The 113873-nt window shown below is 67.4% G+C and carries 99 protein-coding genes and 1 pseudogene (2 of these 100 cut by a window edge); 63 read left to right on the top strand and 37 right to left on the bottom strand.

The features are described from left to right. From ABIC51_RS26080 to ABIC51_RS26065, 4 genes are all read right to left on the bottom strand, one after another. Positions 1-1443, bottom strand: partial view of a dihydroxyacetone kinase family protein gene (locus ABIC51_RS26080; RefSeq protein ID WP_226129299.1) — the 5' portion only. The gene continues 258 nt to the left of window position 1, outside the view; 1443 of the gene's 1701 nt are visible here — the first part of the coding sequence; it begins with the start codon at positions 1441-1443; its stop codon lies beyond the left edge, outside the window. 248 nt (positions 1444-1691) lie between these two features. Beyond that, entirely contained in the window at positions 1692-2834 is a 1143-nt protein-coding gene (locus tag ABIC51_RS26075) for a sigma-54 interaction domain-containing protein (RefSeq protein ID WP_185625772.1), read from the bottom strand. Next, positions 2789-4021 (bottom strand): acyl-CoA dehydrogenase family protein, encoded by a 1233-nt coding sequence (locus tag ABIC51_RS26070; RefSeq protein ID WP_404842943.1) that lies wholly within the window; start codon positions 4019-4021, stop codon positions 2789-2791. The genes ABIC51_RS26075 and ABIC51_RS26070 overlap by 46 nt, the downstream gene beginning before the upstream one ends. Before the next feature lie 232 nt (positions 4022-4253). Then, complete coding sequence (locus ABIC51_RS26065) at positions 4254-4442, bottom strand: hypothetical protein (RefSeq protein WP_175855637.1); 189 nt, start codon at positions 4440-4442, stop codon at positions 4254-4256. A 48-nt stretch (positions 4443-4490) separates the two neighbouring features. Between ABIC51_RS26065 and msuE the strand changes: the two genes are divergently transcribed. From msuE to ABIC51_RS26045, 4 genes are all read left to right on the top strand, one after another. Then, positions 4491-5051 carry an FMN reductase gene (msuE, locus tag ABIC51_RS26060; RefSeq protein WP_226129295.1) on the top strand — a complete coding sequence of 187 codons (561 nt, stop codon included), beginning with the start codon at positions 4491-4493 and terminating at the stop codon, positions 5049-5051. A 36-nt stretch (positions 5052-5087) separates the two neighbouring features. Continuing rightward, positions 5088-6191 carry a dimethylsulfone monooxygenase SfnG gene (gene sfnG, locus ABIC51_RS26055; protein ID WP_027792181.1) on the top strand — a complete coding sequence of 368 codons (1104 nt, stop codon included), beginning with the start codon at positions 5088-5090 and terminating at the stop codon, positions 6189-6191. A gap of 174 nt (positions 6192-6365) precedes the next feature. Further along, entirely contained in the window at positions 6366-7595 is a 1230-nt protein-coding gene (locus tag ABIC51_RS26050; protein ID WP_042975765.1) for an SfnB family sulfur acquisition oxidoreductase, read from the top strand. A gap of 97 nt (positions 7596-7692) precedes the next feature. Continuing rightward, on the top strand, positions 7693-9141 hold the full coding sequence (locus tag ABIC51_RS26045) for an APC family permease (protein WP_354006697.1): 1449 nt from the start codon (positions 7693-7695) through the stop codon (positions 9139-9141). 46 nt (positions 9142-9187) lie between these two features. Here the strand turns inward: ABIC51_RS26045 and ABIC51_RS26040 are convergent, their stop codons facing one another. Further along, entirely contained in the window at positions 9188-10531 is a 1344-nt protein-coding gene (locus ABIC51_RS26040) for an aminotransferase-like domain-containing protein (RefSeq protein ID WP_175855629.1), read from the bottom strand. 292 nt (positions 10532-10823) lie between these two features. Between ABIC51_RS26040 and ABIC51_RS26035 the strand changes: the two genes are divergently transcribed. Further along, positions 10824-11609, top strand: coding sequence for a sulfite exporter TauE/SafE family protein (locus ABIC51_RS26035; RefSeq protein WP_354006696.1), 786 nt, complete (start codon positions 10824-10826; stop codon positions 11607-11609). Between the two features lie 102 nt (positions 11610-11711). Then, the gene (locus tag ABIC51_RS26030) at positions 11712-13049 is read left to right on the top strand and encodes an epoxide hydrolase family protein (RefSeq protein WP_226129293.1); all 1338 of its coding nucleotides are present in this window, start codon (positions 11712-11714) and stop codon (positions 13047-13049) included. A 30-nt stretch (positions 13050-13079) separates the two neighbouring features. Here the strand turns inward: ABIC51_RS26030 and ABIC51_RS26025 are convergent, their stop codons facing one another. Continuing rightward, positions 13080-13727 (bottom strand): LysE family translocator, encoded by a 648-nt coding sequence (locus tag ABIC51_RS26025; RefSeq protein WP_175862893.1) that lies wholly within the window; start codon positions 13725-13727, stop codon positions 13080-13082. A gap of 110 nt (positions 13728-13837) precedes the next feature. Between ABIC51_RS26025 and ABIC51_RS26020 the strand changes: the two genes are divergently transcribed. Further along, a complete protein-coding gene (locus tag ABIC51_RS26020; RefSeq protein ID WP_027792175.1) occupies positions 13838-14689 on the top strand; it encodes a LysR substrate-binding domain-containing protein in 852 nt (283 codons plus the stop codon). Positions 14690-14717: 28 nt separating this feature from the next. Here the strand turns inward: ABIC51_RS26020 and ABIC51_RS26015 are convergent, their stop codons facing one another. Continuing rightward, on the bottom strand, positions 14718-15608 hold the full coding sequence (locus ABIC51_RS26015) for a LysR substrate-binding domain-containing protein (RefSeq protein WP_027792174.1): 891 nt from the start codon (positions 15606-15608) through the stop codon (positions 14718-14720). Between the two features lie 153 nt (positions 15609-15761). Between ABIC51_RS26015 and ydiJ the strand changes: the two genes are divergently transcribed. Next, positions 15762-18815 (top strand): D-2-hydroxyglutarate dehydrogenase YdiJ, encoded by a 3054-nt coding sequence (gene ydiJ / locus ABIC51_RS26010; protein WP_226129289.1) that lies wholly within the window; start codon positions 15762-15764, stop codon positions 18813-18815. Between the two features lie 97 nt (positions 18816-18912). Here ydiJ and ABIC51_RS26005 read toward each other — a convergent pair whose 3' ends face one another. The 3 genes from ABIC51_RS26005 to ABIC51_RS25995 all read right to left on the bottom strand — a co-directional run bounded on the left by ABIC51_RS26005 (position 18913) and on the right by ABIC51_RS25995 (position 21994). Continuing rightward, entirely contained in the window at positions 18913-19215 is a 303-nt protein-coding gene (locus tag ABIC51_RS26005; RefSeq protein ID WP_226129287.1) for an XRE family transcriptional regulator, read from the bottom strand. 87 nt (positions 19216-19302) lie between these two features. Then, positions 19303-20457, bottom strand: coding sequence for a branched-chain amino acid ABC transporter substrate-binding protein (locus ABIC51_RS26000; protein ID WP_021160717.1), 1155 nt, complete (start codon positions 20455-20457; stop codon positions 19303-19305). 637 nt (positions 20458-21094) lie between these two features. Next, positions 21095-21994, bottom strand: coding sequence for a DMT family transporter (locus ABIC51_RS25995; RefSeq protein WP_027792171.1), 900 nt, complete (start codon positions 21992-21994; stop codon positions 21095-21097). A 57-nt stretch (positions 21995-22051) separates the two neighbouring features. Here ABIC51_RS25995 and ABIC51_RS25990 point away from each other — a divergent pair, with 57 nt between their 5' ends. The 4 genes from ABIC51_RS25990 (at position 22052) to ABIC51_RS25975 (ending at position 25210) form a co-directional block, all read left to right on the top strand. Further along, positions 22052-23044: a LysR substrate-binding domain-containing protein gene (locus tag ABIC51_RS25990; protein WP_354006695.1), complete on the top strand. Its 993-nt coding sequence runs from the start codon at positions 22052-22054 to the stop codon at positions 23042-23044. 188 nt (positions 23045-23232) lie between these two features. Further along, entirely contained in the window at positions 23233-23901 is a 669-nt protein-coding gene (locus ABIC51_RS25985; RefSeq protein ID WP_027792169.1) for a hypothetical protein, read from the top strand. A gap of 112 nt (positions 23902-24013) precedes the next feature. Beyond that, positions 24014-24469, top strand: a complete 456-nt coding sequence (locus tag ABIC51_RS25980; RefSeq protein ID WP_354006701.1) for a sodium:proline symporter — start codon at positions 24014-24016, stop codon at positions 24467-24469. 231 nt (positions 24470-24700) lie between these two features. Beyond that, positions 24701-25210 (top strand): hypothetical protein, encoded by a 510-nt coding sequence (locus tag ABIC51_RS25975; RefSeq protein WP_354006700.1) that lies wholly within the window; start codon positions 24701-24703, stop codon positions 25208-25210. A gap of 58 nt (positions 25211-25268) precedes the next feature. Here the strand turns inward: ABIC51_RS25975 and ABIC51_RS25970 are convergent, their stop codons facing one another. The 6 genes from ABIC51_RS25970 to ABIC51_RS25945 all read right to left on the bottom strand — a co-directional run bounded on the left by ABIC51_RS25970 (position 25269) and on the right by ABIC51_RS25945 (position 32387). Further along, positions 25269-26432 (bottom strand): acyltransferase family protein, encoded by a 1164-nt coding sequence (locus ABIC51_RS25970; RefSeq protein ID WP_354006694.1) that lies wholly within the window; start codon positions 26430-26432, stop codon positions 25269-25271. A 154-nt stretch (positions 26433-26586) separates the two neighbouring features. After that, positions 26587-27231 carry a glutathione S-transferase family protein gene (locus ABIC51_RS25965; RefSeq protein WP_134319535.1) on the bottom strand — a complete coding sequence of 215 codons (645 nt, stop codon included), beginning with the start codon at positions 27229-27231 and terminating at the stop codon, positions 26587-26589. 119 nt (positions 27232-27350) lie between these two features. Further along, entirely contained in the window at positions 27351-28523 is a 1173-nt protein-coding gene (locus ABIC51_RS25960; protein ID WP_060170094.1) for a porin, read from the bottom strand. Positions 28524-28779: 256 nt separating this feature from the next. Continuing rightward, complete coding sequence (locus ABIC51_RS25955) at positions 28780-29292, bottom strand: DUF4262 domain-containing protein (RefSeq protein WP_060085843.1); 513 nt, start codon at positions 29290-29292, stop codon at positions 28780-28782. 125 nt (positions 29293-29417) lie between these two features. Beyond that, positions 29418-31271, bottom strand: coding sequence for an ABC transporter ATP-binding protein (locus ABIC51_RS25950; protein WP_060311436.1), 1854 nt, complete (start codon positions 31269-31271; stop codon positions 29418-29420). A gap of 96 nt (positions 31272-31367) precedes the next feature. Continuing rightward, on the bottom strand, positions 31368-32387 hold the full coding sequence (locus tag ABIC51_RS25945) for an alpha/beta hydrolase family protein (RefSeq protein ID WP_354006693.1): 1020 nt from the start codon (positions 32385-32387) through the stop codon (positions 31368-31370). Positions 32388-32535: 148 nt separating this feature from the next. Here ABIC51_RS25945 and ABIC51_RS25940 point away from each other — a divergent pair, with 148 nt between their 5' ends. From ABIC51_RS25940 to ABIC51_RS25910, 7 genes are all read left to right on the top strand, one after another. Next, entirely contained in the window at positions 32536-33132 is a 597-nt protein-coding gene (locus ABIC51_RS25940) for a TetR/AcrR family transcriptional regulator (RefSeq protein ID WP_027792160.1), read from the top strand. Between the two features lie 177 nt (positions 33133-33309). Then, positions 33310-33876: a TetR/AcrR family transcriptional regulator gene (locus tag ABIC51_RS25935; RefSeq protein WP_027792159.1), complete on the top strand. Its 567-nt coding sequence runs from the start codon at positions 33310-33312 to the stop codon at positions 33874-33876. A 223-nt stretch (positions 33877-34099) separates the two neighbouring features. Next, entirely contained in the window at positions 34100-34525 is a 426-nt protein-coding gene (locus ABIC51_RS25930) for an organic hydroperoxide resistance protein (protein WP_027792158.1), read from the top strand. Between the two features lie 58 nt (positions 34526-34583). Then, positions 34584-35618 (top strand): alpha/beta hydrolase, encoded by a 1035-nt coding sequence (locus ABIC51_RS25925; RefSeq protein ID WP_354006692.1) that lies wholly within the window; start codon positions 34584-34586, stop codon positions 35616-35618. Positions 35619-36015: 397 nt separating this feature from the next. Further along, positions 36016-36387, top strand: coding sequence for a CidA/LrgA family protein (locus ABIC51_RS25920; protein ID WP_027792156.1), 372 nt, complete (start codon positions 36016-36018; stop codon positions 36385-36387). Next, complete coding sequence (locus tag ABIC51_RS25915) at positions 36384-37118, top strand: LrgB family protein (RefSeq protein WP_048028849.1); 735 nt, start codon at positions 36384-36386, stop codon at positions 37116-37118. Before ABIC51_RS25920 ends, ABIC51_RS25915 begins: the two co-directional genes overlap by 4 nt. Positions 37119-37348: 230 nt before the next feature. Continuing rightward, a complete protein-coding gene (locus ABIC51_RS25910) occupies positions 37349-37654 on the top strand; it encodes a hypothetical protein (protein ID WP_027792154.1) in 306 nt (101 codons plus the stop codon). 84 nt (positions 37655-37738) lie between these two features. Here the strand turns inward: ABIC51_RS25910 and wrbA are convergent, their stop codons facing one another. Both wrbA and ABIC51_RS25900 read right to left on the bottom strand, forming a co-directional pair. Next, positions 37739-38341 carry an NAD(P)H:quinone oxidoreductase gene (gene wrbA, locus ABIC51_RS25905; RefSeq protein WP_027792153.1) on the bottom strand — a complete coding sequence of 201 codons (603 nt, stop codon included), beginning with the start codon at positions 38339-38341 and terminating at the stop codon, positions 37739-37741. A gap of 61 nt (positions 38342-38402) precedes the next feature. Then, positions 38403-39128 carry a pirin family protein gene (locus ABIC51_RS25900; RefSeq protein ID WP_059693649.1) on the bottom strand — a complete coding sequence of 242 codons (726 nt, stop codon included), beginning with the start codon at positions 39126-39128 and terminating at the stop codon, positions 38403-38405. A 128-nt stretch (positions 39129-39256) separates the two neighbouring features. Here ABIC51_RS25900 and ABIC51_RS25895 point away from each other — a divergent pair, with 128 nt between their 5' ends. The 3 genes from ABIC51_RS25895 to ABIC51_RS25885 all read left to right on the top strand — a co-directional run bounded on the left by ABIC51_RS25895 (position 39257) and on the right by ABIC51_RS25885 (position 42817). Further along, positions 39257-40174, top strand: a complete 918-nt coding sequence (locus tag ABIC51_RS25895) for a LysR family transcriptional regulator (RefSeq protein ID WP_021160675.1) — start codon at positions 39257-39259, stop codon at positions 40172-40174. A 94-nt stretch (positions 40175-40268) separates the two neighbouring features. Then, the gene (locus ABIC51_RS25890) at positions 40269-41390 is read left to right on the top strand and encodes a Fic family protein (RefSeq protein WP_196486122.1); all 1122 of its coding nucleotides are present in this window, start codon (positions 40269-40271) and stop codon (positions 41388-41390) included. A 422-nt stretch (positions 41391-41812) separates the two neighbouring features. Further along, positions 41813-42817 carry a lysozyme inhibitor LprI family protein gene (locus ABIC51_RS25885; protein WP_027792150.1) on the top strand — a complete coding sequence of 335 codons (1005 nt, stop codon included), beginning with the start codon at positions 41813-41815 and terminating at the stop codon, positions 42815-42817. A gap of 37 nt (positions 42818-42854) precedes the next feature. On the opposite strand, the gene ABIC51_RS25880 is transcribed toward ABIC51_RS25885, so the two are convergent. Continuing rightward, a complete protein-coding gene (locus ABIC51_RS25880; protein WP_146252973.1) occupies positions 42855-43940 on the bottom strand; it encodes a LacI family DNA-binding transcriptional regulator in 1086 nt (361 codons plus the stop codon). A gap of 241 nt (positions 43941-44181) precedes the next feature. On the opposite strand from ABIC51_RS25880, the gene rbsK reads away from it, so the two are divergent. From rbsK to ABIC51_RS25860, 4 genes are all read left to right on the top strand, one after another. Next, on the top strand, positions 44182-45108 hold the full coding sequence (gene rbsK / locus ABIC51_RS25875) for a ribokinase (protein WP_060085848.1): 927 nt from the start codon (positions 44182-44184) through the stop codon (positions 45106-45108). Positions 45109-45168: 60 nt separating this feature from the next. Further along, positions 45169-46488: an MFS transporter gene (locus ABIC51_RS25870; RefSeq protein WP_027792147.1), complete on the top strand. Its 1320-nt coding sequence runs from the start codon at positions 45169-45171 to the stop codon at positions 46486-46488. Positions 46489-46525: 37 nt separating this feature from the next. Further along, entirely contained in the window at positions 46526-47470 is a 945-nt protein-coding gene (locus ABIC51_RS25865; protein ID WP_146252975.1) for a dihydrodipicolinate synthase family protein, read from the top strand. A 771-nt stretch (positions 47471-48241) separates the two neighbouring features. Further along, positions 48242-48889 carry a hypothetical protein gene (locus ABIC51_RS25860; protein WP_124814944.1) on the top strand — a complete coding sequence of 216 codons (648 nt, stop codon included), beginning with the start codon at positions 48242-48244 and terminating at the stop codon, positions 48887-48889. 171 nt (positions 48890-49060) lie between these two features. Here ABIC51_RS25860 and fliD read toward each other — a convergent pair whose 3' ends face one another. Further along, entirely contained in the window at positions 49061-50563 is a 1503-nt protein-coding gene (gene fliD / locus ABIC51_RS25855; RefSeq protein WP_301761960.1) for a flagellar filament capping protein FliD, read from the bottom strand. Positions 50564-51569: 1006 nt separating this feature from the next. Between fliD and ABIC51_RS25850 the strand changes: the two genes are divergently transcribed. The 3 genes and pseudogenes from ABIC51_RS25850 to ABIC51_RS25840 all read left to right on the top strand — a co-directional run. Beyond that, positions 51570-51983 carry a DoxX family protein gene (locus ABIC51_RS25850; RefSeq protein ID WP_027792143.1) on the top strand — a complete coding sequence of 138 codons (414 nt, stop codon included), beginning with the start codon at positions 51570-51572 and terminating at the stop codon, positions 51981-51983. 44 nt (positions 51984-52027) lie between these two features. Then, the gene (locus ABIC51_RS40865; RefSeq protein ID WP_080982127.1) at positions 52028-52483 is read left to right on the top strand and encodes a type VI secretion system baseplate subunit TssF; all 456 of its coding nucleotides are present in this window, start codon (positions 52028-52030) and stop codon (positions 52481-52483) included. After that, a pseudogene (locus ABIC51_RS25840) lies at positions 52420-53019 on the top strand (type VI secretion system Vgr family protein); the annotation flags it as partial. The gene ABIC51_RS40865 and the pseudogene ABIC51_RS25840, both read left to right, overlap by 64 nt. A gap of 730 nt (positions 53020-53749) precedes the next feature. Here ABIC51_RS25840 and ABIC51_RS25835 read toward each other — a convergent pair. Beyond that, the gene (locus ABIC51_RS25835) at positions 53750-54022 is read right to left on the bottom strand and encodes a hypothetical protein (RefSeq protein ID WP_027792140.1); all 273 of its coding nucleotides are present in this window, start codon (positions 54020-54022) and stop codon (positions 53750-53752) included. 50 nt (positions 54023-54072) lie between these two features. On the opposite strand from ABIC51_RS25835, the gene ABIC51_RS25830 reads away from it, so the two are divergent. From ABIC51_RS25830 to ABIC51_RS25815, 4 genes are all read left to right on the top strand, one after another. Beyond that, a complete protein-coding gene (locus ABIC51_RS25830; protein WP_354006691.1) occupies positions 54073-55026 on the top strand; it encodes a dTDP-4-dehydrorhamnose reductase family protein in 954 nt (317 codons plus the stop codon). 141 nt (positions 55027-55167) lie between these two features. Further along, a complete protein-coding gene (locus ABIC51_RS25825; protein WP_027792138.1) occupies positions 55168-56076 on the top strand; it encodes a LysR family transcriptional regulator in 909 nt (302 codons plus the stop codon). Between the two features lie 180 nt (positions 56077-56256). Beyond that, on the top strand, positions 56257-57585 hold the full coding sequence (locus ABIC51_RS25820) for an MFS transporter (protein ID WP_060170117.1): 1329 nt from the start codon (positions 56257-56259) through the stop codon (positions 57583-57585). An 81-nt stretch (positions 57586-57666) separates the two neighbouring features. Continuing rightward, the gene (locus ABIC51_RS25815; RefSeq protein WP_060170119.1) at positions 57667-58650 is read left to right on the top strand and encodes a M14 family metallopeptidase; all 984 of its coding nucleotides are present in this window, start codon (positions 57667-57669) and stop codon (positions 58648-58650) included. 140 nt (positions 58651-58790) lie between these two features. On the opposite strand, the gene ABIC51_RS25810 is transcribed toward ABIC51_RS25815, so the two are convergent. Then, a complete protein-coding gene (locus ABIC51_RS25810; RefSeq protein ID WP_027792136.1) occupies positions 58791-59219 on the bottom strand; it encodes a VOC family protein in 429 nt (142 codons plus the stop codon). A gap of 292 nt (positions 59220-59511) precedes the next feature. Here ABIC51_RS25810 and ABIC51_RS25805 point away from each other — a divergent pair, with 292 nt between their 5' ends. Further along, positions 59512-59652, top strand: coding sequence for a hypothetical protein (locus ABIC51_RS25805; RefSeq protein WP_155253152.1), 141 nt, complete (start codon positions 59512-59514; stop codon positions 59650-59652). Here ABIC51_RS25805 and ABIC51_RS25800 read toward each other — a convergent pair. Beyond that, positions 59649-59921 (bottom strand): hypothetical protein, encoded by a 273-nt coding sequence (locus tag ABIC51_RS25800; RefSeq protein WP_027792135.1) that lies wholly within the window; start codon positions 59919-59921, stop codon positions 59649-59651. The genes ABIC51_RS25805 and ABIC51_RS25800 overlap by 4 nt on opposite strands. Before the next feature lie 624 nt (positions 59922-60545). Between ABIC51_RS25800 and ABIC51_RS25795 the strand changes: the two genes are divergently transcribed. The 6 genes from ABIC51_RS25795 to ABIC51_RS25770 all read left to right on the top strand — a co-directional run bounded on the left by ABIC51_RS25795 (position 60546) and on the right by ABIC51_RS25770 (position 67396). Beyond that, the gene (locus ABIC51_RS25795; protein WP_027792134.1) at positions 60546-61118 is read left to right on the top strand and encodes a plasmid fertility inhibition factor family protein; all 573 of its coding nucleotides are present in this window, start codon (positions 60546-60548) and stop codon (positions 61116-61118) included. Between the two features lie 252 nt (positions 61119-61370). Next, positions 61371-62720, top strand: a complete 1350-nt coding sequence (locus ABIC51_RS25790; RefSeq protein WP_354006690.1) for a reverse transcriptase family protein — start codon at positions 61371-61373, stop codon at positions 62718-62720. Positions 62721-63069: 349 nt separating this feature from the next. Further along, positions 63070-63399, top strand: a complete 330-nt coding sequence (locus tag ABIC51_RS25785; protein ID WP_027792132.1) for an H-NS histone family protein — start codon at positions 63070-63072, stop codon at positions 63397-63399. Positions 63400-63695: 296 nt separating this feature from the next. Further along, a complete protein-coding gene (locus ABIC51_RS25780) occupies positions 63696-64943 on the top strand; it encodes an MFS transporter (protein ID WP_027792131.1) in 1248 nt (415 codons plus the stop codon). Then, complete coding sequence (locus tag ABIC51_RS25775; RefSeq protein ID WP_354006689.1) at positions 64940-65539, top strand: SLOG cluster 4 domain-containing protein; 600 nt, start codon at positions 64940-64942, stop codon at positions 65537-65539. The genes ABIC51_RS25780 and ABIC51_RS25775 overlap by 4 nt, the downstream gene beginning before the upstream one ends. Positions 65540-66004: 465 nt before the next feature. Then, on the top strand, positions 66005-67396 hold the full coding sequence (locus ABIC51_RS25770) for a hypothetical protein (protein WP_354006688.1): 1392 nt from the start codon (positions 66005-66007) through the stop codon (positions 67394-67396). A 220-nt stretch (positions 67397-67616) separates the two neighbouring features. Here ABIC51_RS25770 and ABIC51_RS25765 read toward each other — a convergent pair whose 3' ends face one another. The 3 genes from ABIC51_RS25765 to ABIC51_RS25755 form a co-directional block, all read right to left on the bottom strand. Then, positions 67617-68726: a polyamine ABC transporter substrate-binding protein gene (locus tag ABIC51_RS25765; protein WP_027792129.1), complete on the bottom strand. Its 1110-nt coding sequence runs from the start codon at positions 68724-68726 to the stop codon at positions 67617-67619. 242 nt (positions 68727-68968) lie between these two features. After that, complete coding sequence (locus ABIC51_RS25760) at positions 68969-69190, bottom strand: hypothetical protein (protein WP_049096502.1); 222 nt, start codon at positions 69188-69190, stop codon at positions 68969-68971. Positions 69191-69531: 341 nt separating this feature from the next. Continuing rightward, the gene (locus tag ABIC51_RS25755) at positions 69532-70512 is read right to left on the bottom strand and encodes a bifunctional helix-turn-helix transcriptional regulator/GNAT family N-acetyltransferase (protein WP_027792127.1); all 981 of its coding nucleotides are present in this window, start codon (positions 70510-70512) and stop codon (positions 69532-69534) included. A 276-nt stretch (positions 70513-70788) separates the two neighbouring features. On the opposite strand from ABIC51_RS25755, the gene ABIC51_RS25750 reads away from it, so the two are divergent. After that, positions 70789-71169 (top strand): S26 family signal peptidase, encoded by a 381-nt coding sequence (locus tag ABIC51_RS25750; RefSeq protein ID WP_060357846.1) that lies wholly within the window; start codon positions 70789-70791, stop codon positions 71167-71169. Positions 71170-71203: 34 nt separating this feature from the next. Here ABIC51_RS25750 and ABIC51_RS25745 read toward each other — a convergent pair whose 3' ends face one another. Further along, positions 71204-73639 carry a PEP-utilizing enzyme gene (locus ABIC51_RS25745; RefSeq protein ID WP_354006687.1) on the bottom strand — a complete coding sequence of 812 codons (2436 nt, stop codon included), beginning with the start codon at positions 73637-73639 and terminating at the stop codon, positions 71204-71206. 329 nt (positions 73640-73968) lie between these two features. Beyond that, the gene (locus ABIC51_RS25740; RefSeq protein ID WP_060198785.1) at positions 73969-75063 is read right to left on the bottom strand and encodes an AraC family transcriptional regulator; all 1095 of its coding nucleotides are present in this window, start codon (positions 75061-75063) and stop codon (positions 73969-73971) included. Positions 75064-75314: 251 nt separating this feature from the next. Here ABIC51_RS25740 and ABIC51_RS25735 point away from each other — a divergent pair, with 251 nt between their 5' ends. The 3 genes from ABIC51_RS25735 to ABIC51_RS25725 are packed head-to-tail and all read left to right on the top strand — an operon-like array spanning position 75315 to position 79630. After that, positions 75315-76706 carry an APC family permease gene (locus ABIC51_RS25735; protein WP_226160024.1) on the top strand — a complete coding sequence of 464 codons (1392 nt, stop codon included), beginning with the start codon at positions 75315-75317 and terminating at the stop codon, positions 76704-76706. 50 nt (positions 76707-76756) lie between these two features. Continuing rightward, positions 76757-78154, top strand: a complete 1398-nt coding sequence (locus ABIC51_RS25730; protein ID WP_124673404.1) for an aspartate aminotransferase family protein — start codon at positions 76757-76759, stop codon at positions 78152-78154. A 36-nt stretch (positions 78155-78190) separates the two neighbouring features. Then, positions 78191-79630 carry an aldehyde dehydrogenase family protein gene (locus tag ABIC51_RS25725; RefSeq protein ID WP_354006686.1) on the top strand — a complete coding sequence of 480 codons (1440 nt, stop codon included), beginning with the start codon at positions 78191-78193 and terminating at the stop codon, positions 79628-79630. Positions 79631-79806: 176 nt separating this feature from the next. On the opposite strand, the gene ABIC51_RS25715 is transcribed toward ABIC51_RS25725, so the two are convergent. Continuing rightward, the gene (locus ABIC51_RS25715) at positions 79807-80661 is read right to left on the bottom strand and encodes a FadR/GntR family transcriptional regulator (protein WP_021160135.1); all 855 of its coding nucleotides are present in this window, start codon (positions 80659-80661) and stop codon (positions 79807-79809) included. A 228-nt stretch (positions 80662-80889) separates the two neighbouring features. Between ABIC51_RS25715 and ABIC51_RS25710 the strand changes: the two genes are divergently transcribed. From ABIC51_RS25710 to ABIC51_RS25665, 10 genes are all read left to right on the top strand, one after another. Next, complete coding sequence (locus ABIC51_RS25710) at positions 80890-82098, top strand: ABC transporter substrate-binding protein (protein ID WP_354006685.1); 1209 nt, start codon at positions 80890-80892, stop codon at positions 82096-82098. A 69-nt stretch (positions 82099-82167) separates the two neighbouring features. Continuing rightward, entirely contained in the window at positions 82168-83028 is an 861-nt protein-coding gene (locus ABIC51_RS25705) for a branched-chain amino acid ABC transporter permease (protein WP_059856313.1), read from the top strand. Next, on the top strand, positions 83025-84068 hold the full coding sequence (locus ABIC51_RS25700) for a branched-chain amino acid ABC transporter permease (RefSeq protein WP_124839971.1): 1044 nt from the start codon (positions 83025-83027) through the stop codon (positions 84066-84068). Before ABIC51_RS25705 ends, ABIC51_RS25700 begins: the two co-directional genes overlap by 4 nt. Then, positions 84065-84832 carry an ABC transporter ATP-binding protein gene (locus ABIC51_RS25695; protein ID WP_027792116.1) on the top strand — a complete coding sequence of 256 codons (768 nt, stop codon included), beginning with the start codon at positions 84065-84067 and terminating at the stop codon, positions 84830-84832. Before ABIC51_RS25700 ends, ABIC51_RS25695 begins: the two co-directional genes overlap by 4 nt. Further along, positions 84829-85530, top strand: a complete 702-nt coding sequence (locus ABIC51_RS25690) for an ABC transporter ATP-binding protein (RefSeq protein ID WP_119337226.1) — start codon at positions 84829-84831, stop codon at positions 85528-85530. The genes ABIC51_RS25695 and ABIC51_RS25690 overlap by 4 nt, the downstream gene beginning before the upstream one ends. A gap of 34 nt (positions 85531-85564) precedes the next feature. Beyond that, complete coding sequence (locus ABIC51_RS25685; protein WP_354006684.1) at positions 85565-86854, top strand: Zn-dependent hydrolase; 1290 nt, start codon at positions 85565-85567, stop codon at positions 86852-86854. Beyond that, complete coding sequence (locus ABIC51_RS25680) at positions 86851-88353, top strand: M81 family metallopeptidase (RefSeq protein ID WP_175855590.1); 1503 nt, start codon at positions 86851-86853, stop codon at positions 88351-88353. Before ABIC51_RS25685 ends, ABIC51_RS25680 begins: the two co-directional genes overlap by 4 nt. Positions 88354-88480: 127 nt before the next feature. Beyond that, on the top strand, positions 88481-89668 hold the full coding sequence (locus ABIC51_RS25675; protein ID WP_027792112.1) for a beta-propeller fold lactonase family protein: 1188 nt from the start codon (positions 88481-88483) through the stop codon (positions 89666-89668). A gap of 447 nt (positions 89669-90115) precedes the next feature. Next, positions 90116-92800, top strand: a complete 2685-nt coding sequence (locus ABIC51_RS25670; RefSeq protein WP_354006683.1) for a GH92 family glycosyl hydrolase — start codon at positions 90116-90118, stop codon at positions 92798-92800. Positions 92801-92876: 76 nt separating this feature from the next. Beyond that, the gene (locus tag ABIC51_RS25665) at positions 92877-95756 is read left to right on the top strand and encodes a glycoside hydrolase family 2 protein (protein WP_354006682.1); all 2880 of its coding nucleotides are present in this window, start codon (positions 92877-92879) and stop codon (positions 95754-95756) included. A gap of 101 nt (positions 95757-95857) precedes the next feature. On the opposite strand, the gene ABIC51_RS25660 is transcribed toward ABIC51_RS25665, so the two are convergent. Both ABIC51_RS25660 and ABIC51_RS25655 read right to left on the bottom strand, forming a co-directional pair. Beyond that, complete coding sequence (locus ABIC51_RS25660) at positions 95858-96634, bottom strand: class I SAM-dependent methyltransferase (protein WP_048029057.1); 777 nt, start codon at positions 96632-96634, stop codon at positions 95858-95860. Positions 96635-96753: 119 nt separating this feature from the next. Further along, positions 96754-96888, bottom strand: coding sequence for a hypothetical protein (locus ABIC51_RS25655; protein ID WP_006767081.1), 135 nt, complete (start codon positions 96886-96888; stop codon positions 96754-96756). 404 nt (positions 96889-97292) lie between these two features. Between ABIC51_RS25655 and ABIC51_RS25650 the strand changes: the two genes are divergently transcribed. The 3 genes from ABIC51_RS25650 to ampC all read left to right on the top strand — a co-directional run bounded on the left by ABIC51_RS25650 (position 97293) and on the right by ampC (position 100138). Next, positions 97293-97763 carry a hypothetical protein gene (locus ABIC51_RS25650; RefSeq protein ID WP_124536878.1) on the top strand — a complete coding sequence of 157 codons (471 nt, stop codon included), beginning with the start codon at positions 97293-97295 and terminating at the stop codon, positions 97761-97763. Positions 97764-97833: 70 nt separating this feature from the next. Next, entirely contained in the window at positions 97834-98646 is an 813-nt protein-coding gene (locus tag ABIC51_RS25645; RefSeq protein ID WP_060357833.1) for an alpha/beta fold hydrolase, read from the top strand. A gap of 322 nt (positions 98647-98968) precedes the next feature. After that, positions 98969-100138 (top strand): class C beta-lactamase, encoded by a 1170-nt coding sequence (gene ampC, locus ABIC51_RS25640; protein WP_354006681.1) that lies wholly within the window; start codon positions 98969-98971, stop codon positions 100136-100138. 174 nt (positions 100139-100312) lie between these two features. Here ampC and ABIC51_RS25635 read toward each other — a convergent pair whose 3' ends face one another. Next, on the bottom strand, positions 100313-100684 hold the full coding sequence (locus tag ABIC51_RS25635) for a cupin domain-containing protein (RefSeq protein WP_049096504.1): 372 nt from the start codon (positions 100682-100684) through the stop codon (positions 100313-100315). A 244-nt stretch (positions 100685-100928) separates the two neighbouring features. On the opposite strand from ABIC51_RS25635, the gene ABIC51_RS25630 reads away from it, so the two are divergent. From ABIC51_RS25630 to ABIC51_RS25620, 3 genes are all read left to right on the top strand, one after another. After that, on the top strand, positions 100929-101591 hold the full coding sequence (locus tag ABIC51_RS25630) for an ankyrin repeat domain-containing protein (protein WP_354006680.1): 663 nt from the start codon (positions 100929-100931) through the stop codon (positions 101589-101591). A gap of 139 nt (positions 101592-101730) precedes the next feature. Beyond that, complete coding sequence (locus tag ABIC51_RS25625) at positions 101731-102642, top strand: NAD-dependent epimerase/dehydratase family protein (RefSeq protein WP_301764677.1); 912 nt, start codon at positions 101731-101733, stop codon at positions 102640-102642. Positions 102643-102847: 205 nt separating this feature from the next. Continuing rightward, on the top strand, positions 102848-103750 hold the full coding sequence (locus ABIC51_RS25620; RefSeq protein ID WP_027792102.1) for a LysR substrate-binding domain-containing protein: 903 nt from the start codon (positions 102848-102850) through the stop codon (positions 103748-103750). 122 nt (positions 103751-103872) lie between these two features. Here the strand turns inward: ABIC51_RS25620 and ABIC51_RS25615 are convergent, their stop codons facing one another. The 4 genes from ABIC51_RS25615 to ABIC51_RS25600 form a co-directional block, all read right to left on the bottom strand. Beyond that, the gene (locus ABIC51_RS25615) at positions 103873-105267 is read right to left on the bottom strand and encodes an efflux transporter outer membrane subunit (RefSeq protein ID WP_175901279.1); all 1395 of its coding nucleotides are present in this window, start codon (positions 105265-105267) and stop codon (positions 103873-103875) included. After that, positions 105264-108455, bottom strand: coding sequence for an efflux RND transporter permease subunit (locus tag ABIC51_RS25610; protein ID WP_354006679.1), 3192 nt, complete (start codon positions 108453-108455; stop codon positions 105264-105266). The genes ABIC51_RS25615 and ABIC51_RS25610 overlap by 4 nt, the downstream gene beginning before the upstream one ends. Further along, entirely contained in the window at positions 108452-109651 is a 1200-nt protein-coding gene (locus tag ABIC51_RS25605; protein ID WP_354006678.1) for an efflux RND transporter periplasmic adaptor subunit, read from the bottom strand. Before ABIC51_RS25605 ends, ABIC51_RS25610 begins: the two co-directional genes overlap by 4 nt. Positions 109652-109946: 295 nt before the next feature. After that, on the bottom strand, positions 109947-110291 hold the full coding sequence (locus ABIC51_RS25600; RefSeq protein WP_226129261.1) for a DUF4148 domain-containing protein: 345 nt from the start codon (positions 110289-110291) through the stop codon (positions 109947-109949). A 321-nt stretch (positions 110292-110612) separates the two neighbouring features. Between ABIC51_RS25600 and ABIC51_RS25595 the strand changes: the two genes are divergently transcribed. Both ABIC51_RS25595 and ABIC51_RS25590 read left to right on the top strand, forming a co-directional pair. After that, a complete protein-coding gene (locus ABIC51_RS25595) occupies positions 110613-111632 on the top strand; it encodes an aldo/keto reductase (RefSeq protein ID WP_027792097.1) in 1020 nt (339 codons plus the stop codon). A 29-nt stretch (positions 111633-111661) separates the two neighbouring features. Continuing rightward, positions 111662-112078, top strand: a complete 417-nt coding sequence (locus ABIC51_RS25590) for an SRPBCC family protein (protein ID WP_124536860.1) — start codon at positions 111662-111664, stop codon at positions 112076-112078. Positions 112079-112261: 183 nt separating this feature from the next. On the opposite strand, the gene ABIC51_RS25585 is transcribed toward ABIC51_RS25590, so the two are convergent. Then, positions 112262-113173, bottom strand: coding sequence for a LysR family transcriptional regulator (locus ABIC51_RS25585; protein WP_021160208.1), 912 nt, complete (start codon positions 113171-113173; stop codon positions 112262-112264). Positions 113174-113274: 101 nt separating this feature from the next. Between ABIC51_RS25585 and ABIC51_RS25580 the strand changes: the two genes are divergently transcribed. Next, positions 113275-113873, top strand: the 5' portion of a protein-coding gene (locus tag ABIC51_RS25580; protein ID WP_226129257.1) for an aldo/keto reductase. The gene runs 421 nt beyond the window's last position; only the first 599 of its 1020 coding nucleotides appear in the window; its start codon is at positions 113275-113277; the stop codon falls past the right edge of the window.

Genomic DNA, 113873 nt, shown 5'->3' with positions numbered 1-113873 from the left:
GTGCGCGCCGCCCAGTTCGCTGATCGAATCCACCGCGCCGTGGAACGCCGCGGCCCAGTCGCGCGCCGACGGCTCGGCGACATCGGCCAGCCGGCGGGATGCGCGCAGCAGCGCGGTCGCATAGAACGGCCCCGAGCTGCCGGCGATGGCGCGGCGCAACGCGGCGCCGAGCGCCGCGAGCACGCCGGCCGGCGTGCCGTACGCGGTTTCCGGCAGCGCGAGGATCGCCTGTGCGGCGCGCAGCATGCTCGCACCGAGATCGCCGTCGCCGGCGGCCGCATCGAGGTCCGTCAGCGTCTGCTCATGATCGATCAGCGTCTGCGCGACCGCATGCAGTGCCGGTTGCAGGCGCGCCGCCCACGCGCGGCCGGTCGCATCGAGCGGCGGCAGCGGCGCTTCTTGCGCAGCGGCCTCGGCCACGCGGATCTGCGTATTCACCGCGCCGCCGCCCGGCCATGCGCGCGCCTGCGTCGGCGCGTCGAGCAGCACCGCGCGTTCGTCGTTCAGCCGCAGCACGGAAATCGAGCAGCCGGGCATGTTCAATGCCGACAGGAACGTGCCGGCCCACGCGCGTAAGACGACGATGCCGCGCCGCGTTAGGTTGTCGTGCGCGGCGCGCAGCACGATGGCGAGTTCCATGTCCGGCGTCGCGCCGAGGCCGTTGACGAACAGCGCGACGCGTTCGCCGCGGTCGAGCACGAGATCGGCGACGATGCTCGACAGCAGCGTGTCGGCCAGCGCATCGGCCGGCAGCGGCGCGCGGCGTTCGACGCCTTTCTCGCCGTGGATGCCGAGGCCGAGTTCGATCTCGTGATCGCCAAGGCTGAAGCCCGACTTGTCGGCGCCGGGGATCGTGCAGCCGTCGAGCGCGACGCCCATCGTGCCCAGCTCGGCCGCCGCGTCGCGCGCGATGGCCGCGACGCGTGCGAGCGGCAGCCCGCGCGCGGCAGCCGCGCCGGCGAGCTTGTGGATCAGCACGGTGCCGGCGATCCCGCGCCGCTGGCCGCGCTCGACGCGGCCGCGCAGCGAGACGTCGTCGGCGACGATCACCGTTTCGACCGGAATGCCTTCCGCGCGCGCGAGCTCGGCGGCGAGCCCGAAATTGAGCCGGTCGCCCGTGTAGTTCTTCACGATCAGCAGTGCGCCGTTCGGGCCCGCGCTGGCGCGGATCGCGGCGAGCACCGCGTCGGTGGACGGCGACGTGAACACTTCGCCGCAGACGGCCGCGCTCAGCATCCCTTCGCCGACATAACCGCCGTGCGCGGGCTCGTGGCCGCTGCCGCCGCCGGAGAGGACGGCGACGGGGCGCTGCGCCGGCTCGGGCAGCGGCTGGCGGACGAGCACGTGCTCGTCGCCGAGGATCGCGACATGCGGCGACTGCCGCGCGATGCCTTCCAGCATTTCTCGGACGACATCGGACGGGCGGTTGACAAGCTTTTTCATGGCGACGGGTTCCGGACGGGTGAACGAGGCACGGCCGGGCCCGCACGGGCGCCGGACGGCCTTTCGTGTTGCGGAGGATCGTGCGTGCGCCCTGTCGCCGGGCCCGGGCGGTCATGCAACGGACGACCGGATGCGGGAGGGGAACGAGGCGCGCGCCTCGCGCCACGATACATCAGGTTCGAACCTTGCCGCACGGATCGCGGCGCGAAACGCGCCGGAGCGGGGCGGCGGCGTGCTCCCATGCGCGGCTACTTCATTGCCGCGATCTCCTTCGCGCGAATCAGCCTGGCGCGCAGCACGTTGCGGCTGATGCCGAGCAGCCGTGCGGCCTGGATCTGGTTGCGGTGGCTGAATTCGAACGCGACGCGCATCACGGTGTCCTCGATGCGCTCGAACAGGTTGCCGTGATCCTCGTCGAACAGCGCACGCAGCGCGCGTTCGAGTGCAGCCTGCGCACCGGCTGCCGGGTCGGGTTCCTGCGCCTGTGCATGCTCGGCGGCGGCCGTCGCGTCGGGCGACGCGAGATGCAGGTCGGCCTCCTGCAGTGCGTCGTGGCGGCTCACGAGCAGCGCGTGATGGATCACGTTCTCGAGTTCGCGGATATTGCCGGGCCAGCCGTATGCCTGGAGCCGGCGCTCGGCGCGCGGGTCGATGCTGCGCGGCCCGTAGCCGAGGCGGCTCCGGTAGTCGTCGAAGAAGTGGCGCGCGAGCGGCAGAATGTCGCCGGGGCGCTCGCGCAACGTCGGCACCGCGAGCTGCACGACGTTGAGCCGGTAGAACAGGTCGCCGCGAAACTGCCCGTGCGCGACGGCCTGCTGCAGATCGACGTTGGTCGCGGCAACCACGCGCACGTCGATCGGCACGCCCGTGCGCGAGCCGAGCCGCACGACCTCGCGCTCCTGCAGCACGCGCAGCAGCTTGACCTGCATCGACAGCGGCAGGTCGCCGATCTCGTCGAGAAACAGCGTGCCGCCGTTCGCGGCTTCGAACCAGCCGGGCTTCGCGCTGAACGCGCCCGTAAACGCGCCCTTCTCGTGGCCGAACAGTTCGCTCTCGACGAGCGTCTCGGAGAAGGCACCGCAGTTCACCGCGACGAACGGCCCGTTGCTGCGGCGACTGAGGCCGTGCACGTGCCGCGCGATCAGTTCCTTGCCGGTGCCGGTTTCGCCGACGATCAGCACGTTCGCGTCGCTCGGCGCGACCAGGCGAATCCGTTCGAGGAGCGCGACCGAGCGCGGATCGACGAACACCTGCGCGCGGGCGCGAATGGACGTCGCCAGCGCGGGCCGGTCGGGCAGCGTGAGGACGGGCGCGGCGTCGGGCCACGCATCGGAAGGGGAGCGGTTCACGAGTAGAAGCCCGGCGTCGGCCAGGTTCGCTTGAGCGCCCATTCGCCGATCTCGCGAATCTTGTACGCGAGCGGATCGTGGAGCGTATGGGTGCGCAGGTTGCGCCAGTGCCGGTCGAGCCGCAGCGCGCCATGCGTCGCGCGCGCGCCGGCGACGTCGAACATGCGCGTGCAGAGATCGAGCCCGGTGCGGGTGGCCGACACCTTTGCCGCGGCCGTGGCGAGCGCGACCTCGCCGCGCTCCGCATGCGTGAGCGCCTCATCGCGCGCCCACGCGGCGTCGAGGCGATCCGCCGCGCGGTCGGCGAGCACGCGCGCGGCTTCGAGCCCGACCCAGAATTCGCCGTACTGGCCGAGGATGTACGGATCGTCGCCGGTGCTCGCGACTTGCGCGCCGGGCCACGGCCGCGCTTCGTGCAGCGTGTAGTGCCGCGCGTCGCTGAACGCGGCTTCGGCGATGCCGAGATACACGTTCGTCAGCACGAGCTGCGCGACGAGCGGGCGCAGGCACGCGAACGGCGTCGACAGCGGGCCGGGGTCCGTCAGCAGTTCGTGTTCCTCGACGCGCACTTTCTCGAACGTGACCGTGCCGCTGTCGGTCTGGCGCTGGCCGATGTTGTTCCAGTCGTCGGCGATCGAGATGCCGCTGCGCTGCGTCGGCACGGCCGCGATCAGGAACGCGCGCGTCTGCGCGTCGTGCGCGGACGCGATCAGCATCTGCGAATCGAGCGCCCCCGAACAAAAGCTTTTCTGGCCGCTGAACTCGTGCCATGCGCCGCGCGAACGGCTGACCGTGCGTTCGTCGAGCGGATTCAGCGCATTGCCCCAGAACCACTGCTGGCGCGCGGTTCGCTCGAACCACGATTCCCACTGCGCGGGCGTGCCGAACAGCCTCACGGTCGCGAGCATCAGGTGATGGAAGCCGAATACGTGCGCGAGCGAACTGTCGGCGGCCGCGAGCACGCGGACCGCGTCGAACGTCGTGCGCCAGCTTTCGCCGAGGCCGCCGTAGGCGGCGGGGATGCTCAGCGCGAGGAGGCCGCTGTCGCGCAACTGGTCGCGCTCGGCCTTCGGCGTGCCGCCCTGCTGGTCGCGTTCGGCCGCAGTTCGTGCAAAGCCGGCCGCCAGGCGTCCGGCGGTTTGCAGCGCGTCGGGAGGAGCCGGTTCGTCGCGGGACGGCGCGACGACGCGCAGGCTTTCCGCGCGGGGCGATACGGAAATGGATGTCATGGCGATGAATGCGTCGGGTCGCTGCACGAAAACGGCCAGGCTGCATCGGGCGTTGCCGACCGGGTGCTGCGTGATCAGCAGAGTGTTCAACGTTTTACGCAACGCGGGAAACATCGATTTCTGATAACCAATGCCGGATTGCTGCGCTGGACGCTGCGCGCCTGCCGGAATCCGTGCGGAAGCGGAAAAATGCGTCCGCCGCACGCCGCGCTGCTGATTACGCAGCAGTGCATCAGCAGCGCTGTTTCCCCCAGTTCATCGTGCTGCGGAATATGGTTGTGATGCCGTGGCTGGCACGCTTATCAACGTGTGTCGATCGGCGGGCGCGCCACGACAGGCCGTCGATCACGATGCATTTCGTCATGCAGACGATCGATTTTTCATCGCCTTCGTCGAAATGGCACGCTCCTTGCTGACCCATGACGTGGCGGGTGCATCGGCACCCGATTCGACAATGGGAATGCAACCGATGAGCAATGCAATCAACGTGGTCGCGATATCGGGCGGCCTGCAGCGGCCGTCGCGCACGCTGGCGCTGACCGACGCGATCGTCGCGGCACTCGACGCCGCGCTGCCGATCGACACGCGGCTGATCGAACTCGGCGAGATCGGCAGCCGGCTGGCCGGCGCGCTGACGCGCGCGCAGGTGCCGGCCGACCTCGACGCGCAGATCCGTGCGATCGAGACGGCCGATGCACTCGTCGTCGCGAGCCCCGTGTATCGCGCGTCGTACACGGGCCTCTTCAAGCACCTGTTCGACCTTGTGCATCACGAGGCGCTGGTCGACGTACCCGTGCTGCTCGCCGCCACCGGCGGCAGCGAGCGTCATGCGCTCGTGATCGACCATCAGCTCCGGCCGCTGTTCAGCTTCTTCCAGGCACGCACGCTGCCGATCGGCGTGTATGCGTCCGAAAGCGATTTCGACCAGTACCAGATCGCGAGCCCGGCGCTGCGTGCGCGCATCGCGCTCGCCGTCGATCGCGCGGTGCCGCAGCTGCGCCCGCATGCGCTTTCCGTCGCGGCCGCCTAGGCCGCCAGCGTTTTCCCTTCTGACCAGGACACACTCATGAGCCATTCCGACTCTTCCGCCGACGGCGTCAAGTTCGCCTACTGGGTGCCGAACGTCAGCGGCGGCCTCGTCGTCAGCACGATCGAGCAACGCACCGACTGGAGCCTCGAATACAACCAGCAGCTCGCACGCACGGCCGAGGCGGCCGGGTTCGAGTACGCGCTGAGCCAGATCCGCTTCACGGCCGGCTACGGCGCCGAATACCAGCACGAGTCGGTGTCGTTCAGCCAGGCGCTGCTGCATGCGACGACGAAGCTCAAGGTGCTCGCCGCGATCCTGCCGGGGCCGTGGCACCCGGCCGTGGTCGCGAAGCAGCTCGCGACGATCGATCACATCTCGAACGGACGCATCGCGATCAACGTCGTGAGCGGCTGGTTCAAGGGCGAATTCACCGCGATCGGCGAGCCGTGGCTCGAGCACGACGAACGCTATCGGCGCTCGAAGGAATTCATCCAGGCGCTGAAAGGCATCTGGACGCAGGACAACTTCACGTTCAAGGGTGATTTCTACCGCTTCAACGACTACACGCTGAGCCCGAAGCCGGTGCAGAAGCCGCATCCGGAGATCTTCCAGGGCGGCAGCTCGCGCGCGGCGCGCGACAACGCAGCGAGCGTGTCGGACTGGTATTTCACGAACGGCAATACGCCGGAGAACCTGAAGGCGCAGATCGACGACATCCGTGCGAAGGCGGCGGCGAACAACCATCGCGTGCGCATCGGCGTCAACGCGTTCGTGATCGCGCGCGATACGGAGGAAGAGGCGCAGGCCGTGCTCGACGACATCATCCGGCACGCGCACGTCGAGGCCGTGCACGCGTTCGGCGATGCGGTGAAGCAGGCCGGCAAGGCGTCGCCGGAGGGTGAGGGCAACTGGGCGAAATCGACGTTCGAGGATCTCGTGCAGTACAACGACGGCTTCCGCACGAACCTGATCGGTACGCCGCAGCAGATCGCCGAACGGATCGTCGCGCTGAAGGCGATCGGTGTCGATCTCGTGCTTGCGGGGTTCCTGCATTTCATCGAGGAGGTCGAGTACTTCGGCCAGCGCGTGCTGCCGCTCGTGCGCGAACTCGAGGCTCAACGGCAGGCGGTTGCCGCGTGACGCGGGGGCCGGTGCGCGGCGGGCACGTACACGTGCCGCGCACCGGCCGATCGAAGGGGCGACACCGGCGGTTCTCGCGGGTCGACCCGGTTTGACGTTTCGGATATCGAAACAGGAGGTCGGCGGATGCTTCCCGGCGCCGCCGGCCGGTTCATGAGCTTTGCCGGAATCGACATGTCTACGGAAATCATCGAAGAAAACGTGCAACCGCAAGCGGGCGCCACGCCCGTTCCCGTCATCGGCTCGGATGCCGAGGCACTCGACGTCGCGCGCCAGGTCGCGGCACGGCTGGCCGAGCACGCCGCGTTGCGCGACCGCGAGCGGAAGCTGCCGTTCGACGAGATCGAACTGTTCTCGTCGAGCGGGCTGTGGGGAATCACCGTGCCGCGCGAATACGGCGGCGCGGAGGTGTCGAACGTGACGCTCGCGGAAGTGATCGCGATCGTTTCCGAGGCGGACCCGTCGCTCGGCCAGATCCCGCAGAACCACTATTGCCTGATCGAGGACATCCGCCTCGAGGGCAGCGATGCGCAGAAGCGCTTCTTCTTCGATCTCGTCCTGAAGGGCACGCGCTACGGGAACGCGTTTTCCGAAGCCGGCGGCAAGAACGTGCTCGATATCCGGACGCGCGTGCATCGCGACGGCGACGCGTTCGTGCTGAACGGCCGCAAGTTCTATTCGACCGGCACGCTGTTCGCGCACTGGATTCCGGTACTCGCGCTCGACGAGTCGGACCAGGCCGTGCTCGCCTTCGTGCGGCAGGGTGCGCCGGGGCTGACCGTCGTGGATGACTGGAGCGGCTTCGGGCAGCGCACGACCGCGAGCGGCACGGTGATCGTCGAGAACGTGCGCGTGAGCCCGTTCGAAATCTTCCACACGCAGCGTTCGTACGATCGCCCGACCTTCGCGGGCCCGTTCGCGCAGATCACGACCGCCGCGATCGACCTCGGGATCGCGCGCGCCGCGCTGCAGGACACGATCGCGTTCGTGCAGCAGCATGCGCGCCCGTGGATCGACAGCGGCGTCGAGCGCGCGAGCGAGGACCCGCTGACGGTCGCGCAGATCGGCGACATCGCGTACCGCGTGCACGCGGCCGAAGCGCTGCTCGCGCGCTCGGGCCGCTTCGTCGACGCGGCGAAGCGCGAGCCGGGCGAGGAAACGGTTGCGCAGGCCGCGATCGCGGTGGGCGAGGCGAAGATCGCGACGACCGAGGTCGCGCTGCTTGCCGCGAGCAAGCTGTTCGAGCTCGGCGGCAGCAAGTCGACGCTGGCGAAATACAACTTCGACCGCCACTGGCGCAACGCGCGGGTGCATACGCTGCACGACCCGGTGCGCTGGAAGTATCACGCGATCGGCAACTACTACCTCAACGGCGTGAAGCCCGCGCGCCACTCCTGGAACTGACCGGCTCGCGTCGGCCGCCGTCACCACCCTCACCCTCACCACTACCGCCGCGGACGGCACGTACGCGGCGCCGCTTCATTCCTGACGAGGTCAATCGATGAGTCATCCAGCAAGCCCCGCGCAGGCACTGCCCGCGCAGCATGCCGCACCGCCGGCGGGCGGCCTGCGGCGCAACTACCTGAGCCTGCCCGAACTGATTGCGCAGTCGATCGGCCTCGTCGGCGTGTCCGGCGGGATCGGCGTACTGATCCCCGCCGTCTTCGCGACGGCCGGCAACGGCACGTGGCTCGCGTACCTGTTCGCGATCGTCGCGCTGCTGTTTGCGTCGTGGAGCATCTCGGTGTTCGCGCGCGATTCGGCGTCGCCGGGGGCGCTGTATGCATACGTGTCGGCCGGCATTGGGCCGGTCTGGGGCGCGATCTGCGGCTGGTCGCTGCTGATTGCCTATGCGGTGGCCGCCGCGGGCATCCTGCAGGGGACGATCAACACGTTTCTCGTGCTGGGCCGCGAGACCGGGCTGCTCGGCGGCGCGACGCCGCTCGGCGCCGTGCTCGGGCTCACGGTCGTCACCGCGTTCGCCGCGTGGTACATCGCGTTTCGCGACATCCGGCTGTCCACGCGTTTCACGCTGTTCGTCGAACTCGCCACGCTGCTGCTGATCGCCGTCGTCGTGATCGGGACGATCGCGTTCGGCGGGCATCCGGTCGATCGCGCGCAACTGACGCTCGAAGGCGTGAAGCCGACCCAGCTGCAGCTCGGGATGGTGCTCGCGTTCTTCAGCTTCACGGGGTTCGAGAGTGCGACCGTGCTCGGCGCGGAAGCGCGCGACCCGTTCCGCGCGATTCCGCGCGCGGTGCTGATCAGCGTCGTCGGGCCGGCGATCCTGTTCGTGATCGGCGCGTACGGGATGGTGAGCGCGTTCCACGGGCAGACGCCGCCGCTCGACCGGGTCGACGGCCCGCTCGCGGTGCTCGCGCATCGGCTCGGCGCCGGCTGGGTCGGCGTGCTGATCGACGCAGGCGTGGCGTTGAGCTTCTTCGCGGCGTTCTTTTCGTCGATCAATGCGGCGGCGCGGATCGTCTATACGTTCGGGCGGCAGGGCGTGCTGCATGCGTCGACGGGCCACGCACACGAGCGCAATGCGACGCCGCACGTCGCGGTGGCGCTGATCGTGGTGCTGGCGCTGGTCACCGCGCTGGTATTCACCGCGCGCGGCACCGCGCTACTCGATTCGTATGGCTATCTCAGCTCGATTGCCACGTATGGCTGGCTGCTTGCATACGTGCTGGTGGCGATCGGCGCGCCGCTCTATCTGCGCCGCCAGCGCCGGCTTCGCGCGCGGCATGTGGCGATCAGCGTCATTGCGGTCGTGCTGCTCGCGATTCCGCTGGCCGGCAGCGTGTATCCGGTGCCGGAGGGCGTGTATGCGTGGCTGCCTTATGTGTTCGTCGCGCTGCTGGCGATCGGGCTCGGGTGGTTCCTGGTGCTGCGCGTCCGCTTTCCGGAGCGGTTGCGCGAGATGGAGGCCGAGTTGCTGATGAAGTGACGGGGCGCGCCGTCGGACTTCGGCGCGCCGGTCGGCTGGACGGGGCTTATTCGGTCAAGTCGAAATCTTCTTCGCGACCGTTCAGTATCGCGGTCAGTGTCCGCAGCCCGGCGTCGAGCTGGTCCATGGTCGGCGCGGCCAGTGCGAGCCTCACCGCGTTCGGTGCATGGCCGGACGAGACGGCAAACGTGGTCGACGGCGTCAGCCCGATGTCGCGCCTGGCCGCGGCCGCGACCAACGCCTGTGAGCGCCAGTGCGCCGGCAAGGTCAGCCACAGGTGGTAGCACTTGCCGTTGGTCCGGATATCGAAACCCGCGAGACGATCGATTGCCAGCGCCTGGCGCTCGCTTGCATCGATGCGCTTGAGTTGCGCGAGCTCGGCCACGGTGCCGTCGCGCATCAACCGCTGCGCGGCCGCGAATGCGAATCCCGAGGCGGTCCACCCGCCCGAGCGTACCGATGCCATGACGCTTTCGCGTAGCCGCGGCGGCGGCACGATGAATCCCAGGGTCATGCCGGGCGTGACCTTCTTGGACAGGCTGTCAATCACGATGCAGGTGTCCGGAGCGAGCGCGGCCAGTGGCGGTTCGTCGCCGAGGAAGCCGTACACGTTGTCCTCGATGACGGGAATGTCGAGCTTTTCGACCACGCGTAACAGTTCGGCGCGACGCGCGGTGCTCATCGTCATGCCCAGCGGGTTCTGGATGGCCGGCTGGACATAGATTGCCGACAGCCTGGCTTCACGGTGCGCCTTTTGCACTGCGTCGGGACGCACGCCGTCATCGTCCATCGCCAGCGGTACCAGCGAGATGCCCAGTTTGGCGGCGATGCCCTTGATGAACGGGTAGGTCAGCGCTTCCACGCCGCAGCGCCCGCCGGTCGGAACGACCGCGGCCACGGCTGCGGCAATGCTTTGCCGCCCGTTACCGGTAAACACGAGCTGGTCCGGCGACGGCGACCATTCCGGTTGCGACAGATAGGCGGCGGCTACGCTTCTGATGGCCGCGGTGCCGATACTGGTGGCCTCGCGCAGCGCGGCATCGAGTTCCGCCGGTCGGTGCAATCCGCTCAGGCTTCGTGCAATCAACGCCGTTTGATCGGGGACGCTCGGATAGTTGAACTCGAGATCGATCCGTACGCCGCGCGGTTCCCCGGGCGCCGCCGCCCCGCGCCGCGTCTCGCCCGACACGAAGGTGCCGCGGCCGACTTCACCTACCACCAGCCCGCGTCGCAAGAGCTCCGTGTAGACCCGGCCCGCCGTCGATGCGGCGATTGCATGCTGGTCGGCGAAAAGACGCTGGGGAGGCAGGCGATCGCCGGGCGCCAGTGTGCCGTCGGCGATTTGCGCGGCAATCGCGTCGGCCAGTTGCAGGTACTCGGATTTGGACATGGATTGCACCGATAACAATGATTATTGCACCGAGGTCAATGTTTTAATTGCACTGAGATGTGAGGCGGTGCATTCTGATTTCGTCGAGTCGATTGTACCGGGGCTGCAACGCTTGTACGACTCGGGCGGCAGGCAGTGCACCTGACCGGCGCACTGCATCGCCCCGGCATACCCATTTGAGAGGCAGTATGCATGGAACGCGTTCAACCCTGATCGCTCGCATGGCGGCGACGCAGCTTCGAGCCGGCTCCCGGCAGCCCGCCGTATGGCGTTCCGTGTCGGCGAGTCGGCCATGACGGCCGCACCGGTCGCGGTGGGGCTGCAACTGACGCCGACCACCATCCTGATCGCGTTCGCGGGCGTGTTCGTGATCGCGTTCATGCGCGGCGCGTTCGGCGGTGGATTCGCGATCATCGGCATACCGCTGCTGTCGCTCGTGATGGACCCGGTGACCGCCGGCGGTCTGCTCGCTCCGCTGTTCATCGCGATGGATCTGTTCGCGCTGCGGTACTGGAAGCCTTCGACGTGGTCGAAGCCGGATCTCGTTCTGCTGCTGCCCGGGCTGGTGATGGGTATCGGATGCGGCTATCTGGCATTTCGGTTTCTCGACCATCGGGCCATCGAACTCCTGATGGCGGCGGTCACGCTGATATTCGTCGGCCTGTGGGTGGCCGGCGGCGCGCAGCTGACGGTCCGTCCGCGTTCGCGACCGAAGGCCGTGACCGCCGGTCTCGCGTCGGGCGTCACGACGATGGTCGCGCATTCGGGCGGGCCGCCGCTCGCGATGTACCTGCTGCCGCTCGGTCTCGGCAAGGAGATGTACGCGGGAACGACGAGTCTTTTCTTTACCGTGGGCAACGCGCTCAAGGCGGTGCCGTGGATGCTGATCGTGCGGCCGACCATGAACGTCTGGGCATTGATGGCGGTCTGCCTGCTCGCCGTTCCGGCCGGCGTGGTATTGGGCTGGCGGCTGCATGGCAGGCTGGACCAGCGCCTGATCTATCGGATCTGCTACGGATTGCTGGCGGTGACCGCGCTGAAACTCTTCTGGGACGGCGTTTCCGGCTATCTCGCGTGAAGCGGGCGCACTGGCGCCCGTTCCCGGTGCCGGTGCGAAGTTCTTGCGAATGACAGGTAATCAGTAGTGCAGATGTCGTTCGTCCGACCAACAGGAGCGTGTATGTCGACTGATACTTCTTTGCGGACGCCGTCGCGGCGTCATTTCATGGGCGTAGCCGCGACCGCCGCGGTGGCAGGTTCATTGAGCCGCCTCACGTTTGCCGAAACCGAAACCGAAACGAGCAGGGCCGTCGTGGGCGTTGCCCGACCGGCCGGCGGCGACGCGTCCGCCGTGCGCCCGCTGCGGGTGCATGCGCCGGACGTGCAACTTGCCGAGCTGCGGCGGCGGATCAACGCAACGCGCTGGCCCGAACGGGAAGCGGTCGCCGACGCATCACAGGGCGTGCCTCTCGAGACGATGCAGAAACTCGCGCGCTATTGGGCGACCGACTACGATTGGCGCAGGGTCGAAGCGACGCTGAACGCACTTCCGCAGTTCGTCACCCGGATCGACGGGCTCGACATTCATTTCATCCACGTTCGCTCGAAACATCCGGATGCGTTGCCCGTCATCGTCACGCACGGATGGCCCGGCTCGATCATCGAGCAACTGAAGATCATCGGGCCGCTGACCGATCCGACGGCCTTTGGCGGCATGGCATCGGACGCGTTCGACGTGGTGATTCCATCGTTGCCGGGCTACGCGTTCTCGGGCAAGCCCGCTGCGACCGGCTGGGATCCCGTGCGCATTGCGCGCGCGTGGATCGTCCTGATGAAACGTCTCGGATACCGGCGTTACGTGGCGCAGGGTGGCGACTGGGGTAATGCCGTGACCGAGCAGATGGCGCTGATCGCGCCGCCGGAGCTCGTCGCGATTCACACGAACATGCCGGCCACGGTGCCGGACGATATCGCGAAGGCACTCAAGTCCGGTGAGCCCGCGCTCGCCGGTTTGCCGCCGGACGAACGGCACGCGTTCGAGCAGCTCGATCGTTTCTACAGGCACGGCCTCGGCTATGCGCAGGAAATGGCGAACCGCCCGCAGACGCTGTACGGCATCGAGGATTCACCGGTCGGACTCGCCGCATGGATGCTTGACCACGACGCGAGCGGCCTCGCGCTCATCGAGCGCGTTTTCGATGGCCATACCGAGGGACTGACGCGCGACGACGTGCTCGACAACGTCACGCTCTACTGGCTGACCCGCACGGGCGTCTCGTCGGCGCGCCTGTACTGGGAGAGCAAGCTTGAATTCTTTGCGCCGAAGCATGTGACCATTCCGGTGGCCGTGAGCGTGTTTCCGGATGAAATTTACGCCGCGCCGAAGCGCTGGGCGCAGGCCGCATATCCGAAACTGATTCACTACAACCGTTTGCCCAGTGGCGGGCATTTCGCGGCCTGGGAGCAGCCGAATGCGCTGTCGGAAGAACTGCGTGCGAGCTTCCGGTCACTGCGCTGAACACATTCGCGCGACCGTATGATTCGCGGATCACGCCACACCTGCCATCCTCGACGCGTCGACCACCATCTGCACGCCGAGCCCGCCGAGGATGAGCCCCATCGCCCAGCGCTGGGCGAGCAGCAGCGTCGGGCGCCTGTGCAGGAACTTCGCGATGCTGCTGGAACAGATCGCCACCGTCCCGTTCGCGCAGGCGAATGCGGCGATCAGCAGCGAACCGAGAAGCAGCGACTGGCCGAGCACGCTGCCGTTCCGGTAGTCGATGAACTGCGGCAGCAACGAAATGAACAGCATCGCGAGCTTCGGGTTCAGCACGCTGGTCGTCGCGCCCATCGCGAGCAGCCGCAGCGGCCGCTCGCTGGGCAACGCCCGCACCTCGAACGGCGAGCGGCCGCCGGGCCTGACGGCCTGCCATGCCAGATACAGCAGGTACGCCGCACCGACCACGGCCAGCCCGCTGCCCGCATAGGGCACGCTCATGAACAGCGTCGTGATGCCGAACGCCGCGCCGAACATGTAGAACAGGTACCCGATCATCACGCCACCGAGTGAAATGAGCCCTGCCGTGCGGCCCTGCGCGATCGAGCGCGACATCACGTAGACCATGTTCGGCCCGGGCGTGACCGCGAGCATGCCGCCGATGACGAGAAACCCGTAGAGCGATCCGGACGTATGCATGTCTGACGATTCCTGCAACGAGTGAGTGCTGACGGGAATCATTGTCCGATCGTGGAGGCGAACAGTAAAACGGGATAAACTGAATCGATTGATCAGTTTTTCTGAATACGATGAAAAAGCTCGACCTCGATGTACTCGCGATGGTGGTGGCCGTCGCCGAATCCGGATCGTTCGCTCAGGGCGCGCAGGCCGTGCACCGGTCGCCGTCGGCGGTGAGCATGCAGATCAAGGCGCTCGAAGATGCGCTCGGCAAGCCCCTCTTCATCCGCGACACGCGCAACGTGACGCCGACCGGCGAAGGCACGATGCTTGCCGAATACGGCCGCCGGATGCTGGCGATGCGCGACGAGGCCTGGGCGTCGGTCGTGCGCCCGGAGATTCGCGGCCGCGTGACGATCGGCGTGCCCGACGACTACATTTCGTCGCTGCTGCCGCAGGTGCTCGGCAAGTTCGCCGCGATGCACCCGCGTGTGGAAGTGCGCGTGATCGGCCAGCCGAGCAGCGCGCTCGTGCCGATGCTGAAGGACAACACGGTCGACCTCGCGTGCCTCACGCGGATCAAGGGCGTGACCGGCGAGCTGATCCGGCTCGAACCGCTCGTGTGGGCCGGGTCGCCGAAACGCAACGTATGGGAGGAGCGGCCGCTGCCGGTGGCCTTTTTCACGCACGGCGGCAGCATGGCGCGCGATCAGGCGGTCAAGGCGCTGAACCGGCGGAAGATCCCGTACCGGATGTCCTACGAGAGCCCGAGCCACCTCGGCCTCCTCAGCATGGTGGAGGCCGGGCTCGCGGTCGCGCCGCTGGCGCGCTGCTGCATTCCCGATCATCTCGTGCAGCTGTCGGAAAGCCACGGGCTGCCGCCGCTGGGCGAACTCGAGGTCGTGCTCGCGCGCAGCGCGCAGTCCGCGCGCCCGCCGTGCGACTACCTGGCCGAGCAGATTCTCGGCGAATGGCGTACCTGAACGCGGGCAGCCCGCCGGCGGCCGAGTTTCAGCACGACTTCAGCAGCCATTCGCGGAACGCGACGAGCGACGGCAGTGTCTCGTTCCCCGGCGGATAGACGAGGTAGTAACTGCGCTGGCTGGTGATCGCGTCGCCGATCGACACGAGTTCGTTGCGGCCCAGCTCGTCTTCCACCAGCACCTTCGGCACCAGCCCGATTCCCATCCCGGCCCGCACGGCCTGGATCAGGTGCGACGTCAGCTCGAAGCTCGGGCCGATGCGCATCTGCCGATGGTCGAGCCGATAGTGCGAAAACCACTCGGCCCACGCCTGCTGGTTGCTCGTCACGCCGAGCAGCGTCTGTTTCGCGGCCCACGCCGGCGAACGCGCGTCGGCCTTGCGGCGGCTGCCGGTGTCCGGCGGCGCGATCGCGATCAGGAACTCGTTGTACAACCGGTGCGCGTGCAGGCCCGGCCAGTCGCCCGCGCCGACGGTGATGGCCGCATCGAGGTCGTCGTTGAGGAAATCGATGGCGCCGATCCGCGAATGGAGGTGCACGGTCACGCCCGGATGCGCGGTGTAGAAGTCGTGCAGGTGCGGCAACAGCCATTTCGAGCCGAACGTCGGCAAGGTGGCGAGCCGCAGCGTGCCGGCGCCCGCCTGGTGGGACATCGCCTGAAGCGTCGCGCCGCGGATGCGCCCCAGTGCGCCGCTCAGCTCGGCGAAGTAGCGGCGCCCGACCTCGGTCAGCTTCACGGAGCGGCCCTCGCGCCGGAACAGCGGCACGCCGAGTTGATCCTCGAGCGTCTGGACTTGCCGGCTGATCGCGCTCTGGCTCAGCGACAGCTCCTCGGCCGCGCGCGTGTAGCTTTCATGCCGCGCGGCGGCCTCGAACACGAGCAGCAGCGACATGGACGGGGTGAGGCGACGGTAATTCATGAGTTTTATGCAATATTCGCCGGGTGAGAATTCGTTTGTTTCTCACGGAAATTGCAAAGATACTGGAATTCCCGGTCGCGCGGAAACTTGCCAAAAAATCATGTTTCAGAGCGCGCGAACCGGCCGGCTCCACCCACACTGCGCTTTTGCCCCATGTCGATCGCCTCGTTGCCCCGTCCCGCCCGCCCGCCCGCGAATGCGTACCGTGACTTTCTCGCCGCGCTGCGGGCCGCCGGATTCGCCGGGGAGATCCGCGCGGACCATGCGAACCGGACGGTGCAGGCCACCGACAACTCGATCTACCAGCGCCTGCCGCAAGCGGTGATCTGCCCCGCGCATGCCGACGACGTCCAGCTGCTGGCACGGCTGCTCGCCGAGCCCGCGCATCGCGACGTCGCGGTGGCAGCGCGCGGCGGCGGCACGGGCACCAACGGGCAGTCGTTGACCGACGGCGTGGTCGTCGACCTGTCGCGGAACATGAACCGGATCCTCGAAATCAACGTCGAGCGCCGCTGGGTGCGCGTGCAGGCGGGCGTCGTCAAGGATCAGCTCAATGCGGCGCTGAAGCCGCACGGGCTGTTTTTCGCGCCGGAACTGTCGACGTCGAACCGCGCGACCGTCGGCGGGATGATCAACACCGACGCGAGCGGGCAGGGCAGCTGCACGTACGGCAAGACGCGCGATCACGTGCTCGAACTGGATTTCGTGCTGATGGGCGGCGAGCGGCTGCACAGCGACGCACTCGATGACGAAGAACTGGAGCGCCGCTGCGCGCGGCAGGACCGCATCGGCAAGGTGTACCGCACCGCGCGACGCATCAGCGACGACAAGGCCGCGCCGATCGAAGCGAAGTTTCCGAAGCTCAACCGCTGCCTGACCGGCTACGACCTCGCGCACCTGCGCGAACCCGACGGCCGCTTCAACCTGAACAGCGTGCTGTGCGGCGCCGAAGGTTCGCTCGGCTTCGTCGTCGAGGCGAAACTCAACGTGCTGCCGATCCCGAAGTATTCGGTGCTGGTCAACGTGCGCTACGCGGGCTTCATGGATGCGCTGCGCGACGCGCGCGCCCTGCTCGCGCACGAGCCGCTGTCGATCGAGACGGTCGACTCGAAGGTGCTGATGCTCGCGATGAAGGACTTCGTGTGGAGCAGCGTCGCCGAGTATTTCCCGCAGGACGACGCGCGTCCGACGCTCGGCATCAACCTGATCGAATTCAGCGGCGACGACGCGGACGACGTCGACGCACGCGTGCGTGCGTTCGTCGACCATCTGCGCACCGATACCGGCGTGGAGCGCCTGGGCCACACGCTCGCGGCCGGCGACGACGCGGTGAAGCGCGTGTATGCGATGCGCAAGCGCGCGGTCGGCCTGCTCGGCAACGTGCAGGGCGAGGCCCGCCCGCAGCCGTTCGTCGAGGACACCGCGGTGCCGCCCGAGAATCTCGCCGCGTACATCGCCGAATTCCGCGCGCTGCTTGACGGCCACGGGCTGCAGTACGGGATGTTCGGCCACGTCGACGCGGGCGTGCTGCACGTGCGCCCGGCGCTCGACATGAAGGACCCGAAGCAGGCGGCGCTGGTGCGGCCCGTGTCGGATGCGGTGGCCGAGCTCACGCAGCGCCACGGCGGCCTGCTGTGGGGCGAGCACGGCAAGGGCGTGCGCTCCGAATATGCGCCGGCGTTCTTCGGCGAGCTGTATCCGTCGCTGCAGCAGCTGAAGGCCGCGTTCGATCCGCACAACCAGTTCAACCCGGGCAAGATCGCGACGCCGCCGGATCACACGATGCGGCTGCTGAAGATCGACGAAGTGCCGACGCGCGGCGACCACGACCGGCAGATCGACGAGCGCGTGTGGCAGAGCTACGGCACGGCGATGCACTGCAACGGCAACGGCACGTGCTACAACTTCGATCCGGACGACGCGATGTGCCCGTCGTGGAAGGCGACGCGTGAACGCGTGCAGTCGCCGAAGGGGCGCGCGTCGCTGATGCGCGAATGGCTGCGCCTGCAAGGGCAGGCCGGCGTCGACGTCGTCGCGGCGGCGCGCGCACGGCAGCCGTCCCTGCGCGGCCTGGCCGCGCGCTGGCGCAACAGCCGCGCGGCGCGCAACGGCGAGGCCGATTTCTCGCACGAGGTGTACGACGCAATGGCCGGCTGCCTCGCGTGCAAATCGTGCGCCGGGCAGTGCCCGGTCAAGGTCAACGTGCCCGAATTCCGCTCGCGGTTTCTCGAGCTGTATCACCAGCGCTACCTGCGGCCGTTACGCGACTACCTGATCGGCTCGCTCGAATTCACGATGCCGTGGATGGCGCGCGTGCCCGCGCTGTACAACGGGCTGATGCGCGCCGGCTGGGTGCGCACGCTGCTCGAGCGGCACGTCGGCATGGTCGACAGCCCGCTCCTGAGCCGCTTCGATCTCGCCGCCGTGATCCGCGAATGGCGCGTGAAGCCGGCCGACCCGCGGGCGCTCGCCGCGCTGAGCGACGCGCAGCGCGCACGCAGCGTCGTCATCGTGCAGGACACGTTCACGCGCTATTTCGATACCGAGCAGTTGGCGACGCTGATCGAGCTGGCGGCTCGCACGGGTTTTCAGGTGTGGCTCGCGCCGCTCGCGCCGAACGGCAAGGCGCTGCACGTGCAAGGTTTTTTGCGCGCGTTCGAGAAGGCGGCGATCCGCAATGCCGGGCAGCTGGCGGCGCTGGCGCGCTCGGGTGTCGCGCTGGTCGGCCTCGATCCGGCGATGACGCTCACGTATCGGCAGGAATACCTGAAGGTGACGGGGCTCGCCGATGTGCCGAAGGTGGCGCTGCCGCAGGAATGGCTGCTGCAGGCGCTGCCGGAAGCGGGCGGCGTGCCGCGCGCCGCCGGTTCTTACCGGTTGCTGCCGCACTGCACCGAGAAGACCAATGCGCCCGACAGCGGCAAGCAATGGGCACAGGTGTTTGCACGACGCGGGCTGCGTTTGCAGGTGCAGGCAACCGGGTGCTGCGGGATGTCGGGCACCTATGGGCACGAAGCGCGCAATCTCGAGACATCGAAGACGATCTATGCGCAGTCGTGGGCGGCGCACGTCGATGCGGCGGATGGGGAAGGCGAGGCGCTGGCGACCGGCTATTCATGCCGCAGCCAGGTGAAGCGGATGTCTTCGAAGCAGGTGCGCCATCCGTTGCAGGCGCTGCTCGATCACGTGCGGGCGGCGGGAGGATGATCGGGCGTCGCATGGCGCGGTGCCCGTGAGACGAATTCCGTTCCGGCGTTGAGCGACAAGCGGCAAGCGTTGAGCCGCTGTCGACGCATGCCCGCGCTCAGGCGTCGGTCTTCGTCGTTTTTCTGGAACGCGGCTTGTCCGCCGCAGGAAATACGCCGCCGCCGCGCGGCCGTTTCGGTTCGATCCGTATCTGCCGGATCACGCGCCGGAAATCGATCTCGTGCGCGGCCAGCGTGCCGATCAGTTTCGCGATGACCGCGAGGTGGGACGGGACGGTGCCCTTGCTCGAATAGTTCGTGATCGAACTTTCGTTCATCCGGATCAGGCGGGCGAACTCGCGCGCCGTCAACTGTGCCTTTCTCAACTCCTGTTGGAATTCCGCATACGCCATTGCGCACATGATGCTTCGTCTCCGTGAATCAGAAATCGGCCCGCGCGGCGCCGGCGCCGACGGGTGGCGTTCCCGTCGTGCCGGCGCCGCGGCGGGTTACATCTTCACCTGGTCGAGGAAGGTTTTCTTGCCGCTCTTGTAGCCGTAGATCGAGATGATCCCGTGCGTCAGGTCGCCCTTCGCATCGAAGGTCGTCGTGCCGATCACGCCGTCGTATTTCGTCGCCGGCATCGCCGCGAGGATCTTCGCCGGGTCGGTCGAGTTCGCGCGCTTCATCGCGTCCACAGCGATGTAGACCGCGTCATACGCGAACGGCGCATCGAACTTGATGCCCTGGTTGAAGCGCTTCTGGTACTTCGCGAGGAAGTCCGCGCCGCCGGGCATCTTCTCGAGCGCGGCGCCCGCCTGCGAGCACAGCACGTTGTCGGCCGCCGGGCCGGCCAGTTCGGCCAGCGAGTCGGTGCACACGCCGTCGCCCGACAGGATCTTCGCGCGCAGGCCGAGCTGCTTCGCCTGCTTCGCGAGCGGGCCGCCGGTGGCGTCCATGCCGCCGTACATGATCGCGTCAGGGTTCTCGCCCTTGACCTTCGTCAGGATCGCGCGGAAGTCGACGGCCTTGTCGTTGGTCGCGTCGTGCGACAGCACCTTCAGGCCGAGCGCCTTCGCCTTCTTCTCGAACTCGTTCGCGAGGCCCTGGCCGTATGCGGTCGAATCGTCGATCACCGCGACGCTTTTCACGCCCTTCGCCTGCGCGTAGCTCGCGAGCGCCGGGCCTTGCTGCGCGTCGGTCGCGACCACGCGGTACGTCGTCTTGAAGCCTTGCTGCGTGTAGGTCGGGTTCGTGGCCGACGGCGAGATCTGCACGATGCCCGCGTCGCTGTAGATCTTCGACGCCGGGATCGACGTGCCCGAGTTCAGGTGGCCGATCACGGCGACGACCTTGTCGTCGACGAGCTTCTGCGCAACCTGCGTGGCCTGGCGCGGGTCGGCCGCGTCATCCTGCGCATCGAGTTGCAGCGTGATCTTCTTGCCGCCGATCGTCAGGCCCTTCGCGTTGATTTCCTCGACCGCGAGGCGCGCGCCGTTCTCGTTGTCCTTGCCGAGGTGCGAGATGCCACCCGTCGTCGGTTCGACGCTGCCGATCTTGACGACCTGGTCGGCCATCGCGCCCGACGCGGCCGCGAATGCGGCGGCAGCCAGTGCGACGGTGATCAGGGGTTTGCAGCGCATGCCGACAGTGCTTCGTTCCATCTGCCATCTCCGATTTGAATGATCTTTCTATTGGACGTCTCGACCGTCCGACGGCGAGGCCGGGGCGATCGGATGAGTCTCCATACCCGTCATGGGTTTCACTTGCATCGTGTCCTGCCCGTCGGCGTGATGCCCGGATGAGCGGCCCGGGGCCTGACAGCGCGCAATTCGTATGAATATATATGAAGCCGATTTTGCGCGCTGCAGCGAATCGCGTCACGGGGCCGGTGCGGCAAGGCCGGCGCCCGAAATCCGAAGGCGCCGGATGCCGGAAATCGTGCGCCGCGGCACGCGATGGATTGCGATTCGCTGTCGACGGCCTTACGGCCGCATCCATTATTCGGCCGGCGGCCGGGGCGAAGCCATGGACACTGATGCGCGGTCAATCCGGAACTGTTCGGTCGATTTGTCTGCACAGTTTGGACGGTTGTGATTGCGCGTCCGGTTGAACTGCCAGGTTTCATCGGGATCGATGCCTCTATTGATGCAACTAACGGTCAAGCCTCGGCGGCGCTGGCGAACTGGCGCGAGTCGACAGCCCGCGCCATCCGATGGGCTTTGCAGATGTCGGGGTTCATCCGACCGGTTCGCTTGCGGATCGTCGGGCTGACTGTGCCGGCCCGATGCGGCGTTGCGCCTAAGCGCGTCCGCGCAACGCCACGAAGATCACGCCGGCGATCGCCAGCAGGCCGCCGCACACCGTCTCGATCCCGGGCCGCTCGCCCGTCAGCGCCATCGACAGGGCCGTCGCGACCGCCGGCGTCAGATAGAGGAAGTTGGCGGCGCGTGCCGCGCCGAAGTAGCCGAGTGCGAAGGTCCAGGTCGCGTAACCCAGCGCGGCCGGGAAGATGCCGAGCATCAGGACGGCCAGCGTCGTGTCGCGCGATCCGCTCTCCAGCGCCCCGAGCGCGCCGGGCAGCCACGGCGTGAGCAGCAGCGCGCCGGCCAGCAGCGTGTAAGCGGTGCAGGCCAGCGCGCCGTATACCGGAATCAGCCGCCGCTGCAGCACGAAATAGCTGGCCGAACACAGGGCCGCGCCGAGAATCAGCGTGCTGCCCGCGCCGAGGACGAGGCCGCCCGGCTGCCCGCGGGCGATCACCGCGATGCCGGCGAGGCTGACGAGCGAGCCGAGCCAGCCCCAGCGATTGAAGCGCTCGCCGAGAAACACGGCGGCCAGCAGGGCCGTGAAGATCGGCAGGGTGTTCACGATGAAGCTCGCCGCGCCGGCGGACACGGTTTGCTCGCCGGTATTGAGCAGCGCGTTGTACAGCGCGATGCCGAGAAAGCCGCACAGCAGGAAGCGCAGCGCATCGCTCCGGGTCGGCACGCGCGGCCGCCGCGCCACCAACCACGCGACGATCAGCACGGCCGCGGTGGCGAAGCGTGCCGCCGCGAGCTGAAGCGGGGTCAGGCCATGCAGGCCGATCCGGATGAACGGGAAAGCGGACGCCCACGAAACGATCGTGAAGGCGACCGCGCCGGCCGCGACCAGCGGCTGCCGCGCAGCGCGCGACGACGGTGTGGAGAGTGTGTTCATGCGGCGATGATGCGGCGTCGCGAGATGTTAAGCTAGCGCACAGATCAGCATCCGGATATGAAGATGATTCACAGCTCGAGCCGGCGGCCGGTCGGCGCTTCAGCCCGCGCGAAACAGGGCGCGGCGGCGTTGCCCGCCGCGGCGCCGACGCCGGCGCCGGGTTCGCGGCCGCCGCTCGCGAGCCTGGAGACGGTGTGCACGGTCGCGCGCGAGGGTTCGTTCCTGGCCGCCGCCGACGTCTCCGGCGTGACGCACGGCGCGATCAGCCGGCGGGTGGCCGCCGTTGAAAACTGGCTCGGCCTGAAGTTGTTCGAACGTCATGCGCGCGGCGTGCGCCTGACGCCGGACGGGCAGCGCTTCGTCGGCCGGATCGAACAGGCGTTCGCGATCATCGACAGTGCGGCCGATCAGTGGCGTTCGCCGCGCGCGCCGCGACTGGTCAGGATGAGCGTGGTGCCGGCATTCGCGCAGCTTTGGCTGTTCGAGCGGCAGCATGCGCTCGAGAGCGAGGCCCCCGCGTTGCAGATCGAACTCGGCATCGATCTTCGCAACGTGGATATCGCCGGCGGCGAAGCGGACCTGTCGATCCGGTACGGGCGCGGCAACTGGCGCCAGCTCGAAACCCGTGCGTTCATGCCGGAGCGGCTCTATCCGGTCGCGCATCCGCGGCTCGCCGCGCAACTGGCTGCGGAGCGCCGCCGGCGCGGCGATGCCGCGTTGCTCGACATGCCGTTGCTGCACGATTCCGATGTGACCGGCTGGCGCACGTGGTTCGATGCGTTGGGCGTGCCGTTCAAGCCGCGCGCGCAGGATCGCCGGTTCGAGGATTACAACCTCGTGCTGGCCGCGGCCGAGGCTGGGCTCGGCGTGGCGCTGGCGCGCGTACCGCTTGCCGACGCCTATCTCAAGCGCAGCGAACTCGTGCGCGTGAGCCGCCACGAGGTCGATTCGGTGCTCCGGTATTACTTCGTGCACGCGAAGGGGGAGAATCGGCCTGAGGTGCTGGCGTTGATGGAGCGGATGCGGGCGGCGGCGGCGGCAGGCACCTGATCGAAATGGAAATGGTCGTGGCGACCCGCCACGGCGGACCGGCTGCTGCGAAGGACGCGGTGCGCGATTCGAGGCACTAGGCCGGCAGCGCCGGATCGACGACAATGCGTCCGCGAAAAACGATGAGGTGGAGAGATGAACGAAAATCGAAAATGTATGCATCCGTGCGGGTGCAAGCGAGGTCAACAATGAACAGGCCGGACAAATCGTCGAAAGCGCGTGCAGCGCTCGACCAGCTGTTTTCGGGCATGGCGCCCACGGACGAGACGCGCGCGTCGCGTCCCGGCAACCCGTTCGAAGCGAACGCAAACGAGGCATCCGCCGGCACCGGCGTGCGCGGCGGGATCGAAGTCACGCTGTCGACCCGGATTCAGCTGCGCGGTTATCCGAATGCGGACGCATTCATGAAGCGCATGGCCGAGGCTTGGGGGCTGGATTGGGGGATGTACGACAGCGTCAAGGCCATCGCGACGCTGCCCGCCGGATGGCGAGCGCGCCGGCTTCCGGAAGTCACGCAGATCGTCGACGGGCACGACGTGCTGCGCGCGGAGAGCAGCCTGCAGGGCGGCGAGATGTCGTACCTGAAAGTGCATCCGCGGTACTACATCGACGCACGCAAGGGGTTCGGCTGGGGCAAGTCGTCGAAGGCGTCCGACGATCCGGATCTCGACGGCCCCGACTGGAACTGCTTCGTGGTCGATCGCGAGAAGTCCGTCGAAGTGCATGAATTGACGACCTCGTCGCTGAAAGCCGACATGGACAACGCGCGGGCGACGTTGCTGAAATGGCTGGACGAAAACTATCCGAAACATCGCGATCCGTTCGCTTACTGGACGGATTGCGAACGGGCGTCGTGATGTGGCGTGGCTGCCCGGTTCGGCATCGCGGGCACATGCTGCCTGACCGGCGCCGGAGCGGGGGCGGCACACGCTGCTTCGATTCCTCGGCCGGTTGCGCCGGGGGCGCCAATTGAAACGCGCCAGTGTCGTCCCGATTCTCTGGGCGGCGTTTGCCGCGGCGGTCGGCTCGACCGTCGTCGAACTGCTGCTCTGGCCGATCGCCGGCGATGATGCGATCGGGAACCTGCTGCGCGACGCACGTCTCACGGCCGCCATCGTGATGGGGCGCCGCGTGCTCGACGCGTCCGCCGGCTTCGATCCGCTGGTCATGGCGGTGGCGACCCTCGTGCATATGGTGCTGTCGCTGGTCTATGCGGCGGTGCTGGCGAAAACGATCCGCACCCTGTCGTTCGCGGTCGCGCTCCTCGCAGGCGGTGCGTTCGGCCTCATCCTGTACGGCGTCAACCTGTACGCCTTCACAGCGATCTTCCCGTGGTTCATTCCGGTTCGTGGTGCGATCACGCTGGTGGCCCATCTGGTATTCGGGATCACGGCGGCAGCGGCCTACCGCTTCGCGAGGCGCTAGGCCGGCGCCAGCCGCCAGCCGCGGCATCGACTGTCGAAGGTTCCCGCGTTGATCAATCGCACCAGACCCCTGGAATAAGCAGGCGCGCCGCATCGTTTAGCCGGCAGGAGACCCTGTACGTAGCGTCGGCGCGTTACCGCCGCGTGGTGAATCGTGCGTGAGCGATTCGATGTGTCGGGCACCGCCAACGGTGCCCGCGATCTAGCGGTCGGGGGCAATCAGGAGCCGATCATGTGCAACTTGTTTCGATCCGGGATAGGTATCGTCTGTCTCGGCTGTTCCGCGGCGGTCTTCGCGCAAACGTACGACGATCTGGCGGACGACACGGCCAACTGCCGTGCAGTCGTCGCGCGAGCGAACATCGACGGCACGGACCAGCAAATCGTCGGGCGTGCGTGCCTGCAGGACGACGGCACATGGCAGTTCGTGCAGAGTCCCGATGGTAGTGTTTTATGGTATCCGGCGGTGGACTACCCGTATGCCGACCTGGGGTACTGGGGGCCGCCGCTTTTCATCGGCGCGGGCGTGGGCTTCGTCTTCATCGATCGTTTCCACCACTTCCACCATTTCCACCATTTCGATCCGGTCGTTCACGTCAACGGGATGGAACATCGCCGCTTCGGCGTGCCGACCGGTGCCGGTTTTCACCATGGCGCGTTCCCGGTCGGCGCGCATCGCGAATTCGGCGGAATGCATGGGTTCGGCGGCATGGGCGGGGCGGGGAGCATGCGGCGACATTAGGCTGTCATTTCCGGCTCGATCGTGCGCCTTCTTCCAGCTGCGTCAGGCATGGGTGCGCTTACAGGATCGACGCGAGTCTCGGCACCCGGAGCAGGAGGCCGGCAATCAGGTAGCACGTGACGCAAGCGACACCGCCGGTCACGGCGAATTTCAGGAACGGCGACACCGGCACGGTTCGCCATACGAGGGCGATACCCACCAGCACCGGGGGATGGATGATGTAGATCGTGTACGCGCGCCGGGACAGCGACTGCCACGCGCCCGTCAGTCGATCGAAGCGCCGCTGGAAACGGCTGGCAAGAAACAGGCTCGTTCCCCACGCGACCAGCGGCTCCCAGAATGCGTAGATCACCTCTTGCGGGTGGCCGCGCAATGCAGGAACGTGCTTGGCGAGCAGGTAAGCGACCGGCAGGACAGGGAGTGCCAGCAGTGCGATGCGCCACCACAGTCTGACCTGCCGTGCCGGCAGATGCTCGATCCAGTGCACGCGCGCGGTCCGGCACCCGGCTGCGTACAACACGACGTAGCTCGCGAAGTAGCCGAGCTGCAGCCCCCATACGTTGATACCTACCGGCCATCGGGACCGCAACGCCAGCGCCGCGATACCCGTGAGCAACGCCGCGGCGGCCAACGTCCTGTCGGACGGAAAGGGGTTGCGGGCGGGGCGGTTCGTATCGCGCGCCACGGTGCGCCGGAAGGCGATGTGACAGAGTGCTGCAGCTGCGCTGAACATCAGCAGTGCCTCGGCGAACCACATCGGGCCGTTTTCGAACGTGCCTTTCCGCCACAGGCGGCCCAGCGTATCCGCGAACGGGTGGCCTCCGCCCGATTGCGCCAGGGCGATCGTTGCCGGGCCGATCACGAAGCCGTACACCAGCAGAGGCAGGCCGAGCCTGATGAACCGGTCGGCGAGGAAACGTGCGGCGCCCTTGCGATCGATGGACGGCGACGTGTAATAACCGGCCAGGAAAAAGAACAGGCCCATGAAAAAGGCCTGATTGATCGCGCAGAAGAGCGTCAGCAGTGCGGATTCCACGGACGGGCCGGCAGCCACCTCGTGGTAGTACCACCCGCCGAGCGCGCCGTATGTGATCGCGCAGTGGTGAAAGACCACCAGCAACGTCAGGCACGCGCGCAACGCGTCGAGGCCGGCGTTTCGATGGACGGCTGCCGCCGTGTCCTGCTGAAAAGCGAAGTCGACCGGGACGTCCTGAGCGCTCATCACGTTGCCTGCGTGGTTGGTCAGCGATGACCCGCCTGGCGACGATCCTGGTCGCGACGACGCATGCGAATCCGGCGGGCGTACAGGTCGGCACCCTACACCGTTGTTCTTACAACCATCCAACAAGCCGCCCCGCCGTTGGCGCGGCGCCCGCTCAGTCGAGCTTGCCGCGCAGGTCGTCGAACGGAATCATCACGTGCGTGCGATACGCGGGCCGCGCTTTCAGCCGTTCGTACCACGCCTGCACGTGCGGCAGGTCCGGCCGGGCGATGTCGAGCTCGAAATAGCGATACAGATGCGTGCCGGCCGCGATGTCGGCGAGCGTGAGCGTGTCGCCCGCGAGAAACGGTTGCCCGGCCAGCACCGCATCGAGCGTCCGGAAGTATTGCGCGCACTGCGCGATGCTTTGCTCGACGCGCGCCGTGTCGCGCTGCTCGGGCGGCGTCCGGTAGAAGCCCCGGAACACGCCGTTCAGGAACGTCGGCTGCAGCGTGGTTTGCGACCAGTCCATCCAGCGGTCGGCGCGCGACTGTTCGGCCGGATCGTCGTGCCAGAAACCGGGGCGCCCGTAACGCGCGGCGAGGTAGCGCAGGATGCTGTGTGATTCCCATACGACCGTGCCGCCGTCGTCGATCACGGGCACGCGCCCGTGCGGGTTCATCGCGAGAAAACCGGGCGTGTCGAGCACGCCGAACTGCCCGCCGGCCGGCACGTGCCGATGCGCGAGCGCGAGCTCGTCGACGAGCCACATCACCTTCTGGACGTTGAATGCATTGCGGCGCCCCCATACGGTCAGCATGCCGGCCTCCTTGTGTCGTGCGGAACTTGAACGCGGACAGTGTAAACGCCGCAGGCGCGCACCGCGGTGCGCGCCTGCCGGCTGTCGTCCGTCGCTGTCGTCGCCTGGCGGCGACGCGATCAGAACTTGTGGCGAATCCCGACGATCGCGAGTTCCTGCGTATCGGTGCCGGAGTTCACGCCGTACGAGCCGACCGACGCGGCGGCCTTCACGACCGCGCCGTTCGCGTTGAGCGTGTTGCCGCTCGCCTTCTGGTAGCCGAACAGCGCATACAGGTCGGTGCGCTTCGACAGCGCGTAGTCCGCGCCGAGGTTGACCTGGTTGTAGTGCGCGGAAGACGGGCCCGTCAGCGACGTGTAGTTGTAGCCGACACCCGCGCGCAGCGCCGGCGAGAACTGCCAGTTGAAGAACGCGGAGCCGTTGTTGAACTTCGCGTTCTGGCTGAATGCCGACAGCGTGTCCGCGCCGTACTGCGTATTCGAATACGCGAGGCCGAAGGTGGCGGGCCCGGCCACGTACTGGCCGGCCACACGCACGATCTGGATCGACTTCGCGCTCGAGAAACCCTGGTTGATCACGGTGTTGAACAGCGTGTCCGAGCTGCTCGACCACGTGCGCACGCCGTTCGCGACCGAGGAGCCGCCGTTCGCGTAGAAGAAGCCGGCGCCGAGCGACAGCGGGCCGTTCGCGTAGCTTGCGCCGAAGCTGTACGTGCGGCCGCTGCCGGTGGCGCCCGCGACGCCGCCGAAGCCGTACAGGCCCTCGAACTGGAAGCCCGAGATCAGCGGGCTCGTGTATTTCACCGAGTTGCTGACGCGCAGGCTGTTGTCGTAGTTGTCGAGGTCGCCCGGCGTCGCGAACACGCCGCCGAAGTAGTTGTCCTGCGTGAGGCCCTGCACGAGGTCGACGACCGGATCGTACTGGCGGCCGAGCGTGACGGTACCGTACGTGCTGCTTGCGAGGCCGACGACGGCCTTGCGGCCGAATTCGCGTCCGCCCTGGCCGAGTGCGCCCGTGCCGATGTTGAAGCCGTTTTCGAGCTGGAACAGCGCGGCCAGGCCGCCGCCGAGATCCTCGGTGCCGCGCAGCCCCCAGCGGCTGCCCGACAGGTTGCCGCTGCTGAACTTGACGAGGCTCGACGCGTTGCTGCCGTTCGCGTTCTGCGCGTTGTGGACATAGGCGATGCCCGCATCGGCGATGCCGTACAGCGTGACGCTGCTTTGCGCGTGGGCGCCGGCGGCGAAGAGCGCGGCCGGCAGCGCGAGCAGTGCGAATGAACGGACTGGTTTCATTGTTGGATTCCCCGTTGGTCGATTGGTCTGACGAGTCGGTGAACGATACGGACAGCACATCGTCGAGGGAACCAATAAATTGTCGGATCGTTATGAGGCGGCGCGGAGATGGATGCGCGCGCAACCGGCCGGCGAGCGGTGCATGGGGACGTTATGCGTCATACGCTGGATGAACGATGCGCACATGTGCATCGCGCGCGCTGCATCGCGACGACGGCTGCAGGGCGTTCACTGTGCGCGCGATCCTGCGCGCGGGTCAGTGGTGTTGGTTGCCGGCGCCGAACAGGCGCGGCTGCGCGGCGTTCAACGCGTCGTCCGCTTCCGGCTGCCACGGGAAAACCCCGTCGCGGTCGGGCCACAGCAACTGGACGCACGGGAACGCGTCGTTGCCGTAGAACCAGCGGTTCCAGCCGAGATGGGCTTCGTAGTGCGCCTTCTCGACCGGCATCAGCAGCGCGTTCGCGTTGCCGAAGACGGAATCCGTGACCTCGCCGACCGGCGGCGGCGTGCCGGCCGCGACCATCCGGTAGACGTCCCACAGCACGTCATGGACGATGCGCGCCGGCATCGAGAACACGATGAGTTCCGGAAAACCGTGGTTGACCCACAGCCCGGTCGTGAAAGAAAACCCGGGTGCGTCCCCTTCCGCGAACACTTCCGTGCGGAACCACCCGTGCTGACGAATCCGCTGCACGAATCGCTGCTCGTCTTCCTCGAGCACCGAATCGGGCGCGTCGAGCGCGGTGGCGATATCCGGTCGCGTGGTCATGCGGGGCTCCTTGGATCTGCGTCGGGCGACGGGAAGCCGGGGGGGCGGCATCCCGCCGGCGGGAATGCGACCGTCGCCGAACCGGCCGGCGATCGCCGTGCGCCATGTTGCCACAGCGGTCCCGCCTACTGCTCCGCTTTCTCCACCTCCGCCGTTTCGCCGAGGAACCCGCCGCTCTGGTGCGCCCACAGCGCCGCATAGATGCCGCCGGCCTGCAGCAGTTGCTGGTGCGTGCCTTCCTCGACGATGCGCCCTTCGTCGAGCACGATCAGCCGGTCCATCGCCGCGATGGTCGACAGCCGGTGCGCGATCGCGATCACCGTCTTGCCGCTCATCAGGCCGTCGAGGCTGCGCTGGATCGCGACTTCGACCTCGGAATCGAGCGCGCTGGTCGCTTCGTCGAGCACGAGGATCGGCGCGTCCTTGAGCATCACGCGCGCGATCGCGACGCGCTGCCGCTGGCCGCCCGACAGTTTCACGCCGCGTTCGCCCACCTCGACGTCGTAGCCGCTGCGGCCGTGGCGGTCGCGCAGCCGGTCGATGAATTCGGACGCCTCCGCGCGCACGGCGGCATCGTGCATCTCGCGCTCGGTCGCGTCGGGGCGCCCGTACAGGATGTTCTCGCGCATCGTCCGGTGCAGCAGCGACGTATCCTGCGTGACCATCCCGATCGCGCCGCGCAGGCTGTCCTGCGTGACGTGCGCGATGTCCTGCCCGTCGATCCGGATCGTGCCGCCGCCCACGTCGTAGAAGCGCAGCAGCAGGTTCACGAGCGTCGACTTGCCGGCACCCGAGCGGCCGATCAGGCCGATCCGCTCGCCGGGCCGGATCGTCAGGTTCAACCCGTCGAACACGGCACGGTCGTTGTCCTCGTGCGCGAACTGCACGTTGTCGAACACGATCCCGCCGCGCTGCACCGCGAGCGGCTTCGCATCGGGCGCGTCGACCACGCTGCGCACCTTCGTCAGCGTATTGATGCCGTCCTGGATCGTGCCGACGTTCTCGAACAGCTCGGTCATCTCCCACATGATCCAGTGCGAATAACTCGACAGGCGCAGCGCCATCGCGATCACCGCCGCGACGACGCCCGCGCTCGCCTCGCCGTGCATCCACAGATACAGCGCGAGGCCGGTCGAGCCGACCAGCAGCAGCGTCGACAGCAGGTGATTGACGATCTCGAACGCGCTGACGAGGCGCATCTGCGCGTCGCCGGTCGCCTTGAACGCTTCCATCGCGCGCCGCGCGTGGTCGGCTTCCCGCCGCGTGTGCGAGAACAGCTTCACGGTCGTGATGTTCGAATACGCGTCGGTGATGCGGCCCGTCATCAGCGCGCGCGCATCGGCCTGGCGGCTGCCGACGGCGCCCAGGCGCGGCACGAAGAACGCACATGCCGCGCCGTAGCCGAGCGCCCACAGCGCGAGCGGGATCATCAGCCGCCAGTCGAAGCTGGCCGCGAGCGCGAGGATGCCGATCAGGTACGCGGCGACGCCGATCACGACGTCGACCGACATGAACAGCGCATCGCGCACCGCGAGCGCGGTCTGCATGATCTTGGTCGTCACGCGGCCCGCGAATTCGTTTGCGTAGAACGACAGGCTTTGGTCGAGCATCAGCCGGTGAAACAACCAGCGCAGCCGCATCGGGAAGTTGATCGCGAGCACCTGGTGCTTGACCATCGTATGCAGCGCGATCAGCAATGCGCTGCCGGCGAGGATCGCTGCGAAAACGGTGAGCGTGCCGAAGTGCCGGCCGCCGAAATCCGCCGGCGTCGCGGACGCGAGCCAGTCGACCACGCGGCCCATCATCGCGAACAGCGCGGCTTCGTACGCGGCCAGCGCGGCCGACGTCAACGCGATCAGCAGGATCCAGCTGCGCGCGCCTTTCGTGCACGCCCAGACGAACGAGAAGAATCCCCTCGGCGGCGTGACGGGATCTTCGAGCGGGAAAGTCGGCAGGCGCCGTTCAAACCACGAAAACATTGAAACCTCTCCTTGATGCGGCCACGCCTGCCGGCGCGGCCGTATTGCCTGTTTCAGGTGCGGCGCCTTCGCGGCGCCGCGGTACTGCACACGTGTTCACTGCGACCGGATCCACGCCTCGATCGGGGCGAGCGTGTCCGGCGCATACGCATGGCGGCCGAGCGCCATGTACAGCCATGTCTTCCACGTCGGCCAGTCGGACTCGAGCTGGTAGTCGAACCAGCCGGCGCGCAGCAACCCATGCGTCGCACCGGGCACGACCACCACGCGCCGGTCGGGCCGGTCCGCGAAGGCATGCGTGTAGGCAGTCGCCTCGTCGACCGGATCGACATTGCGATCCTGCGCGCCCCACACGGCCAGCACGGGCCCCTGCATCGTCGCGAGCGCCTGCGACGAATCCTCCAGGTAGTTGCGTGCGATGAAGCCGAAGCGGCGCGGCTCGATGTCGGGGCGCCGGTGCGGATCGGCGGGTACGTCCGTCCGGCCGAAGATTTCGTCGTTGTCGCGTCGCTCGGCGGCCAGTGTCGCATCGATTCGATCCGGCTGCAGACCCGTTGCCTGGAGCTGCTGCCGCGTCAGGTAGGTGCCTTGCCGGCGCCAGCTGACGGCGCCGCCGACGATCACCGAGAACGCCGGTCGCACTGCATTCGCGACGCGCGGCACGACCCAGCCGCCTTGCGAGAAGCCGAGCAGGCCGATCTTGTGCGCGGGGCCGACGACGGCGCGCACGCGCGCCATCGCGGCGAGCGTTTCGTTCGCACGATCCTGCATCGATTGCGCGAGCCAGTCGCCGCCGCTGCGGCCGGTGCCCTGCTTGTCCCATGCGAACACGCCGATGCCGGCGTCGAGGAGGCTGTTGACGAGCGGCAGCATCGCGTCGTCGGAGAAGCGGGTGCGCGGCCCGTCACCGTGCACGAGCAGTACGATCGGCGCGCCGGGCGCATGGGCCGGCAGCGCGAGCGTGCCGACGAGGCCGGCGCCGTTGGCGCGGAACGTGAGCGACGACACGTTCGCGCCCTTCAGCTCGAAGTCGGCGAGGCCGCGCAGCACGAGCGCACCGGCCGCGACGAGCACGAACAGGACGAGCGCGATGCCGGCAATGACGATTCGTTTCAAGAGCCCCTCGGTACGGTGGCGTGAGCGGATGCCGCAGGCGGCATGTGCGTGGGCACGCTGCCTTGACGCCTGCGGGACGTCGCCACGATAATAGATCGATTAATCAGTCTAATAAAGATTCGAGTCATCGTCGAGTACGGAGTGCCTGTTGAGAAAGATCGATCCTGAAAGAGTGGAAGCGAAGCGGCGCCAGATCCTGGATGCCGCGATCGACTGTTTTGCGCGCGACGGCTTCCATGCGACGTCCACGGCCGCGATCTGCAAGGCGGCCGGCATGAGCCCCGGCAACCTGTTCCACTATTTCCCGACGAAGGCGGCGATCATCGAGGCAGTCGCGCAGGACGACCAGCGCGAGATGGCCGAACTGTTCGCGCGGTACGCGGACGCCGACGACGCGCTGGCCGCGATCGAGGAGATCGCACTGACGTTGATGGAACTGTCGAGCGATCCCGTCTATGCGCGCATCTGCGTCGAGACCGCGGCGGAGGCGACGCGCAATCCGGACGTCGCCGCGCTGTTCGCGGCGAACGAGGCGCAGGTGAAAGGGCGGATGGTCGCGCTGATCAAGCGCGGTGTGGCGCAAGGGAAGATCGACGCAAGCCTGAAGCCCGATCTTGTCGCGACGTGGTTGCTCGCGCTCGCGGAAGGCGCGGTCGGGCGCGTCGTGTTCGAACCGGGGTTCAAGCCGCGCGCGCATCGGGCGATGTTGCGGACGATCATTCGGCGGATGTTGAAGCCGCAGTGAGGATCGCGGATCCGGTTTGACGCCCGCCCGGTTCGGGTGCAATGCGCCGCACCGAACCGGATGCGGGCATCCCGCGGCCATTGGCCGGCGAGCGCGGACAAGGCGTTCGGTGCGCTACGCATTGCGCCCTTAAAAAAGTTCTTGACTGTCTATCTATGAGTAGATAAAGTTCGCTCCATGGAAACGAAACCGACCGTCCGCGAACAGATTCTCGACCATGCGACCACGCTGATGATGCTGCGCGGTTACAACGGCTTCAGCTATCGAGACCTGTCCGACCTGGTGGGCGTGAAGACGTCGAGCATCCACTACTACTTCCCGTCGAAGGACGACCTCGTGCTGGAAGCGGTGGCGGCATATAGCGACGAAGTCCTCTCGGCCATGCGGGCGATCGATCCGGCGTTGCCGGCCGACGTGAAGCTGAGCCTGTACACGAAGATGTTCGGCCGGACGCTCGGCGACGGCAACCTGATCTGCCTGTGCGGGATGCTCGCGGCCGACATCGAAACGTTGCCGGAGAATGTGCGGCAGGCGGTGCAGGCGTTCTTCAAGGCCAACGAGAGCTGGCTGGCGGAATTGTTGAAGCAGGGCGCGCGGGAAGGCACGCTGCAGTTCAGCGGCGAGCCCGAGACGGCCGCGCGCACGTTGTACGCGGCGTTCCAGGGCAGCGTGCTGGCCAGCCGGCTGTTTCACACGCGGGCGCGCCTCGAAGATGTCGAGGCCGTCTGGAAAAAGCGGTCCTGACGGAGCGCGCATGCAGTGAGGCGGTTCGCCGCCTTTTTATTGAATCTCACTGTCTATCTATGGGTAGATAGAGTTCTGGCGCAGATGGCTCGGCCATCTGCATTTTTGGGGATGTTTATCTATCTATGAGTAGATAAACAGGCGCGATGCGGGCAGCAAGGCTGTCGGCACGCGATCCCCGGTTCGAAGGCTGTTTCATTCATTTGCTGAAAAGGAGTCTGTCATGTCGATCGAAAAAGTGCTGTACCGCGCCCATGCAAAAGCCACCGGCGGCCGTGACGGCCGTGCCACGGTGCCCGAGAGCAACCTCGACCTGAAACTGACCACGCCGCGCGAGCTCGGCGGCGCGGGCGGCGCAGGCGCGAACCCCGAGCAACTGTTCGCCGCCGGCTACAGCGCGTGCTTCATCGGCGCGATGAAGTTCGTCGCGGCCCGCGACAAGATCGCGATGCCCACGGACGCTTCCATCGAAGGCAGCGTCGGCATCGGCGCGATCCCGAACGGCTTCGGCATCGAAGTCGAACTGACGATCTCGCTGCCGGGCCTCGATCGCGACATCGCGCAAACGCTGATCGACCGTGCGCACCTCGTGTGCCCGTATTCGAACGCGACGCGCGGCAACATCGACGTCACGCTCACGCTTGCCTGATCGGTCGCACTGCGAATCATCCATCGTCATTTACCGCCTGAAGCCAAGGAACACCATCATGAAGATCGTCAAGCCGCTGCTGATCGCTGCCGCCGTCGCCGCAGTACTGTCCGCCTCGACCACCGCATTCGCCGCCGGTGCCGATACCGTCCGCCCCGATGCGACGACGAGCACTTTCCTCGCCGCGCTGAACGGCCAGAAGGGCCCGGGCCTCGAAACGCTGAGCCCCGCGAAGGCGCGCCAGGTGCTGGTCGACGCGCAGAACGGCACGAAGGTCGACCTGTCGGGGATCGACGTGTCGAACCGCACGATCGAACAGGACGGCCTGTCCGTACCGGTCACGATCGTTCGCCCGCAAGGTGCGACGGGCACGCTGCCGGTGTTCGTGTTCATCCACGGCGGCGGCTGGGTGCTCGGCGATTTTCCGACGCATGAACGCCTCGTCCGCGATCTCGTCGTGCAATCGGGGGCCGTCGCGGTGTTCGTGAACTACACGCCGTCGCCGGAAGCGCATTACCCGGTCGCGATCAACCAGGCGTATGCGGCGGCGAAGTGGGTGGCCGCGCACGGCGCGGAGATCGGCGTCGACGGCAGCCGCCTCGCGGTGGTCGGCAACAGCGTCGGCGGGAACATGGCGGCCGTGGTGGCGCTGATGGCGAAGGACAAGGGGGGCCCCGCGATCCGCTTCCAGGGGCTGATGTGGCCGGTCACGGACCACAACTTCAACACGGGTTCGTACAACGCGTATCAGCAAGGGCACTTCCTGACGCGGCCGATGATGAAGTGGTTCTGGGATGCCTATACGAAGAACGAAGCGCAACGCAACGAGATCTACGCGTCGCCGCTGCGCGCAAGCACCGCGCAGTTGAAGGGCCTGCCGCCCGCGCTGATCCAGGTCGCGCAGTTCGACGTGCTGCGTGACGAGGGCGAAGCGTACGGCCGCAAGCTCGACGCGGCCGGCGTCGATGCGACGACCACGCGCTACGACGGCACGATCCATGATTTCGGTTTGCTGAACGCGCTGGCCGGCGACGCGCCGACGAAGGCCGCGACGAAGGCGATGGCGAATGAACTCGCGACGCGACTGAAGTAAGCGACGGGTTCGCACTCGCGCTGCCCGTGAGGCGGGGCAGCGCGAGTGCGCATGACGACGAGGCGGGCGCATGCCCGCCTTTGTTGCTTGCGGCGCGTGAACCGGGCGAACGTGTCGGCCTGCAACCCGCACGCCCCGCACGCCCCGATCGCCCGCGATTTTTCGTCCCGGTTCGGCAGCACGAGCTCCGTCGCGAATCGCGCCGCATCGTCGGCTTCGCGTGGTGCTTCACGGCGTGCCCGCGACCACCCGCATCGTTGGCCCCGGCGCCCGCTAGGCCCCGCGCCGCGGGCATTGTTGGTACGATCGCGCGTATCGTCCACGCCGGCGCCGCAAGCCGCCGGCCATCGGTCGCGCGGCCGTACGACAGCGCGGCCCCGTTCGGGAGAAGCGTTTCATGCTGCAGGCGTTCGCGGTCTTGCTGACCTTCCAGTGTCTCGGGGAAGGCGTGTCTTACCTGTTCGGCCTGCCGGTGCCGGGCCCCGTGATCGGCATGCTGCTGCTGTTCGGCTTCGTGATGCTGCGCCCGCAGGTGGCCGACACGATCGAGCCGACCGCGCTCGAGCTGTTGCGCCACCTGTCGCTGCTGTTCGTGCCGGCCGGCGTCGGCATCATGGTGTCGGCCGACCGCGTGCGCGGCGATGCGCTCGCGGTCGTCGTCGCGCTGGCCGTCAGCACCACGCTCGCGATCGCCGTGACGGCGCTCGTCACGCGTGCACTGCTGCGGCGCCAGCGGCGCGCGGGCGATGCGGTGGAGGGCACGCAATGACGGCCTTCCCGAAACTCGGCGCGATCTGGGTCTATCTCGCCGCGAGCCCGCTGCTGGGCCTGACCATCACGCTGATCGCGTATCTGTTCGCGCAGGCCGTCTATGCGCGGGCGCGCTTCAACCCGCTCGCGAACCCGGTGCTGATCGCGGTTGCGCTGATCGTCGTGCTGCTGACGATCACGCACACGCCGTACCCGACGTATTTCGAAGGCGCGCAGTTCGTCCACTTCCTGCTCGGCCCCGCGACCGTCGCGCTCGCGCTGCCGCTGTACCGCCAGTGGTCGAAGCTGCGCCGCGCCGCGGTGCCGCTGCTGGTCGGCCTGCTCGCGGGCTCGCTGACCGCGATCGTGTCGGCGGTCGGCATCGCGGCATTGTTCGGGGCGTCGCACCAGACGATCGCGTCGCTCGCGCCGAAATCGGCGACGACGCCGATCGCGATGGCCGTCGCGGCGGAAATCGGCGGGATTCCGTCGCTCACCGCCGTGCTCGTGATCTCGACCGGGATCTTCGGGGCCGTGTGCGCGCGCGGGATCCTCAACGCCCTGCGCGTCGACGAACCGGCCGTGCGCGGGTTCGCGCTCGGCGTCGCGTCGCACGGGATCGGCACCGCGCGCGCGTTCCAGGTCAGCGAGGAGGCTGGCGCGTTCGCCGGGCTCGGGATGGGATTGAACGGCGTGCTCACCGCCTTCGTCGTGCCGGTCCTGCTGCCGGTGCTGTCGCGCTGGATCTGAGCGCCGGACGGGCCAGGCCGGGTTATCGGTTTCCCTGATGGCGCGGGCGACGCGCCGGAACGACGGCGTACGCGGTGCCCACGTATCGTTGCCGTTATCGGGAGAATTCAGGAACGCACAAGGACAAGTACATACTGTTCGGCTAACGTTGCATCGGCGCCGTTGTCGCAAGCGGTCGTGTGCGCGCCGGTGTTCTATCCACAATCAACAATCGACAAGGAGGTCCGGCCATGAAGAAGTCTCGCGTGGTTTCGGTGGCAGTGGCGGTAACGGCGTCGTTCGGTCTGCTGTTGGCAGCCGCGCCGGCGGCATACGCGCAGGATCCGGCGTCCGCGCCGACGCAGAAGCAGATCGACAAGGCGCAGAAGAAGGCGGCCCGCAAGGCCGCCCGGGCGCGTCACGCGTCGGACCTGAAGGCGATCGGCACGGGCAGCGGCTACCGGCTGACCAACGACCAGAGCAACTACCCGCAGAACGCCGCGCAGAAGGCGCCCGCGACGAAGGCGGCGCCCGCCGCTCCGGCGTCGGGCCAGTAACAACGGCCGGGCCTGGGCACAGCGCACGCGGCGCCGGGTCGACCGGCGCCGTGTGCGCGTGTGCGGGGCCGCGAAGGCGGCCTGTTACGACGCGAGCTTGCTTGCGAGTTCCGCGACGTGCTTGCCTTGATAGCGCGCGATGTCGAGCTCGTTCGCGCTCGGCTGGCGGCTGCCGTCCGCGCCCGCGAGCGTGGTGGCGCCGTACGGCGTGCCGCCGGTGATTTCGTTCATGTTGACGAGGCCGCTGCACGCATACGGCACGCCCACGATCACCATCCCGTGGTGCAGGAGCGTCGTGTGGAACGACGTGATCGTCGTTTCCTGGCCGCCGTGCTGCGTGCCGGTCGACGCGAACACGCTGCCGATCTTGCCGACGAGCGCGCCCTTCATCCACAGGCCGCCGGTCTGGTCGAGGAACGTGCGCATCTGGCCGGCCATGTTGCCGAAACGGGTCGGCGTGCCGAAGATGATCGCATCGTAGCCGGGGAGTTCGTCCACGGTCGCGACCGGCGCAGCCTGGTCGACCTTCACGCCGATCGCCCGGGCCTGGTCGACGGGAATCGTTTCCGGCACGCGCTTGAGCGTGACCTCGACGCCGGGCACCGATTTCGCGCCTTCCGCGATGTGCTGCGCCATCGTTTCGACGTGCCCGTAGGACGAGTAATAAAGAACGAGTACCTTGGCCATGTTGCGAATCTCCGATTAAAAGGGCCCCGCGTTCAGCGGGGCCCGGTTTCCCGAACGGGCTTTATGCCCACTCGGCCGTTACTTCGACCGGACGCAGGTCGAACACCAGCACTTCGGCATCCTTCCCGTCGGCGAACGTCAGCGTCCGTTCGTCGCGGATGCGCACGCCGTCGCCTTCGCCGAGCGTCACGCCGTTGACCGACACGCTGCCGCGTGCCACGTGCACGTACGCAAAGCGGTCCGGCGCCAGTTCCAGCGTCGCGCGTTCGGCGCCGTCGAACAAGCCCGCGTAAATCCGCGTGTCCTGCCGGATCTTCAGCGAACCGGCGTCGCCGTCCGGCGATACGACGAGGGCGAGCTTGCCGCGCTTGTCGTCTGCCGTGACATTCGTCTGCTGATAGCGCGGCTCGGCACCCTTCTCGGCCGGCCCCACCCAGATCTGCAGGAAGTGGACCGGCAGTTCCGGCGAGTGGTTGAACTCGCTGTGGCGCACGCCCGTGCCCGCGCTCATCAGCTGCACGTCGCCCGGCACGATCACCGAGCCGGTGCCCATCGAGTCCTTGTGTTCCAGCGCGCCGTCGAGCACGTACGACAGGATCTCCATGTCGCGGTGCGGGTGCGTGCCGAAGCCGCGGCCCGGCGCGACGCGGTCGTCATTGATCACCAGCAGGTCGGAGAAGCCGACTTGCTTCGGATCGTAGTAATTCGCGAACGAAAACGAATGACGGGAGCTGAGCCAGCCATGCTCCGCACGGCCACGTTGGTTTGCTGCACGGATTTCGATCATGATTTTTGTTCCTCAAGACGCCGGACCTCGGAAGTGGGACCGGCCGTTCGTTGAGGTGAATCTTAGGTCAATCGATTTGACAAATAAATGGCTGTAGAGATAATGACTGTCGCTATGGAGTGGACAATATGGAAATCAACGACCTGAGGATCTTCGTCGCGACGGTCGATGCGGGCAGCTTCACGGCGGCGGCCGATCAACTGATGCTGTCCAAGCAGTTCGTCAGCCGGCGCACGATGGCGCTGGAGGCGTCGCTCGGCGTGCGGCTGTTGCACCGGAACACGCGCAACCTCGCGGTGACCGAATCGGGGCAGGAGTTCTATGCGCGCGCGCAGCGGATCCTCGCGGAAATCGCCGACGCCGAGCAGGCGATGTCGGTGCGCAGCACCGAGTTGCACGGGTCGCTGAAAATCAGCGCGCCGCTGTCGTTCGGGATCACGCATGTGTCGCCGCTGATCGCCGAATTCCTGTCCGCGCACCCGGCCGTGCGGCTGAACCTCGACCTGACCGACCGGCGCGTCGACCTGATCGGCGAGGGCTTCGATCTCGTGCTGCGGATCGGCTCGCTCGAGGATTCGACGTTGATCGCCCGCCCGCTCGGCGCGTGGCGGATGGTCGCGTGCGCGAGCCCCGCCTATCTGAAGCGGCAGGGCACGCCGCAGACGCCGGCGGATCTCGCCGGCCACACGTGCCTGCTGTACGGGCGCGAGCGGCGCATCGGCTGGGAATTCCGCGTCGACGGCGCGGCGCGCACGTTCGACGTGCAGGGGCCGCTCGTCGCGAACAACGGTGAAGTGGTGCGCGACGCGGCGATCGCGGGGCTCGGCATCGCGCTGCTGCCGCACTTCATTGTCGGCGCGGCGCTCGACAGCGGCGCGCTCGTGCCGGTGCTCGACGCGTATGCGCCGTCGCCGATCACGCTCAACGCCGTGTTCCCGCAGCATCGGGAGGGATTCGTCACGCTGCGCACGTTCATCGGGTTTCTCGCGGAACGGCTCGGGGAGGCTGCGCCCGCGGCGAAGGGCGGGGCGGGTCGGGCGCGGTAGCGGGCCGGTTTGCGGGGAATGGAGGCCTTATTCTCCGCAGGATTTGCGGAGAATATTGAACCGTGCGGTGAATTGGTGGGATAATCTCCGCATCATGAGCGGAGATTACACCTTCATCTGGGCGTCGGCCGACTGGCCCGCATGGCGCTTCGACCTGCCTGCACTGGCAACGCCACTCGCCGACGTCAGCCGTGCGCAAGGCATGCTGGCCGGGCGGCTGGCGGACGTCGGCCTGGCGCTGCGCGACGAGGCCAGCCTGGCCGCGCTGACGGAGGACGTCGTCAAGACCAGCGCGATCGAGGGCGAAAGCCTGAACGTGGCATCGGTGCGGTCGTCGATCGCGCGTCGGCTCGGGGTCGATATCGGCGCGCTGGCGCCGGTCGACCGCCACGTCGAGGGCGTCGTCGACATGGTGCTGGACGCGACCACCCATGCGGCGGCGCCGGTCACCGAAGCCCGTCTGTTCGGGTGGCATGCGGCACTGTTCCCGACCGGCTACTCGGGGATGTCGCGGATCACGGTCGGTGGCTGGCGCACGGATGCGACCGGGCCGATGCAGGTCGTGTCGGGGCCGATCGGCCGGCAGCGCGTGCATTTCGAGGCGCCACCCGCCGCGCGCCTCGCCGACGAAACCGGGCGCTTTCTCGCCTGGCTCAATGCCGCGCCGGTCGAGCCCCTGCTGATCCGGGCCGGCCTGGCCCACCTGTGGTTCGTCACGCTCCATCCGTTCGACGACGGCAACGGCCGCATTGCACGTGCGCTCGGGGATCTGGTCCTGGCGCGTGCCGACCGCAGTCCGCAACGCTTCTATAGCCTGTCGGCGCAAATCCAGCGCGAGCGCAACGCGTATTACGACGTGCTGGAGCGTACGCAGCGCGGTTCGCTCGATGTCACGGAATGGCTCGCGTGGTTCCTGACCGCGCTCGGCCGGGCCATCGATCACGCGCATGCGACGCTCGATGCCGTTCTGGTCAAGGCGCGCTTCTGGCAACGATGTGCCGGCGTCGCGATGAACGAGCGTCAGGCCAAGGTCATGAATCGCCTGCTCGACGGCTTCGAGGGGAAGTTGACGAGCACCAAGTGGGCGGCGCTCGCGAAGTGCTCGCAGGATACGGCGCTGCGTGACATCACTGAACTCGTCGAGCGCGGCGTGCTGCAACGCTCGTCGTCCGGCGGCCGGAGCACGAGTTACGAGCTGGTGCCGTTCGACGGCTGACCGCCGTATTGCGTCGGCCCGCAGATCCGGAAGGCCGGCAGGCGCCACAACGCGATCACGCTGTGCGGCCTGTGCAAGGGGGCCGCGCGAGCCGCGGGCTCGACTGATCGTTGCGTGCGCATCGATCATTTCAGTCGATGCCGCCATGGAAGCCGCATTGCGAGCGGCATCGTGCAATGCGGCGAGGCCGCCGCGACGGTTGCGCCGACATCGAACGTCGATTGATCGGCGTCGCGCATTCGGGTTAGGCTTCGGCGAGCAACGGCATGCGCCCCATGCCGGGCCGGGCGTTTTTACCTCGAATACCGCGTGCAGGTAGCTTCTACAGGCGCGCGATCCAGCGACGATCCAAGCCGATGATCCTCCAGAACCGATCGAATGCTCGCGGGAAAACCGCGATTTCCGCCGACGGCGCATTGCACATGCGCGTGCGATCCGTCGCGGCGGCCGTGCTGCTGACGCTGTTGCCGGCCGCCGCGCACGCGGCCGGCTTCGACTGCGCGAAGGCCGCTTCGTCAACCGAGAAGACGATCTGCGCGGATGCCGCGCTGTCGAAGCTCGACGGCGACCTCGCGGCGGCGTGGAAGCAGGCGCTCGCGAAAGGCGGCGACACGGCCGCGCTGAAGGCGGCGCAGCTGAAGTGGCTCAAGCAGCGCGACCGGTGCGGCGCCGACGAATTGTGCCTCGGCGACCGCTACCGCGAACGGCTCGCGAGCCTGAACGGCAGGCCGCTGGCCGCCGATCGCTGGCAGCAGACGTGGTATCTCGACAGTGGTAATCCGTCGTTCGGTGGTGTGCTGACGTTCACCGGCACGGCGCCACGTTTGCATTTCGAGCTGAGCGGCAACAACGGCGCGAATACCGGCGAACTTGGTGGCGATATCGAACTGCACGGCAATAGTGGCACGTTCAGTCACGATCAATGCCGTCTCGACTTCAGCCTCAAGGGTGCACGCGTTCAGGTCGCGCAGCACGGCGCCGACGGCGAATGCGGCGCCGGTGCGGGCGTCGTCTACTCGGGCGATTATGTGACGGCGTCGCAGATGCAGGCGAAGCCGCCGGCGGATCTCGTGAGCCTGGATGTGCTCGCGAATGCGCAGCAGAACGCGACCGCGCACAAGCTGCTCGGTGCCGATTACCAGACGCTCGTCGACATCGTCAATTACGGCGCCGAAGCAAGGGATCTCGACGGGCTGAACGCGCACGTGACGTCGTACTGGGTGCGCGGCATCGCGACGACGAACGCCGCGATCGTGATGCGCCGCGGCAACGATCTGTGGATCGGGCTGCTCGTGTTCGACGCGCAGAGCAACGTCAGGATGCGCTATTACTCGAACGTGCCCGCGTGGAAGAAAACCGTGCCGAAGACGATCCAGGCGTGGCACGACAATCTCGACAAGACACTGCCGGTCGACGTGATGCAGTGACGAGCGGGCCGGGCAGCCGAAGCCGCCCGCCACGGCTTCATTTCTTTCCCGCAGCGGGCGCGTGCGCAGGTGGCGCAGCCGATCCCCGCGTACGCAATTCGGGCAGGACGGCATGACCGGGCCCCGTCGCGCCGTTCTCGAGCGCATCGAGCAAGGCCTGTGCGGCCTGGCGCCCGATCGCGTCGGTGTCGACCCACATCGTCGTCAGCGGCGGCTGGATTTCGCGCGCGAGCGCGACGTCGTCGAACCCGGTGATCGACAATTGCGCGGGCACGTCGATGCCGAGCGCCTGCGCCTCGAGCAGCGCGCCCAGCGCGAGCGCGTCGTTCCCGCAGATCACGGCTGTCGGCCGCGTCGCCGCATCGCTGTTCGCGATCGCGCGCAGGCTCGCCCGCCCGAAGGCGATCGTGGCCGCGCCCTCGTGCTGATGGACGGGGCGCACCGCGAGCCCGCGCGCGGCGAGCGTGTCGTGAATGCCGCGCAGGCGGGCCTGCACGCGGTCGTTGTCGGCCGACGGCTGCATGATGATCGCGAAATCGCGATGGCCGAGATCGAGCAGGTGGGTGGTGAGCCGCGCGAATGCCGCGCGGTTGTCGAAGCCGATGCAGCAGTGCGGGCTGTCGTCGCGATACGCATAAGTGACGACGTACGGCACGCGGTGCATCGCAAGGAGTTCGAACAGTTCCGGCGGATACGCTTCGCCGACCAGCGACACGGCCTCCACGCCGCGCGACAGCATCGCGCGCACCTGGGCCAGCGCCTGCGCGGGATCGTAATTCGAGCAGCCGAGGAACAGCGTGATGCCGTGCTCGGCCATGACCGTCTGCATGCCCGCGACCTGCGACGCGAACACCTGGTCGTCGAGTGTCGGAATGATCGCGCCCGTGATGTGGGTGCGTGTGGACGCGAGCGCGCGGCCCGCCGCATTCGGAATCCAGTTCAGCGCGCGCGCCGCGTCGCGCACGCGCTGCTGCACGTCGGCCGACACCTTGCCGGGATCGTTGTACACACGCGAGACGGTCGCGGTCGATACGCCGGCCAGCTTCGCGACATCGCCGAGCACCGAGCGGCCGCTGCCGCGGCGCGCCCGGGGCGCGCCGGCACGGGACGGAGGCGTGCTCATCGGCCGGCTCCCGGCGGGGCGGCAGTGACGGCGCCCCGCGTTGTCAAATGCGTCATTGTTTACCCTCGATTCGTGGTGGCGCCGCTTGCATTCCCGCTCGACCCTGTGAGAATGTAAGCGCTATCTTGGCGTGTTTCCGCATTATGTCAGACACATATTCTATCCATATCGTGAGATTTTCATCGACGACGGCCGATTCGGCCATTTTGTCCGCCGCGAATGTAAGCGGTTACATTGCAAAATGAGCGATATCCTTTCACCGCGCATCGCCGTCGTCGGCAGCGTGAACATCGACCTCGTGACGCGCGCGCCGCGCCTGCCGGTGCCGGGCGAGACGCTGCTCGGCACGGATTTCCAGACCGTTCATGGCGGCAAGGGGGCGAACCAGGCGGTCGCGGCCGCGCGGCTGGGCGCGTCGGTTGCGATGATCGGCTGCGTCGGCGACGACGCGTTCGGTGCGCGCCTGCACGATGCGCTGGCGGCCGAACGCATCGACGTGACGCACCTGGGCCGGATCGGCGGCACGGCGACCGGGGTGGCCACGATCACGGTCGGCGCGGGCGGCGCGAACAGCATCGTCGTCGTGCCCGGCGCGAATGCGCGCCTCGACGCCGACCGGATCGACGCGGCGCGCGATGCGATCGCCGAGGCCGCGCTGCTCGTGTGCCAGCTCGAAGTGCCGGTTGCCGCCGTCGCGCGCGCCATCGCCTGTGCATCCGCGCACCACACGCCGGTGCTGCTCAACCCCGCGCCCGCGCAGCCGCTGTTCGACGCGCTGCTGGCACGGGTCGACTACCTCGTCGTCAACGAAACCGAAGCCGAGTCGCTGACCGGCATCGCCGTCGGCGATGACGCATCGGCCGTGCGCGCCGCCGATGCGCTGTGCGCGAAGGGCGTCGGCAACGTGCTGGTGACGCTCGGCGCGCGCGGCGTCTGCTGGCGCGGCGGCGCCGGTAACGGCCGCTTGCGGGCGATGACGGTGGCCGCCGTCGATACGACCGCGGCCGGCGACACGTTCGTCGGCGGATTCGCGGCCGCCCGCGCGGGCGGCGCGTCGATGGACGACGCGATCGGCTTCGGCCAGCGCGCCGCCGCGATCAGCGTGACGCGCCACGGCGCGCAGACCTCGATTCCGACGCGCGAGGAAGTGGCGCGCCTCGAACCCTGAATGCCGCATCAGACGGACAGGCCGGAACCGGCCGATACCAGTGACATGGAGACAACCGCAATGAACGAAACCCCGACCGTCCCGCCCGCACCGCCGCGTATCCGGCGCGGGCAACGCATCGCGCTCGCGCTGTTGATGGCGAGCGGCATCGTCAACTACCTCGATCGCGGCACGCTGGCCGTCGCGAGCGCGGCGATCCGCGGCGATCTCGGCTTGTCGCTCGCGCAGATGGGGCTGCTGCTGTCGGCCTTCTCGTGGAGCTATGCGCTGTGCCAGTTTCCGGTCGGCGGGCTCGTCGACCGCATCGGGCCGCGCCGGCTGCTCGGCGTCGGGTTGATCGTCTGGTCGTTCGCGCAGGCGGCGGGCGGCATCGTGTCGACTTTCGGCTGGTTCATCGTCGCGCGCATCGTGCTCGGCATCGGCGAGGCGCCGCAATTCCCGTCGGCCGCGCGGGTGGTGAGCAACTGGTTTCCGCTGCGCGCGCGCGGCACGCCGACCGGGATCTTCAACGCCGCGTCGCCGCTCGGCACCGCGCTCGCGCCGTTGCTGCTGTCGATCCTCGTCGCGTCGTTCCACTGGCGCTGGGCGTTCATCGCGACGGGGGCGCTCGGCCTCGTCGTCGCCGTCGTCTGGTTCGCGCTGTATCGCGATCCGGTGCGCGCGCAACTGTCCGCCGCCGAGCGCAACTACCTCGATGCCGACGCGCAAAGCGTGGCCGCGACACCGAAACTGACGTTCGTCGAATGGCGCAGCCTGTTCTCGCACGGCACGACCTGGGGGATGCTGATCGGTTACTTCGGATCCGTGTACCTGAACTGGGTCTACCTGACCTGGCTGCCGGGCTACCTGACGATGGAACGCCACATGAGCCTGATCCGGACGGGCTTCGCCGCGTCGGTGCCGTTCCTGTGCGGGTTCGTCGGCTCGCTGGTGGCCGGCTGGGTGTCGGACCTGATCACGCGCCGCAGCCGCTCGCCGGTCGTGAGCCGGCGCAATGCGGTGGTGGTCGCGATGCTCGGGATGGTCGTCTTCACGATCCCGGCCGCGCTCGTGCAGAGCAACACGGTGGCGCTCGCCTGCATCTCGGTCGTGATCTTTCTCGCGAACGCGGCGTCGGCCTGCTCGTGGGCGCTCGCGACGGCGGCCGCGCCGCCGAGCCGCGTCGCGTCGCTCGGCGCGATCCAGAATTTCGGCGGCTTCGTCGGCGGTGCGCTTGCGCCGATCCTGACGGGCATCATTGCGCAGAAATGGTCGTTCGTGCCGGCGCTGCTGACCGCCGCGGCGATCGCGTTCGCGGGTGCGATCGCCTATCTGCTGCTGGTGCGCAAGCCGATTCCCGAGCAGGCCGCGAACGCCGCGCCCGGGCCGTTGCCCGCGTGAGCCTACCCCCCGCATTCACTGAAGCAAGGAGAAACAGATGCAACAGCAGCAAGCGAACGTGACCATCGAAGGGATCGTCCCGGTGATGCTGACGCCGTTCGACGATGCCGGCGTGATCGACTACGCAGGGCTCGAGCGGCTGATCGAGTGGTATCTCGCGCACGGCGCGGATGCGTTGTTCGCGGTCGCGCAATCGAGCGAGATGCAGTTCCTGAGTCTGGCCGAACGCGCGGAGCTCGCGCGCTTCGTGGTCGAGCGGGTGGCCGGGCGCGTGCCCGTCGTCGCGTCCGGGCACATCAGCGACGATCTCGACGCGCAGGCCGCGGAGCTGTGCGCGGCGGCCGAATCGGGCGCGCAGGGCGTCGTGCTCGTGACCAACCGCCTCGATCCGCAGCGCCAGGGCAGTGCCGCGTTGCTCGACCACCTTCACCGGCTGCTTGCACGATTGCCGTCGGACCTGCCGCTCGGGCTGTACGAATGTCCGGCGCCTTACCGGCGGCTGCTGTCGGATGACGAACTGCGCGCGTGCATCGACACGGGCCGGTTCGTGATGCTCAAGGACGTGAGCTGCGACCTGGAAACGGTGAAGCGGCGGGTCGCGCTCGCCGAGGGCTCGCCGCTGAAGATCCTCAACGCGAATGCCGCGATCGCGCGGGATGCGATGAAGGCGGGTTCCGCCGGCTTCAACGGCGTGTTCACCAACTTTCATCCGGATCTGTACCGGTGGTTGCGCACGCAAGGGGATGCGCATCCCGAACTGGCCGACGAGCTTTCGACGTTCCTGGTCGTCTCGGCGGTGTCGGAGGCGCTCGGGTACCCGGCGCTCGCGAAGCTCTATCACCAGCGGATCGGCACCTTCGCGTCGATCCGCTGCCGTGCGATCGACTACGACGTGCGTGAACGATTCTGGGCACTCGATGCGGTGCTCGACAAGATCGTGGCCGGCACCGAGCATTTCCGTCGTCGGATCGCTGCGCAATAGGGCGCGCGGTGTGTCGTCCGTGTTCTGCGGTGCGCGACGGCATCGCGTGCCGTGCAGGCGGATGCTCGCGCGTGGGGGCGTCGGGAGGCGCAGGGCGGCTGCAAGCACGGCCGGTTTGTCGCGATGCGTTGCGTTGTGTACGCGTCGCGACAAGCGGTGTTGGTGGCGTATCCGCGATCGCCGATGATGTGAACCCGGCGCGTGCTCGGCCCCAACGTATGGCCCGGCGAATCCATCGGGCGTTTCTATGCTGTCGAGGGCGGCAAGGGTACCTGTCGCGGCGGGGCCGCTGCATTCGTTGACGGTCAGGGTTGCCCGTCGTCATGAATGACGATGGGCTGTCGACACGGCGCCGACGCGCGGTCCCACCTTCATCCATTCCATCGCACTATCCCGTCGGCGAGCCGTGAGCTGTGAGCCGCGAGCGCCGAGCCTCAAGCCTCAAGCCTCAAGCGCCGGTGCCGGTGCCGGTGCCGGTGCCGGTGCCGGTGCCGGTGCCGGTGCCGGTGCCGAGCCGAGCCGAGCCGAGCCGAGCCGAGCCGCGTCGAGCCAAGCCAAGCCAAGCCAATCCCCAACCGCGGCGTCGCCGCTCGTCCGTCCGACGCGTTGTGCCCCACGATCTGCCGCCGCCGGCTGACCGGTGCATGTTCACGTCGGGCGACAAAAGCACACAAATCTGATCATCCCCCCTCATCGTTTCTTGTAACGATTCGTAATATTGCGCCGCCGAGCGCTTTTCCCGACGAACCGTTGAATCCGCATCCGTTTCCCATGCAACACGTCACGACGACAAGCCAGCCACCGATCCTGGCGGCACCGGTAGATCCCATGCTGCATGCCGTGATCGATGAGGTCGTCCACCGGAGCGTGTCGGAAGCGACGACGCGCAGCGGCTACATGCGATGTGCCGACTACGCGATCGTCGGCGCGCAGGTGCTGACGCTGCTGACCGGCAAGCCGTACCGGCCGTTCGCGGGTGGGGAGGTGCTGGATTTCGGCGGCGGCAACCTGTATGCGCTGTGCACGACGCGCGAGCGGCGCCGCACCGCGCGGCACCTGTCGCAGCTCGCGAGGTATCACTGCTGGATCGAGGCGCGTCATGCCGATATCGGCGGCCGTGCGCGCAAGGAAATCGTCGATTTCACGCTGCGCCACGACGAGACCGTGGCGAGCCATCTGGGGATGCCGTACGCACGTGCGTACCAGGCGTATTTCTGGGGCTGGGACGACGAGCACGCGGTACCGGCCGAACTGCACGGTCATCCGGTCTTCGCGAAACAGGGCCCCGTGTGGCGCTGGGCGGAGCGTGAATGCACGTCGCTGCTGCGCGCATACGAGCGCGAACGGCCAGGCTATTTCGGGCGTCAGGTGTCGCGTGCGATCGATTTGTTTGCCGATCGCGTCGAAGGTCTCGGCTGACGGCACGGCCTGCCGCGATGGAGCGAACCGCGGAAGGGCGCCCGGCGCATGCTTGCGCACCGCCGGCGTCTGCGTGATGTGTCCGGGCGGGACGCCGTGCGCGGCGGCGCGAGCCGGTCGATCCATTGACCGGCAGCCGCCGCCACGATCATCGGGCGGCCCGGGCGCGCATCATTTGTTCGCCAGCGTGCCGCTGCTGTTGGCGCCGCCGAACAGCCGCGTCAGGTATTGCGTGTTCGAGTTCATCTTGGCCATCAGCGTATTGAGCGCCGTGAACTGCGCCTGATACTGCTTGGTCAATTGCGCGGCGTAGTCGGCCAGATCCGTCTGCTGCTGCGTGACGCGCTTCAGGTTGGCACTCAGCGCGTTCGTGCGCACTTCGATCATCCCGCCTTTCTTCGTGAAGGGCGCGATCTGGTCGGTCAGTTGCTTGCCCATCCCGTTCGTCGAGTTGAACAGGCGCGCGACCCCTGACGGGTTGTTGGACAGCGCACTGTCGAGCTTCGCGCTGTCGGCCTTCAGCGTGCCGTCCTTCTCGAGCGAGATGCCGATCGCCATCAGGTTCGTGTGTCCGTTGCCGTTCTCGTTCACGACACCGCGCGCGACGATCGACGCGAGCGAGTTGCGGATCGTGTTCAGCGTCGAATCGCCGATCAGCGCACCCTGCGAGCTCGCCCCTTCCGTGTAGCTCGACAGCGCGCCCATCGTCTTGACGACGGTGTTGTACAGGTTCACGAAGTTCGTGATCGTGGCCGCCTGCGACTTCGTATCGGTGCTGACCGTCAGCGTCTGCGTGTCGGTCGCGCTGACCGCGGCCGCCGACAGGTTCAGCGTGACGCCGCTCAGCACGCCCGACACCGTGTTGCTCGCGCTGGTCGACGCGATGCCGTTGAGCGTGAACTTCGCGTCCTGCGCGACGGCGCTTTGCCGCCACGCGGCCGCGCTGTTCGCCGATTCGATCTTCGACGCGCCGCCCGTCGTGTCGGCAGTCGACGTGACGCCGAGGTTCGACAGCCCGTTGTCGTTGGCCACGTTGCCGACCGCGACGCTGATCGCGTTCGCCGAGCCCGTTTTCGTCGACGCGAGCACGAGGTGCGCGCCGTCGGTGCCGTTGATCACGGTCGCGCTGATCCCCGGGTTGTTCGCCGCGGAGTTGATCGCGGCCGCGATGCCCGACAGCGTGTTGTTCGTGCCGGTGACGTCGACCTTGAACGACTGGCTGCCGAGCGACAGCGTCAGCGTGCCGGTGCCGAGCGCCTTGCTCCCGTCGAAGCCCGACGAAGCCAGTGCCTGCGCGGTCGCGGTCTGCGTGACGCCGATCGTGTAGGTGCCGGCCACCGCGCCCGCGCCCGCCGTCGCGGTCAGGCCCTTGCCGCTCGCGACCGCGGTGAACGTCGACTGCAGCCCGCCATTGGTCAGCGAGGCGAGGCCCGCCTCGAGCGCACCCAGTGCCGACGACAGCGCGCCGAATGCGGAAATCTGCGTCGTGCCGGTGGTCTGCGACGCGGCGAGCGCGGCGGCCCGGCCGGCGGTTTTCGCGTTCACCAGCGTCTTGACGAGCGTGCCGACGTCCATCGACGGATTACCGGTCGAGCCGTTGATGATCGATTGCGCCGCCTGTTGCAACAGGCTGTTCGTGTTCGCGCCGCTGGTCACGGGCGTGTTCGTTGCCATGGGTGGTCTCCGGTTGAATAACGATCCCGTGACGAGCGGCTGCCGGGTCGGCCTGCGGCGCTTCGAAGGCAGGGCGCGTCCGGCGCGACGCGTTCCCGGGGTTCACGGGAGTGTCGGGAAAACGTAAGGACGTGCGCTATCGTATATTTAAATCGGTATTACTTGGTAATTTTTTGTAATGCATGTTGAGAAAAATGCAGACGGGAACGGGGTGTTTGAGTGAGGGCTAAAGGTCTGCGATTTTTTGCCGTAAACACACCGTTTTGGCTGTATTTATTCAAGCATTTTTCCCGGTGTTGAAAACTGGCAAAGGGCGAGAAGGATTGGTCAAGGTTTTGCGCTGATTCTGCTAAACATCGGATCGATCGACGGTGTGTGGAAAGGGTGTTTCCCAGTCGATGACGGGCTGAAATCCTTGTCTGACGGACGACATGCGTCACCGGCGATTCCAGTCCGCCTGCCCGCGAAACGTTTTCGCATTGCCGATGTTCGTTTCCGGGCCATGAGATTTTTTCTGAAACAGAATGCCCGGTAGATTGCAATGCGGGTCGAGTTGCGGGAATCAAGTCGGCCTTTGTGAATCGATATTGAACCCGCCGTTTAATGACAAGTTCGATATGCGCGGTTGTGACCGATTTGTGTCAATTGAAGCCGAAAATATCGATTGAATCAGGTGGCCTGAAAGAAGCGGGGCGTTTCCGTGTTCCGGAAACATGCGGCGGGTTGATTTGCACTGCCTGCCGACCTTTGCCTGTCGGCGCTTTTGTCGTCGATTGTCCACTTTAATGAGACAGCGAATCCTTCTTTGACGGATTGATGATTCGTGACGAGACAGTAGACTGCACCCGTGCTTCGCCAGAACCGATCGGAAGCGCGCCGGGAACGGCGCAACCCGACGGATTCTTCGGCGGCGGGCGCTCCGGCCTGCTGTCCGATCGTGCGAGGAGTGATTCGGCGCCTCCCGGCACCGGATGCATCAAACCGTCAATTCAAGGGTGATATTGCTATGCGTTACGTTTCGCTGGAGTCGAAGAAGGACGAGCTGCTGCTGGCGGCTCGCGTGCTGTTGATGATCCTGTTCGTGCTGTTCGGCTGGCAGAAGCTGAACGGCTTCTCGGGCACCGTCGCGTACATGGCGTCGACGGGGAACCCAGCGCCCGAACTGGCCGCGGTGATCGCGGTGGCGGTCGAGCTGGTCGGCGGCCTGCTGATCGCGGCCGGCTTCTATACGCGGCCGCTCGCACTGGTGTTCGCCGCCTATACGCTCGCGACCGCGCTGATCGGCCATCGCTACTGGGCGCTGCAGGGGATGGAGCAATACATGGCGATGATCAACTTCTACAAAAACGTGAGCATCATCGGCGGGCTGCTGTTGCTCGCACTGACCGGGCCGGGGCGGTATTCGCTCGACCGGAAGTAAGGCGGGGCGGCGGTTCCGTTCGGCTCGGAGCCCGGTGCACGAAAGTGCGCCGGGTTTTGTTTTTGTGGGCGGGGCGTGACGTGTGGCGCGTGCGGCGTGGGTGCTGCGTTGCCAAACGAACAGGTTCCGGACATGATTGCGCGTGCACAGTGACGCTGTTCACGCCGCGGCGTCTCGCAGAAATCGTCTGCTTCAGGACATTGCCGACGGAGAACGACGACTATCCGCGGTTTACCGAGGCATGGTTCGAGACGCTGTACCCGCACTACTTGCGCGCGTTTCCGTCATGTTCGATCGCGCACTTCGAGATGGACAGCGGCCGGGCGGCACAGATGTCGGCCGCCGTCACCGTGCCGCGTGGTACGCAGCTTGACAGCCGGCCACTGATCGACGGCGTCGTGAAGCTTGCGCGGAAGGCGGTGACGGCGTGGATTGCCGAGTCAAGATCAACGGCGTGCAGACGAACCAGTTTCAGTTGGGAGAATCGGAGAAGTCGATGACGGTCAAGGGACATGATCGGCCGTTGACGGCGGGCGAGATCGAGATGGCCTGGACCGTCTTCAAGGACAGCATCGATTACGACAAGGTGCGGGTGCATCGGGGGAGTTACTTCTGGTTCGACATGCAGCGCAAGAGAACCGCAGTTACCCCTGACGGGCACATGTATTTTCGCGACGAGGACTTTCTCGAGGACTTCTCCGCCGCGTCGGTGGCGGATGGCGACATGTCATGGTTCATGCACGAGATGACGCACGTCTGGCAATACCAGCTCGGATATTCGGTGCGCTGGCACGGGCTGACCGTCACCATTCGCGGCGAGCGTGCCTATCAGTACACCATCACGCCTCAGAACGTTTTTCACGACTACAACATGGAGCAGCAGGGAAATCTGGTCGCGGATTATTTCGCGATTCATGTGCTCAAGAAATACCAGGCGATCATTCACCGCGGATACGTCGGCGCGCCGGAAGAACTCGACTGGGTGCTCGCGCCGTTGCTGCGGGATCCGAAGAATATGGACAATTTGCCGAAGTAGCGGGACGGGCGCCGTCGCACGGTGGCGATGTTTGAATTCCTGATTGACTCGAGTGGTTTCGATGCCGCGATGAATGGACGCGAAGCGTGAGGGAAATTTTGCGAAGCAGTGCCGTGGCATGCCTATCGTGCTGGTTGTTTACCTCCTGTGCGGTTGCCACGTCGCACGGTCCGATTAGCCTGGACATCAGGCAGATCGACGGAAAACCGGCTGCTTGCCTGCCGGCAAGTGACGACACTGGTTCCGACCCGATCCAGATCCGCGGGGTCGATGTGACGAGACAAACCGGCCCGGTCAGTCCCGTTGTCACGTATTGGGCGCTGGAGGTTCCGGGGAGTGCGCCGCCGGTTTATCTGAAGCGAGGCGCGTGTCTCGTCTATGGCCAGACCGTGGCCGGTGCGGTTGTGCGTGCGGCGCCGAGGGCGCTGGACATCAACAAGTTCTACAGCATCTCGATCGTACCGGGAGGGGGCTATGGCCCGGTGTACAGCTCGGCGTTTTGCGTGATCAGGCAAGCGGGGGGCGGTGTCCGCATTGCGACGCCGGGGCAGGAAGGGAACCCGTGCGCGTCGGCAGGATACTGAGCGGCGCAGTGGGCTTCGCGTCGTGGCGTTCCGGTCGCGAATGACGGCGCGGACAAGGTTGGGCCGGGCGCCGCTTACGGGTTTCACCATGGTTATGTCGGGCCACCCAAGCGCTTGTTCGCATTCTTGTGCCGTTCCGGGAGGATTCAGGTAGTGCAGACAGGCTTTTGAAGCAGCGCGCCGGGCTTGCTCGCGGCGCTGTCGTGCCTGTCGGACGCAATGGCGACGTCGGTGGCGCCCGTCGAACTGGAGATCAGGCAGGTCGACGGGAATCCTGCAGCCTGCCTGTCCGCGAATGACGAGCGTGCCGGAAGCGTCATCCGGATCCGCTCGGCGGGTGTCGCCAGGCCGACCGGCGCCGCGAGTCCCGACGTGACGAGAAGACAGGCATGCAGCCGACGAGTGAGGGGAGTCGACATCGGTTGCCTGTTCTTGTATAGATTGGGGAATCCCCGTTCCCCTTTCACAGATGGCTACCGTGCCGCAATCGACCGTCCTTCTCATCGGCGCCGCCGGCCTCCTCGGCCGCGCGGTTGCCGCGTCCCTGTCCCGCGAGTCTTCGTTAAACCTCGTCGCGACGATCCGCAACCCGCACGGCGCAGGCGCAAAACGCCTTGCGTTGCCGGCGGAAAACCTCGCCGAACTCGACGTCCTCGACGAGCCGGCCCTCGAACACCTCTTCGCCACCCGCCAGCCGGCCGCCGTGATCATCTGCGCGGCCGAACGCCGCCCGGACGTCTGCGAACGCGATCCTGACGGCGCACGCGCGATCAACGTCACCGCCCAGGCGCGCATCGGCGCGCTCGCCGCGCGCCACGGCGCATGGACGCTCGGCATCTCCACCGACTACGTCTTCGACGGCAAGGCCGCTCCGTACCGCGAGGACGCCACCCCGAATCCGCTGAACATCTACGGCCGCACGAAGCTGGAAGGCGAGGCGGCGCTCCTCGCCGCGTCGCCGCTGTCGTGCGTGCTGCGCCTGCCGCTGCTCTACGGCCCGATCGTAGACTGGAGCGAATCGGCCGTCACGAGTCTCGTGCCGGCGATCGCCGCGTCCGCACTGCCGGGCGCCGCCGCGGTCGGCATGGACGCCTGGGCGATCCGTTACCCGACCTATACGCCCGACGTCGCGGACGTCATCCGCGACCTGACATTGCGCCATCTCGCGGGTGCGTCGATCACGGGCATTCGTCACTGGTCGGGCGAGGAGCCGATGACGAAGTACGACATTGCGCAGCGGATCGCGGCCGCGCTCGGCATCGAAGCATCGCTCACGCGGATCGACCAGCCGACCGACGCGACGCCGCGTCCGTACGATTGCCATCTGGACGCATCGCGCGTGCGCGCAGCCGGGATCGATCACGCGACGCCTTTTGATATCGCGCTGCGCGCCGTGCTGCGCGATGCGCCGCAGACGCTGTAGGATCGGGCGCCGCGCCGCGCCGCGCCGCGCCACGCCGCGGCCCGCGCCGCGTGATCCGCAGCCGTCCACGGCGACAGCTGCGCGACGGAGGCGGCCCGCGCGCATCGGCCGGCCCATCATCGCCCACCCAGGAGCCCAGCCATGCAACTGAAATGGCTCGAAGACTTCGTCGAACTCGCGCGCACGCGCAGCTTCACCCGCGCGGCGGAGAACCGGTTCGTCACGCATCCGGCGTTCGGCCGCCGTATCCGGTCGCTCGAGGAGTGGGTCGGCGCGCGCCTGATCGCGCGCACGAAGCCGCTCGAACTGACGGCGGCGGGTACCGTGTTTCTCGATGCGGCATCGAACGCGCTCGACGTCCTGCACGGCGCCCGCACGCAACTCCAGGAAGCGTCGCCGGTGCTGGAGAACAACCTGCGAATCGCGACCGGCCGCACGCTCTCGGCCACCTTCTTCCCCGACTGGTACGACGAGACCGTTGCGCGCGCCGGTTTTTTTACGGCGACCGTGTCGACCGGCAGCGCGGAGGAAGCGATCCTGCAGCTCACGGCCGGCGACGCCGACATGCTGATCGTCTATTCGAGCCCGCATACGCGGCTGCTGATCGATCGCGACCGCTTCGACTGGCTGTCCGTCGCGCGCGAGGTGCTGGTGCCGGTCAGCGCGTTCGATGCGCGCGGCAGCGTGCGCTACCGGCTGCCGGCCGGGCAGGCGCCGGTGCCGTGGCTCGCGTTCGCGCGCACGTTGACCCTGCGCGCGGTGCTGGCGCGCCATCTCGCCGAAATGCCCGGCCGCCCGACGTTGCGGCCCGTGTACCAGGCCGACTCGTACGAAGCGATCCTCGCGATGGCGCGCCGCGGGCTCGGCCTGGCGTGGCTGCCGCAGCGGCTCGTCGCCGACGACGTCCGGCGCGGCGAGCTCGCGATCGTCGGGGGCGCCGACTGGCAGATCGGCTTCGACATTGCGCTGTACCGTCGACGGAACGACCCGCACCCGGTACTGGACGCGATCTGGCGCACCGCGCCGGCCCGCGACGACGGCGCCGCATAGCCTCCGCGGGCAGCGCCCGCGCGGCCTGCGCGCCGATCGGCACGATTGCGTGCCGAAACGGCACGAACGCCCGCCCCGCGTTGCCTACACTCCGCGCTTGACTGGCCCGAACGGCCGCCGGCAAAGCCGCGCGCCGTCTTTCAAAATCCTGACGGCCAGCATTACCGGAGGAGCAAAGGGATGACCCGCAATACACACGGCGCGACGCCGGCCCCGCACAACCCGTGGCGCGAGATCTGCGCCGCGAGCATCGGCAACGCGCTGGAGTTCTACGATCTGCTGATCTACGGTTACTTCGCGATCGTCATCGGCCAGCTGTTTTTCCCCACGCACGACGCGGCGACTTCGCTGCTGCTGTCGGTCGGCACGTTCGGCATTTCGTTCGTCACGCGTCCGCTCGGCTCGATCGTGCTCGGCAGCTACGCCGACCGCGCGGGCCGCAAGGCATCGCTGACGATGTCGATCGGGCTGATGATGCTCGGCACCGCGATGATCGCGTTCGCGCCGACGTATGCGCAGATCGGCATCGCGTCGCCGTTGCTGATCATCGTCGCGCGGATGCTGCAGGGTTTCTCGACGGGCGGCGAATTCGGCGCGGCAACCGCGTTCATGGTCGAGCAGGCCGATGCGAAGCGCCGCGGTTTCTTCGCGAGCTGGCAGATGTCGACGCAGGGGCTCGCGACGGTGCTCGCGGCCGGCGTATCGGCGCTGCTGAGCCTGCTGCTGACGACCGACCAGCTGCACACGTGGGGCTGGCGCGTCGCGTTTTCGGTCGGGTTGCTGATCGGCCCGGTCGGGCTCTACATTCGCCGCAACATCGACGAACCGGCCGATTTCCGCCGGCTGGGTGAGCAAGGGCGCGCGAAGTCGCCGCTGCGCGACGTGTTCGTGCGCGATCGCGCGAACATGCTGCTCGGCGCGGGGGTGGTCGCGACGGCCACGGCCTTCAACTACGTGCACAAGCTGTACATGCCGACGTACGCGGTCAAGCAGCTGCATATCCCGGCCACGTCGTCGTATCTCGGCGCGGTCGTCACGGGCGCGATGCTGATGGTCGCCGCGCCGGTCGTGGGGCATCTGTCGGACCGTTTCGGTCGCATCCGCGTGATGCTGATCGCGCTGATCCTGGTCGGCGTGACGACGTGGCCGCTGTTCGTCATGCTGAACCGCTATCCGACGGTCGAGACGCTGCTCGCGGTCCAGGCGCTGGTCGGCCTGTTGATCGCGGTGAGCCTCGCGCCGCTGCCGGCGCTGCTCGCCGACATCTTCCCGACGAGCACGCGCGGCACGGGCCTCGCGCTGTCGTACAACTTCTCGGTGACGCTGTTCGGCGGCTTCGCGCCGCTGATCGTGACCTGGCTGATCGACGCGACGCACAACAAGCTGGCGCCGAGTTTCTACGTGATGGCGACGGCCGTGCTCGGGATCACGTCGGTGATTTCGCTCGGCCGCCGGATGCGCGGCACGGCGGCCGCCGCCGCGCCATCGACACGCGCGACCGGGGCGTGACGCGCCGGCCGCAAACCCGATTCCGGCGCAGCCGGCACACGCCGGCCGTGCCTTTTCCGAACCTTGTTGAGCCTTTCCGACATGACCACGCTTGAAGCCATCCGCGCCGCCTTGCCGGCCTATCCGATCGAAGTGGCCTTCCCCGACATCTCGCGCTGGCGCGCGGGCAATACGGGCATCGACTATCTGCATACGTTCGACAGCGGCCGGCCCGGCAAGCACGTGATGATCCTCGCGCTGACGCACGGCAACGAAGTCAGCGGCGCGATCGCGGTGGACACGTTGCTGGCCGCGGGCCTGCAGCCGGTTGCGGGCCGGCTGTCGCTCGGCTTCGGCAACGTGGGCGCCTACGAGCACTTCAGCGCGGAGAACGCCGATGCGACGCGCTACCTCGACGAGGACATGAATCGCGTGTGGACGCCGGCCGCGCTCGACGGCACGCGCGACAGCCGCGAGCTCGCGCGTGCGCGCGCGATGCGTCCGCTGCTCGATACGGTCGACCTGCTGCTCGACATTCATTCGATGCACGAAGCGTCCGCGCCGCTGATGATGACCGGGCCGCTCGAGAAGGCGATCGCGCTGGCGGCCGCAATCGGCACGCCGGAGCACGTGATCATCGACCGCGGCCATGCGAACGGCACGCGGCTGCGTGACTACGGCGGCTTCGGCGACGCGGCGAGCGCGAAGAATGCGCTGCTGATCGAGACGGGCCAGCACTTCGCCGCGAGCGCGCGTGACGTCGCGCTCGACAGCGCGGCGCGCTTCCTGCTGCATGCGGGCGTGGTCGCGCGCGACGACGTCGCGGCCTTCCTCACGCAGGCCGCGCCGGTGCGGCAGAAGTTCGTCGAGATCACGGAGCCGGTCGTCGCGCGTTCGATGGATTTCCGGTTCTCGCAACCGTTCACGGGGCTCGAGGTGATCGGGAAGGCCGGCACCGAAATTGCCCGCGACGGCGACCATGTGATCGTCACGCCGTACGACAACTGCGTGATCGTGCAACCGTCGATGCGGCATCTCGGCGTGAACGTCACGATGATGCGGCTGGGGCGCTTGCTGGATCGGTGACGTCGCCTGTGGCGGACCGCCGGGAGACGGCCCGCGCGGTCGCGCTTCTCAGCCGATGCGTGGTGGGCCATGCCGCATGCGATTCACGCATCGGGAGGGCGGCGCAGACCGAACAGCCAGGGCGCCCGTGCATCGATGTGCTACGCGTGTCGCTTCGGGTTCCACGCCTTGTGTACGAATTCGAGACGGTTGCCGTCGAAGTCGGCAACGTTGGCGGCGTAGTAGCCGGGGGCGAAATAGGTACGATCCGCCGGTTTCCCCTCGTCAATCCCGCCGGCCTTGATCGCGGCGGCGTAGGCGGCGTCGACCAGTTCATTGGTATCGCAGACGATCCCGACGTAAAGCCCGGTCTCGCCGGGATGGCGTTTGCGCAGCCAGATGCTCGATCCGACTCCCGCTCCCTTGCCGTACACGTCGTCGCCGATGCCGTAAAGATCGGGGACGCTTTCCGGGCCCGAGGCGGAGTCGTAGTTGCCGAAAATGCTCCAGCCGAGCGGCTTCAAGGCTTCAGCGTAAAAGGCCAGTGATTTTTCGATGTCGGTGACTGAGATGTAAACGTGGTCGATCATTGGGCGCCTTCGACGGGGATGGGTACGGTCTGCGCATGGCGATATCCGACAGCCGGGCGTCTGCTCATGGCTGGGCCCCGACGGTCGCCGACGCAGGGATGCCTGATGCTACGGCCGTGCATGCGCTTTCACAAGCCGCACATGGAATCACGCGCGAGCCTGGCGCAACGAACCGGGCATCCGGCTCGGCGTGAACGTCACGATGATGCGATGGAGGCGACAAACGCCGGACGACGCCTGAATCGCAATGGCAAGCCGGCCGGCTTCGTCGGTACCCGGATGGGAATGGCAGATGGATGAACAGGTAGCGGGCATGCAGGTGCGATGTCGCGCAGTATCGGCACCCCAGCCCGCGGTGGTGCTGGATTCAGACCGTCAATCCAGCACCGGGCTTCACGTATCGATAATCGTCGAGCGCTTCAAGATCGATTAACGAATCGCAAAGCGGGTCGCCGGCGAGCCATTCGCGCAATTATTTCCATAGATAAACATATTTCTGTTTTCCGAATATGCCTGGTAAATAATCGAATAAACTTCCTTGGCACTGAACGAGTAGACGCCATCGTTGATCGTCACCAGCAGGTTGCCGGTGGTGTCGGTTTCGATCTTGTCGATCTTGCCGGCTTTGCAAAGCGCCTGTGCGGACGCGCACGTGGAGGCGAGCATCAGTGCTGAAAACAGCACGGTTGCAATCTTCTTCATGACTTTCCTTTGGAATTGAATGAAATGATGCGATCTGACGACGTCGGCCACGTCCGGAAAGACATGTCTGTCCTTCCGGATTGCTGATTCGCAAGCGTCTGGAAATCAACGGGGCCTGGCAAGCTGGAACTTTGCGACAAAGCACGAATGAAATGATTCGTGCTGCGCCTCCGTTACCTCTTTGATTTTTGAATCGCGGTGTTGCGGCGCACAACACAGACTATTTATTTGGCTTTGAGGGCGCCAATCGAATTAATTTATCGTTAATGGAATTCGATAATTTTTTGTTTGAATTTGATTTAATTGAATTCTGGATGGTGTTGTTTTTATTTTTTGATTGTTTCGATATTCAAATAATCGACGGCGAATATTGAGGCGATGATCGATGGTGGTGCCGGCGCGGCAGGCGAAGCGCATGGGCGTTCATGGGGTTCGATTGATCGAGCGCGGGAGGAATCCCTGGCACGAAGCGACTCGTGCCCGAACGGAAAGGCGCTACACTGCGCGGGTTCCCGGGCACACCGGGCGCGCCAGGGCATCGGGCACACGGTTTGCCGACACGCGACGATGGTTTCGCCCGCGCCCCGGCTCATTCGAACAAATCACGAGAGCAAGAGAGGGCCCATGCTGACACGTCTTCGTATCGGTCTCGATCGCGCGCGCGACCTGCGCGAAGCGGGACGACCGTCTCCCGTCCACCCACGGCCGCAGGCGAGCGAGCTGGTCGACCTCAGCGCGCAGCGCGCGATGTGGCGTGTCGCCGTTCCGGGCCAGGCCGACTGCTACATGGCGGCGACGCCCGCCGAAACGGAGCGCTACGTCGTGCATCTCGACGCGCAGACGTTCTATGGCCTGTGGCTCGGCACGAGCCCGAGATTCCCGCAGCCGAACTCGCAGGACTGCGTGCCGCGCCGCGTCATGCCGCTCGACAGCAAGTACGCGTCGGCCGCCGCCGCGTTCCGGGCCGGCCGCCTCGAACCGGTGGCACTGCCGCCGGTCGGCTACTGGATCGAGGGAGGCGGGTACGAAGTCGCGATGAGCAACGGCATGACGCGCACCTTCTGGCTGCTCGCCAACCGCGTGCGGTCGTTTCCGGTCAGCGTCGACAACGCGACCTGGGCCACGATGCTGAACAACATGGCCGGTGTCGGCGTCGCGCCGATCGCGTACCGCGAACTGTTTTCCCGGCGCGCGTAGGTCGGTGGTCGCGATCCGGCAGCGCCGATCGCCCCGGTTTGACACGCCGCGTTCGCGGCCATTAAAGTCGCATCGCGGGCCGGTGGGTCAAGCTCACGCCCGGAACAGGCAGCCGATGTTCCAGGACTACGGGGCTACCCCGTGGATCAGATCGACATCCCGATGCGTCGCAAGGAGCGCCGTTGCGCGTTGCGCAACGTGACTCCTCGCAATACCCGTCACGTTGGCTCATCGTCCCGCCCATCCTTTTCCATGTCTTCATCCCTGCGCGATACCACCCGCACGATTGCCGAGGCGATGCTGGCCGGTGCGCCCGAACGTGCCGGCGTCCTGTCCCGGATGGCGGCGGTGCTCGGCGGCGCGCCGCCGTGGACTCACGAAGTCGCGGACGCCGCGCTCGTGCGCTTCGGCGCGCGCTGGGCCGATGTCGACATCGATGCGCTTGCGGCGCACCTCGCCGATGCGCCGCCTTTCGTGCTCGCGTGGTACGGCAGCGACCGGCCCGCCGCGATCCGCGTCGTGCGGCGGCCGCTCGTCCAGCTGCCGTTGCCGGCGCCGCTGGCCGGCTGCGACGTGCCGCAATGGGCGACGCCCGGCGATCTCGCCGACTGGCTCGGCGTGCGCGTGCCGGAACTCGACTGGCTGTCCGACCGTTGGCGCGTCGACGCGCGCAGCGGCGCCACGCCGTTGCATCACTACACGTACGTGGCGCACGACAAGCGCAGCGGCGGGTGCCGCCTGGTCGAGATCCCGAAGGGCCGGCTGCGCGAAGCGCAGCGCCGCATCCTGCACGGGCTGCTCGACCGCATCGCGCCGCACGGAGCGGTGCACGGTTTTCGCAAGGGGCACGGGATCGTGTCGTTCGCGGCGCCGCATGCCGATCGCGATGTCGTCGTCCGTTTCGATCTCGCGGATTTCTTCGTATCGATCCGCGCCGCGCGCATTCACGCGCTGTTCGTCACGCTCGGATACCCGGCCGAAGTCGCGCGCACGCTTACCGGGCTGTGCACCAACCGCGTGCCGTCCGCGCGGCTGCTCGCCCCGGATCTGCGCGACCGGTTCGACTGGATCGGCCGTCAGCGCTATCGAGAACGGCATCTGCCGCAGGGGGCGCCGACGTCGCCGGCGCTGGCGAACCTGAGCGCCTTCCGGTTCGACATGCGGCTCGCCGCGCTCGCGCGTTCGCTCGATGCAACCTACACGCGTTACGCCGACGATCTCGCATTTTCCGGCGGCGGCGCGCTGGCGCGCGACGTCGAGCGGCTGCAGGTGCGCGTTGCCGCGATCGCGCTCGACGAGGGCTTTGCGCTGCACCTGCGCAAGACGCGCGTGATGCGGCGCGGCGTGCGCCAGCAACTCGCCGGCGTGGTCGTCAATCGTCATCCGAACCTGGCGCGCGATGAGTTCGATCTCCTGAAGGCCATCCTGACCAACTGCATCCGGAGCGGGCCGGCGGCGCAGAATCGCGATGCGCGTCCGGACTTCCGCGCGCATCTCGCCGGGCGCGTCGCGCATGCGGCCGCGCTGAACGCGGCGCGCGGCGCGAAGCTGCGCGCGCTGTTCGACAGGATCGCGTGGGACGCCTGCGACGTCGGTCTGTGAGCGTCCGAAAAGCGACCAAAAAGCGACCGGGTCCGGATCGACGCCGGCCGACGACTTCTGCATCGCGATGCCGTGCACTGCTATCATTCGCGCCATGCCGCGCCAGTGCCTGGTGCGGCGCCTACTTGCCGCAGTCGTTCGCCCGTGCCTTCGTATGCGGCGGGCTGCGCGTTGCCGGGCCGGTTCAGTCTGTCATCGATTGACGCGCGACGTCGTTTAGTGCGTATCGCGCAAGCCACGCCGGCTCAGGCAAACGATACATACATTTGACAGCACCCATCGGCGGAACTTCGTGGTAGGTTCCGCCATCGGAGCTTTTTGCGAAAACATGCCCAAAGAGGATGAATACATGACCCAGGCCCTGCAGGAACTCGAAGCACAACTTCGGGACCTGAATATCAAGCTGTCGGATGCGAAGCAGAAGGAGAAGCAGGCCGCGCTCGCGGCATTCAAGGAACAGGTCGAGCTTTTGGGAATTTCGCAGCAGGAAGTGCTGAGCGCGCTCGGTTATATCGTCCAGCGAAAACGCAAGGCGCCTGCCAAGTACTACGATCCGACGACCGGCCGCTCATGGTCGGGCCGCGGCCCGCGGCCGAAATGGCTCGAAGGCAAGGATCTCGACACGCTCGCCGTCGACCGCGAGGCCAAGACCTGGTGGCCCGGAGACGACCAGGGCTGAAGCCGGCCAGGCCGCTGGACCCTCCGGCGCCTTCCGGCTCGCGCAAGCGGGCCGGCCGGCAACCCGCTCCCCCACGTAGTCGTTCGTCCGGAGTCCGGCCTGGCCGCGACATCGCCGGCTTCACCGCCGACACCGGCCCGCCGTTTTTCTCTCCCGTTCATGACCCGCAGGTTGCCGCCATGCCGTCCCGCAGACGGGTGCCGGCGCGCGCGGAGCCTCGCCACTGGCCGACCTGCCGGTCCTTCGTTCGCGGGCACAGGCCTTAGAATGTCGCCGGACAATCGTGGCGGGACACCATGGCAGCAAACATGAAATCTCCGACGCTCGGCGGCCCGTCGGCCCCGCGCGTCGAGCAGGTCGGCGCATACGCGTGGAAAGCGCTGGCCGGATCGGCGATCGGCTATGCGATGGACGGCTTCGACCTGCTGATCCTCGGCTTCATGCTGCCGGCGATCACGGCGGCGCTGCACCTGACACCCGGGCAGGGCGGCGCGCTCGTCACCTGGACGCTGATCGGCGCCGTCGCCGGCGGCATCCTGTTCGGTGCGCTGAGCGACCGCTACGGGCGCGTGCGCGTGCTGACCTGGACGATCCTGCTGTTCGCGGTCTTCACCGGGCTGTGTGCGTTCGCACAGGGTTTCCGGGATCTGCTCGTCTACCGCACCATCGCGGGCATCGGGCTGGGCGGCGAGTTCGGGATCGGCATGGCGCTCGCGGCGGAAGCGTGGCCGGCCAGCAAACGCGCGCGCGTATCGTGCTACGTCGCGCTCGGCTGGCAGGCCGGCGTGCTGCTGGCCGCCTTGCTGACGCCGTTCCTGCTGCTGCACATCGGCTGGCGCGGGATGTTCCTGGTCGGCGTGCTGCCCGCACTGCTTGCGTGGGCGATGCGCAACAAGCTGCACGAGCCGGAAGCGTTCGTGCAGCGCGCGGCGCAGCCGAAGGCCAACGCGTTCCGCCTGCTCGTCGCGGACGGCCGCACCGCGCGCACGAGCCTCGGCATCGTGATCCTGTGTTCGGTCCAGAACTTCGGCTACTACGGGATCATGATCTGGCTGCCGACCTTCCTGTCGAAACAGATGGGTTTCTCGCTGACGAAGTCGGGGGTGTGGACGGCGGTGACGGTCGTCGGGATGATGATCGGCGTCTGGGTGTTCGGGCAGCTGGCCGACCGCATCGGGCGCAAGCCGACGTTCCTGCTGTACCAGCTCGGCGCGGTGGCGACGGTCATCGCGTATGCGCGGCTGTCGGACCCGACGGCGATGCTGTGGGCCGGCGCGCTGATGGGCATGTTCGTCAACGGGATGGTCGGTGGCTACGGGACGCTGATGTCGGAGGGTTATCCGACGGCCGCACGCGCAACCGCGCAGAACGTGCTGTGGAACATCGGCCGCGCGGTGGGCGGCTTCGGCCCGGTCGCGGTCGGCGCGCTTGCCGCGCACTATTCGTTCCAGACGGCCATCGCGATGCTCGCCGGCCTCTACGTGCTCGACATGGTCGCGACGCTGTTCCTGATTCCCGAGCTCAAGGGCGTCGAGCTCGAATGAGCGCGGCGATCGCGCGCAATCCAACCCCTTCTCCGGAAACCACGATGCAGCAGAAGAACAGGACGATCGGCGTGATGGGCTCGGGCAAGGAGCCGTGGCTCGCGTTTTCGGAGCCGCTCGGCGCATGGCTCGCGCAGGCCGGTTTCAACCTGCTGACGGGCGGCGGGCAGGGCGTGATGCTGGCGGTCGCGCGGGCGTTCGCCGGCGTGCCCGGGAGGGCTGGGCGATCGATCGGCATCCTGCCGACGCAGGCCGATCCGCTCGCGGGCTTCGTGCCGCTCGACGGCTATCCGCATCCGTTCGTCGACATCCCGATCCTCACGCCGCTGCCGCGCCGCGAGCCGGATGCCGAGCCGCACACGATCAACCGCAACTACGTGAACGTGCTGAGCAGCGACCTGATCGTCGCGCTGCCGGGCGGGCACGGCACGGCCGAGGAGATCGCGCTCGCGCGGCGCTGGCGCAAGCCGCTCGTCTGCTTCGGGCCGGAGGGGGCGTTTCGCGTGCTCGCGGCGGGCGCCACGTGCACGTCGTCGCTCGACGACGTGATCCGGTTCGTGGAAGACGCGTTTTCGGCGGAGCAGGCGAAACGATAGTTCATGCAATCGGCCTCGGTGGAGATCGGACCCGCTCGTGTCCCGGCCGGTCGTCCCGCATGCCGAGTGCACGCTCACTGTCGAATGGCAGCCATTGCATCATGGTCGAGCCGCGCGCAGAGGCATGACCGATGGTCTCACACCACATCTGGCCCAGGCGCCACGGGGGGGCGCCGGTCGACATGTTGGTAGATGCGGTTCACGTCGTGACGGTGTTCGTGGCGGTGACATGCAACACGGTGGGGCGTGCGGCTCCGGCAGGAGTACCCCTGCCGGGCGAGGCGCCGACCGGCAAACCAGTCCGTCAAGACGTGATTGCCGGTGAAATAAAACAAAGAGACTGATTTTTTAGAATATATAAAAGAGGTCCGTTGATTGTTGTTTTTGGCATATCACACCTAGAATAATCCTGGTTAGGGCCTGGATTTTAGATGGGTTGATCGTGTTGATTAAACGGATTGAAAAATGAACGAGATTGTTTATATCGTCGCGGAGCGATCGGGGTACTTTCTCGGTAAATATTTGGGCTGGCTGATATACCCCTATCTCGTGATATTGAAAGGCGGCGCCTGGAATATTCAGCAAAGTTTTGAAGGGCTCGGACTTGTCTCGTCGAATTTTGTCGAGCAGGATGCGCAGGGGCAGGTTGTTTCGAGTTATTGGTCGCCAGGCGAAGCGATGCTGCCGATTCTGGTCGTGCTCTGGATACTCTTGCTGGTATTGGCGTTCCTCTACATCACGACGGGATATGTGCTCGCCAGGAAGAAGGGGGCCCTGGTTGCATTGTCAATTCTTTTGCTCCCGGGGTTGCTGGTACTGCAGGGCTGGTGGCCCTTGATTTCGCTTGTGCCCGATTCGTTCGTCATCGGCGGGAGCGGTGTGCTGGGCAGCGGTTGGGGCATGCTGACGCTGGTAGGCTTAGGGCTGGTCGCGGGATGGTGCGGCGTGCTTGTGCTCATCGACCTCCTGCCGATCGGCGACGGTTTCGGGCATGTCTACGATCATGTTTGGTACGCGGCCGCGTTGCTCGCGGGCATTTTTTTCGTGTTCGATTCGCACGCGAACCGGCATGTCCAGTCTCTGCAGGAGAGTTCGCGCGATACGCAGAGAGCAAGCGCCTATCTGTTGAAGCAGGCGGAACGGTATGAATCGTGGTGCGCGCAGAACAGGCTGGGGGAGAGCCTGTCATGCCGCTGGGCGTCGAGCGTGCAGCAAACACTGCTCGATTACTCGGCAGAAGATCCGGCTGTCTTTGTCGTCACGGGGCCGCATGCCGCCGCGGATATGTACCAGATCAACGGGCGACGTCTGACACCGGAGCAAATTACGTCATTGCGAAACGAAATTGCGACATACAACGAGGACATATGTCCTGTTACGCGGATCGACGATAGGGTCAGCGTGATGCCGCCGTCATCGTCGCGGTGCCTGAGAACCCCGATACAGTTCTGCGCGTCGTTTCCCGAACGGCTTGACGGGCGAGACGTCAGGCACGATGCGTTCAACCCGGCATCGCTTGCAAGCGAATGTGTCATCTCGACACTCGTCGCGTTTCGCGACCAACAAGAGAAACTGCTGACGCAGGTCAACGACGATCGTCGGTCGAAGCACTATCGATGGATCTACTACGTGCTTTTTTCCATTGTCATCGGCGGGAAAATCGCGCTGGCGACGGCCAAGACGGCGGGCTTGAACAAGCGCACGCCGACCGAAAGGCGGAGAAGCCTGCACTGGGTTAGTCGTCTCTGGCAGATTTCATGGAGAGGATTGCAGATCATCTGGTGGGTGATCGCAGGGAGCGTGGCGATCTGCGTGGCATTACTGCGATTCGCGATGCCCCGGAGCGGAAAGCGATAAGTCGAGACCAGCTGGCCTTTGCGACAGCCCGATTGACGGTAGCCTTACGCGGAGAGTCGCGCGACCGTCCGTCGCGAAGCCGATGTCTGACGAGGGCTCGTCGGTCAGCTGGGGTGGGCGGTCGACGCCTTGTCGGATAGGTCGACTATTCCGCAGCCGATCGGAACCGTGCCTGCGGCGCGAGCCGCCGCAGGCACGGTTCAGTCCCGCGGCGCGACGCTCAGCGCCCCGTCTTCAACTGCGCCCACAGCCGGTTCTGCAGCCGGCGAATCTCGGGCGGCATCGGCTTGAGCAGCGTCATCCTGCTCAGCACCTCGTCGGCCGGATACACCGACGGGTCGCGTGCGATCGCGGGCTTCACATACTGGCGCGCGGCCTTGTTCGCGGTCGGATAGAACACCGCGTTGGTGATGCCGGCGTTGACCTTCGGATCCTGCAGGTAGTTGATCCACTTCAGCGCGGCGTCGCGGTTCGGCGCATCCTTCGGGATCACCATCATGTCGAACCACAGCAGCCCGCCTTCCTTCGGGTTCGCGAAGCGGATCTCGTACGGGCGCTTCGCTTCGGCGGCGCGGCGGTGCGCAATGCCGACGTCGCCCGAATAGCCGAACGACACGCACAGGTCGTTGTTCGCGAGATCGTTGATGTAGCCCGACGAGTTGAACTGCGTGATGTACGGGCGTACCTTCTTCAGCACCTCGTACGCCGCGCGGTAGTCGGCCGGGTTCGTGCTGTTCGGGTCCTTGCCCATGTATTGCAGCGTGGCCGCGAACACGTCGACCGCCTGGTCGAGGAACGATACGCCGCAGCTCTTGAGCTTCGCCATATTGGCCGGGTCGAACACCAGCGCCCAGCTGTCGACCGGCGCCTTGTCGCCGAGCGCCTTCTTCACCGCCTGCACGTTGTAGCCGATGCCGTCGGTGCCGTAGGCCCATGGCACGCCGTACTGGTTGCCCGGATCGGCGTCGGCGACCATCTTCATCAGCAGCGGATCGAGGTTCGACAGGTTCGGCAGCTTCGACTTGTCGAGCGGCTGGTAGACGCTCGCCTGAATCTGCTTGGCCATGTAGTTCGACGTCGGCACGACGATGTCGTAGCCGGAATTCCCCGACATCAGTTTCGCCTGCAGCGTGTCGTCGCTGTCGTAGTTGTCGTAACGCACGTGGAGGCCCGTCTGCTTCTGGAAGTTCGGGACCGTGTCCGGGGCGATGTAGTCGGACCAGTTGTAGATGTTCAGTTCACCGGCCGCGTGGGCGGTCGTGCCGGCGGACGCGGCGGCCGACAGGGAGGCGGCGGTTGCAATGCTGCGGGCAAGCGTGCGGATTCGCATGACGAAGTCTTCCATTTTCAGGGCGCGTGTCGATCCGCGATGCGCGGGCCGGTGCGCGACGGTTCATCGGATGAAGCGGGCGTGCGCGAGCACCGCTCGCGGTGAGCGAGCGTGGTGCGCGACGATCAGGAATCCGTTCGATTGCGGGCCGGCTCGCACGGAAACGAAGCGCGAGCGGATTCCGTCACCGGTCGGGCGACACGGCGGGCAGGTCGAACGGATACAGGGAAAGGGGTGAAGCGCTAAGGCAGCAGCGAGGCCACGTCGTCGGTATGGATCGCGACGTACGCACGCGCGGCGACGGCGTTGTGGCGGCGAACGGAGCGGCAGGACAGGATGGTGTAGATCGACAGATGCAGGCGAGGACTTTGCCAGCCGTCACGGTCGTCGGTGGACGCGATCGCGGCGCGCAGGTTTCGCGCATCGCCTCGTCTCCACCGCACCAGCGGGCCACGGAATCTCACGTTTACTCTCGACCGGGTTGTTGAAAGTATTGAACACCTGACGATTCGCCAGCGACTGCCGTTTCAGGCCGCGGTCATCGAATTTGCCGCGATGCGCGATCGGTTTCGAGACGCGAACTGAAAGCTTGGCGGACCGCTGGATCGCCGAAACATGACGCTTCCGTGAATCATCAGGTAAATCGCTGTAAGGATGTCTCGGGATTTTCCCTAGTGATTCGCAGGCCGATGCAGGCGTTCGGCGTGATCGCGATAACGGATGAACCGCGCACGCGACGCGGCTCGAGCGGCCATGACGGGCGTCAAGTGATGAGAATATTCGACGGCATGCAGCCCATCGACCTTCAGCCGCCGGATGGCCCGGGCCGGCTGAAGCGCTGCTCGACCACCTCCGTGCCCCATTGCGTGCCCGCGGATTCGCTCGTCAGCGTGAAGCCGAACGACTCGTACAGGTGGCGTGCCGAATCGAGGCCCTTGAACGTCCACAGATAGGTTTCGCGAAACCGCTGCGCGTCGACGAAGCGCATCGCTTCCGTCATCAGGCGGCGCCCGATGCCGGAGCCGCGCAACGCATCGTTCACGATGAACCATCGCAGGTGCGCGACGCCCGTTGCCGGGTCGCCGTCGATCGCGAGCGACGCGAGCGTCCGTCCGTCTTCCTGGCACAGCCAGAGCGCCTTGCCGTCGGCCGGCAGCGCACCGGCGAACTCGGCCAGCTCGGTCGCCACCCGCTTTTCGAAAAAGGCGCCGAATCCCCAGTGTTCCGAATAGAAGCGCGCGTGAAGGCTCGCGATATCGCCGATGCAGCCCGGCTGGTAGCCTTCGCGGATCGATGGCGCATCGGGTGTCGCGGCGCTTGCCCTGGCGGCATTGTCCTGCGCGAGCGCATCGGCATACAGCGCGAGCGAGCGCAGCAGCGCCTGTTGATCCGCCGGCACCATGCGGCGCAACGCATTCGACACCTGATCCGTCGCGAACGCGTCGATTCTTTTCTGGAGCTTCTTGCCGTCGGCGGTCAGGTACAGCTCGGTCGCGCGCGCATCGTCGCTCGATACGCGCCGTTCGACGATGCCGGCCGCCTCGAGCCGCGCGAGTTGCCGGCTCGTGTTCGATTTGTCCAGCCGCAGGATGTTGCCCAGATCGCGGGCGTTGATGCCGGGCGCCATCCCGATCTCGAGGATCGCGTGAACCGCCGAAGGCGCCCAGTCGCTGTCGGCCAGCGTCGCGCGCATGAAACCGAGCTCGCGAACCAGTTTGCGGGAGAAGTCGCGAAGCTCGAGGATGGTTGCTTCGCGAGGCTTGGCGGGAGCGTCGATGAGGTCCATGGTCAGCCCGGAAAGGTTGCGGATCGCAAGCAATAATAGTTGCGGGTCGCAACTTGATCAAGGCGGATTTTCATCGGGACGCGTCGTGCCGAGCGGTGCTTGCGGGGCCGGCGTCGGCGGGGATCACGGGGACGGATGGGCGGGCGGTGAGTGGTATTGGCGCGGATGGCGGAGTGCCGCGAACCGGACGCATACTCGGTGCATCCGGACGCCCCGCCATGCGAGCGCGGGTGTCGGCCGGTCATCGATCCGCGGCGGCGGACAACGGAGCCCACCATGAACAATCTGAAGCCGATGACGATTGCGTTGCTTGCCGGATGCGGGATCGGTGCCGGTGCCGGTGCCGTTCACGCGGCCGGCAGCATGGATGCGCCGCCCTGCAGCGCGGCGCATGCGGCGGATCAGGGCGGGATCGCCGCGATGCCGGGCACGTCGGTGCGCAGCTTTTCGACCGCCGGTTGCTCGGGCGCGGTGCTGCAGGGCGACCGGGCCACCGCGACGGTCAACGGCGACCGGATCGAGCTGCGGGACGGCATCGTCTACGTGAACGGCCGTTCGTACGGCGCCGTCACACCGGCGCAGACGGTCGAATACGAAGCCGCGCACGACCGGCGTACGTTGAAGGTCGACGGGAAACCCCGCACGCCGGTGCGCTGAGTCCGCGCCCGGGCCCGCGGCAACCGCGCCGCGCCTAGTCGACCAGCGTCAGCCTGCCGTCGCTGAGCCGCACCTCGCGCCCGATCCACGCCGCGTCGACGCGCGGCAGCACGGCCGACGGCTTGCGCAGTTCGCGCAGCAGCGTCGCGCCGTGCGACAGCCGGCCACCCATGCGCGCGATCACCGCGCGCGCGGCCTGGTACTGCGCGTGCCGGCCCGGGTCGAGCGTGTCTTCGAGCAGGATGTCGCGGCCGAGCACGCCTTGCGTGTGGCCCGGATAGATCATGAAGCCGGCCGCCTCGTCGGTGCCTTCGCTGCCGTCCTGCCAGAAGCTGCCGTTGCGTTCGCGGCGATCGGGATGGGGCGCGAACCATGCGTCGCGGTCGGCGGCCGGCATCGCGTGATGCAGGCGGAAGAACACGCGCATCAGGTTGTCGCGATACCACTCGCGCACCTGCAGATACCAGCCGCGCATGCCGGGCGCGCCGAGCGCGTGGAGCACGCGGACGGGCAGCGGCCAGTCGGGAAACGCCTGCAACGGCAGATCGGCGGGCGCGGGTCGTGCGGTGCCCGGATCGGTTTCCCACGGCAGGCGATGCGGGCTGTTCTCGAGCTGGCCGTATGCGGTCGGCGGACGGCCCCACAGTGCGCCGCCGCTGCTGGCCAGCGATGACGCGATGCACAGGTTGCCCTGCACGACGAATACGTAGAAGCGCGTGAACCAGTCGGCCAGCTGCCGGCCGTCGGCGCGTTGCTCGACGAGCGTCGCGAGTTCCCGGTCGAAGCGCTGCAGGCCGCGTTCGAGCGTCGGCAGATGCCCGCGTGCGGCGCGCAGCATGCGCCAGAACACCGGCAGCGAACGCAGCAGCCGCAGCGGACGCCAGCGCAGCGGCGGGGTCGCGCCGCCGATCTCGCCGCTGTAGTTGCCGGCCGATACGCCCCAGTCGGCGAGACGGGCGAGGAACAGGTCGTTGTTGATGTACGACGCGCCGCCATAGAGCGCGGTGAATGGTTCGTTGTCCTGCAATACGCGCGCATCCCAGCGCGCCATGATGGCCGGGATGCTGCCGGCCGCGCGCCGTTGGGTGTACTCGACCAGCCGGCTGGGCTGCGGCGGCAGGATCTCGGCGATGTTCGCGGCGGTCAGGTGCCGGTGCCAGCCGTAGCTGCTGATCGGGCGATATTGCAGCAGCCACAGCTGCGTGCCGTCCCACGCCCATTCGACATCGCCCGGCACGTAGTGGAACGCGCGCAGCACGCGTTGCAGGAAGGTCCACAGTTGCGTCGCGCCCAGGCCATGCGCGCCCGGGAACGTGCCGCGTTGCCAGGGCTCGCCGAGCCGCGACAGGATCGCGCGTTGCGGGCTCGCCTGGCCGTCGGCGAGCGATTCGAGGTGGCCTTCCACCCATTCGACTTCGACCGCGAGATGCCGCACGAACGCGATGCCCGACAGCACGGGCGTGATGAAGCGCTGGACGACCGTTTCCTCGAGGCCGCCGTCGAGCAGCTCGGCCGCGCGCGCGGCGGCCTGCGAGGCCGGTACGCGCAGGAACGTGGTGTGCAGGCCCGCGTTGGCCGCATCGGCCTGGTCTTCGCCATGGCTCGACGAGCGGATCGCCCACTCGGCGTCGGGCTGGCTCGCGAGAAAGCCGGGCAGGCGCGGATCGTCGGCGCGGGTCAGCGACAGCGCGGGCGGCACGGGCAGGCCGGCCATCGTCGCCAGCGCCAGGCGCCCGCCCTTGGTGTGCGCGACGAAGCCGGCGTCGCCCGCTTCGAGCCACTGCGCGAACGCAGCCGGTGCGTCGATCCACGGATAGTGTCCCCAGCCGGCCTGCAGCGTGACGGTGAGCTCGGCGCGCGCGAGGATGGCCGACCATGCGGCGGCCTGGCGCACGCCGAGCACGGCGTCCTGGTCGCCCCACACGAGTTCGATGCGATCGGTGACCCACTCGAGCAGCGGCAGCGCGGTATCCGCGCGCACGAGATCCCAGTGCGGCAGGAACGCGCGGCAGCGCGCGTAGCCGGCGCCCATGCGGCGGTACTGCGCGCGTGTCCAGGTCAGGTTCGAGAACTTGCGGGCGAACAGCGCCGGGTAGTGCGCGAGCAGCCAGTGAATGGTTTTGCGCAGCGGCTTCGGCGCCATCAGTTTCGGCAGGCGCCGTTCCCACAGAAATGCACCGACGGGCGCGAGCAGCACGCTGCGGCCGAAGTGGCCGGGGCGCCGTTGCAACGCATGCAGCACCAGCAGCGCATTCACGCCGACCGCCATGATCGCGTGGCCCGGTTCGGTCGCGTCCAGCAGCGCTTGCGCATACGCGGCGAGATCTTCGCAGGGCGGCGCGGGATTGTCGCCGAAGCCCGGCAGTTCCAGCGGCACGGGCCGGTAACGGCGGAAGTGGGGCAGCGTGTCGTCCCACCAGTCGGCCGCGCTGCCGTTGCCGGCGAGGAGGTACAGGATCGGTTTGCTCATGGAGGCTTCGTCGGCGGTCGATCGTCGCGGTGGCGCGCGCCCGGTTGGGGCGGCGCGGCCCGCGGATGCCGCTGCGCATGTTCGTGTCGTCTTGTTCGCGTTGCGCCGGTGCGAGTGGAATGGAAGCGTGGCCCCGCTCGGCTTGATGGTTGCGCGCATTCTACTTGAGTCGACCCGGACGATAACCGCCATCTCGAACGCGACTTCATGCAGACGCAGGTGATGCATGACGTGTGCGGGAATGGCCGATGCCGTCAATGAATCCGGCTCGTGGCCGGTCGGCGCGAAGGCTTGTGCGGCGGGCCTTTCAACCGGGCGTCCATGGCGCGTTACGCGTCGGATTCGGCGCCGGCGCGCGGCGGGTGCCCGGTCCAGCGTCGATACGCATGGCGGAAGCTGCGTGGCTCGCTGTAGCCGAGACGTTCCGCAATGGCCGCGACCGTCAGCTCCGGATCGTCGAGCATCCGCACCGCCTCGTCGCGGCGCACGTCGTCGAGCAGCGACTGGAACGTGAGGCCGTCCTTGTCGAGCCGACGGCGCAGCGTGCGCTCCGTCAGGTGCAGCGCGTTCGCGAGCGACGTCATCGACTTGAAACGCGTGAGGTCGCGCGCCATCAGCTCCTTCGCGCGATCGGCGAAACGCGTGCCGACCGACGCGGCCCACTGCCGTTCGAGCGCCTCGCACTGGCCGTGCAGCGCATTGAAGCTGACTTCGTTCGCGAGCAGCGGCATCTCGGTGCCGTTCACGGACGTGAACACGAGCCGGTTGTCACCGGCATTGAACGCGACCTTGCAGCCGAAGTGGCGCGTGTAGTCGGCCGCGTTGCGTGGCGTGCGGCGCGCGAGCTGTACCTGCGCGGGCCAGACCGGCTTGCCGACGAGGTCGGACACGATCAGGCGCAGGCTCGACAGGCACATGTCGACCTGGAACACCTCGAGATCGGGCTCGCCGTTGTAGCGGCTGATGGTCACGCTCATGCCGTCCGCATGCGCATCGATACGCACGTCGAAATACAGGCCCATGAACAGCGGAAACTGGCTCATGCACCGGAATGCCTGCATGACGGAACCGCTGATCAGCATCGCGTAGCCGGCGAGGCCGAGTGTCGATACGTGCAGCCGCGCGCCGATCGACAGCCCGATCGACGGCACGCCGCTGCGCTGCAGCAGGTTGCGGAAGCAGCGCTGCTCCTGGCCGCGATTCACGTGCAGGTTCGGCGACGCGACTTCGTCCGCGCCGAGCCCCGTGCCTTCGAGCAGCGCGGCACCGTCGATATGCCGCACGCGGCACTCGTCCAGCGCGACCGCGATCGCGTGGACGGTGGCGGGAATGTCCTCTTGGCGTCCGGCCGGGCGCGCGAGGCCGAGCGACGAACGCAGGCTGCGCTCGGCCCGGCTCTGGTTTCGATGAGATCGGGTGTCCATGGTGCTGACGGGGCGGCTGGGTCGCGTAGAACATAGCCGGAATGTCCGCAAAACGCCAGTGCGGCACAGCACCATGCATGACGCGCCGGCGCGATACGCGGCGGGGTGTCCGGAAATATCCCCCGATTACGTCCGCATTTCTCATTCGTGGCGGAATTTTTGGCGCACCACACTTTCTTCCAGTCGTGCGCCGCCGGCCGTGCCGGGCGAACGAGTGTTGAAGCCGTGAACGCCACCTACGTGAGGACAGCATGGACAACGACAGCCCCGGTCGATACGCATCGGCCGCCGCGACGCAGGACTTCGCAGCGCATGCGTTTCGCGACGACGCGGACGACCGCCGCAAGCCGCACCTGCTCGGCCTCGCGACGCTGGTGATCTTCGGCCTCGCGTACATGCTGCCGATGACGGTGTTCACGACCTACGGGCTCGTCACGAGCGAGACGAACGGGCACCTGACGGCCGCGTATGCGGTCACGCTGGTCGCGATGCTGTTCACCGCGCGCAGCTATGGCCACATGGCGCGGCTGATGCCGAGCGCCGGGTCCGCCTATACGTTCGCGAGCCGCAATTTCGGCACGTCGGCCGGCTTCATGGTGGGCTGGGCGCTGCTGATGGACTACCTGTTCATCCCGATGATCAGCTACCTCGCGATCGGCATCTACATGAAGCAGATTTTTCCGATGGTGCCGGCCAGCGTATGGATCGTCGGGAGCATCGCGCTGATCACCGGGCTGAACATCGTCGGCATCCGGCTCGTCAATCGCGTGAACCTGATCCTCATCGCGAGCCAGCTCGTGTTCATCGCGATCTTCGTCATCGCATCGGCGCGGGTCGCGGCAGGCGAGGGGCTATCGATGGCCGTCGTGCTGCCGTCGTCGGGCGATGCGCGCGCGATCTTCGCCGGGTCCGCGATCCTGTGCCTGTCGTTCCTCGGCTTCGACGCGGTCACCACGCTGTCGGAGGAAACGCGCGAGCCGAAGCGCACGGTGCCGCGCGCGATCCTGCTCTGCACGCTGGCGAGCGGCGTGCTGTTCATGCTGATCGCGTATGTCGGGCAGGTGGTGTTTCCCGACTGGCACGCATTCAAGGATCTCGATTCGGCCAGCCTCGAGCTGATGCGGCGCATCGGCGGCGGCACGTTGTCGGCGTTCTTCGTCGCCGTGTACGTGGCCGGCTGTTTCGCGAGCGCGATGGCCGGGCAGGCGAGCGTGACGCGCGTGCTGTTCGCGATGGGCCGCGACCGGGTGCTGCCCGAACGCGTATTCGGCCACCTGCATGCGCGGCTGCGCACGCCGGTGCGCGCGACGCTCGCGGTCGGCGTCGTGTCGCTGTCCGCGCTGTTCGTCACGCTCGATCTCGCGTCGACGATGATCAGCTTCGGCGCGCTCGTCGCGTTCGCGGTCGTGAACCTGTGCGTGATGCGCAGTTATCTGTGCCGCGCCGAGCATCGCCGCTTCGCGGGCTGGATCACGTTCGGCGTGGTGCCGGCGCTCGGCTTCGCGATGAACGTGTGGCTCTGGTCGGGGCTGTCGCGCCAGACGTTCTACGTCGGCATCGGCTGGCTCGTGCTCGGGCTCTGCCAGCTCGCATGGCTGACGCGCGGTTTCACGCGCCCCGCGCCGACGCTGTCGATGAACTGAATGACCGGGCGCGCCGCGCCGGACCTGAAACCCTGAAGGAGGAGTGAACCATGAACGCTGTTGACGTCAATCTCGATGCGGACCTGCAGGCGCTCGGCAAGCGCCACCTGCTGATGCATTTCACGCACGCCGATGCGTATCGCGACCATGCGCTGACCGTGTTCGACCGCGGCGAAGGCTGCTGGCTCGTCGACCGCCACGGCAAGCGCTACTTCGATGCGCTGGCCGGGCTGTACTGCGTGCAGGTCGGCTACAGCCACGGCGCGGAAATCGGCGACGCGATCCGCGAGCAGATGGTGCGGCTGCCGTTCGCGACCAACTGGGGTGTCGGCCACGAGCCGGCGATCACGCTCGCGCACAAGCTCGCGACGCTCGCGCCGGACGGGCTGAACCGCGTGTTCTTCACGTCGAGCGGCTCGGAGTCGAACGAAGCGGCGATCAAGCTGGTGCGCCAGTATCACCAGTCGCGCGGCGAGCCGCAGCGGCGCAAGTTCATCGCGCGGCGCGTCGCGTATCACGGCACGTCGTTCGGCGCGCTCGCGCTGAACGGGATGACGAACTTCCGCAAGCATTTCGAGCCGCTGATGTCGGGCGTGCGCCACGTGGGCAACACGAAACGCTACGGCCGCCCGGCGGGCGAGACGGAAGCGCAGTTCACGCGCCATCTGCTCGACGAGATCGAGTCGCTGATCGTGCAGGAAGGCCCGGATACCGTCGCCGCGATCGTCGTCGAGCCGCTGCAGAACGCGGGCGGCAGCCTGACGCCGCCGGCCGGCTACACGGCCGGGCTGCGCGACATCTGCGACCGGCACGGCGTGCTGCTCGTCGCCGACGAAGTGATCTGCGGGTTCGGCCGGCTCGGCGAATATTTCGGCTCCGCGCGCTACGGGCTGAAGCCGGACATCATCACGTTCGCGAAAGGCATCGCGTCGGGCTACGTGCCGCTCGGCGGCGTGATCGCGAGCGACGCGGTCGTCGAAACGATCCTCGACGGCCCGCAGCAGATGTTCCTGCACGGCGCGACATACGGCGGCCATCCGGTTGCGTGCACGGCCGCGCTCGCAAACCTCGCGATCATGGAGCGCGAAGGCGTGCTCGAGAACGTCCGACGCAACGAAGCGGTGTTCCGCCAGACCCTCGACGGCCTGCTCGAACTGCCGTGCGTCGGCGACGTGCGCGGCGACGGCTACCACTACTCGCTCGAACTCGTGACCGACAAGGCCGCGCGCCGCTGGGCGGCCGGCATCAGCGCGCAGGCGTTCGTGTCGACGCTGCTCGCGCCCGCGATCTTCGACGCGGGGCTGCTGTGCCGCGCGGGCGTCGATCACGAAGGCACGCCGATCGTGCAGTTCTCGCCGCCGCTCGTGATGTCGCGCGACGAAATCGTGTGGTTCGTCGCGCAGATCCGCGACATCCTCGTCGACACCTTCGCGCGCGCGACGCGCTGAGCACGACACCGGCATCCGTCACAACAGGAGCATTCGATGCGAACCTCACAACAGTCCTATATCGACGGCCAGTGGCTCGACCCGGCCGATGCGAAGGCGATCGACGTGATCGACCCGAGCACGGCGCGGCCGTATGCGCAGCTCAGGGTCGGCGGCGCGGCCGACGTCGACCGTGCGGTGGGCGCGGCCCGGCAGGCCTTCGACACGTATTCGCGCTGGCCGGTGAGCGAGCGCGTCGCGCTGCTGCGGCGCGTGCTCGAGATCTACCAGCGTCGCTACGAGGAGGTCGCGCGGACGATCAGCCAGGAGATGGGCGCACCGATCGCATTCGCGCGTGCGATGCAGGCGGCGGTCGGCACCGCGCACCTCGAGCAGACGATCCGCGCGCTGCAGTCGTTCCGCTTCAGCACGCAGACCGATTCGCTGCTGGTGTCGCACGAGCCGATCGGCGTGTGCGCGCTGATCACGCCATGGAACTGGCCGATCAACCAGATCGTGTGCAAGGTCGCGCCGGCGCTCGCGGCCGGCTGCACGATGGTGCTCAAGCCGAGCGAGATCGCGCCGTTCAGCGCGATCCTGTTCGCGGAGATCCTGCACGAAGCCGGCGTGCCGCCGGGCGTGTTCAACCTCGTGCACGGTTACGGGCACGAAGTGGGCGACGCGCTGTCGCGGCATCCGGACGTCGACATGGTGTCGTTCACCGGTTCGACGCGCGCGGGTGTCGAGGTCGCGAAGGCGGCCGCCGATACCGTGAAGCGCGTGCACCAGGAACTCGGCAGCAAGAGCCCGAACCTGATCCTGCCCGATGCCGACATCGAGGATGCGGTCACGCGCGGTGCGCGCAGTTGCTTCAGCAACAGCGGGCAGTCGTGCAACGCGCCGACGCGGATGTTCGTGCATGTCGACCACCTTGCCGCAGCCGAGGCCGCGGCGCGCAACGAGGCGGCGCGCACCGTCGTCGGCGATCCGCGTTCGACGGAAACGGGTATCGGGCCGGTCGTCAGCCGCACGCAGTTCGACCGCATCCAGCAGCTGATCCAGTGCGGGATCGACGAAGGCGCGACGCTCGTCGCCGGTGGCACCGGTCGGCCCGACGGGCTCGGAGAGGGTTTCTACGTGAAGCCGACGGTGTTCTCGAACGTCACGCCGGGCATGACGATCGCGCGCGAGGAAATCTTCGGGCCGGTGCTGTCGATCCTGACCTACCGCACCGAGGACGAGGCGATCGCGCTCGCGAACGATTCGGTCTACGGGCTTGCGGCATACGTGCAGACGAAGGACCTCGAGCGCGCGCGCCGGGTCGCGGCACGGCTGCGGGTCGGTAACGTGCACATCAACTATCCGGCGTGGAACCCTGCCGCGCCGTTCGGCGGCTACAAGCGTTCGGGCAACGGACGCGAGTATGCGGAGTTCGGCCTCGTCGAATATCTGGAGACGAAGGGCACGACGGGGTACACGGAAGGCGGCGTGCGCTGACGATCCCGATCGCCCGGGTACACCACGAGACGAATACGTTCCGGCCGGTGCCGACGCCGCTCGCGGCGTTCCGCCGCAACGGTGCGCAACGGCGCGTCATCGGCATTCGCGGCGCGGTAGGGGTATTCAGGCCGCCGCGAAGCAGTCGGCCTTGAATCGACCGCGCCGGCCGACGCTCAGTCCTCTTCGGGATCCGTTGCGGCCGCATCGGGTCCCGCAATGTGAGCGGCGGCCCGCCTGCGGATTTCGGAGTCGAGGATCAGACGCCCGCGCAGCTTGCCTTTCATCCGCTTCACATGCTTGGGGGCCTCGGTCATGTGCTCGACCATCAGCGCCCGCACGCGCTCTGCGTCGCGCTCGCGTGCGGCCTGCAGGATCGCCTTGTGGATCGACACGTTTGCTTCGCCGAAGCGCTTGTGCTCGACGAGCGGCGTATCGTTCCGGAACTCGATCAACTGCCGGATCATCTCGTTGATCAGCTCGCAGCTGAATCGCAGGAACGGGTTCGGGTTCGCGGCCGCGAGGATGTCGTGGAACGTCGTGTCCTCCTGCCGCTGGCGCAGCATGTGGCCGCGGTCGTGTACGCCCGACGCGCCGTCGCAGCACGCGATGTTCGCCTCCAGCGCCGCGAAGTCGCGCTCGGTCAGGTGCGGCACGGCGCCCGCCGCCAGCTCGGGTTCGAGCAGTTGGCGCACCGTATAGATGTCGTCGATCGTCACGTCCTTGAAGAACAGGTAGTTCTGCAGCAGCTGAAGCGTGCGGTCGAGCGGCACCTCGACGACCATCCCGCCGCCCGTCGGCCCCGTCGTGACCTTGATGAGCCCCTGCACCTCGAGCGACTTCAGCGCCTCGCGGATCGTGCTCTTGCTCACCGCATAGAGCTGCTGCAGCTCGGCTTCACGCGGGAGGCGGTCGCCCGGCTTCAGGTCCTTCTCGGTGATCAGCCGCTTGATCTCCTCGGCGACGAGGTCGGCCCGCTTCGGCTGCTTGATTTCGACTGCGAGGCCCGCCCTGGCTCGGTCCATGACCATCTTCACGACTCCTTTGTCTGACTGCGCGCCGCGTCATCGTCGACGATCCGTTCCGGCGCGAGTACGGAATTTTGCCTGATTGACACTAATTTTGATCAACTCTAGCATCAGGTTCATTCTATTTATCATGATAAATAGGATCAACCGGCGGCGCGCATCCTGCAGGGCGTGGGCACGGTTTGGCAGTCGGTCGCATCGCGTGTGTCCCCCTTTATCAGGAGCGTCAACTTGAATCGCCGAGAACTGTTGAAACTGGCCGCGCTGTCGGCCGTGCCGGGTGCGCTCGGCAGCATGTCGTCCCGTGCCGCGTTCGCGCAGGGTTCGCCCATCCAGCTGGCGTGCCCGGTGCCGATGTCGGGGCCGTTCGCCGCCAACGGCAAGTACGCCGATCTCGGCATGCAGCTCGTCGTCAAGCAGTACGGCAAGGTCCTCGGGATGCCGCTGGCCTATACGGCGCTCGACACGGAGGGCAAGCCCGCGACCGCTGTGCGGCGTGTGCAGGAGATCGCGCAGCAGAAGGGCGCGCGTTTTTTTGCGGGCGGTATTTTGTCGTCCGAATCGTTGGCGATGGGCAAGGAAGTGCAGAAGGCGGACGGCGTGTTCATCACGACGGCCGGCGCGGACGAAATCACCGGCAAGGATTGCAATGCCGCGACGTTCCGCTGGTCGGTGCCGACCTTCGGCGCGATCGAGCAGACGGTGCGCCCGTTGATCCAGATGCTGCCGAAGGCGAAGCGTTGGTACACGATCACGCCGCAATACGTGTTCGGCGACGGCCTGCTGTCGGCCGCGAAAGCGATCTTCAAGGAGAAGGGCATCGAGCATGTCGGCAACAGCTACCACTCGCTCGCAGAGAAGGAATTCAGCGGCTACCTGACGAACGCGGTGGCCGCGCAGCCGGACGTGCTGCTGATCCTGAACTTCGGCTCGCAATCGTCGGATACGTTGCGCCAGGCCGTCAGCTTCGGGATGAAGCGCAACTGCACGATCCTGCTCGCGTGGGCGTCGGGCCTTGAACAGTTCGAGGCGCTCGGGCCCGACATCTGCGACGGCGTGTATTTCGGCGCGCAGTACTGGCACGGGATCGATTCGCCGCTGAACCGCGATCTGGTGAAGCGCACGAACGCCGCGTTCAAGGCGAACCCGAACTACAGCCTCGCGGGGTCGTACATCTGCTCGAAGATCTTGGTCGACGCGATGTTGAAGGCCGGCAGTGCCGATCCGAAGAAGGTCGTTGCGGCGATGGAGGGCATGAAGTACGACGGCCTCACGGGCCCGGAGGAAATCCGCAAGGGCGACCACCAGGTGCTGAAGAACTATTACCTGCTGAAGGGCAAGCCGAAGGGCCGGATGAAGAGCGCGGACGACTATGCCGACATCGTCAGCTCGGGCCAGTCGTTCCTGCCGATCGACAAGACGGGCTGCAAGCTCGCGTGACGCTATGCATGCGTCCGCGGCCGTCGTGCGCCGCGGACGTCCGTTACCTTCCTTTCTGACACGGAAGCCATGAACGTCTATCTGCTGCAGATCGTCAACGGCATCGGCGTGGGCATGCTGTATTTCCTGCTCGCCGTCGGCCTGTCGATCGTGTTCGGCCTGCTGCGCTTCGTGAATTTCGCTCACGGCGCGTTCTACCTGCTCGGCGCATATCTCTGCTACCAGGCGCTGCAATGGTCGGCGAATTTCTGGGTCGCGCTCGCGGTCGTGCCGCTCGTCGTCGGCGCGTTCGCATGGTGCGTCGAAAAACTCGTGCTGCGTCATGTGTACGCGCAGCAGCATGAATTCCACATCCTGGCGACGGTCGGGCTCGCGCTCGTGCTGCAGGAGTGCGCGATCCTCGCATGGGGTCCGCTCGGCGACAACGTGCCGCCGCCCGACGCCCTGAACGGCGTCGTGATCTGGGGCGGCTTCGTCTACCCGAAATACCGGCTGTTCGTGATCGGGTTCACGGCCGTGCTCGCCGCATTGCTGTGGTGGGTGCTCGAAGGCACGCGGCTCGGCAGTACGGTGCGCGCGGGCAGCGAATCGACGGAGATGGTATCGCTGCTCGGCATCAACGTGACGCGCGTGTTCAGTCTCGTGTTCGCGCTCGGCGCGGCGACGGCGGCACTCGCGGGCGTGCTCGCCGCGCCGATTCGCGGCGTCGATCCGTTCATGGGCATCGAGGCGCTCGGCGTCGCGTTCGTCGTGGTCGTGGTCGGCGGGATGGGGAATTTTCTCGGAGCGCTCGTGGGCGGGTTGCTGGTCGGTATCGTGCAGAGCCTGATGAGCACGCTGTGGCCGGAAGGCGCACGGCTGATGATCTATGTCGCGATGGCGGCCGTGCTGCTGTTGCGTCCGAACGGGTTGCTGGGGAGGGCCGCATGATCGAATCGTCGAAACCGCTGCCGTCGGGAGCGGCAGTCTCGCAGCGCGTGCCTGCATGGCGCTCTGCGTTGCAACGCCCGGAGGGCTGGCTCGCGGTGGCCGTCGTGTGCGTGCTGCCGGTCGCGCTGAGCTCGGGCTCGCTCGCGACCGAAGTGCTGGTGTTCGCGCTCGCCGCGCTCGGCTGCAACCTGCTGCTGGGCTATACGGGGCTGTTGTCATTCGGGCAGGGCATCTTCTTCGGGCTCGGCAGCTACGCGGCGGGGCTGGTGCTGACGCACGGCGTCGCATCGGTGACCGCTGCGCTCGCTGCAGCCACCGTGCTCGGAGCCGTCGCGGCGGCGCTCGTCGGCTGGTTCTCGATCCGGCAGCGTGGCACCTACTTCGTGATGCTGACGCTCGCGTTCGGGCAGCTGTTCTACTTTCTCGCCTACACGACGCCGGACGTCACGGGCGGCGACAACGGGCTGCTCGACATCCCGCGTCCCGCGCTCGCCGCGTTCGGGCATCCGCTCGTTTCACTCGATTCGCCGTGGCGCTACTACGGCTTCGTCGCGGTGCTGTTTGTCGCGGTGTTCTGGCTGCTGTTGCGCGTGTCGCGCTCCGTGTTCGGCCGCACGCTGCTCGCGATCCGCGACAACGAGGCGCGCGCGGCGGCGGCCGGCTACGACGTGAAGCGCTTCAAGCTTGCGGCGTTCGTGCTTTCGGGGGCGGTCACGGGTTTCGCGGGTGCGCTGCACGCGTTGATGACGGGCATCGCGCCGCTGTCGAACATCGACTATCACACGAGCGAGATGATCCTCGTGATGACGGTGATCGGCGGCACGGGCAACCTGTTCGCGTCGGTGCTCGGCGCGGCATTCTACGTGCTGTTCGCGGACTGGCTGTCGACGCTGTGGCCGCGCTGGCTGCTGCTGCTCGGCCTCGTGCTGATCGCGGTCAGCCTGTTCATGCAGCGCGGGTTGTGGGGATTGGGTGAACGCGTCGTGGCGTCGCTGCGGCGCGGCGGACGCACGGAGCAGACGACCGAGGAGCGGCAATGAGCGAAGCGATTCTCGAAGCGCGCGGCATCGTCAAGCGCTACGGCAAGTTCACGGCGCTGGGCGGCGTCGATCTGCGGATCATGCCGCGCACCGTGCATTCGGTGATCGGGCCGAACGGTGCGGGCAAGACCACGTTGTTCCATACGCTGACGGGCACATTGCCGATCACGTCGGGCTCGATCCTGTTCGACGGTCACGACGTGTCGCGCGAACCCGATCACAAGCGCGTGCGGCGCGGCATCGCGCGCTCGTTCCAGGTGACGAGCCTGTTTCCGAACCTGAGCGTGCGCGAGAACCTGCGCGTTGCCGCGCAGGGCGTCGAATCGCGGCGCGCGCTGAATCCGTGGACGCCGCCGCGCGGTGCGCTTGCGCACGACGGCATTGTCGACGACGTGCTCGAGCGGCTCGGCCTGCAGCGCTTCGCCGATACGGCGGCCGGCGTGCTGTCGCACGGCCAGCAGCGCCGGCTCGAGGTCGGGATGGCGCTGGCGGCGCGACCGCGCGCGATCTTTCTCGACGAGCCGACGTCGGGCATGGGGATCGACGATCTCGACGACATGAAGGCACTGATCCGCGGCCTGCGCGACGACTACACGGTCGTGCTGATCGAACACAACATGGGCATCGTGATGGACATCTCGGACACGATTACGGTGATGCAGCAGGGCCGCGTGCTGGTCGAAGGCAAGCCGGATGCGATTCGCGGCGACGAGCGCGTGCGCAGCGCGTATCTCGGCAACATGATCACGGGAGGCCGCGCATGATGCTCGACGTGAAGGAGGTTCATGCGTACTACGGCAAGAGTCACGTGCTGCAGGGCATTTCGCTGAACGTGAACGAAGGCGAGACGGTGACGCTGCTGGGGCGCAACGGTGCGGGCAAGTCGACGACGCTCAAGACCATCGCCGGTGTCGTGGCACCAACCGGTGGCACGGTGACGTTCGTGGGCCGTTCGCTGTCCGGGCAGCCCGCACACCGGATCGCTACGCGCGGGCTGTGCTTCGTGCCCGAGCATCGCGGGATTTTCCGGCTGCTGTCGGTCGAGGAAAACCTGCTGCTCGGCGCGCGCCGGGATTCGCCGTGGCAGCTCGACGACATCTACCGGATCTTTCCGCGCCTGAAGGAACGCCGCCGCAACGGCGGCGCGCAGCTGTCGGGCGGTGAACAGCAGATGCTCGCGATCGGCCGCGCGCTGATGAACCACCCGCGGCTGCTGATGCTCGACGAGCCGGTCGAGGGGCTCGCGCCGGTGATCGTCGAAGAGATCGTCGCGCAGTTGAAGCAGATCAAGGCGGCAGGCGTCGCGATCCTGCTCGTCGAACAGAACCTCGAAGTGTGCACGCAGCTCGCGGACCGCCACTTCGTGATCGAACAGGGCGTGATCGTCTACGAAGGCAGCAACGCGGAATTCGCCGCCGATCACGAGGTGAAGGACCGTTACCTGGGCGTTGGCGTCGCGTAAGCGCCGTGCCCTTTCATTGCGAGGAATTTCATCGATGCAAGATCAGGATTCGACATCGGGCGTCGCGGCGTCCGGCTTGCGCGTTGACGGCGCGAGGCTGTGGGACAGCCTGATGCGTCTCGCGCGAATCGGCGCAACCGACAAGGGCGGCGTGTGCCGCCTCGCGCTCACCGAACTCGATCGCGAGGCGCGCGACCTGTTCGTCGCATGGGCGAAGGAAGCCGGCTGTACGGTGCGTGTCGATGCGATCGGCAACATCTTCGCGCGGCGTGCGGGTGAACGCGACGACCTGCCGCCCGTGGCGACGGGCAGCCATATCGACACGCAGCCGACCGGCGGCAAGTTCGACGGCAACTACGGCGTGCTCGCGGGCCTCGAAGTGCTGCGCACACTCGACGACGCGGGCGTGCGCACGCGTGCGCCGCTCGAGGTCGCCGTCTGGACCAACGAGGAAGGCTCGCGCTTCGTGCCCGTGATGATGGGCTCCGGCGTGTTCGCGGGCGCGTTCACGCTCGACCATGCGCTCGCGCAATGCGACCGCGACGGCGTGTCGGTACGCGACGCGCTGGTTGCGATCGGCTATGCGGGCGATGCGGTCGATGGGCGCGGTGCGCATCCGGTCGGCGCGTATTTCGAAGCGCATATTGAGCAGGGGCCGGTGCTGGAGGCGCACCACACGACGATCGGCGTGGTCGAGGGCGCACTCGGGCAGCGCTGGTATGACGTGACCGTGCACGGGATGGAGGCGCACGCCGGCCCGACGCCGATGGCGTTGCGACGCGACGCGCTGCTGGTCGCGGCCGATCTGGTGCGCGGTGTGAACGCCATTGCGCTCGCGCATCCGCCGCACGGACGCGGCACGGTCGGCTGGGTCGACGTGCACCCGAATTCGCGCAACGTGATTCCGGGCCGCGTGACGCTGACCGTTGACCTGCGTGCAGCCGACGACGCGACGCTGGCGGCGATGGATGCGGAGCTGCATGCAACATGCACCGACCTGGGCGCGGCGGCAGGGATGCGGATCGATATCGAACCGGTCGTGTACTTTCCGCCGCAGCCGTTCGATCCAGCGCTGGTCGAGCAGGTCCGCGCCGGCGCGAGCGCACTCGGGCTGTCGTCGATGAACGTGATCAGCGGTGCGGGCCACGACGCTGTGTATCTCGCGCGCGTTGCGCCGACCGCGATGATCTTCGTGCCGTGCAAGGACGGGATCAGCCACAACGAGATTGAGGACGCCGATCCGGTGCATCTGGAAGCCGGCTGCAACGTGCTGCTGCAGGCGATGCTGGGCGCGGCCGGGATCGCGAAGGGCAGTACACGATGAAGATCCTGATCGCCCGGATGAACCACGAGACGAACACGTTCTCGCCGGTGCCGACGCCGCTCGCCGCGTTCGGCCGCAACGGCCCCGACTGGGGCGACGACGCGTATCGCGCGAATCGCGGGATGCGCACCGCGATGGCCGCGTTCCTCGACGCGGCCGAGCGTGAAGGCGCCGGGATCGTCACGCCCGTGTCGGCGGCCGCGAACCCGAGCGGGCCAGTTGCGGCCGACGCGTATGCGGCGATCTGCGACGCGATCGTCGCGGCCGCGCCCGGCTGCGACGCGGTGATGCTCGACCTGCACGGTGCGATGGTGGCCGAGCAGAGCGCGGACGGCGAGGGCGACCTGCTCGCGCGTGTGCGCGCGGCGCTGCCCGATGTGCCGATCGCGGTCGCGCTCGACCTGCATGCGAACGTCACGCAGAAGATGGTCGATCACGCGGACGTGATCGTCAGTTTCAAGACTTATCCGCACGTCGACATGTACGAGACCGGCGAGCATGCGGCACGGTTGCTATTCGACCGGCTTCACGGTCGCGCGCGGCCCGTGCTCGCATGGCGGCAGCCGCCGCTGATGACGTCGACGCTGCGCAGCGCGAGCGCCGAAGGCGCGATGCGGCGTGCGGTGGAGGCCGCGCGCGCGGCCGAAGCCGACGGGATGCTGGCGGTATCCGTGCTGCCCGGTTTCTCGCTCGCGGACATTCCCGCACCGTGCATCAGCGTCGTGGTGGTGGCCGATGGCGACCGCGCCGCGGCCGACGCGGCGGCCGAGCGCATCGCACGACAGATCTGGGACGCGCGCGACGAATTCGTCTATCGCAGCGCGCCGCTCGCCGAATCGGTCGCGCAGGCGGCGGCGCTCGCGCGCGACGCGGATCGCCCCGTGCTGATGCTCGATCACGGCGACAACTGCATGTCGGGCGGCCCGTGCGACACGATGGACCTGCTCGAGGCCGCGCTCGCGCAGGGGCTCGATGGTATCGTCAGCGGGCCGTTGTGCGACCCGCAGGCCGTCGCGGCATTGATCGACGCGGGCGTCGGCGCAACCGTCACGGTGCCGGTCGGCAACCGGCTGCCGTCGCATGGCGGCGTGTGCCGCGAGCCGTTCCGTGCGACGGGTGTCGTGCGCGCGCTCACCGACGGCGAATACGTGATCACGGGGCCGACTTACACGGGGCAGCGCGCGTACATGGGTCGCACGGCCGTGCTCGATATCGGCGCGGCCACGCTCGTCATCACCGAGCGTACGCAGGAGCCGTGGGACCTCGGCGTGTTCGAGAGCGTCGGCGTCGATCCGCGCCGCGCACGCTTCCTGCTGCTGAAATCGCGGATGTATTGCCGACCGGTGTTCGTGCCGATCGCGGCCGCGCTGGTCGAGTGCGACAGCCGCGGCGTGACGGGCTCGGACTACGGGCTGTTTCACTACGAGCGGCTGGCGCGGCCGGTGTATCCGCTCGATGATGTCGGCGAGTGGCCGTTCGGCGCGCGACGGACGGGTTGACCGAAACGAACCGGGTGCGGGACGCCGGATTCGGCGGCTTTCGGGCATCATGCGGTGGTTTCGACCCGTCGAGCAGCAGGGTCGAGCCATCCATTGCATCCGCAACCGATCCGGAGAACCGACCGCCATGCATTCGAATTCCTTCCGCCCGCGCAGCGCGCGCCTGCTCGCCGCGCTGACCCTCGCCACGACGGCCGTTGCCGCGCACGCCGCCGACTGGATCGTGTCCGGCAACGACGGCAAGTACCAGCGCGTCGAGGGCCGCGACACCTATCTCGCTTCGCCGCCCGCCGACACGCTGACGCTGCTCGACGCCAGCACGTTCCCGCCGAAGGTCGCGCGGCAGGTCGACGTCGAGAACGGCATCCAGGGGCCGCCGCAGGCCGTCGCGATCACGCCCGACGCGAAGCTCGCGCTTGTCGGCGCACCGACGCGCTACGACACGGCCGCGAAGCAGCTCGTGTTCGACACGTTCCTGCAGGTCGTGAATCTCGACGCCGCGCCGCCGTCGGTCACGCGCATCGAGCTCGGCACGCATCCGCAAGGGATCGCGATCGACCGCTCGGGCAAGCTCGCGCTCGTCGCGAACGTCGACGGCAGCGTGTCGATCCTTCGCATCGACGGCACACAGGTGACGCTCGACGGCAGCCTGAAGATCGGCAAGAAGCGGCTGGCCGGGATCAGCTTCACGCACGACGGCAAGCATGCGCTCGTGTCGCTGCGCGACGAGCAGGGCATCGCGGTGCTGAACGTCGACGACGGCAAGGTGACCGACAGCGGGTCGCGCCTGAGCACGGGTGTCGCGCCTTACACGATCGACGTGTCGAGCGACAACCGCTGGGCCGTCGTCAGCAACGTGGGGCTGGCCGGGCTGCCGGGTTATACGGGCACGCTCGCGGGCGATGCCGATTCGGTCGCGCTGATCGACGTGTCGCGCGTGCCGTTCCGCACGGTCCAGTACCTGACGGTGCCGTCGCTGCCGGAAGGCGTCGCGATTTCGCCGGACGGGAAGTGGATCGCCGTGCAGGCGATGGACGGCTCGAACCTGACGGCCGACAATCCGGGCCGCCACAAGATCGGCAAGGTGCTGCTGTTCGAAATCCGCAACGGGCAGGCCGTGAAGGTGAGCGAGGTGCCCGGCGGCGAAGCCGCGCAAGGCATCGTGTTCACCGCGGACAGCCGGCACGTGATCGTGCAGTTCAACGTCGAGCGGCAACTGGCGTTCTATGCGGTGGAAGGCGGCAAGCTGCGCGATACGGGCAAGCGGATCGCGCTGACGGGCGGACCGTCGTCGCTGCGGACGTTGCCGCGCTGACGCACACGGCATCCGTTCGTCCCGTTCTTCACGTTCATGCGGCGCCCGGGTTCGCCGGGCGCCCGTCAATGCACCTCCCGGTGCGCCGCCGTTGCAACGCAACAAATGGCGGGAATGCATACCCGAAGCTGATTAACTCCCGATTGTTTAGTTAAACAAACTGAAAATTCGGGAAACTTCTCGTGGTGAATAAACAGTCGTTACGGCACTGTAAGCCCCTGGGAAGGATGTGACGTTCCCGGAGACAGGGCGGTGAGGCGACGGTTGCGGCAGCAACGATCGTCGCGGGGTATTCGCATGTAACGAGTCAGCGTGACATCGCCTGGGGGGCCAGTCGACGTCACGCCGCGCGGCATCGATGTGCCGCGCAGGGCCGCAAGCCGCACGGCGTGCCGGATGATCGCGGCGCCGGAACAATCGTTTTGATTAACGGTACTAAACGAAAAAATGAGACATCCACGACTCTTGCTCGTCGCCGCGCTGACTTGCGCGGCGCTTGCCGCGTGCGGCGGCGACGACGTGAACAGCGTTCAGACGGCCAGCAACGGCGCGGGAGACACGCCGTCGACCGTGCCGCCGACTTCGGACCCCTCCCGGCCGTCGCAGCCCGATCAGCCGGCGCCGCCCAGGCGCACCAACATGCGGCTGACCCGGTTCGTCAATCCGCTCATCGGCACGCAGGTCAACTCGGACTCGGGCTACGCGGGCAACGTGAGCCCGGGCGCGATGGTGCCGTTCGGGATGGTGAATTTCGGGCCCAACACGCCGCGCTACAACTTCAACGGCTCGGGCGGCTACCTGTCGACGGGTGGGGCGGGCGGCACGATCGACTTCTTCAGCGTGACGCACCTGAGCGGTGTCGGGTGCCCGGGGCAGGGCACGGTCGCGATGCTGCCGGCCGATGCGGCGAAGGCGATCGCGTCGGGCGGCCGGCCGACCGGAATCGGGTACAGCTATGCGGATGAAACGGCCGAACCCGGGTACTACAAGGTCCGCCTCGCGAACGGCATCGTCACGGAGCTGAGCGCGACGGCGCGCTCCGGCATCGCGCGCTTCACGTACACGGACAAGGACAAGGGCTTCTTCTCGATCGACGCGAAGCTGAACGGCAACAGCGATTCGGGCAGCACGAAGGTCACCGCCAGCAACGTCGCGCTGGCGCTCGCGAGCGACGGCAGGTCGATGAGCGGGCAGGCCGTCGCGCCGGCGTTCTGCACGCCGTACGGCACGGTGTGGAACGCGCCCGTGTATTTCTACGCGACCTTCGACAAGCCGCTGCGCAAGCAGGCGGGCACGTCGGCGGTGAATACCGTCAGCAACGGCGCGGCGACGCTGCAGTTCGACCTGACCGACACCGACCGCACCGTCACCGTGAAGGTCGGGGTCTCGTCCGTCAGTATCCAGAATGCGCAGGCCAACCTGAAAGCCGAAGGCGAAAAGCTCGCGTTCGACGACGCGCGCAACAACGCGTCCGGCTTGTGGAACGACCGGCTCAACACGATCCAGATCGACCAGGCCGCCGCGCCCGCATCGCTGAACGCGACGCAGAAGGCGAACCTGACGAAGTTCTACACCGCGCTCTATCGCGTGTTCGGCACGCCGACGCTCTACAGCGACACGAACGGCGAATTCCGCAGCATGCGCCAGCCGAAGAACGCGAGCGGCGGCTATCCGGCGTCGGTCGACCAGACCGGCACCGTGCCGCAGCGCGCGACGGCAAAGGTCGGCGACTACGCATTCCGGCGCACCGACGGCTCGCAGGGCGGCGCGGGCAACCACTACACGGGCTTCTCGCTGTGGGATACGTACCGGTCGCAGACGCAGTTGCTGGCGCTGCTCGCGCCAAAGGAAACGAGCGACATGATGCAGTCGCTCGTGGTCGACGGGCTTCAGTGCGGCGCGTTCCCGCACTGGGTCGACGGCAGCGACGACTCGACGCCGATGGCCGGCGACAACGCGCTGAACGTGATCGCCGGCGCGTACAGGTTCGGCGCGACCGATTTCGATCTGGTGTCGGCCGCGCGGCTGACGAAGCAGTCGGTGTTCGATCCGTCGAGCGCATGCAACGACCGCACGAGCGCAGCGGGCCTCGCCAACTTCCTGACGGCCCACTACCTGTCGCAGGGCGACGACGGTCACTCGTCTTCGGCCACCATCGAGCGCGTGCTGAGCGACCGTTCCGCGGCCGCGTTCCTGCAGGCATTGCCCGCCAGCGTGCTGAACGCGCCGTCGGTCGGCGTGACGCCCGACAACATCGGCACGCTGTACACGCGGGCCGGGTGGTGGCGCAACATCTTCGACTACACGAACAAGGTGATCGCCGCGCGCAATGCGCCGCCGGCCGGCTCGGCGCCCGGCACGCTGGGGACGCTCGTGCAGGGTTCGTTCCATGAATCGACCGAGCCGAATTACTTCTGGACCTTCGCGCAGGACTGGAGCGCGCTGATCGACGCGATCGGCGGCAAGCAGGCGGCCGTCGCGCGGCTGAACACGCTGTTTGCGATCACGACGCCGTTCTCGACCGTGCCGGCCTCCGGCGACCTGAACGGCGGCGAATCGTCCACCGGCCTGTACATCGGCAACGAACCGTCGTTCCAGTCGCCGTGGGGCTACAACTGGGCCGGGCAGCCGAGCGGTGCGCAGTACATCCTGCCGATCATCATGTCGAAGGCGTTCACGACCGCGCGCGACGGGCTGCCGGGCAACGACGACATGGGGGCGACGTCGAGCTGGTACGTGTGGGCGGCACTCGGCATGTTCCCGGTGATTCCGTCGGAAGCGGGGCTCGCGCTGTCCACGCCGCAGTTCAGCGGGATCACCGTCTGGTTCGGCAACGGCAAGACGCTGCGGCTCGAAAGCGACAAGCAGGTGGCGATGGACGGTGCGGGGCACCCGTCGTTTGCGTATATCCAGTCGCTGAAGGTGAACGGCGCGGACTACGCGGGCTCATGGCTGCCGCTGGGCAAGATCGTCAATGGCGGCACGATGAGCTACACGCTGTCGGCTGCGCCGACGCAATGGGCGGCCGCCGACAACCTGACGCCGCCGTCCGGGCCGAACGCGGACTATACGCAGATGACGGCCGGCAGTCCGTCGACGGTGATGCGCATGCGCCGGGCCGGCGCGCAGTGAACGTGACCGGCGCGCGCGCGGTTTCGCACCGCGCGCGTGCCCGCGACGATGTCGGCATCATCAGGGAGACAACCACATGACGTCGAAAGAACGCCGGAAATTCCTGTCGTATGGCGCCGCACTGGTCGGCACGAGCTGGCTCGCCGGCTGCGGTGGCGACATGGATGCGCCCGCCGGCGCGTCCGGCACGCCCGGCGCCGACGGCCCCGCGACGGTCACGCCCGTCGTGCCGGGCGACCCCGAACACAGCCTGCTGGCCGCGCAGGATCTCACGACGAACTGGACGTTCGCCCCGGCGAGCAGCCTGCCGGGCGCCGGCGGCGCGCAACTGTCGGGCGCGGCCGGCGTGACGGGCATGGCGCCGGCGACGGTGCCCGGCACCGTGCTGAACAGCATGATCGTCAACGGCAAGTATCCCGACCCGTTCTACGGCCGCATCGTCACGGACACCATTCCCGACACGCTGAAGGACACCGACTACTGGTACCGGACGACTTTCACGGCGCCCGCACGGCAACCGGGGCAGCGGCTGTGGCTGCGCTTCGGCGGCGTCAACTACTGCGCCGAGGTCTGGCTGAACGGCGCGCCCGTCGGCCGGCTGGAAGGCGCGTTCAAGCAGGGGGCGTTCGACAGCTCGAGGCTGGTGCCGCAAGCGGGCGGCACGGCCGGTCTCGCGGTGCGCGTCGTCAAGCCGGATTTCTCGGAAGGGCCGCTGCTGCCGAGCTACGCGAGCGGCGTCACGCGCGGCGGGCGCAACGGCGGCCCGACCGGCGTCACGCTGAAGAACGGGCCGACCTTCTTCTGCTCGGCGGGCTGGGACTGGCTGCCGACGATCCCCGATCGCGAACTCGGCATCTGGCAGCCAGTGGCATGGTTCACGACCGGCGCGGTGCGGATCGCGGCGATCAACGTCGCGCACACGCTGTCCACCGACCTGTCGCACGCCGAGTTGCGGCTCGATCTCGAACTGGACAACGGCTCCGGCGCGGATCTCGTCGCGACCGTCGTCGGCACCGTCGGCAACGGCGCGCCGTTTCGCCACGACATCGCGATTCCCGCATCGAGCACGACGACGAAGGTGTCGCTCACGTCGTCGGATATCGCGGCGCTGTCGATCAGGCAGCCGAGACTGTGGTGGCCGAACGGGTATGGCGAACCGAACCTCTACGCGGTGAAGGTCGGCATCGAGGTGGCGCGCAGGCGCTCGGACGAGCGCACGCTGAAGGTCGGCCTGCGCCGCATCGAATACGTGCGCGACATCGGCATGGGGCCGCAGTTGAGCATCACGGTCAACGGCCTGCCGATCCTCGTGATGGGCGGCAACTGGGGGCTCGACGAAGCGCTGAAGCGCATTCCGCGCGAACGGCTGTTCAACCAGGTGCGGCTCCATCGCGACGCGAACCTCAACCTGATCCGCAACTGGAACGGGCAGAGCACGAGCGACGATTTCTTCGATGCATGCGACCGCTACGGGATCCTCGTCTGGCAGGACTTCTTCTTCTCGACCGAAGGCGACGGGTCGGGGCCGGCCAACGTGCCGCGCGATCTCGACAACATCCGCGACGTGATCGCGCGCAACCGCCATCGTCCGTCGATCCTGCTCTGGTGCGGCGGCAACGAAGGTGCGCCGCCGCCGGCACTCGTCAAGGGGCTCGACGCGCTCGTCGCCGAACTCGACCCGCAGCGCCTGTGCCTCACGAGTTCGGCCGGCGATACGGGCGCCGGCGCGGTGAACGGCTATTCGTCCGGCGGCCCGTACAACTGGGCCTCGCCGCAGGCGGCATTCAGCCGCGGCTACGGCACGACGTCGATCGCGTTTCACAACGAGGTCGGCTCGCATTCGATCCCGACGCTCGAATGCGTCGAATCGATGCTGCCGCCCGGCTCGTACGAATGCCCGGACGACTTCTGGGCCGACCGCGACATGAACGGCAACGGCGCGTACTACCCGTCGGTCGGCAAGCAGGGCGGCGCCGGCTACATCGCGATGACGGCGCAGCGCTACGGCGCGATCCGCAATCTCGCAGACTTCGTGCGCAAGGCGCAGATGATGAACTACGAATGCATCCGCTCGATCTACGAGGCGAACGCGGCCGTGATGATCGGCCCGGTGGCCGGGAAGATCACGTCGCCGGCCACCGGCGTGATCATGTGGATGACGAACCCCGCGCAACCGAGCTTCGTGTGGCAGATGTACAGCCACGACCTCGACGCGCATGCGTCGTTCTTCGCGGTGCGGCACGGGTGCCGTCGCGTCAATGCGATCCTCGATGCGAATACCGCCGACGTGACGATCGCGAATCACACGGCGGCGGCCGTCACCGGCCGCGTCGAGATGCGCGTGTACAACCTCGACGGCACGTCGAGCAGCCGGACCGTCGCGGACGTCGGCGGCGTCGCGAAGGCCTCGTATCGCGTGGTGGCGAACCTGAAGGCGGCGATGGCCGCGGCGAAGTCGGACGTGTGCATCGTGACGCTCGTGCTGACCGATGCAGGCGGCAATACGCTTGCGGAGAACGTGTACTGGCGACAGCGCGACGGAGGCGATACCGCGTACACGTCGCTCGATACGATGCCGGGCGCGGCGGTTGCCATCGGCGCGGCATCGGCCGAGACCGACGACACGACGACGCGCATCACGGTCGACGTCGCGAACATCGGCACGACGTTCGCGTTGATGACGCACTTGCAGGTATTCGATCCGTCGACCGGTGCGCGCGTGCTGCCCGCGTTCTACAGCGACAACTACCTGAACCTGATGCCGGGCGCGAAGCGGCGGATCACGATCGATTTGCCGCATGCGAGCGGTGCGCCGGTGTCGCGCGCCGCGCTGCGCGTCGACGGGTGGCGGCTCGACCGCCCGAACTGCAGGCTCGGGCTCGGCGGCGTGCCGGTCGTGTTCAACGAGCGCGCGCTGGCGGTCGATCCGGCGGTGCCGACGTTCGGGGCATGCTGACGGGGCGGCGTGGGCGCGACGCCGTGCAAGCGGCAGCGAGCCGTTCGAGCGCCGCGTGAAGGCACGCGGCGTTCGTTGCATGCCCGATCGCCGGCGAGCCGTTACGGCTTGAGAAACCTGTCGAGCCAGCGCGGTGTCGCCGCGCGATCGAAGACGACGTGCAGCTCGGGACTGAACGCGCCGTATTCGAGCCCGTGGCGTTGGGCAAGCAGCGTCAGGGACTGCGGCGTGTGAAACGAGATGTGCCCGTTGCGCGGCACGCAGTACCACCACTGCTCGATGCCGCGCTCGATGATCTCCCGGCTGATCAGCGACGTCTGGAACAGCAGCGCGCCGTCGCGTTTCCGGTAACGCATGATCTGGTCGAAGAGGTCGAACGGCGCCGGATGATGCTCGAACACCTCGAACGACAGGATCGTGTCGAACGTGCCTTCGGGCGGAACCGGGTGCGAGAACGGATCGTACGACGTCACGTCCGTGAAGCCGCGCGACGCCAGTTTACGTTCCAGCAAGCCCAGCCCCGAGCCGAAATCGAGAATCCGGCCTTCCCGCATTTCCGCAAAACTGGTGCAGATCAGGTCGGCATGCTGCTGCGGACGGATCTCGAGATATTCGGGATCGTGGCGTGCATAGTCGGCGTTATAGACATGCTGCGCGAAATCGTCGTGGGTCCAGCTGTCGAACATGGGCGCCCACGTGAAGCCGCATTGCTCGCAGGCATGGTAGTAGACCGGCACGCCCGCATACGGGTCGACTTTCTTCCCGGCAATGAAGTCGGCGCCGCAGCGCGAGAAATCGACCAGCCCGCAGATGGGGGCGCGGGCCGAGCACACCTTGCAGGCGAGGGCGGCCGGGTGGCGGTTCGAACCATGATTCAAATTCCGTTCTCCTGGTTGCCGGCGAGGCGTGCGCGTGACAGACGGTGCGGGAGAGGCTATCACAGTCGCGCCGGCCATCCCGACCGGGCGCGGCCGTGTGGCCGCGTGGCCCTGCGCGCTTACGGACGCAGCAGGTCGAATCCGCCGAACACGACGACACCGCTCAACACGATCATCGCGACGGAGTGCTGGCCGAAGTAGAGAATCGCGGCGGCAAGCCACGTCGTGATGCAGAAGGCGCCGATGCGGGCCATCGTGTGTTCCTCGAATGCGTGATGAAGTGAGCGCGCGCCGGACGGCGCTCGCCGCTTGAAGCGGCGAGCGGGGCACGCAGGCGAACGGAAAAAGCGACCCGCGCAGCCGCGACCGCGGCGTCGGCACGTGTCGCGTGCCGCGCCCGGAAGGGCGGGAGTCGATACCGGCGGCGTTGCGCGCTCGCGCCCCGGGGCAGCGGGCGCGCGACTTCCGCCGGCGAAGCCGCGATTTTATCAGCGCTGCGGCGCCGCGAATCTGGCCCTTTCGCGACTAAAACCGGCGATCTTCAGCCAAATCTGTCGGACCCCGATACTCAAGTTTCGTGTGACGAATGCCGTAAACGAATTGGAAGGCAATTTTCCCCCCCAGCCACGATTCGTTTACCGACACAGGGACCGACACGATGCAGATCGATTTCTCCACGACCACGCGCACCTCGCTGGCGGACGCCAGCCCTGGCGCGAACGCTTCGTCGGCCGCGCCCGCCGCGACGTCATCCACCGATGGCGCGACGAATGCCGCGGGCGCGACGGGTACGACGAGTCCGGCAGGCACTTCCGGTGCGCAGGGTTCGACCGGTGCCACCGGCGAAACGCTCGGCGCATCGGGCGCGTCGTCCGACGATCCGGCGGTCGCGCAGCTGAAAGCGTTGATCGACCGGTTGCAGAAGCAACTGGCCACGATCGAGCGCCAGATGGCGAGCGCGGCACAGCGCGCGAAGGACGACCCGGCCGCAGCGGTCGAACAGCAGTCGCTGAGCGCGGAAGCCGGTGCGATCGCGGGGGCGCTGGCGACCGCGATCGCGCAACTCGCGGCGGCCGTCGAGAAGACGGGCGGCTCGTCGGCGGGCGGGCTGGTGTCGACGCAGGCGTGAGCGGATGCGGCCGCGGCGGCCGCACGCATTACAATCGCAAGCACGTCTCCCTCGACAGGACGGCAGAACGATGCATGCGGAACTCGACGACGACGACCTCGTCCGCTTCGACGCGCAAGGCGGCACGCCGCTGCCGGCGGCCGACGAGCAAGGATGGCTCGAACACGACGGCGCGCGCATCTGGCACGCGTCGTTCGGCCACGGCCCGCCCGTCGTGCTGCTGCACGGCGGCCTCGGCCACGGCGGCAACTGGGGCAACCAGGTGCCGGCGCTGCTCGCGGCCGGCTACCGCGCGATCGTGATCGACAGCCGCGGCCACGGCCGCAGCACGCGCGACACTCAACCCTATTCCTACGAACGCATGGCGTCGGACGTGCTCGCGGTGCTCGATGCGCTGCACGTCGACCGTGCGCGCTTCGTCGGCTGGAGCGACGGCGCGTGCATCGCACTCGTGCTGGCCGATCGCGCGCCGGAACGTGCGGCCGGCGTGTTCTTCTTCGCATGCAACATGGACCCGGGCGGCACGAAGGAGATCGTGCCGGGCCCGCTGCTCGACCGCTGCTTCGCGCGGCATCGCAAGGACTATGCGGCGCTTTCCGCGACACCGGGCGAGTTCGATGCATTCGTCGCGGCCGTCAGCGAAATGATGCGCACGCAACCGGATTACAGCGCGGAGGATCTCGCGGCGATCGCCGTGCCGGTCACGATCGTGCTGGGCGAGCACGACGAATTCATCCGGCCCGAGCATGCGGCGTACCTGGCGCGTACGATCCCGGGCGCGACGCTGACGATCCTGCCCGGCGTGAGCCATTTCGCGCCGCTGCAGCGGCCCGCGCGGTTCAACGCGGCGATGCTGGCGTTTCTGGACCGGTTGCCGGGGTAACGCGCTCGAGCCGTCGTGTTGGCGGCGCCGTGACTCGCTTGTACGGCAACGTCACCGACGTGTCGCGTTCGTGGCAGTGCACGCGACGGTGCCGTTCGACGTTCCCCGCAAACCATCGAGCATGCCGCGCCGGCGGCAGCGGTCATCCACTCCTTCGCCAAGCCCATAAGTTTTTCTTTAGGCTCGATCAACATAACGTCGATTGTTGACGGACGGCTTACAGCGGATAGTCCTGCTTCGGCAGGCCGGCCGCTGCGATTTCCGCATGGCGCGACCGGATCTGTTGTCCACGCAACCATCGGAAATCGAAGGAACCGCAACCATGCGATTCAACGCGACACGCTTCGCCGCGACCCTGTTCGTCGCCGCGTGCGTCACCGCCACGGCCGGCCGCGCGGCCGCCGCCACCCCGGACGACCTCCGCGACACCGTGACCCGCCACGTCGCGCCGCTGATGAAGCAGTACGCGATTCCCGGCATGGCGGTCGGCATCGTCGCCGACGGCAAGCCCTACGTGTTCGACTACGGCGTGATGTCGACGCAAACCGGCAAGCCCGTCACCGGCGACACGCTGTTCGAAATCGGCTCGGTCAGCAAGACGCTGACCGCGACGCTCGCGGCCGACGCGCAGGAGGGCGGCGAACTGTCGCTGGCCGACCCGGTCGGCAAGTACCTGCCTGCCCTGCAAGGCAAGCCGTTCGGCGTCGTGACGCTGCTCGATCTCGGTACGCACACGTCCGGCGGCATGCCGGTGCAGGTGCCGGACAGCATCCGCGACGACGCGGGCCTGATCCGCTATCTCGACGCGTGGCGGCCCGCGCACGCGCCGGGTACGTACCGGACGTATTCGAACGTGTCGGTCGGCATGCTCGGGTGGGTCACCGCAAAGGCGATGCACAAGGATTTCGCGGTGCTGATGGAGCAGCGGCTCTTTCCCGCGCTCGGCATGACGCACACGTACATCAACGTGCCGGAAGCACGTCAGGCCGACTACGCACAGGGTTATACGCAGGACGGCAAGCCGATCCGGATGACGGGCGGCATGCTGTGGCAGCCGGCCTACGGCGTGCGGACCACGGCGGCCGACCTGCTGCGCTTCGTGCAGGCGAACATGGGGCTGATCGAAACCGCGCCGCGCCTGCAGCGCGCGCTCGAACGCACCCACACCGGCTATTTCCGCGCGGGGCCGCTGACGCAGGACCTGATCTGGGAACAGTATCCGTATCCGGTCGCGCTGCCGACGCTGCTCGAAGGCAACTCGATGAAGATGCTGCGCGACGGGTTGCCGGCCTCCGCGATCAAGCCGCCGCTCGCGCCGAGTGCGAATACGTGGATCAACAAGACGGGCTCGACCAACGGTTTCAGCACCTATGTCGCGTTCGTCCCGTCGAAGCGGATCGCGATCGTGATGCTCGCGAACCGCAGCTTTCCGAACGAGGACCGCGTGAAGGCCGCGTACGGGATTCTCGGGGCGCTCGACGGCCGGCGGTAACGTTTCAGCCGGCGGGCCGGTCGTGCCGCACGGCCGGCGTGCCGAGCTGTCGGGAAGGCGACCGATGCGGTCGCGACGAATCCGGACGAACGATGGCGCACGGCGGCGATGCCGCGCGGCTGGCGGATCGTCGACCTGTCGTGCAATGCCGCATCGATCGCGCCCGCCCGCCGCTCATTCGGGCGGCTGCTCGTCGTACGCGACGAAGATCTTCCGCGTGCGTTCGACGACTTCCCACGTGCCGCGAAAACCCGGCGGAATCACGAAACGATGGCCGGCGCGCAGGGTCTTCCGGTTGCCTTCGAGGTCGGTGATCACCGACGTGCCTTCGAGGATCTCGCAGTATTCCGCTTCGGTGTAAGCGACGTGCCAGCAGCCGGGCGTGCTTTCCCAGATGCCGGTCGAGAAGCGGCCGCACGGACTCGCGAAGCCGGGTGTGAGCGTGTGCAGCGGATCGCCGGAAATCAGTTTCTCGGGCGATACGCGGTACTGCGTCGGCTCGCCGCTCGGGGCGAACGCGTCGGTGATGGAGGAAACGTCGATCATGATGAGCATGCTTCGTCGGGGTGGATGGATCGGGTGCGCGCGCGGCGCGCCCGTGCGAGGCGATCGCGATGCGTGGCCTCGCGTCCGACATCATCGCAGATCGACGGGCCTGTGCGGGCAGTGGCCGGATCGGGCGCCGGGGAATCCGGGCCCGAAGCAGCGCCGCGCGATCGCGCAGCCGCGACGAACGCTTATGATGGGCGATCGACGCGGTCACGCGAACGCGACACACGAGGAGATCCGGTTGAGCATCACATGGGACGGCATCACGGGCGCCGACGTGCTCGACGACGCGCAGGTCGCGACCCGGCACGCGCTGGCCGACGCGGCCAGGAACGGCGACTGGGCGACGATGCTCGCACTCGTCGCGAAGGAGGGTGCGCTCGTCAACGCGACCCGGCTCGGCGGCACGTCGCTTCGTGCGCCGCTGCATCAGGCCGCCCGCGGCGGCGCACCGAAGGCGGTCGTCGCCGAACTGTTGCGGCTCGGTGCCTGGCGCATGCTGCGCGATGCCCACGGCGAGCGCCCGGTCGATATCGCCGGGCGGCGCGGGCATCGGCATCTGGTCGACCTGCTGGCGCCGCAGCCGCGACGCTTCGTACCCGACGCCACGCTGTTCGCCATCCAGCGCCACTTCCACGCGATGATGCTCGGCCGCATCGCACATTTGCGCGTCGACGCGCTGCGCCTGCCCGAGCTCGAGCCGCTACTCGAATTCGACGCGCAGGCCGAACGCATGTGGTTCGCGGTGCCGGGCATGTATGGCGGATTCGGCTATGCGCTGCACACGGACGGCGATGCGGCGATGCTCGTGTCCGAAAGCTGGAGCCGCGTGGCCGGCGGCTCGGGCCAGCGGCACGAGATCACCGCGGACGGCTGCACGCTGGTCGACGAGGGGTTCGTCTGACGCGGCCGATCATCCCGTTGCGCTCAAAACTGTTTTCGCGACGCCGCCCTTCCTCGCGCAACGCCGGCCGCCGATACTGCGACGCACGACATTTCGCGAGACGTCTGCCGTACCGGCTGTCTCGCTCTCGGAGCAGCAGATGAAAGGCATCAGAATATTCGTGACGGGCGCGAGCGGCTACATCGGCGGCTCGGTGGCCGCGCGGCTCGTCTCGGCAGGGCACGTCGTCACCGGCTTGACGCGCGACGGCGACAACGCCGCGAAACTCGCGGCGGCCGGCATCATGCCGGTCGTCGGCACGCTCGACGACTCGGCGCTGCTGCAAGCGTTCGCGCGCGACGCGGACTGCGTCGTCAACGCGGCGAGCAGCGATCATCGCGAGGCCGTCGAGGCGATCATCGGCGCGCTGAGCGGCTCGGGCAAGACGTTCGTGCATACGAGCGGCACCAGCGTGATCGCGGACGACGCACAGGGCGCGCATGGCGATGCCCCCGTATTCGACGAGACGACGCCCGTCGTCAAACCCGCGAAGGCCGAGCGCCGCGCGATCGACCGGCTCGTGATGTCGTCGGCCAATCTTGGCATCCGTTCGGCCGTGATCTGCAACAGCATGATCTACGGCGACGGCCTCGGCATCCGCCGCGACAGCGTGCAGCTGCCGCTGCTCGCGGCGATCGCGCGCGATGCCGGCGCGGTGCGCGTGATCGGCAAGGGGCTGAACCGCTGGTCGAACGTGCACGTCGCCGATGTCGCCGATCTGTATTTGCGCGCGATCGATGCCGCGCCGCCCGGTGCGTTCTACTTCGCGGAAAACGGCGAAGCGTCGTTCGCGGAAATCGGCCATGCGCTCGGCGAGCGGCTCGGCTTGCCGTCGATCGTCGAATGGGACATCGCGGATGCGGCGCAGGCGCTCGGCCATTCGCGCGCGCATGACTCGCTCGCGTCGAACAGCCGCGTGAAGGCGTTGCGCGCGCGGCAGGAACTCGGGTGGGCGCCGACGCACGGCGCGATGCTCGACTGGATTCGCGACGAGATGCCCGTCGCGGCCTGACACGGTGTTGCCTTGTCTGACGAAAAGCGCGCCCGCCCGGGCGCGTTTGCGTATGCGGCCTCCCGCTTCATGCCGGATTGTTCGGACCATATTCGCCGCGAATCATTGAATCGAAATCAACTGTGATTCGCGCGCGCGCCGGCTTATCAAAGCGGCGCGGCGGCACTATCGTGGCGGTTTCCGAAACTGCGGAAGACTGCCGACCATGAAGACGACCCTGGACGAGATGCTCGCGTTCGTGACCATCGCCGATACCGGTTCGCTGACGGGTGCGGCCGACAAGCTGCATCAGCCGACCTCGGTAATGAGCCGGATCCTGCGGCGCCTCGAGGAGAAGCTCGACACGACGCTGATCCGCCGCACGACGCGCCGCCTCGAATTGACCGACGAGGGCAAGCTCTTTCTCGACTACGCGCGCGACATCATCGCGTCGGTCGAATTTGCCGAGGAACAGATCGTCAGCCAGCGCGAGACGCCGTCCGGGCGCTTGCGGATCAACGCGGCGATGCCGTTCATGCAGCACGTGATCGCGCCGATGATGCCCGGCTTCCGCGAAGCCTATCCGGCGATCACGGCCGAACTCCATACGAGCGACGAGATCATCGACCTGCTCGAACAGCGCACCGACGTGGCGATCCGGATCGGCGAGCTGCGCGATTCGACGCTGCATGCGCGCCGGCTCGGCAGCAGCCGGCTGCGCATCCTGGCGAGCCCGGCCTATCTGGAGAAAGCCGGCGTGCCGACGAGCGTCGCCGATCTCGCGAACCATGCGCTGCTCGGCTTCGTGCAGCCGGAAACGCTGAACCACTGGCCGTTGCACACCGCCGACGGCGGCGTGTACCGGATTCATCCGGCGCTGCAGGCGTCGAGCGGCGAGACGCTGCTGACGCTCGCGCTCAGTGGCGCCGGCATCGTGTGCCTGGCCGACTACATGACGGGCACGCATCGTCGCGACGGCAGCCTCGTCGAGCTGCTCGTCGACGATACCGTCGAGTTCCGCCAGCCGATTCACGCGGTGTTCTATCGCAATGCGACGTTGTCGTCGCGCATCGTCAGTTTTCTCGACTACTTGAGCGCGCAGTTGAAGGAAGGCGGCGACATCGACTGAGCCGGTGCCGCACGCAGCTGGCCAAGCGACATGCAAAAGGGCGGCGGGTTCGAATCACATCGAACCCGCCGCCCTTTGCGTATCGACCGATGCGCGGCAGCGGTCGCACCTGAACCGCGCGCCTACTGCCCCAGCGCAGTCATCAGCCTGACCCGGCCGAGCATTTCCTCGGTGCGCGCCTGCGCGAGCGAATCCTCGGCCGCGAGCAGCGAACGCTGCACCTCCAGCGTATCGATGAACGCCGATTCGCCGCTGCGCCACGACCGGTTGATCTGCGTATAAGCGCCGCGCGCGTTCGACACCGCGCGTTCGAGGCGCTCGGTCCGGCTGTGATCGCGGGCGGTGGCGGCGATCGACGTCTCGACGTCGCCGACGGCCGTCAGCACCGTCGAGCGATACGCGGCGACCGCCTGCGCGGCCTGCGCGCGGCGCAACGCGACGACGCTGCGCCGGCGCCCGCCGTCGAACAGCGGCGCGCTCGCGCCGGCGCCGGCCATCCAGGCGAGCGACCGCGCGAGCGTCGCGCCCGAGAAGCCGTCGATCGCCGCACCGAGCACGCCGATCAGTTGCAGGTGCGGCTTCAGGTCGGCCTCCGCCACGCCGATCCGTGCATAGGCGGCGACGACGCGCGCCTCGGCCGCGCGCACGTCGGGCCGGCGGCGCAGCAAGTCGGCCGGCGTGCCGACGCCCGGTGCGGCGGCCGTCCACACCGGTTCCGGCGCGGGCGGATCGACGCGCGCGTAGATGGCCTGCGGCGTGGATGCGGTGATGATCGACAGCCGGTGGATCGCGGCCTGCCGCTGAAGTTGCAGCGCGGGCAGCTCGGCCAGCGTGGTTTCCGTCTGCGCGGCGGCGCGGTCCACGTCGGCCACCGGCACGACGCCCGCGTCGAACAGGCGCCGCGTCGATTCCTCGGTGCTGCGCTGGCTCGACGCGTTGGCCTCGACCAGCGCGAGCCGCTGCTCGAGCCCGCGCACCGTCACGTAGGTGCGCACGGTTTCGTCGATCGTCGCGATCCGCACCGCCGCCGCATCGTTCTGCGCGGACGCGATATCCGCGTCGGCGGCCGACACGCCCTGGCGGATGCGCCCGAAGATGTCGATTTCCCACGCGAGGCTCGCATTCAGGTCGAACGCGTTGCCGGTCGTCGGCGTATCGGTCGGGAATGCCTGCGAGGCGGAGAGCCGCTGGCGGCCGGCGCCCGCGTTCAGGTCGACCGAAGGGAACCACTGCGACGCCGCGCCGATCCGCACCGCGCGCGCCGCGTCGATGCGTGCGACTGCGGCCTGCAGGTCGAGGTTGTTCGCGAGCGCCGTGTCGACCAGCCCGTCGAGGATCGGGTCGTGGAAAGCGTGCCACCACGCGCCGGTGTCGGCGGCCGGGCCGCCGGCCGCGAGATCCGCGTTCGCATAGGTCGCGGCCAGCGGCGGCGGCGTGACGGTGGCGACCGGCGCGCTCGTGCACGCGGTCAGGACGGTCGCCGCGGACAGCGCGGCCACGAGTCGAACGAACTTCATTGCACCACCTCCGTCGCGATGGTCGCGACAGCGGCCTTGCGCAACGCGAGCCGGCGAACCATCACATAGAACACGGGCGTAAACAGCAGCCCGAAGAACGTCACGCCGATCATCCCGAAGAACACGGCCGCGCCGACCGCCTGGCGCATCTCCGCGCCGGCGCCGTCGGAGATCACGAGCGGCAGCACGCCGAGGATGAACGCGAGCGACGTCATCACGATCGGGCGCAGCCGCTGCACGCAGGCTTCGACGACGGCCTCGACGAGTTCGGTGCCGTCGGCCTCCAGCTGCCGCGCGACCTCGACGATCAGGATCGCGTTCTTCGCGGCGAGCCCGACCAGCACGATGAAGCCGATCTGCGTGAGGATGTTCACGTCCTGGCCGAGCGCGCGCACGCCGAGCGATGCGGCGAGCAGGCACATCGGCACGATCAGCAGGATCGACACGGGCAGGCTCCAGCTGCCGTACTGCGCGGCGAGCACCAGGTAGACGAGCAGCACGCACAGCGGGAACACGAGCAGCCCCGTGTTGCCGGCCGTGGTCTGCTGATACGACAGATCGGTCCATTCGAACGAAATGCCGGGCGGCAGCACCTGTTTCGCGAGCGATTCCATCGTCTTGATCGCGAAGCCGGAACCGAGGCCCGGTGCCGTATCGCCGTTGATCTCGGTGGCCGGATACAGGTTGTAGCGCGGCGCGCGATCGACGCCGAGCGTGTCGTCGATGCGCGTGACGCTGCCGATCGGCACCATCTCGCCGTCGCGGTTGCGCACCTTCAGCCGCGCGAGATCGGAAGCGCCGACGCGGAACGGCAGGTCGGCCTGCGCGGTCACGCGATAGGTGCGCCCGACGATGTTGAAGTCGTTGATGTAGGTCGAGCCGAAATACGTCTCGACCGCGTCGTTGATGGCCTGGCTCGGCACGCCGAGCATCTCGGCCTTCTCGCGGTCGAGCTCGACGTGCACCTGCGGGCTCGTCGCGGAGTAGGGCGTATAGACGCCGACCATGCCGGGCGTGCGGTTCGCGGCCGCCACCAGATCCTGCGTCGCCTTCGCGAGCGCGGCGGTGCCGAGGCCGTTGCGGTCTTCGAGCCGCATCGCGAAACCGCCCGTGCTGCCGAGGCCCTGCACCGGCGGCGGCATCGCGACGACGATCGACGCTTCGGTGACGGCCGCGAGCCGCTTGCGCATCTCGGCGGCAATCGTGTCGATCGTCAGGCCGCGCGCCTTGCGTTCGGGCCAGGGCTGGAACACCGGGAACAGGCCGGCGCTGTTCGCCGAGTTCGTGCCGGTCGCCGCGTTCACGCCGGAGAACACCGGCACGCGTGCGACACCGGGCACCGACAGCGCGATGTCCTCGATCTTGCGTGCGACGGCGCTCGTGCGTTCGAGCGTCGCGCCGTCGGGCATCCGCACGAGCACGACGAGGTAGCCGCGGTCCTGCGCGGGAATGAAGCCCTTCGGGCTCGACACGAGCAGGTAGCCGGTCGCGGCGATCAGCACCACGTACAGCACGCCCATCGCCGGGATGATCCGCACGACCTTCCTGACGAGCCGGCCATACGCATCGGACAGGCGCTGGAACACGCGGTTGAACGCGTTCGAGAAGCGCCGCGCGACGCGCATCGACGGCGCGAACGGCGCGGCCATGCGCGATGCCGGAGCGGGCACGTCGTGATCGCTGGCGTGCGCTTTCAGCATCATCGCGGAGAGTGCGGGCGCGAGCGTCACCGACGTGAAGAACGAGATCGCGGTCGACATCGCGATCGTCACGCCGAACTGGCGGAAGAACTGGCCCGAGATGCCCGGAATGAACGAGGTCGGCACGAACACCGCGCACAGCACGAGCGTGATCGCGAACAGCGCGCCGCCGACTTCCTTCATCGTCAGCAGCGTCGCGTCGCGCGGCCCGGCGCCGGCCGACAGGTGCCGCTCGACGTTCTCGACCACGACGATCGCGTTGTCGACGACGATCCCCACCGCGAGCACGAGGCCGAACAGCGTCAGGTTGTTGATCGAGTAGCCGAGCGCGGCCATCGCCGCGAACGTGCCGACGAGCGACACCGGAATCGACAGGATCGGGATGATCGACGGCCGCCAGCCCTGCAGGAACAGCAGCACGACGAACACGACGAGCACGACGGCTTCGTAGATGGTCTTGACGAGTTCGTGGATGCTGTCGCCGATGAAGGCGGTCGGGTTGTAGCCTATGTTGTAGACGATGCCCTTCGGGAAGTCCCTGGCCAGTTCGGCCATCTTCTTCTCGACCGCATCCATCGTCGCGACCGCGTTCGCGCCGGGCTGCTGCAGCACCTGCAACGCGATCGTCGGGTGGCGCAGCATGTAGCTGTCGGTCGCATACGCGAGTGCGCCGACCTCGACGCGCGCGACATCCTTCAGCCGCACGAGCCGCCCGTCCTTGCCCTGCTTGACGACGATGTCGCTGAAATCCTCGGGACGCTTGAGCCGCCCTTCGAAGATCAGGTTCGGCTGGAACGCCTGGTTCGTGATCGGCGCCTGCGCGACCACGCCGCCCGCGAGCTGCGTGTTCTGCGCCCGCACCGCGGCGATCAGGTCGCCGGGGCTCAGGCCGAACGACGCGACGCGCTCGGGATCGAGCCAGATGCGCATCGAGTATTCGCGCGCGCCGAGCGGGTTGATGTCGCCGACGCCTTCGATCCGCTTCAGCACGTCCGCGACGTTGCGGATCGCGTAGTTCGACACGTACAGCGGATCGTAGCGCTGGTCCGGCGAGTACAGGAAGATCGTGCCGAGCTGCGTCGGCGACGACTTGCGCACCGATACGCCGCTGCGCTGCACGGGCTCGGGCAGGCGCGGCGTCGCGAGCGCGACGCGGTTCTGCACGAGCACCTGCGCCTTGTCGACGTCGGTGCCGGGCTTGAACGTCACGGTGATGTTCAGGCTGCCGTCGGACGTCGCCTGGCTGTACATGTACAGCATGTCTTCCACGCCGTTCACTTCGAGTTCGATCGGCGTCGACACCGTTTGCGACACCGTTTCCGCGGACGCGCCCGGATAGGTCGCCTGGATCACGACGGTCGGCGGCGCGATGTCCGGATACTCGGACACCGCGAGCGAGAAATAGGCCAGCGCACCGGCGATGGTCAGCACGATGGACAGGACGATCGCGAGCACCGGTTGCTGGACGGACAGACGGCCGAGGTTCATTGCGCGCTCCCGGTCGTGCCGCTCGCCGCGCGGGCCAACATGGCGGCTTCGATCGCGCGCGGCACGGCCTTGACCTTGTCGCCGGCCTGCACGCGCTGGAAGCCGTCGACGATCACGCGGTCGCCCGCGTTCAGCCCCGCATCGATTTCGCGCAGGTTGCCGTACAGGCGGCCGGGCGTCACGGGGCGAATCGCGACGGTGCCGTTCGCGTCGACGAAATACAGCACGCGGCGCGTCGCATCGGTCGCGACGGCCGCATCCGGCACGAGCAGCGCGTGATGCGCGACGCGGCTCGACAGATAGACGCGGCCGAACTGGCCGGGGCTCAGGCGCCGGTCCGGATTCGCGACGCGCGCGCGTTGCCGCAACGTGCCGGTCGAGTCGTCGAGGCGGTTGTCGACGAAATCCATCGTGCCCGTCAGCGACGGCTGCGCATCGCCCGGCAGCGCGATCGCGACCTGCCGCGACGACGCGCTGCCGCCGCTTTTTTGCGCCTCGCGCGTATAGCGCAGGTAGCTTGCCTCGTCGACATCGAAGTAGATGTCGATCGGGTCCTGCGACACGATCGTCGTCAGCACGGTCGCGTCGCTGTCGCCGCCTTTCACGAGGTTGCCCTCGCTGACGCGCTTGCGGCTGATGCGGCCGGACATCGGCGCGACGATGCGTGTGAACGACAGGTCGAGCCGCGCGCGTTCGAGCGCACCTTGCGCGCTCGTCACCTCGGCCTGCGCGCTTTGCACGGCCTGCCTGCGCTGGTCGTAGAGGCTCTGCGCGATCGTGTCGGTCCTGATCAGGATGCTGGCGCGTTCGAAATCCTGCCGGCTCAGCTTCAGTTGCGACTGCGCGCGTTCGAGCGTGCCTTGCGCGGCCGTGACGGCCGCTTGATACGGACGCGGGTCGATGACGAACAGCAGGTCGCCCTTGCGGACGGTCGCGCCGTCCTGGAACGCGACCTTGTCGAGATAACCGCTCACGCGCGGGCGCACGTCGACGGTGTCGACCGCTTCGAAGCGGCCCGTATAGACGTCGACGTCGTTGACGTCGCGCGCGACGGGCGCGCTGACGACCACGCTCGGCGTCGCGGCCGGTGCCTTGTCGTCCGACCGGCAGCCGGACAACGCGACGAGCGCGGCCAGTGGAATGGCGGCCAGCACGGCCGGTCGCGCGATGCGCTTCAATCCTGGATATCGATTCATACGTGTGTGCGAAATATCGAGTGGGGCGCCTGGCGCCGGATGGTGCGCAGTATCCGGCGCGGCGCGCGGCGGATAAACGGATGAAGCGGCATAAGAACTTGTACTGCGCAGTCACGAATCGGCGTACGCGGTGACGATGTGCGAGCGGGTTTCGCGGGGCAGGGCGGGGGAGAAAAAATGCGGCGACGACACGCGGCCCGAATGCCTGTTCAGGCGATTCGGGCCGGCCATGCGGAAGGGCGGGACGAAGGGGGGCGCGTATCGGGAGGCGGGCTCTCTTGCGCGTCGGCGCGGCTCAATGACCGCGATAGATCGAGTCGCGGCCGTTGATCGTCGTCACGCGGCCGGATTCGCCGGCGGTGCGGGCTTCGCTGCCGTAACCGGACGTCGCGGCGGCCGGTGCGGTGCCCGGCGCGTTTTGTGCGACGGTGTTTTCACGCACGCGCTTTTCGGCGGCGAGGATCGCGACCGGATACTGGTTGTGGTCCAGCGCCGGGGTGTAGCCGACGGCCGCGAGGCGCGCCATTTCGGCCTTTACTTCGGCGCGGGTCAGTTGATGGTCGGCCTGCTGCGCGAACGACAGCGTCGGTGCGGAAAGGATCAGTGCGGCAAGCGTGGAAGAAATCAGCGTTTTCATCATGGATACCTGTCGGGTCGAGTGAACCGCAACCACGTCGATGTCGTTGCGAGTGCAGCCAATATAGGTATCGCGGCGCCCGGGAAAAACGGCTGCCGGCCCAAATGATTTTTGATCTGGAATCACGAATCGGGTGCGGATTCGGTCGAAAGCCTTGCCGGTCGGGCGTCCTGCCGGAACGGGGTATCGGGGCGGGGCATCGAGGCAGGCCTTGAAACGGCCATTCAGACCTCCGGGGACTCAAGTGTGTCGAATTCCGTCTTGGACAGACTTAACCGACGTACCTAGACTGAACCCGCTTTCCCTCATTCCCTGGAGAAAATCATGAGTCTCAAAGACAAGCTGCCCGGTAACAAGATCCTTGGTTTCGGTACGGCCCCGCTCGGCAACATGTTCCGCAACATCCCCGACGCGGAAGCCGCGGCCACCGTCGAAGCGGCATGGCAACACGGCATCCGTTATTTCGATTCGGCTCCGTTCTATGGCGCCGGCCTGGCGGAAATCCGCCTCGGCGATGCGCTGGCGAACCACCCACGCGACGAATATGTCCTGAGCACCAAGGTTGGCCGCGTGATCCTCGACGAAATCGAAGACGTGTCGGCGCGTGATCTCGGCGAAAAGGGCGGCCTGTTCGAACACGGCCGGCCGAACCGCATCGTCAACGACTACACGGCCGACGCGACGCTGCGTTCGATCGAGGACAGCCTGAAGCGCCTGCGCACCGACCGCCTCGACATCGTCTGGGTGCACGACATCGCGCAGGACTTCTACGGCGACGAATGGCTCGCGCAGTTCGAAGTCGCGCGCAAGGGTGCGTTCCGCGTGCTGAGCAAGCTGCGCGAAGAAGGCGTGATCAAGGCATGGGGTCTCGGCGTGAACCGCGTCGAGCCGATCGAACTGGTGCTGGACCTCGCCGAACCGCAACCGGACGGCATGCTGCTGGCCGGCCGCTACACGCTGCTCGACCACGAGCGCGCGCTGCAACGCGTGATGCCGGCGGCTGCCGCGCAGAACGTCGGGATCGTCGTCGGCGGCCCGTACAGCTCGGGCGTGCTCGCGGGCGGCACGCATTTCGAATACCAGAAGGCTTCGCCGGACATTCTCGCGAAGGTCGAGCGGATCAAGGCGATCGCCACGCGCTACGACGTGCCGATCAAGGCCGCCGCGCTGCAGTTCTCGATGTCGCATCCGGCCACCGTCGCGGTGATTCCGGGCGCGAGCCGCCCGGAGCGGATCGCGGAAGACCAGGCAGCGCTGAACGTGGTGATCCCGGCCGACTTCTGGCGCGAAATGCGTGAACAAGGTCTGATCGCGGCCAACGCGCCACTGCCGATCGATCGCTAATCCTGACGTCAATCCTGAAAGGTGATGACATGGCACAGGCCAATGCAAGGATCGAACTCCCGGCTTCGGCCGGGACGGTCTGGCAACTGATCGGCGGCTTCGGGTCGCTGCCCGACTGGCTGTCGTACATTCCGGCCAGCGAGCTGAGCGAAGGCGGGCGCGTGCGGCGTCTCGCGAACCCGGCCGGCGAGGCGATCGTCGAGCGGCTGGTCGCGTTCGACGAAGCGCAACGCAGCTACACGTACGCGATCCTCGAAGCGCCGTTCCCGGTCGTGAACTATCGCTCGACGCTGCGCGTGCGCGAAAACGGCCCGAACGCGTCGACTGTCGAATGGTCGGGCACGTTCACGCCGCACGGCGCGACCGACGACGACACCGTCAAGCTGTTCCGCGGGATCTACGAAGACGGCCTCGCGGAACTGGCGAAGCGGTTCGCGGCGGCCTGACGGCAGCGCGACTCGACGCATCGCATCGCATCGCATCGCATCGCATCGCGTGAGCAGGAGCCCGGCGATATCGGGCTCCGTCAGCGCCTTCGTCGCGGGTTCAGGCTCGTGCCGAAGGCGTTGCCATGTTTGCTTCGCATGCGCGACGGCACCGATGTACAGGCCCCCCGGCCATCCGCGGCGTCACTTTCCGGCCACCGCGACGACCTCTTCGCCGGTCAGGATTTCGCGGAAGATGCCGACCAGCGGCCGCAGGTTGACCTTGTGCCACGCGGCCCACAGCGGCGTGCGGTAACTGAACCACGGCAGCTCGCGCAGCACGACGCCTTCCGGCACCTGGTGACGCAGGCTCTGCTGGATCATCGTCACGCCGAGCCCGGCGGCGACGAGGCCGAGCGCCGCGAGCGGCTCGGTCGCTTCCACCGAAATGTCCGGCGAAAAGCCGGCTTTCGCGCACGCCGCGACGAACGCGCCGTGACGCGGCGCGCTTTCGTGCTGCGTCACGCCGATCCACGCCTGCGCGGCGAGATCGTCGGCGACGAGCGTCTTCTTCTTCGCGAGCGGGTGCCCGTCGGGCATCGCGAGCAGCATCGGATCGTTCAGCACCCTCATCGAATCGAGTTCGGGATCGTCGGGTGCAGGCGGCTCGGTGACGAGCGCGATGTCGAGGCTGCGTTCGCGCAAGCCTTCGAGCTGCGCGGCGGATTGATAGTTATACAGAGCGATGTGAACGGACGGGCGATCGGCACGCAGCGTCTTCAGCGCGCGCGGCAGCACGCCCGAGTGCGTGGCCGTTTCGAGGTAGCCGATGCACAGGCCGCCTTCGTCGCCGCGGCCGAGCCGGCGCGCGAGCGATTCGAGCCGGTTCGCGTGACGCAGGAACGCGTGCGTTTCACTGAGGAACGTGCGGCCGTCACGCGTCAGACGAATGCGCTGCTGGCTGCGTTCGAACAGCGTCAGCCCGAGCTTTTCCTCGAGCTGCGCGATCTGGCGGCTGAGCGGCGATTGCGAAATGTGCAGGCGTTCGGCCGCGCGGCCGACGTGTTCCTCTTCCGCGACCGCGATGAAATACTGAAGCTGGCGGATGTCGAGCATATAAGACCTTCTGGGACTCAAGTTTGACGAATTATGTCTTGGACAGACTTATGTGTGCAACCTAGACTGGGTTCACTTTCCTGTCAGACCCGGAGCAACTGATGAGTCTCAAAGACACGCTGCCGGCCGACAACCGGCTCGGTTTCGGCGCGGCGCCGCTCGGCAACATGTTCCGCGACATTCCCGACGATGAAGCGATCGCCACCGTCGAAGCCGCGTGGGCGCGCGGTATCCGCTACTTCGATACCGCGCCGTCGTACGGCGCCGGCCTGGCCGAATCACGCCTCGGCGACGCGCTCGCCGGCCATCGCCGTGACGACTACGTCACCAGCACGAAGGTCGGCCGCCTCGTGCTCGACGAAATGGAAGACGCGAAGACGCGCGACTACGGCGAAAAGAGCGGGATCTTCGCGCATGGCCGCGCGAACCGGCTGGTGAGCGACTACTCGGCCGACGCGACGCTGCGCTCGATCGAGGACAGCCTGAAGCGCCTGCGCACCGACCGCCTCGACATCGTCTGGGTGCACGACATCGCGCAGGACATCCATGGCGACGAATGGCTCGCGCAGTTCGAGGCCGCGCGCAAGGGCGCGTTCCGCGTGCTGGGCAAGCTGCGCGAAGAAGGCGTGATCGGTGCGTGGGGCCTCGGCGTGAACCGCGTCGAGCCGATCGAACTGGTGCTGGATCTGGCCGAACCGCA

The sequence above is a fragment of the Burkholderia sp. 572 genome (genome assembly GCF_040545135.1).
Classification (GTDB): domain Bacteria; phylum Pseudomonadota; class Gammaproteobacteria; order Burkholderiales; family Burkholderiaceae; genus Burkholderia; species Burkholderia cepacia.
This window is presented reverse-complemented; position numbering and strand designations above follow the sequence as displayed.

What these genes read in the sequence shown, in the direction of transcription:
- ABIC51_RS25670 (WP_354006683.1), top strand. Translation starts at nt 90,116, where the DNA reads ATGAGACATCCACGACTCTTGCTCGTCGCCGCGCTGACTTGCGCGGCG.
- ABIC51_RS25755 (WP_027792127.1), bottom strand. Translation starts at nt 70,512, where the DNA reads ATGGACCTCATCGACGCTCCCGCCAAGCCTCGCGAAGCAACCATCCTC.
- ABIC51_RS25830 (WP_354006691.1), top strand. Translation starts at nt 54,073, where the DNA reads ATGGCTACCGTGCCGCAATCGACCGTCCTTCTCATCGGCGCCGCCGGC.
- ABIC51_RS25645 (WP_060357833.1), top strand. Translation starts at nt 97,834, where the DNA reads ATGCATGCGGAACTCGACGACGACGACCTCGTCCGCTTCGACGCGCAA.
- ABIC51_RS26040 (WP_175855629.1), bottom strand. Translation starts at nt 10,531, where the DNA reads ATGTCCAAATCCGAGTACCTGCAACTGGCCGACGCGATTGCCGCGCAA.
- ABIC51_RS25635 (WP_049096504.1), bottom strand. Translation starts at nt 100,684, where the DNA reads ATGATCGACGTTTCCTCCATCACCGACGCGTTCGCCCCGAGCGGCGAG.
- wrbA (WP_027792153.1), bottom strand. Translation starts at nt 38,341, where the DNA reads ATGGCCAAGGTACTCGTTCTTTATTACTCGTCCTACGGGCACGTCGAA.
- ABIC51_RS25735 (WP_226160024.1), top strand. Translation starts at nt 75,315, where the DNA reads ATGGACAACGACAGCCCCGGTCGATACGCATCGGCCGCCGCGACGCAG.
- ABIC51_RS25770 (WP_354006688.1), top strand. Translation starts at nt 66,005, where the DNA reads ATGAACGAGATTGTTTATATCGTCGCGGAGCGATCGGGGTACTTTCTC.
- ABIC51_RS25960 (WP_060170094.1), bottom strand. Translation starts at nt 28,523, where the DNA reads ATGAAACCAGTCCGTTCATTCGCACTGCTCGCGCTGCCGGCCGCGCTC.
- ABIC51_RS25685 (WP_354006684.1), top strand. Translation starts at nt 85,565, where the DNA reads ATGCAAGATCAGGATTCGACATCGGGCGTCGCGGCGTCCGGCTTGCGC.
- ABIC51_RS25610 (WP_354006679.1), bottom strand. Translation starts at nt 108,455, where the DNA reads ATGAACCTCGGCCGTCTGTCCGTCCAGCAACCGGTGCTCGCGATCGTC.
- ABIC51_RS25895 (WP_021160675.1), top strand. Translation starts at nt 39,257, where the DNA reads ATGGAAATCAACGACCTGAGGATCTTCGTCGCGACGGTCGATGCGGGC.
- ABIC51_RS25915 (WP_048028849.1), top strand. Translation starts at nt 36,384, where the DNA reads ATGACGGCCTTCCCGAAACTCGGCGCGATCTGGGTCTATCTCGCCGCG.
- ABIC51_RS25990 (WP_354006695.1), top strand. Translation starts at nt 22,052, where the DNA reads ATGAAGATGATTCACAGCTCGAGCCGGCGGCCGGTCGGCGCTTCAGCC.
- ABIC51_RS25970 (WP_354006694.1), bottom strand. Translation starts at nt 26,432, where the DNA reads ATGAGCGCTCAGGACGTCCCGGTCGACTTCGCTTTTCAGCAGGACACG.
- ABIC51_RS25870 (WP_027792147.1), top strand. Translation starts at nt 45,169, where the DNA reads ATGAACGAAACCCCGACCGTCCCGCCCGCACCGCCGCGTATCCGGCGC.
- ABIC51_RS25805 (WP_155253152.1), top strand. Translation starts at nt 59,512, where the DNA reads ATGGATGAACAGGTAGCGGGCATGCAGGTGCGATGTCGCGCAGTATCG.
- ABIC51_RS25900 (WP_059693649.1), bottom strand. Translation starts at nt 39,128, where the DNA reads ATGATCGAAATCCGTGCAGCAAACCAACGTGGCCGTGCGGAGCATGGC.
- ABIC51_RS25585 (WP_021160208.1), bottom strand. Translation starts at nt 113,173, where the DNA reads ATGCTCGACATCCGCCAGCTTCAGTATTTCATCGCGGTCGCGGAAGAG.
- ABIC51_RS26070 (WP_404842943.1), bottom strand. Translation starts at nt 4,021, where the DNA reads ATGACATCCATTTCCGTATCGCCCCGCGCGGAAAGCCTGCGCGTCGTC.
- ABIC51_RS25825 (WP_027792138.1), top strand. Translation starts at nt 55,168, where the DNA reads ATGCAACTGAAATGGCTCGAAGACTTCGTCGAACTCGCGCGCACGCGC.
- ABIC51_RS25815 (WP_060170119.1), top strand. Translation starts at nt 57,667, where the DNA reads ATGACCACGCTTGAAGCCATCCGCGCCGCCTTGCCGGCCTATCCGATC.
- ABIC51_RS26045 (WP_354006697.1), top strand. Translation starts at nt 7,693, where the DNA reads ATGAGTCATCCAGCAAGCCCCGCGCAGGCACTGCCCGCGCAGCATGCC.
- ydiJ (WP_226129289.1), top strand. Translation starts at nt 15,762, where the DNA reads ATGTCGATCGCCTCGTTGCCCCGTCCCGCCCGCCCGCCCGCGAATGCG.
- ABIC51_RS25885 (WP_027792150.1), top strand. Translation starts at nt 41,813, where the DNA reads ATGCGCGTGCGATCCGTCGCGGCGGCCGTGCTGCTGACGCTGTTGCCG.
- ABIC51_RS25625 (WP_301764677.1), top strand. Translation starts at nt 101,731, where the DNA reads ATGAAAGGCATCAGAATATTCGTGACGGGCGCGAGCGGCTACATCGGC.
- ABIC51_RS26005 (WP_226129287.1), bottom strand. Translation starts at nt 19,215, where the DNA reads ATGTGCGCAATGGCGTATGCGGAATTCCAACAGGAGTTGAGAAAGGCA.
- ABIC51_RS25795 (WP_027792134.1), top strand. Translation starts at nt 60,546, where the DNA reads ATGCTGACACGTCTTCGTATCGGTCTCGATCGCGCGCGCGACCTGCGC.
- ABIC51_RS25680 (WP_175855590.1), top strand. Translation starts at nt 86,851, where the DNA reads ATGAAGATCCTGATCGCCCGGATGAACCACGAGACGAACACGTTCTCG.
- ABIC51_RS25880 (WP_146252973.1), bottom strand. Translation starts at nt 43,940, where the DNA reads ATGAGCACGCCTCCGTCCCGTGCCGGCGCGCCCCGGGCGCGCCGCGGC.
- ABIC51_RS25810 (WP_027792136.1), bottom strand. Translation starts at nt 59,219, where the DNA reads ATGATCGACCACGTTTACATCTCAGTCACCGACATCGAAAAATCACTG.
- ABIC51_RS25975 (WP_354006700.1), top strand. Translation starts at nt 24,701, where the DNA reads ATGTGCAACTTGTTTCGATCCGGGATAGGTATCGTCTGTCTCGGCTGT.
- ABIC51_RS26075 (WP_185625772.1), bottom strand. Translation starts at nt 2,834, where the DNA reads ATGGGCGCTCAAGCGAACCTGGCCGACGCCGGGCTTCTACTCGTGAAC.
- ABIC51_RS26030 (WP_226129293.1), top strand. Translation starts at nt 11,712, where the DNA reads ATGTCGACTGATACTTCTTTGCGGACGCCGTCGCGGCGTCATTTCATG.
- ABIC51_RS25925 (WP_354006692.1), top strand. Translation starts at nt 34,584, where the DNA reads ATGAAGATCGTCAAGCCGCTGCTGATCGCTGCCGCCGTCGCCGCAGTA.
- rbsK (WP_060085848.1), top strand. Translation starts at nt 44,182, where the DNA reads ATGAGCGATATCCTTTCACCGCGCATCGCCGTCGTCGGCAGCGTGAAC.
- ABIC51_RS25605 (WP_354006678.1), bottom strand. Translation starts at nt 109,651, where the DNA reads ATGAATCGATATCCAGGATTGAAGCGCATCGCGCGACCGGCCGTGCTG.
- ABIC51_RS25665 (WP_354006682.1), top strand. Translation starts at nt 92,877, where the DNA reads ATGACGTCGAAAGAACGCCGGAAATTCCTGTCGTATGGCGCCGCACTG.
- ABIC51_RS25890 (WP_196486122.1), top strand. Translation starts at nt 40,269, where the DNA reads ATGAGCGGAGATTACACCTTCATCTGGGCGTCGGCCGACTGGCCCGCA.
- ABIC51_RS26065 (WP_175855637.1), bottom strand. Translation starts at nt 4,442, where the DNA reads ATGGGTCAGCAAGGAGCGTGCCATTTCGACGAAGGCGATGAAAAATCG.
- ABIC51_RS25850 (WP_027792143.1), top strand. Translation starts at nt 51,570, where the DNA reads ATGCGTTACGTTTCGCTGGAGTCGAAGAAGGACGAGCTGCTGCTGGCG.
- ABIC51_RS25835 (WP_027792140.1), bottom strand. Translation starts at nt 54,022, where the DNA reads ATGTCGACTCCCCTCACTCGTCGGCTGCATGCCTGTCTTCTCGTCACG.
- ABIC51_RS25730 (WP_124673404.1), top strand. Translation starts at nt 76,757, where the DNA reads ATGAACGCTGTTGACGTCAATCTCGATGCGGACCTGCAGGCGCTCGGC.
- ABIC51_RS25865 (WP_146252975.1), top strand. Translation starts at nt 46,526, where the DNA reads ATGCAACAGCAGCAAGCGAACGTGACCATCGAAGGGATCGTCCCGGTG.
- ABIC51_RS25955 (WP_060085843.1), bottom strand. Translation starts at nt 29,292, where the DNA reads ATGACCACGCGACCGGATATCGCCACCGCGCTCGACGCGCCCGATTCG.
- msuE (WP_226129295.1), top strand. Translation starts at nt 4,491, where the DNA reads ATGAGCAATGCAATCAACGTGGTCGCGATATCGGGCGGCCTGCAGCGG.
- fliD (WP_301761960.1), bottom strand. Translation starts at nt 50,563, where the DNA reads ATGGCAACGAACACGCCCGTGACCAGCGGCGCGAACACGAACAGCCTG.
- ABIC51_RS25700 (WP_124839971.1), top strand. Translation starts at nt 83,025, where the DNA reads ATGATCGAATCGTCGAAACCGCTGCCGTCGGGAGCGGCAGTCTCGCAG.
- ABIC51_RS25725 (WP_354006686.1), top strand. Translation starts at nt 78,191, where the DNA reads ATGCGAACCTCACAACAGTCCTATATCGACGGCCAGTGGCTCGACCCG.
- ABIC51_RS25995 (WP_027792171.1), bottom strand. Translation starts at nt 21,994, where the DNA reads ATGAACACACTCTCCACACCGTCGTCGCGCGCTGCGCGGCAGCCGCTG.
- ABIC51_RS25705 (WP_059856313.1), top strand. Translation starts at nt 82,168, where the DNA reads ATGAACGTCTATCTGCTGCAGATCGTCAACGGCATCGGCGTGGGCATG.
- ABIC51_RS25985 (WP_027792169.1), top strand. Translation starts at nt 23,233, where the DNA reads ATGAACAGGCCGGACAAATCGTCGAAAGCGCGTGCAGCGCTCGACCAG.
- ABIC51_RS25740 (WP_060198785.1), bottom strand. Translation starts at nt 75,063, where the DNA reads ATGGACACCCGATCTCATCGAAACCAGAGCCGGGCCGAGCGCAGCCTG.
- ABIC51_RS26015 (WP_027792174.1), bottom strand. Translation starts at nt 15,608, where the DNA reads ATGAATTACCGTCGCCTCACCCCGTCCATGTCGCTGCTGCTCGTGTTC.
- ABIC51_RS25695 (WP_027792116.1), top strand. Translation starts at nt 84,065, where the DNA reads ATGAGCGAAGCGATTCTCGAAGCGCGCGGCATCGTCAAGCGCTACGGC.
- sfnG (WP_027792181.1), top strand. Translation starts at nt 5,088, where the DNA reads ATGAGCCATTCCGACTCTTCCGCCGACGGCGTCAAGTTCGCCTACTGG.
- ABIC51_RS25650 (WP_124536878.1), top strand. Translation starts at nt 97,293, where the DNA reads ATGCAGATCGATTTCTCCACGACCACGCGCACCTCGCTGGCGGACGCC.
- ABIC51_RS26025 (WP_175862893.1), bottom strand. Translation starts at nt 13,727, where the DNA reads ATGCATACGTCCGGATCGCTCTACGGGTTTCTCGTCATCGGCGGCATG.
- ABIC51_RS25935 (WP_027792159.1), top strand. Translation starts at nt 33,310, where the DNA reads ATGGAAACGAAACCGACCGTCCGCGAACAGATTCTCGACCATGCGACC.
- ABIC51_RS25920 (WP_027792156.1), top strand. Translation starts at nt 36,016, where the DNA reads ATGCTGCAGGCGTTCGCGGTCTTGCTGACCTTCCAGTGTCTCGGGGAA.
- ABIC51_RS25780 (WP_027792131.1), top strand. Translation starts at nt 63,696, where the DNA reads ATGGCAGCAAACATGAAATCTCCGACGCTCGGCGGCCCGTCGGCCCCG.
- ABIC51_RS25655 (WP_006767081.1), bottom strand. Translation starts at nt 96,888, where the DNA reads ATGGCCCGCATCGGCGCCTTCTGCATCACGACGTGGCTTGCCGCCGCG.
- ABIC51_RS25715 (WP_021160135.1), bottom strand. Translation starts at nt 80,661, where the DNA reads ATGGTCATGGACCGAGCCAGGGCGGGCCTCGCAGTCGAAATCAAGCAG.
- ABIC51_RS25745 (WP_354006687.1), bottom strand. Translation starts at nt 73,639, where the DNA reads ATGAGCAAACCGATCCTGTACCTCCTCGCCGGCAACGGCAGCGCGGCC.
- ABIC51_RS25965 (WP_134319535.1), bottom strand. Translation starts at nt 27,231, where the DNA reads ATGCTGACCGTATGGGGGCGCCGCAATGCATTCAACGTCCAGAAGGTG.
- ABIC51_RS25820 (WP_060170117.1), top strand. Translation starts at nt 56,257, where the DNA reads ATGACCCGCAATACACACGGCGCGACGCCGGCCCCGCACAACCCGTGG.
- ABIC51_RS25620 (WP_027792102.1), top strand. Translation starts at nt 102,848, where the DNA reads ATGAAGACGACCCTGGACGAGATGCTCGCGTTCGTGACCATCGCCGAT.
- ABIC51_RS25775 (WP_354006689.1), top strand. Translation starts at nt 64,940, where the DNA reads ATGAGCGCGGCGATCGCGCGCAATCCAACCCCTTCTCCGGAAACCACG.
- ABIC51_RS25950 (WP_060311436.1), bottom strand. Translation starts at nt 31,271, where the DNA reads ATGTTTTCGTGGTTTGAACGGCGCCTGCCGACTTTCCCGCTCGAAGAT.
- ABIC51_RS25595 (WP_027792097.1), top strand. Translation starts at nt 110,613, where the DNA reads ATGAGTCTCAAAGACAAGCTGCCCGGTAACAAGATCCTTGGTTTCGGT.
- ABIC51_RS25600 (WP_226129261.1), bottom strand. Translation starts at nt 110,291, where the DNA reads ATGATGAAAACGCTGATTTCTTCCACGCTTGCCGCACTGATCCTTTCC.
- ABIC51_RS25790 (WP_354006690.1), top strand. Translation starts at nt 61,371, where the DNA reads ATGTCTTCATCCCTGCGCGATACCACCCGCACGATTGCCGAGGCGATG.
- ABIC51_RS25675 (WP_027792112.1), top strand. Translation starts at nt 88,481, where the DNA reads ATGCATTCGAATTCCTTCCGCCCGCGCAGCGCGCGCCTGCTCGCCGCG.
- ABIC51_RS25690 (WP_119337226.1), top strand. Translation starts at nt 84,829, where the DNA reads ATGATGCTCGACGTGAAGGAGGTTCATGCGTACTACGGCAAGAGTCAC.
- ABIC51_RS25910 (WP_027792154.1), top strand. Translation starts at nt 37,349, where the DNA reads ATGAAGAAGTCTCGCGTGGTTTCGGTGGCAGTGGCGGTAACGGCGTCG.
- ampC (WP_354006681.1), top strand. Translation starts at nt 98,969, where the DNA reads ATGCGATTCAACGCGACACGCTTCGCCGCGACCCTGTTCGTCGCCGCG.
- ABIC51_RS26020 (WP_027792175.1), top strand. Translation starts at nt 13,838, where the DNA reads ATGAAAAAGCTCGACCTCGATGTACTCGCGATGGTGGTGGCCGTCGCC.
- ABIC51_RS25590 (WP_124536860.1), top strand. Translation starts at nt 111,662, where the DNA reads ATGGCACAGGCCAATGCAAGGATCGAACTCCCGGCTTCGGCCGGGACG.
- ABIC51_RS25615 (WP_175901279.1), bottom strand. Translation starts at nt 105,267, where the DNA reads ATGAAGTTCGTTCGACTCGTGGCCGCGCTGTCCGCGGCGACCGTCCTG.
- ABIC51_RS26000 (WP_021160717.1), bottom strand. Translation starts at nt 20,457, where the DNA reads ATGGAACGAAGCACTGTCGGCATGCGCTGCAAACCCCTGATCACCGTC.
- ABIC51_RS25860 (WP_124814944.1), top strand. Translation starts at nt 48,242, where the DNA reads ATGCAACACGTCACGACGACAAGCCAGCCACCGATCCTGGCGGCACCG.
- ABIC51_RS26035 (WP_354006696.1), top strand. Translation starts at nt 10,824, where the DNA reads ATGACGGCCGCACCGGTCGCGGTGGGGCTGCAACTGACGCCGACCACC.
- ABIC51_RS25785 (WP_027792132.1), top strand. Translation starts at nt 63,070, where the DNA reads ATGACCCAGGCCCTGCAGGAACTCGAAGCACAACTTCGGGACCTGAAT.
- ABIC51_RS25800 (WP_027792135.1), bottom strand. Translation starts at nt 59,921, where the DNA reads ATGAAGAAGATTGCAACCGTGCTGTTTTCAGCACTGATGCTCGCCTCC.
- ABIC51_RS25750 (WP_060357846.1), top strand. Translation starts at nt 70,789, where the DNA reads ATGAACAATCTGAAGCCGATGACGATTGCGTTGCTTGCCGGATGCGGG.
- ABIC51_RS26050 (WP_042975765.1), top strand. Translation starts at nt 6,366, where the DNA reads ATGTCTACGGAAATCATCGAAGAAAACGTGCAACCGCAAGCGGGCGCC.
- ABIC51_RS25930 (WP_027792158.1), top strand. Translation starts at nt 34,100, where the DNA reads ATGTCGATCGAAAAAGTGCTGTACCGCGCCCATGCAAAAGCCACCGGC.
- ABIC51_RS25765 (WP_027792129.1), bottom strand. Translation starts at nt 68,726, where the DNA reads ATGCGAATCCGCACGCTTGCCCGCAGCATTGCAACCGCCGCCTCCCTG.